Origin of the sequence: Sphingomonas edaphi, from assembly GCF_003583725.1 — a bacterium.
In the GTDB taxonomy this organism is placed as follows: domain Bacteria; phylum Pseudomonadota; class Alphaproteobacteria; order Sphingomonadales; family Sphingomonadaceae; genus Sphingomicrobium; species Sphingomicrobium edaphi.
This window is the reverse complement of sequence record NZ_QXTF01000001.1, coordinates 168,917-280,466: the sequence shown is the minus strand read 5'-3', so window position 1 is coordinate 280,466 and position 111,550 is coordinate 168,917. Positions and strand designations below refer to the sequence as shown.

113 protein-coding genes, 1 tRNA gene, 2 other RNA genes and 1 riboswitch (2 of these 117 cut by a window edge) are annotated in these 111,550 nt (G+C 61.8%); of the genes, 67 read left to right on the top strand and 49 right to left on the bottom strand.

Translation table 11 applies throughout. From position 1 onward, the window contains the following. Together aspS and D3M59_RS01420 are read left to right on the top strand one after the other, a co-directional pair. Positions 1-1,487, top strand: the 3' portion of a protein-coding gene (gene aspS / locus D3M59_RS01425; protein ID WP_119530912.1) for an aspartate--tRNA ligase. The gene continues 301 nt to the left of window position 1, outside the view; 1,487 of the gene's 1,788 nt are visible here — the last part of the coding sequence; the start codon falls outside the window, past its left edge; its stop codon occupies positions 1,485-1,487. An 82-nt stretch (positions 1,488-1,569) separates the two neighbouring features. Continuing rightward, on the top strand, positions 1,570-2,361 hold the full coding sequence (locus D3M59_RS01420) for a polyphosphate kinase 2 family protein (protein WP_158581915.1): 792 nt from the start codon (positions 1,570-1,572) through the stop codon (positions 2,359-2,361). Here D3M59_RS01420 and greB read toward each other — a convergent pair. Continuing rightward, positions 2,358-2,858: a transcription elongation factor GreB gene (gene greB / locus D3M59_RS01415; protein ID WP_119530908.1), complete on the bottom strand. Its 501-nt coding sequence runs from the start codon at positions 2,856-2,858 to the stop codon at positions 2,358-2,360. The genes D3M59_RS01420 and greB overlap by 4 nt on opposite strands. Before the next feature lie 11 nt (positions 2,859-2,869). Next, positions 2,870-4,837 carry a lytic transglycosylase domain-containing protein gene (locus tag D3M59_RS01410; RefSeq protein WP_158581914.1) on the bottom strand — a complete coding sequence of 656 codons (1,968 nt, stop codon included), beginning with the start codon at positions 4,835-4,837 and terminating at the stop codon, positions 2,870-2,872. A 101-nt stretch (positions 4,838-4,938) separates the two neighbouring features. On the opposite strand from D3M59_RS01410, the gene dapA reads away from it, so the two are divergent. The 7 genes from dapA to recA all read left to right on the top strand — a co-directional run bounded on the left by dapA (position 4,939) and on the right by recA (position 12,931). Beyond that, entirely contained in the window at positions 4,939-5,811 is an 873-nt protein-coding gene (gene dapA, locus D3M59_RS01405; protein ID WP_119530904.1) for a 4-hydroxy-tetrahydrodipicolinate synthase, read from the top strand. Positions 5,812-5,818: 7 nt separating this feature from the next. Further along, positions 5,819-6,304, top strand: a complete 486-nt coding sequence (gene smpB, locus D3M59_RS01400) for an SsrA-binding protein SmpB (RefSeq protein ID WP_119530902.1) — start codon at positions 5,819-5,821, stop codon at positions 6,302-6,304. Beyond that, entirely contained in the window at positions 6,297-6,854 is a 558-nt protein-coding gene (locus D3M59_RS01395) for a DUF2062 domain-containing protein (protein WP_119530900.1), read from the top strand. The genes smpB and D3M59_RS01395 overlap by 8 nt, the downstream gene beginning before the upstream one ends. Positions 6,855-6,889: 35 nt before the next feature. Next, a complete protein-coding gene (locus D3M59_RS01390; RefSeq protein WP_119530898.1) occupies positions 6,890-8,953 on the top strand; it encodes a M13 family metallopeptidase in 2,064 nt (687 codons plus the stop codon). Next, positions 8,954-11,350, top strand: a complete 2,397-nt coding sequence (locus D3M59_RS01385) for a hybrid sensor histidine kinase/response regulator (RefSeq protein ID WP_407695420.1) — start codon at positions 8,954-8,956, stop codon at positions 11,348-11,350. A 38-nt stretch (positions 11,351-11,388) separates the two neighbouring features. Beyond that, a complete protein-coding gene (locus D3M59_RS01380; RefSeq protein ID WP_119530896.1) occupies positions 11,389-11,754 on the top strand; it encodes a response regulator in 366 nt (121 codons plus the stop codon). A 103-nt stretch (positions 11,755-11,857) separates the two neighbouring features. Further along, positions 11,858-12,931 carry a recombinase RecA gene (gene recA, locus D3M59_RS01375; protein ID WP_119532807.1) on the top strand — a complete coding sequence of 358 codons (1,074 nt, stop codon included), beginning with the start codon at positions 11,858-11,860 and terminating at the stop codon, positions 12,929-12,931. Between the two features lie 61 nt (positions 12,932-12,992). Here the strand turns inward: recA and D3M59_RS01370 are convergent, their stop codons facing one another. Next, a complete protein-coding gene (locus D3M59_RS01370; protein WP_119530894.1) occupies positions 12,993-14,225 on the bottom strand; it encodes a multidrug effflux MFS transporter in 1,233 nt (410 codons plus the stop codon). Between the two features lie 71 nt (positions 14,226-14,296). Between D3M59_RS01370 and D3M59_RS01365 the strand changes: the two genes are divergently transcribed. Genes D3M59_RS01365 through D3M59_RS01355 form a run of 3 tightly spaced genes read left to right on the top strand, consistent with a single transcriptional unit; the run spans position 14,297 to position 17,731 of the window. Beyond that, entirely contained in the window at positions 14,297-15,562 is a 1,266-nt protein-coding gene (locus tag D3M59_RS01365; protein ID WP_119530892.1) for a M24 family metallopeptidase, read from the top strand. Positions 15,563-15,614: 52 nt separating this feature from the next. Continuing rightward, positions 15,615-16,934 carry a dicarboxylate/amino acid:cation symporter gene (locus D3M59_RS01360; protein WP_119530890.1) on the top strand — a complete coding sequence of 440 codons (1,320 nt, stop codon included), beginning with the start codon at positions 15,615-15,617 and terminating at the stop codon, positions 16,932-16,934. Further along, complete coding sequence (locus D3M59_RS01355; protein ID WP_158581913.1) at positions 16,931-17,731, top strand: TIGR01459 family HAD-type hydrolase; 801 nt, start codon at positions 16,931-16,933, stop codon at positions 17,729-17,731. The genes D3M59_RS01360 and D3M59_RS01355 overlap by 4 nt, the downstream gene beginning before the upstream one ends. Before the next feature lie 3 nt (positions 17,732-17,734). On the opposite strand, the gene D3M59_RS01350 is transcribed toward D3M59_RS01355, so the two are convergent. From D3M59_RS01350 to D3M59_RS01340, 3 genes are all read right to left on the bottom strand, one after another. Next, entirely contained in the window at positions 17,735-19,777 is a 2,043-nt protein-coding gene (locus tag D3M59_RS01350; RefSeq protein WP_119530886.1) for an elongation factor G, read from the bottom strand. 304 nt (positions 19,778-20,081) lie between these two features. After that, positions 20,082-20,990: an RNA polymerase sigma factor RpoH gene (gene rpoH / locus D3M59_RS01345; RefSeq protein WP_119530884.1), complete on the bottom strand. Its 909-nt coding sequence runs from the start codon at positions 20,988-20,990 to the stop codon at positions 20,082-20,084. Positions 20,991-21,049: 59 nt separating this feature from the next. Continuing rightward, on the bottom strand, positions 21,050-22,003 hold the full coding sequence (locus D3M59_RS01340; RefSeq protein ID WP_119530882.1) for an RluA family pseudouridine synthase: 954 nt from the start codon (positions 22,001-22,003) through the stop codon (positions 21,050-21,052). 86 nt (positions 22,004-22,089) lie between these two features. Here D3M59_RS01340 and D3M59_RS01335 point away from each other — a divergent pair, with 86 nt between their 5' ends. From D3M59_RS01335 to D3M59_RS01295, 9 genes are all read left to right on the top strand, one after another. Further along, positions 22,090-22,731 (top strand): histidine phosphotransferase family protein, encoded by a 642-nt coding sequence (locus tag D3M59_RS01335; protein ID WP_119530880.1) that lies wholly within the window; start codon positions 22,090-22,092, stop codon positions 22,729-22,731. 65 nt (positions 22,732-22,796) lie between these two features. Next, the gene (locus D3M59_RS01330; RefSeq protein WP_119530878.1) at positions 22,797-25,139 is read left to right on the top strand and encodes a chemotaxis protein CheA; all 2,343 of its coding nucleotides are present in this window, start codon (positions 22,797-22,799) and stop codon (positions 25,137-25,139) included. After that, positions 25,139-25,585, top strand: coding sequence for a chemotaxis protein CheW (locus D3M59_RS01325; RefSeq protein WP_119530876.1), 447 nt, complete (start codon positions 25,139-25,141; stop codon positions 25,583-25,585). Before D3M59_RS01330 ends, D3M59_RS01325 begins: the two co-directional genes overlap by 1 nt. Positions 25,586-25,640: 55 nt before the next feature. Beyond that, positions 25,641-26,006: a response regulator gene (locus D3M59_RS01320; RefSeq protein WP_119530874.1), complete on the top strand. Its 366-nt coding sequence runs from the start codon at positions 25,641-25,643 to the stop codon at positions 26,004-26,006. 10 nt (positions 26,007-26,016) lie between these two features. Continuing rightward, positions 26,017-27,123, top strand: a complete 1,107-nt coding sequence (gene cheB / locus D3M59_RS01315; RefSeq protein ID WP_233543094.1) for a chemotaxis-specific protein-glutamate methyltransferase CheB — start codon at positions 26,017-26,019, stop codon at positions 27,121-27,123. After that, positions 27,114-27,965, top strand: coding sequence for a CheR family methyltransferase (locus tag D3M59_RS01310; RefSeq protein ID WP_233543093.1), 852 nt, complete (start codon positions 27,114-27,116; stop codon positions 27,963-27,965). Before cheB ends, D3M59_RS01310 begins: the two co-directional genes overlap by 10 nt. 31 nt (positions 27,966-27,996) lie before the next feature. Then, positions 27,997-28,677: an N-acetylmuramoyl-L-alanine amidase gene (locus tag D3M59_RS01305; protein WP_119530867.1), complete on the top strand. Its 681-nt coding sequence runs from the start codon at positions 27,997-27,999 to the stop codon at positions 28,675-28,677. A 16-nt stretch (positions 28,678-28,693) separates the two neighbouring features. After that, an RNA gene (rnpB, locus tag D3M59_RS01300) (RNase P RNA component class A) lies at positions 28,694-29,078 on the top strand. A gap of 55 nt (positions 29,079-29,133) precedes the next feature. Further along, on the top strand, positions 29,134-29,673 hold the full coding sequence (locus D3M59_RS01295; protein ID WP_119530864.1) for a J domain-containing protein: 540 nt from the start codon (positions 29,134-29,136) through the stop codon (positions 29,671-29,673). On the opposite strand, the gene D3M59_RS01290 is transcribed toward D3M59_RS01295, so the two are convergent. The 8 genes from D3M59_RS01290 to pspA all read right to left on the bottom strand — a co-directional run bounded on the left by D3M59_RS01290 (position 29,670) and on the right by pspA (position 32,805). Beyond that, positions 29,670-30,125, bottom strand: coding sequence for a PaaI family thioesterase (locus D3M59_RS01290; protein ID WP_119530861.1), 456 nt, complete (start codon positions 30,123-30,125; stop codon positions 29,670-29,672). The genes D3M59_RS01295 and D3M59_RS01290 overlap by 4 nt on opposite strands. Next, a complete protein-coding gene (locus tag D3M59_RS01285) occupies positions 30,122-30,541 on the bottom strand; it encodes a SufE family protein (RefSeq protein ID WP_119530858.1) in 420 nt (139 codons plus the stop codon). Before D3M59_RS01285 ends, D3M59_RS01290 begins: the two co-directional genes overlap by 4 nt. A 39-nt stretch (positions 30,542-30,580) precedes the next feature. Then, positions 30,581-30,826 carry a hypothetical protein gene (locus D3M59_RS01280; protein ID WP_119530856.1) on the bottom strand — a complete coding sequence of 82 codons (246 nt, stop codon included), beginning with the start codon at positions 30,824-30,826 and terminating at the stop codon, positions 30,581-30,583. Further along, positions 30,823-31,041: a hypothetical protein gene (locus D3M59_RS01275; protein ID WP_407695430.1), complete on the bottom strand. Its 219-nt coding sequence runs from the start codon at positions 31,039-31,041 to the stop codon at positions 30,823-30,825. Before D3M59_RS01275 ends, D3M59_RS01280 begins: the two co-directional genes overlap by 4 nt. 62 nt (positions 31,042-31,103) lie before the next feature. Then, positions 31,104-31,448 carry a hypothetical protein gene (locus D3M59_RS01270; RefSeq protein WP_119530850.1) on the bottom strand — a complete coding sequence of 115 codons (345 nt, stop codon included), beginning with the start codon at positions 31,446-31,448 and terminating at the stop codon, positions 31,104-31,106. Positions 31,449-31,468: 20 nt separating this feature from the next. Then, complete coding sequence (pspC, locus tag D3M59_RS01265) at positions 31,469-31,858, bottom strand: envelope stress response membrane protein PspC (protein ID WP_119530847.1); 390 nt, start codon at positions 31,856-31,858, stop codon at positions 31,469-31,471. 5 nt (positions 31,859-31,863) lie between these two features. Further along, a complete protein-coding gene (pspB, locus tag D3M59_RS01260; RefSeq protein WP_119530844.1) occupies positions 31,864-32,136 on the bottom strand; it encodes an envelope stress response membrane protein PspB in 273 nt (90 codons plus the stop codon). Continuing rightward, entirely contained in the window at positions 32,137-32,805 is a 669-nt protein-coding gene (gene pspA / locus D3M59_RS01255) for a phage shock protein PspA (RefSeq protein WP_119530841.1), read from the bottom strand. A gap of 156 nt (positions 32,806-32,961) precedes the next feature. Here pspA and pspF point away from each other — a divergent pair, with 156 nt between their 5' ends. Continuing rightward, a complete protein-coding gene (gene pspF, locus D3M59_RS01250) occupies positions 32,962-34,014 on the top strand; it encodes a phage shock protein operon transcriptional activator (RefSeq protein ID WP_119532806.1) in 1,053 nt (350 codons plus the stop codon). 93 nt (positions 34,015-34,107) lie between these two features. Then, entirely contained in the window at positions 34,108-34,749 is a 642-nt protein-coding gene (locus D3M59_RS01245; protein ID WP_119530838.1) for a superoxide dismutase, read from the top strand. Here D3M59_RS01245 and D3M59_RS01240 read toward each other — a convergent pair. Genes D3M59_RS01240 through dapF form a run of 6 tightly spaced genes read right to left on the bottom strand, consistent with a single transcriptional unit; the run spans position 34,739 to position 39,974 of the window. Beyond that, the gene (locus tag D3M59_RS01240; protein ID WP_119530835.1) at positions 34,739-35,515 is read right to left on the bottom strand and encodes an ABC transporter permease; all 777 of its coding nucleotides are present in this window, start codon (positions 35,513-35,515) and stop codon (positions 34,739-34,741) included. The two genes, D3M59_RS01245 and D3M59_RS01240, sit on opposite strands and share 11 nt — an antisense overlap. After that, on the bottom strand, positions 35,512-36,447 hold the full coding sequence (locus tag D3M59_RS01235) for an ABC transporter ATP-binding protein (RefSeq protein WP_119530832.1): 936 nt from the start codon (positions 36,445-36,447) through the stop codon (positions 35,512-35,514). The genes D3M59_RS01240 and D3M59_RS01235 overlap by 4 nt, the downstream gene beginning before the upstream one ends. Continuing rightward, positions 36,444-37,070, bottom strand: coding sequence for a septation protein A (locus D3M59_RS01230; RefSeq protein WP_119530829.1), 627 nt, complete (start codon positions 37,068-37,070; stop codon positions 36,444-36,446). Before D3M59_RS01230 ends, D3M59_RS01235 begins: the two co-directional genes overlap by 4 nt. Then, positions 37,067-37,981, bottom strand: a complete 915-nt coding sequence (gene ftsY, locus D3M59_RS01225) for a signal recognition particle-docking protein FtsY (protein ID WP_119530826.1) — start codon at positions 37,979-37,981, stop codon at positions 37,067-37,069. The genes D3M59_RS01230 and ftsY overlap by 4 nt, the downstream gene beginning before the upstream one ends. Then, positions 37,978-39,177, bottom strand: coding sequence for a tRNA (N(6)-L-threonylcarbamoyladenosine(37)-C(2))-methylthiotransferase MtaB (mtaB, locus tag D3M59_RS01220; protein ID WP_119532805.1), 1,200 nt, complete (start codon positions 39,175-39,177; stop codon positions 37,978-37,980). The genes ftsY and mtaB overlap by 4 nt, the downstream gene beginning before the upstream one ends. Continuing rightward, positions 39,174-39,974 (bottom strand): diaminopimelate epimerase, encoded by an 801-nt coding sequence (dapF, locus tag D3M59_RS01215; protein ID WP_119530823.1) that lies wholly within the window; start codon positions 39,972-39,974, stop codon positions 39,174-39,176. Before dapF ends, mtaB begins: the two co-directional genes overlap by 4 nt. A gap of 66 nt (positions 39,975-40,040) precedes the next feature. Between dapF and D3M59_RS01210 the strand changes: the two genes are divergently transcribed. The 5 genes from D3M59_RS01210 (at position 40,041) to rimM (ending at position 43,766) form a co-directional block, all read left to right on the top strand. After that, positions 40,041-40,475, top strand: coding sequence for a hypothetical protein (locus D3M59_RS01210; RefSeq protein ID WP_119530820.1), 435 nt, complete (start codon positions 40,041-40,043; stop codon positions 40,473-40,475). After that, positions 40,472-41,026 carry a DUF924 family protein gene (locus tag D3M59_RS01205; protein WP_119530817.1) on the top strand — a complete coding sequence of 185 codons (555 nt, stop codon included), beginning with the start codon at positions 40,472-40,474 and terminating at the stop codon, positions 41,024-41,026. The genes D3M59_RS01210 and D3M59_RS01205 overlap by 4 nt, the downstream gene beginning before the upstream one ends. Before the next feature lie 171 nt (positions 41,027-41,197). Further along, a complete protein-coding gene (gene ffh / locus D3M59_RS01200) occupies positions 41,198-42,664 on the top strand; it encodes a signal recognition particle protein (protein ID WP_119532804.1) in 1,467 nt (488 codons plus the stop codon). A gap of 26 nt (positions 42,665-42,690) precedes the next feature. After that, positions 42,691-43,266 (top strand): 30S ribosomal protein S16, encoded by a 576-nt coding sequence (gene rpsP, locus D3M59_RS01195; RefSeq protein WP_119530814.1) that lies wholly within the window; start codon positions 42,691-42,693, stop codon positions 43,264-43,266. 2 nt (positions 43,267-43,268) lie between these two features. Next, on the top strand, positions 43,269-43,766 hold the full coding sequence (gene rimM / locus D3M59_RS01190) for a ribosome maturation factor RimM (protein ID WP_119530811.1): 498 nt from the start codon (positions 43,269-43,271) through the stop codon (positions 43,764-43,766). Here rimM and D3M59_RS01185 read toward each other — a convergent pair. After that, the gene (locus D3M59_RS01185; protein WP_119530808.1) at positions 43,763-44,686 is read right to left on the bottom strand and encodes an NAD(P)/FAD-dependent oxidoreductase; all 924 of its coding nucleotides are present in this window, start codon (positions 44,684-44,686) and stop codon (positions 43,763-43,765) included. The two genes, rimM and D3M59_RS01185, sit on opposite strands and share 4 nt — an antisense overlap. A 54-nt stretch (positions 44,687-44,740) precedes the next feature. Here D3M59_RS01185 and trmD point away from each other — a divergent pair, with 54 nt between their 5' ends. Then, the gene (trmD, locus tag D3M59_RS01180; RefSeq protein ID WP_119530805.1) at positions 44,741-45,463 is read left to right on the top strand and encodes a tRNA (guanosine(37)-N1)-methyltransferase TrmD; all 723 of its coding nucleotides are present in this window, start codon (positions 44,741-44,743) and stop codon (positions 45,461-45,463) included. Between the two features lie 13 nt (positions 45,464-45,476). After that, positions 45,477-45,872: a 50S ribosomal protein L19 gene (gene rplS, locus D3M59_RS01175; RefSeq protein ID WP_119530801.1), complete on the top strand. Its 396-nt coding sequence runs from the start codon at positions 45,477-45,479 to the stop codon at positions 45,870-45,872. Between the two features lie 65 nt (positions 45,873-45,937). On the opposite strand, the gene D3M59_RS01170 is transcribed toward rplS, so the two are convergent. After that, the gene (locus tag D3M59_RS01170; RefSeq protein WP_119530799.1) at positions 45,938-48,148 is read right to left on the bottom strand and encodes a M20/M25/M40 family metallo-hydrolase; all 2,211 of its coding nucleotides are present in this window, start codon (positions 48,146-48,148) and stop codon (positions 45,938-45,940) included. Positions 48,149-48,241: 93 nt separating this feature from the next. Here D3M59_RS01170 and D3M59_RS01165 point away from each other — a divergent pair, with 93 nt between their 5' ends. The 4 genes from D3M59_RS01165 to D3M59_RS01150 all read left to right on the top strand — a co-directional run bounded on the left by D3M59_RS01165 (position 48,242) and on the right by D3M59_RS01150 (position 52,492). Continuing rightward, a complete protein-coding gene (locus D3M59_RS01165) occupies positions 48,242-49,270 on the top strand; it encodes an aspartate-semialdehyde dehydrogenase (RefSeq protein ID WP_119532803.1) in 1,029 nt (342 codons plus the stop codon). Between the two features lie 77 nt (positions 49,271-49,347). After that, on the top strand, positions 49,348-49,797 hold the full coding sequence (locus tag D3M59_RS01160) for a GFA family protein (protein ID WP_119530796.1): 450 nt from the start codon (positions 49,348-49,350) through the stop codon (positions 49,795-49,797). Further along, on the top strand, positions 49,797-50,552 hold the full coding sequence (locus D3M59_RS01155; protein WP_119530793.1) for an alpha/beta fold hydrolase: 756 nt from the start codon (positions 49,797-49,799) through the stop codon (positions 50,550-50,552). The genes D3M59_RS01160 and D3M59_RS01155 overlap by 1 nt, the downstream gene beginning before the upstream one ends. Before the next feature lie 146 nt (positions 50,553-50,698). Beyond that, entirely contained in the window at positions 50,699-52,492 is a 1,794-nt protein-coding gene (locus D3M59_RS01150) for a M2 family metallopeptidase (RefSeq protein ID WP_119530790.1), read from the top strand. Between the two features lie 144 nt (positions 52,493-52,636). Here the strand turns inward: D3M59_RS01150 and D3M59_RS01145 are convergent, their stop codons facing one another. Next, positions 52,637-52,951, bottom strand: a complete 315-nt coding sequence (locus D3M59_RS01145) for a SpoIIAA family protein (RefSeq protein ID WP_119532802.1) — start codon at positions 52,949-52,951, stop codon at positions 52,637-52,639. A gap of 277 nt (positions 52,952-53,228) precedes the next feature. Here D3M59_RS01145 and alaS point away from each other — a divergent pair, with 277 nt between their 5' ends. Then, positions 53,229-55,886 (top strand): alanine--tRNA ligase, encoded by a 2,658-nt coding sequence (gene alaS, locus D3M59_RS01140; protein WP_119532800.1) that lies wholly within the window; start codon positions 53,229-53,231, stop codon positions 55,884-55,886. Here alaS and D3M59_RS01135 read toward each other — a convergent pair. Together D3M59_RS01135 and D3M59_RS12005 are read right to left on the bottom strand one after the other, a co-directional pair. Next, positions 55,883-57,643 (bottom strand): cation:proton antiporter domain-containing protein, encoded by a 1,761-nt coding sequence (locus tag D3M59_RS01135; protein ID WP_233543092.1) that lies wholly within the window; start codon positions 57,641-57,643, stop codon positions 55,883-55,885. The two genes, alaS and D3M59_RS01135, sit on opposite strands and share 4 nt — an antisense overlap. A 31-nt stretch (positions 57,644-57,674) precedes the next feature. Further along, positions 57,675-57,818, bottom strand: a complete 144-nt coding sequence (locus D3M59_RS12005) for a hypothetical protein (RefSeq protein ID WP_158581912.1) — start codon at positions 57,816-57,818, stop codon at positions 57,675-57,677. A gap of 107 nt (positions 57,819-57,925) precedes the next feature. Here D3M59_RS12005 and D3M59_RS01130 point away from each other — a divergent pair, with 107 nt between their 5' ends. After that, the gene (locus tag D3M59_RS01130) at positions 57,926-59,134 is read left to right on the top strand and encodes an FAD-dependent oxidoreductase (RefSeq protein ID WP_119530787.1); all 1,209 of its coding nucleotides are present in this window, start codon (positions 57,926-57,928) and stop codon (positions 59,132-59,134) included. Here the strand turns inward: D3M59_RS01130 and D3M59_RS01125 are convergent. Next, positions 59,125-60,357 (bottom strand): NADP-dependent isocitrate dehydrogenase, encoded by a 1,233-nt coding sequence (locus tag D3M59_RS01125; RefSeq protein WP_119530784.1) that lies wholly within the window; start codon positions 60,355-60,357, stop codon positions 59,125-59,127. The two genes, D3M59_RS01130 and D3M59_RS01125, sit on opposite strands and share 10 nt — an antisense overlap. A 112-nt stretch (positions 60,358-60,469) precedes the next feature. Here D3M59_RS01125 and D3M59_RS01120 point away from each other — a divergent pair, with 112 nt between their 5' ends. The 13 genes from D3M59_RS01120 (at position 60,470) to fabZ (ending at position 73,081) form a co-directional block, all read left to right on the top strand. Further along, positions 60,470-61,201 carry a phosphatidylserine decarboxylase gene (locus D3M59_RS01120; protein ID WP_119530782.1) on the top strand — a complete coding sequence of 244 codons (732 nt, stop codon included), beginning with the start codon at positions 60,470-60,472 and terminating at the stop codon, positions 61,199-61,201. Then, positions 61,198-61,992: a CDP-alcohol phosphatidyltransferase family protein gene (locus tag D3M59_RS01115; RefSeq protein WP_119530779.1), complete on the top strand. Its 795-nt coding sequence runs from the start codon at positions 61,198-61,200 to the stop codon at positions 61,990-61,992. The genes D3M59_RS01120 and D3M59_RS01115 overlap by 4 nt, the downstream gene beginning before the upstream one ends. 442 nt (positions 61,993-62,434) lie before the next feature. After that, positions 62,435-63,190: a 30S ribosomal protein S2 gene (gene rpsB / locus D3M59_RS01105; RefSeq protein WP_119530773.1), complete on the top strand. Its 756-nt coding sequence runs from the start codon at positions 62,435-62,437 to the stop codon at positions 63,188-63,190. 88 nt (positions 63,191-63,278) lie between these two features. Further along, positions 63,279-64,223 carry a translation elongation factor Ts gene (gene tsf / locus D3M59_RS01100; RefSeq protein ID WP_119530770.1) on the top strand — a complete coding sequence of 315 codons (945 nt, stop codon included), beginning with the start codon at positions 63,279-63,281 and terminating at the stop codon, positions 64,221-64,223. Positions 64,224-64,329: 106 nt separating this feature from the next. Next, complete coding sequence (pyrH, locus tag D3M59_RS01095) at positions 64,330-65,052, top strand: UMP kinase (RefSeq protein ID WP_119530768.1); 723 nt, start codon at positions 64,330-64,332, stop codon at positions 65,050-65,052. A 5-nt stretch (positions 65,053-65,057) separates the two neighbouring features. Next, positions 65,058-65,615, top strand: coding sequence for a ribosome recycling factor (gene frr, locus D3M59_RS01090; RefSeq protein WP_119530765.1), 558 nt, complete (start codon positions 65,058-65,060; stop codon positions 65,613-65,615). Further along, positions 65,612-66,364, top strand: coding sequence for an isoprenyl transferase (locus tag D3M59_RS01085; RefSeq protein ID WP_407695419.1), 753 nt, complete (start codon positions 65,612-65,614; stop codon positions 66,362-66,364). The genes frr and D3M59_RS01085 overlap by 4 nt, the downstream gene beginning before the upstream one ends. Continuing rightward, entirely contained in the window at positions 66,361-67,008 is a 648-nt protein-coding gene (locus D3M59_RS01080; protein ID WP_119530760.1) for a phosphatidate cytidylyltransferase, read from the top strand. Before D3M59_RS01085 ends, D3M59_RS01080 begins: the two co-directional genes overlap by 4 nt. Continuing rightward, positions 67,005-68,168 carry a 1-deoxy-D-xylulose-5-phosphate reductoisomerase gene (locus tag D3M59_RS01075; protein WP_119530757.1) on the top strand — a complete coding sequence of 388 codons (1,164 nt, stop codon included), beginning with the start codon at positions 67,005-67,007 and terminating at the stop codon, positions 68,166-68,168. The genes D3M59_RS01080 and D3M59_RS01075 overlap by 4 nt, the downstream gene beginning before the upstream one ends. Continuing rightward, complete coding sequence (rseP, locus tag D3M59_RS01070) at positions 68,168-69,277, top strand: RIP metalloprotease RseP (RefSeq protein ID WP_119530754.1); 1,110 nt, start codon at positions 68,168-68,170, stop codon at positions 69,275-69,277. Before D3M59_RS01075 ends, rseP begins: the two co-directional genes overlap by 1 nt. 134 nt (positions 69,278-69,411) lie before the next feature. Continuing rightward, positions 69,412-72,024, top strand: a complete 2,613-nt coding sequence (bamA, locus tag D3M59_RS01065) for an outer membrane protein assembly factor BamA (RefSeq protein WP_119530751.1) — start codon at positions 69,412-69,414, stop codon at positions 72,022-72,024. Then, on the top strand, positions 72,024-72,608 hold the full coding sequence (locus tag D3M59_RS01060; RefSeq protein WP_119530748.1) for an OmpH family outer membrane protein: 585 nt from the start codon (positions 72,024-72,026) through the stop codon (positions 72,606-72,608). The genes bamA and D3M59_RS01060 overlap by 1 nt, the downstream gene beginning before the upstream one ends. Continuing rightward, complete coding sequence (gene fabZ, locus D3M59_RS01055) at positions 72,605-73,081, top strand: 3-hydroxyacyl-ACP dehydratase FabZ (RefSeq protein ID WP_119530745.1); 477 nt, start codon at positions 72,605-72,607, stop codon at positions 73,079-73,081. The genes D3M59_RS01060 and fabZ overlap by 4 nt, the downstream gene beginning before the upstream one ends. Here fabZ and D3M59_RS01050 read toward each other — a convergent pair. From D3M59_RS01050 to D3M59_RS01035, 4 genes are read right to left on the bottom strand one after another with little or no spacing between them, the layout of a single operon-like run. Then, complete coding sequence (locus D3M59_RS01050; protein WP_119530742.1) at positions 73,047-73,775, bottom strand: ABC transporter ATP-binding protein; 729 nt, start codon at positions 73,773-73,775, stop codon at positions 73,047-73,049. The two genes, fabZ and D3M59_RS01050, sit on opposite strands and share 35 nt — an antisense overlap. Continuing rightward, positions 73,772-74,728 carry a FecCD family ABC transporter permease gene (locus D3M59_RS01045; protein ID WP_119530739.1) on the bottom strand — a complete coding sequence of 319 codons (957 nt, stop codon included), beginning with the start codon at positions 74,726-74,728 and terminating at the stop codon, positions 73,772-73,774. Before D3M59_RS01045 ends, D3M59_RS01050 begins: the two co-directional genes overlap by 4 nt. Next, positions 74,725-75,474 carry an ABC transporter substrate-binding protein gene (locus D3M59_RS01040; RefSeq protein WP_119530737.1) on the bottom strand — a complete coding sequence of 250 codons (750 nt, stop codon included), beginning with the start codon at positions 75,472-75,474 and terminating at the stop codon, positions 74,725-74,727. Before D3M59_RS01040 ends, D3M59_RS01045 begins: the two co-directional genes overlap by 4 nt. Further along, a complete protein-coding gene (locus tag D3M59_RS01035; RefSeq protein WP_158581911.1) occupies positions 75,443-77,266 on the bottom strand; it encodes a TonB-dependent receptor plug domain-containing protein in 1,824 nt (607 codons plus the stop codon). Before D3M59_RS01035 ends, D3M59_RS01040 begins: the two co-directional genes overlap by 32 nt. 79 nt (positions 77,267-77,345) lie before the next feature. Beyond that, positions 77,346-77,488: riboswitch (cobalamin riboswitch) on the bottom strand. A gap of 101 nt (positions 77,489-77,589) precedes the next feature. On the opposite strand from D3M59_RS01035, the gene rpmE reads away from it, so the two are divergent. Further along, on the top strand, positions 77,590-77,820 hold the full coding sequence (gene rpmE / locus D3M59_RS01030; RefSeq protein ID WP_119530731.1) for a 50S ribosomal protein L31: 231 nt from the start codon (positions 77,590-77,592) through the stop codon (positions 77,818-77,820). A gap of 5 nt (positions 77,821-77,825) precedes the next feature. Beyond that, complete coding sequence (locus D3M59_RS01025) at positions 77,826-78,395, top strand: GNAT family N-acetyltransferase (RefSeq protein WP_119530728.1); 570 nt, start codon at positions 77,826-77,828, stop codon at positions 78,393-78,395. A gap of 15 nt (positions 78,396-78,410) precedes the next feature. On the opposite strand, the gene D3M59_RS01020 is transcribed toward D3M59_RS01025, so the two are convergent. The 3 genes from D3M59_RS01020 to D3M59_RS01010 form a co-directional block, all read right to left on the bottom strand. Further along, positions 78,411-79,601, bottom strand: coding sequence for an acyl-CoA dehydrogenase (locus D3M59_RS01020; protein ID WP_119530725.1), 1,191 nt, complete (start codon positions 79,599-79,601; stop codon positions 78,411-78,413). Positions 79,602-79,646: 45 nt separating this feature from the next. Then, positions 79,647-81,779, bottom strand: a complete 2,133-nt coding sequence (locus D3M59_RS01015) for an outer membrane beta-barrel protein (protein ID WP_119530722.1) — start codon at positions 81,777-81,779, stop codon at positions 79,647-79,649. A 100-nt stretch (positions 81,780-81,879) separates the two neighbouring features. Further along, a tRNA-Ser gene (locus tag D3M59_RS01010) sits at positions 81,880-81,969 on the bottom strand. Between the two features lie 134 nt (positions 81,970-82,103). On the opposite strand from D3M59_RS01010, the gene D3M59_RS01005 reads away from it, so the two are divergent. The 9 genes from D3M59_RS01005 to mazG all read left to right on the top strand — a co-directional run bounded on the left by D3M59_RS01005 (position 82,104) and on the right by mazG (position 90,609). Continuing rightward, a complete protein-coding gene (locus tag D3M59_RS01005; protein ID WP_119532799.1) occupies positions 82,104-83,207 on the top strand; it encodes a lytic murein transglycosylase in 1,104 nt (367 codons plus the stop codon). A 60-nt stretch (positions 83,208-83,267) separates the two neighbouring features. Further along, entirely contained in the window at positions 83,268-84,443 is a 1,176-nt protein-coding gene (locus D3M59_RS01000) for a D-alanyl-D-alanine carboxypeptidase family protein (protein ID WP_119530719.1), read from the top strand. A gap of 10 nt (positions 84,444-84,453) precedes the next feature. After that, the gene (tmk, locus tag D3M59_RS00995) at positions 84,454-85,086 is read left to right on the top strand and encodes a dTMP kinase (RefSeq protein ID WP_119530717.1); all 633 of its coding nucleotides are present in this window, start codon (positions 84,454-84,456) and stop codon (positions 85,084-85,086) included. A gap of 5 nt (positions 85,087-85,091) precedes the next feature. Further along, positions 85,092-86,054: an AAA family ATPase gene (locus D3M59_RS00990; RefSeq protein WP_199662336.1), complete on the top strand. Its 963-nt coding sequence runs from the start codon at positions 85,092-85,094 to the stop codon at positions 86,052-86,054. 24 nt (positions 86,055-86,078) lie between these two features. Continuing rightward, positions 86,079-87,581: a methionine--tRNA ligase gene (gene metG / locus D3M59_RS00985; protein WP_119530710.1), complete on the top strand. Its 1,503-nt coding sequence runs from the start codon at positions 86,079-86,081 to the stop codon at positions 87,579-87,581. Then, positions 87,578-88,357, top strand: a complete 780-nt coding sequence (locus D3M59_RS00980) for a TatD family hydrolase (RefSeq protein WP_119530707.1) — start codon at positions 87,578-87,580, stop codon at positions 88,355-88,357. Before metG ends, D3M59_RS00980 begins: the two co-directional genes overlap by 4 nt. Further along, positions 88,354-89,118, top strand: a complete 765-nt coding sequence (locus D3M59_RS00975; protein WP_119530704.1) for an MBL fold metallo-hydrolase — start codon at positions 88,354-88,356, stop codon at positions 89,116-89,118. Before D3M59_RS00980 ends, D3M59_RS00975 begins: the two co-directional genes overlap by 4 nt. Then, the gene (locus tag D3M59_RS00970) at positions 89,115-89,702 is read left to right on the top strand and encodes a retropepsin-like aspartic protease family protein (protein WP_147416672.1); all 588 of its coding nucleotides are present in this window, start codon (positions 89,115-89,117) and stop codon (positions 89,700-89,702) included. The genes D3M59_RS00975 and D3M59_RS00970 overlap by 4 nt, the downstream gene beginning before the upstream one ends. A gap of 160 nt (positions 89,703-89,862) precedes the next feature. Then, the gene (mazG, locus tag D3M59_RS00965; protein WP_267896932.1) at positions 89,863-90,609 is read left to right on the top strand and encodes a nucleoside triphosphate pyrophosphohydrolase; all 747 of its coding nucleotides are present in this window, start codon (positions 89,863-89,865) and stop codon (positions 90,607-90,609) included. Here mazG and hflX read toward each other — a convergent pair. Genes hflX through dusB form a run of 5 tightly spaced genes read right to left on the bottom strand, consistent with a single transcriptional unit; the run spans position 90,572 to position 97,073 of the window. Beyond that, the gene (hflX, locus tag D3M59_RS00960) at positions 90,572-91,870 is read right to left on the bottom strand and encodes a GTPase HflX (protein ID WP_119530696.1); all 1,299 of its coding nucleotides are present in this window, start codon (positions 91,868-91,870) and stop codon (positions 90,572-90,574) included. The two genes, mazG and hflX, sit on opposite strands and share 38 nt — an antisense overlap. After that, entirely contained in the window at positions 91,867-92,361 is a 495-nt protein-coding gene (gene hfq / locus D3M59_RS00955) for an RNA chaperone Hfq (protein ID WP_119530693.1), read from the bottom strand. The genes hflX and hfq overlap by 4 nt, the downstream gene beginning before the upstream one ends. A gap of 8 nt (positions 92,362-92,369) precedes the next feature. Next, entirely contained in the window at positions 92,370-93,749 is a 1,380-nt protein-coding gene (gene ntrX / locus D3M59_RS00950) for a nitrogen assimilation response regulator NtrX (protein WP_119530690.1), read from the bottom strand. Beyond that, positions 93,749-96,022 (bottom strand): sensor histidine kinase NtrY-like, encoded by a 2,274-nt coding sequence (locus D3M59_RS00945; RefSeq protein ID WP_119530688.1) that lies wholly within the window; start codon positions 96,020-96,022, stop codon positions 93,749-93,751. The genes ntrX and D3M59_RS00945 overlap by 1 nt, the downstream gene beginning before the upstream one ends. Before the next feature lie 52 nt (positions 96,023-96,074). Beyond that, positions 96,075-97,073: a tRNA dihydrouridine synthase DusB gene (dusB, locus tag D3M59_RS00940; RefSeq protein WP_119530685.1), complete on the bottom strand. Its 999-nt coding sequence runs from the start codon at positions 97,071-97,073 to the stop codon at positions 96,075-96,077. A gap of 50 nt (positions 97,074-97,123) precedes the next feature. On the opposite strand from dusB, the gene D3M59_RS00935 reads away from it, so the two are divergent. Beyond that, positions 97,124-98,266, top strand: coding sequence for a bifunctional 2-C-methyl-D-erythritol 4-phosphate cytidylyltransferase/2-C-methyl-D-erythritol 2,4-cyclodiphosphate synthase (locus tag D3M59_RS00935; RefSeq protein WP_119530682.1), 1,143 nt, complete (start codon positions 97,124-97,126; stop codon positions 98,264-98,266). Then, on the top strand, positions 98,263-98,769 hold the full coding sequence (locus D3M59_RS00930; protein ID WP_119530679.1) for a CinA family protein: 507 nt from the start codon (positions 98,263-98,265) through the stop codon (positions 98,767-98,769). The genes D3M59_RS00935 and D3M59_RS00930 overlap by 4 nt, the downstream gene beginning before the upstream one ends. On the opposite strand, the gene D3M59_RS00925 is transcribed toward D3M59_RS00930, so the two are convergent. Further along, complete coding sequence (locus D3M59_RS00925; RefSeq protein WP_119530676.1) at positions 98,730-99,191, bottom strand: type II toxin-antitoxin system RatA family toxin; 462 nt, start codon at positions 99,189-99,191, stop codon at positions 98,730-98,732. The genes D3M59_RS00930 and D3M59_RS00925 overlap by 40 nt on opposite strands. Continuing rightward, complete coding sequence (gene lipA, locus D3M59_RS00920; protein WP_119530673.1) at positions 99,191-100,120, bottom strand: lipoyl synthase; 930 nt, start codon at positions 100,118-100,120, stop codon at positions 99,191-99,193. Before lipA ends, D3M59_RS00925 begins: the two co-directional genes overlap by 1 nt. Before the next feature lie 83 nt (positions 100,121-100,203). Here lipA and D3M59_RS00915 point away from each other — a divergent pair, with 83 nt between their 5' ends. Then, on the top strand, positions 100,204-100,836 hold the full coding sequence (locus D3M59_RS00915; protein WP_119530670.1) for a carbonic anhydrase: 633 nt from the start codon (positions 100,204-100,206) through the stop codon (positions 100,834-100,836). 10 nt (positions 100,837-100,846) lie between these two features. Here the strand turns inward: D3M59_RS00915 and D3M59_RS00910 are convergent, their stop codons facing one another. Continuing rightward, complete coding sequence (locus D3M59_RS00910) at positions 100,847-101,176, bottom strand: YMGG-like glycine zipper-containing protein (RefSeq protein WP_119530667.1); 330 nt, start codon at positions 101,174-101,176, stop codon at positions 100,847-100,849. 119 nt (positions 101,177-101,295) lie between these two features. On the opposite strand from D3M59_RS00910, the gene D3M59_RS00905 reads away from it, so the two are divergent. From D3M59_RS00905 to D3M59_RS00895, 3 genes are all read left to right on the top strand, one after another. Next, positions 101,296-102,030, top strand: a complete 735-nt coding sequence (locus tag D3M59_RS00905) for an NYN domain-containing protein (RefSeq protein WP_119530664.1) — start codon at positions 101,296-101,298, stop codon at positions 102,028-102,030. 58 nt (positions 102,031-102,088) lie between these two features. Continuing rightward, positions 102,089-102,619: a pyridoxamine 5'-phosphate oxidase family protein gene (locus tag D3M59_RS00900; protein ID WP_119530661.1), complete on the top strand. Its 531-nt coding sequence runs from the start codon at positions 102,089-102,091 to the stop codon at positions 102,617-102,619. Positions 102,620-102,696: 77 nt separating this feature from the next. Further along, positions 102,697-103,134 (top strand): DoxX family protein, encoded by a 438-nt coding sequence (locus tag D3M59_RS00895; protein ID WP_119530659.1) that lies wholly within the window; start codon positions 102,697-102,699, stop codon positions 103,132-103,134. A gap of 24 nt (positions 103,135-103,158) precedes the next feature. Here the strand turns inward: D3M59_RS00895 and ettA are convergent, their stop codons facing one another. From ettA to D3M59_RS00855, 8 genes are all read right to left on the bottom strand, one after another. Then, the gene (gene ettA, locus D3M59_RS00890; protein ID WP_119530656.1) at positions 103,159-104,838 is read right to left on the bottom strand and encodes an energy-dependent translational throttle protein EttA; all 1,680 of its coding nucleotides are present in this window, start codon (positions 104,836-104,838) and stop codon (positions 103,159-103,161) included. A gap of 83 nt (positions 104,839-104,921) precedes the next feature. Then, positions 104,922-106,535: a long-chain fatty acid--CoA ligase gene (locus D3M59_RS00885; RefSeq protein WP_199662334.1), complete on the bottom strand. Its 1,614-nt coding sequence runs from the start codon at positions 106,533-106,535 to the stop codon at positions 104,922-104,924. Between the two features lie 113 nt (positions 106,536-106,648). Beyond that, positions 106,649-106,972, bottom strand: a complete 324-nt coding sequence (locus D3M59_RS00880; RefSeq protein WP_119530651.1) for a YbaB/EbfC family nucleoid-associated protein — start codon at positions 106,970-106,972, stop codon at positions 106,649-106,651. A 1-nt stretch (position 106,973) separates the two neighbouring features. After that, the gene (locus tag D3M59_RS00875; RefSeq protein WP_119532798.1) at positions 106,974-108,617 is read right to left on the bottom strand and encodes a DNA polymerase III subunit gamma/tau; all 1,644 of its coding nucleotides are present in this window, start codon (positions 108,615-108,617) and stop codon (positions 106,974-106,976) included. Between the two features lie 45 nt (positions 108,618-108,662). Beyond that, an RNA gene (gene ffs, locus D3M59_RS00870) (signal recognition particle sRNA small type) lies at positions 108,663-108,757 on the bottom strand. A gap of 37 nt (positions 108,758-108,794) precedes the next feature. Further along, positions 108,795-109,127, bottom strand: a complete 333-nt coding sequence (locus D3M59_RS00865) for a 2Fe-2S iron-sulfur cluster-binding protein (protein ID WP_119530648.1) — start codon at positions 109,125-109,127, stop codon at positions 108,795-108,797. After that, the gene (locus D3M59_RS00860) at positions 109,124-110,236 is read right to left on the bottom strand and encodes a cysteine desulfurase family protein (RefSeq protein WP_119532797.1); all 1,113 of its coding nucleotides are present in this window, start codon (positions 110,234-110,236) and stop codon (positions 109,124-109,126) included. The genes D3M59_RS00865 and D3M59_RS00860 overlap by 4 nt, the downstream gene beginning before the upstream one ends. Continuing rightward, positions 110,233-111,294, bottom strand: coding sequence for a cysteine desulfurase family protein (locus tag D3M59_RS00855; RefSeq protein ID WP_119530645.1), 1,062 nt, complete (start codon positions 111,292-111,294; stop codon positions 110,233-110,235). The genes D3M59_RS00860 and D3M59_RS00855 overlap by 4 nt, the downstream gene beginning before the upstream one ends. Positions 111,295-111,405: 111 nt before the next feature. Here D3M59_RS00855 and D3M59_RS00850 point away from each other — a divergent pair, with 111 nt between their 5' ends. Next, on the top strand, positions 111,406-111,550 hold the 5' end (the start) of the coding sequence (locus tag D3M59_RS00850; protein WP_119530642.1) for an alpha/beta hydrolase. 512 nt of this gene lie beyond the right edge of the window; the window shows 145 of its 657 coding nt (coding positions 1-145); the start codon lies at positions 111,406-111,408; the stop codon falls past the right edge of the window.

Here is a 111,550-nt window from a genome sequence, read left to right as displayed (position 1 = left end):
TCGAGGTCCAATCTCGCGCGGACGAATTGCCGATGCCGGTGGCCGGGGAGCAGGATTATCCGGAGGAAATCCGGCTTCGCTATCGCTATCTGGACCTGCGCCGCGAGCGGCTGCACGCGAATATCCTGCTGCGATCCAAGGTTATCGCTTCGATCCGTCAGCGGATGATCGCGCAGGGCTTCACCGAGTTCCAGACGCCAATTCTGACCGCCTCGTCGCCCGAAGGCGCGCGCGATTACCTGGTGCCCAGCCGCGTCCATCCAGGCAAGTTCTACGCGCTTCCGCAGGCGCCGCAGATGTTCAAGCAGCTGCTGATGGTTGCCGGGTTTGACCGATATTTCCAGATCGCGCCCTGTTTTCGCGACGAGGACGCTCGCGCCGACCGTAGCCCGGGCGAATTCTACCAGCTCGACTTCGAAATGAGCTTTGTGACGCAAGACGATGTGTTCGCGGCGATCGAACCGGTACTGTCCGGCGTGTTCAGCGAGTTCGCCGGGGGCAAGTCTGTCACTCCGGCGGGTGAGTATCCGCGTATCCCATACAAGGAAGCGATGCTGAAATATGGCAGCGACAAGCCGGACCTGCGCAACCCGCTGATCATCCATGACGTCGGCGAGCACTTCAAGGGTTCGGGCTTCGGACTGTTTGCAGGGTTGGTCGAAAAGGGCATGGCCGTCCGCGCGGTGGCAGCCCCGAGAACCGCTGAAAAGAGCCGCAAGTTCTTCGATGACATGAACGAATGGGCGCGGAGCGAAGGCTTCGCGGGGTTAGGCTACGCGACCCGCAAGGGCGGCGAGTGGGGTGGTCCGATCGCCAAGAACCATGGCGCCGACGGCATGGACAACATCGCGGAGCAGATGGGCATCGGTCCTGACGACGGGATCTTCTTCGCCGCGGGCAAGGAAACGGAAGCTGCAAAGCTGGCGGGCTTTGCGCGCACCCGTGTGGCCGAGCAGCTCGGCCTGATCGAGGAGGGTGCCTTCCGCTTCTGCTGGATCGTCGACTTCCCGATGTTCGAGTATAACGACGAGCAGAAGAAGGTCGACTTCAGCCACAATCCCTTTTCGATGCCGCAGGGCGGAATGGAAGCGCTGGAAACGAAGGATCCGCTCGACATCCTCGCATGGCAGTATGACATCGTATGCAACGGCGTGGAGCTAAGCAGCGGTGCTATCCGGAACCACCGGCCCGATATCATGTACAAGGCGTTCGAGATCGCCGGGTACAGCCGCGAGGAAGTCGATACCAGCTTCCCGGGCATGATCGGTGCGTTCAAGTTCGGCGCGCCGCCACACGGTGGATCAGCGCCGGGAATCGACCGGATCGTCATGCTGCTAGCCGACGAGCCGAACATTCGCGAAGTCATCCTCTTCCCGATGAATCAGAAGGCGGAAGACCTGATGATGAACGCGCCGGCGCCGGTGACGGCCAAGCAGCTGAAAGAGCTGTCTATCCGGGTGATCGCGGACGGAACGCCCAAGGCCTGACAACGGCTCGTGGCATTCGTGCCACGTTGGGACGAATAAGGCGTCGGATCGAGGACTCTCCCCGATTGCCGGGCAGAATCCTTTGAGTTACGCCTCGCCTGTGCCGATTGATTTAACAGAATTTGAACGGGCGACGCCGTTCGACGGCGATCCTGATGCAGCATTAGCTGCGTTGCAGGACCGGTTGGCGCGCCTGCAAACTTCGCAGATCATTCATCGCAAGCGATCGATCATCCTGTTCGAAGGTTGGATCGGATCGGGCAAGAAGGGCGCGCTTCGCAGGCTGGTCGGAGCATGGGACCCAACGCATGTGCGGGTGCGGAACGTCGGCGGCGCGGACGCGGCGGACGACGATCGCCATTGGCTGGCGCCGTTCTGGAGCGGCCTGCCGGCGGCGGGAGATACAACAATCTTCTATCGCAGCTGGTACCGCCGCATTGTCGAGGAACGTGTTGCGGGCCGGCTGGACGACAAGCGCTGGGCTCGGGCGTGCGACGAGGTCAACGAATTCGAGGCGCAGCAGCGTGACCACGGGACGCTTGTTGCCAAGCTGTTCTTCCACGTCTCGGCCGAGCGGCAGATGGCCAATTTGCGCGAGCGGCAGGCCGATCCGTGGAAGCGGCACCTGCTGTCAGAAGAAGATGTCGCCGGGCTGGGGCAGCGGGAGCGGACCGTCGACGTGCTGCATGACCTGTTCAAGCAGACCGATACGCGCTGGGCACCGTGGCATGTGATCGATGGTGGCGACGCACAGGGCGGGTGTATCTCGGCGTTGACTGTCATTGCCGACTTGTTCGCAAAAGCGATGCCGGCCGAGCCGCCCGCTGACGGCGACACGGTGGTGCAATTTCCGCCGCAGCAGAAGGCAAGCTAAGCTGAAAGCCCTGCGTCCGGATATCGAATTTCCATGATTTCGTAGCTTTTTTCGCCCGCGGGCAAGCGAACGATCCGCTCGTCGCCTACCTTTGCGCCGACCAATGCACGGGCAATCGGCGCTGACCAACTGATCCGTCCGGCCGATGCGTCGGCTTCGTCCTCGCCTACCAATGTCAGAATCCGGCGCTCGTCCTGTTCGTCGGCCAGTTCGACCGTCGCGCCGAAGCGAACGGTATCGCGCTGCTCCTGATTTGCCGGATCCACGACCTTTGCTTGCTTCATCACTTTCGACAGGTAGGACAGGCGGCGATCAATTTCCCTCAGGCGCTTTCGACCGTAAATGTAGTCGCCATTCTCCGACCGGTCGCCATTTCCCGCGGCCCACGCGATAGTATCAACCAGCTTGGGCCGCTCGGTACCGAACAGTTGCTCATATTCGCCGCGGATGCGCGCGAAGCCTTCCGGCGTGATGAAGCGCGGCGGACGGTCCGCCATAATCTCGTTTCTCAGCCCGGTCGTGAAGACTTGCCGAGGTATGCGGAGATGTGAACCGGTTGCGGTCCCGGCAGGCTAGGATTCAGCCGATCGTAGACAACGCTGTTTTCCAGAACGCGCTGCACATAGCCGCGCGTCTCCATGAACGGGATTTTTTCGATCCAGGATATGATGTCGACGTTACGTCGCGGGTCGCCGTAGGCGCGGACCCATTTGCGAACGTTACCCGCACCGGCGTTATAGCTAGCGACGGCGAGCGGATAATTGCCGTCCCACGCATTGACCAAGCGCTGGAAGTAAGCGCTGCCGAGCATAACATTGTAATTGGGGTCAGACGTCAGGCGCGCATAATCGTAGCCATAGCCCATCTTGCCGGCTTGCTCCCTGGCGGTGCCGGGCATGAGCTGCATCATCCCGCGCGCACCCGCGTGACTGACGGCACGCTTGTCGAAGCTCGATTCCTGGCGGGTGATGCCGTGGACCAGTGACCAGGCTCGACCCGAAGGGACGCTGTAGGCGTGTGTCGGGAAGGCAGCCTTGTAGTAAAATGCGGACCCCGCGTTGCGAGCGGAACGGGCAGTCCAGACGGCCAGGTCCGGACGCCCCGACGCCGTCGCGAGTTCGACAGCGAGCAGCCGGTCGGCGTCAGTGGTCACATCTTCGGACAAGGCTCGGATGAAAAGGGTTTGGTCGTCCCAGCGCCCCTGGCTGCCCAAGGCGCGGAGTGCCTGGACCAGCCGCTTCTGATAAAAAGCCGAGCGCTGCGCCGGAGTAACCAGCAGCGAAGGTGTTCCGGCGGGAGTGGGGACGATGCGGCCCAGACGCTCCAGAGCCAACTGGCCATAGAACAGCTCAGGCGTTGCCGCCGCCCGCTCAAAATGAGCTCGGGCGTTCATAGGGTCGCCGGCTTGCGCCGCTGCCCGGCCTGCCCAGTACCATCCCTTGGTCGCAACCTGCAGCGAGCGCCCGCCCTTGGCGTATTTGTCGAACAAGCCGACGGCGTCGCGCGGGCGGTTGAGTCGCTCGATGGCGGCGGTGCCGGCAAGCCAAGTCAGGGTCGTATATTTGTCGCGAACGCCATAGCTTTTCATGCTGATGTCCGCACCGGGCGCAAAAACATCATCGACTTGGCGGGCGATGTCGTAGGCCACCTGGTACTGGCGGTCGGACATGGCGCCTTGGGCCAGCAACTGCATCATTTCATAGAAACGATCCGCGTCCGTAGGCCGGTAGGTGAAATTGTGCGGTCGTGCGAACAACTGGCGAGCCGCGGTCTCGTAACCCGACTCGCGCAGGTAGCGCGCACGATCCATCATCAGGCCCGCATCGGACGTCACGGTCCCCGCTACGGCCTGATAGCGCGTATCTGCGTCCGCCATCTTCGACAGCATGGCGATACGTGCGTTGAAGGCGCCGCGCCGGGTCGGCGTCGTCCACGGCATCATGCGGTAAGCGTCGGTGGTCTTCTTTTCGAACAGAAGCGCGTCAACCCGCTGGTCATGGTCGTTGGCCGTCATCTGCGAGCCGAAACGCGCGAACAGAGATTGCTCGTCGTAAGCGGATAGGTCGGCGGAAGTCCAGGCGCGGCGGGCGGCAGCGAGCGCCTCGGCCGGCTTGCCAGTTGCCAAGAAGGATTCTGCCAAACGTGCCCAGCCATTGCCGGTCGTCGGTTCATCCGTTCGGAAGAAGGAAATGACGGTCAGCGCATTCTCGCCGGGCCGCATCTGCTTTTCGGCATTGCGGCGAAGCGCGCTTTCCCCGGGCCAGCCGGGGTTAGAGGTCACGAAGCGTGCGTAGTCAGCGAAAGCATAGCCGCTGGCGGAGCGAAGGCGGCGCCAGTCGGCCAGCGCGTAGTTAATGTCCTGCGAAACGGCGGCGGAAACGGCCGGTCGCGGCGGACTGGTCTGAATCACAGGCTGGACTGCAGCACCAGCGACAGCGGAAAGCAAAAGCGGAACGATAATCGTCATACTCCTCATGCTGGACATCCTGCAGGACCCGTCCTTATCAGGCGGTGAACGACGCGTCGTAGCCGGGGCAACCTAACCCCGCAGACTAGTCTAGGTGAAGGAAAAAATTCATGTTTTTCGGATCGATCCCGGCGTTGGTGACGCCTTTTGCGGCGGGACGAGTCGATTATGCGATATTCCGAGAGTTGGTTGAATGGCAGATCGACGAGGGCAGTAATGCGCTGGTGCCGTGCGGCACGACCGGGGAATCCGCGACACTTTCAACCGACGAGCATCGCAAGCTGATCGAGTTAACCGTCGAAATCGCGCGTGGGCGGGTGCCGGTCATCGCCGGTTGCGGGTCGAACAATACTGCTCATGCGATCGAGCTGACGAAAAACGCCAAGGAAGTGGGCGCTGACGCGGCATTGCACGTGCCGCCCTATTATAACCGTCCCAACCAGGAGGGCATCTACGCCCACCTCTCTGCTGTGGCGGACCTCGACATTCCCATCGTGCTTTACAACGTGCCGGCCCGCACGATCACCGATATCGCTGTCGAGACGATGGCCACGCTGGCGCGCCTGCCAAACGTGGTCGGCGTGAAGGACGCGACCGGAAACCTGGCTCGCGTGTCAGCGCAGCGCCTGGCCTGCGGAGCGGAGTTCGTCCAGCTTTCGGGTAATGACGACATGGCGCTTGGTTTCAACGCCATGGGCGGGGTTGGCTGCATTTCGGTTACTGCCAATGTCGCGCCCGCGCTTTGCTCGCAATTCCAGGCAGCAATGCGGGAAGATCGCTGGGAAGATGCGCTGGCGTTGCAGGACCGGCTTTATCCGCTGCACGCGGCGCTATTTACCGATGCTTCGCCGGGCCCAGTCAAATATGCCCTGTCGAAAGTCATGGTCGACTTTCCGGCCGAGCTTCGGCTGCCATTGACCGAGGCGTCGGCTGCGTCCAAGGCGGCGGTCGATCAGGCCCTGGCGCATGCGGGGCTCGTCTGAGGGTAATTTGTCCAAGCCGCTCCCCGTCAAGGAATTCGACAAGGCCAAGGTGGTCGCCGAGAACCGGCGGGCGCGGTACGACTATTTCGTCGAAGACCGGTTCGAAGCGGGAATCGAGCTGAAAGGCACCGAGGTCAAAGCGCTTCGTACCGGCGAGGGATCGATCGCCGAAAGTTATGCGCTGGTCGAGGGCGAGGAGGTCTTCCTTATCAACTCCTCAATCCCGCAATATGGCAATGCCGGTTACAGCAGCCATGAACCACGCCGGCGCCGCAAGTTGCTGATGCGCGGGCGGGAAATTGCGAAGCTGTACGGCGCAATCAACCGGCAGGGGCTGACGCTTGTCCCCTTGTCGATCTATTTCAATTCGCGGGGGCGCGCGAAGGTCGAACTGGCGCTGGCGCGGGGCAAGAAGGTCCACGACAAGCGCGAGACGATCAAGGAACGTGACTGGAAGAGGGAACAGGGCCGTTTGTTGAGGCATAATGGCTAGTCGTCCCAATTTCTGGCAGCGCTTCCTGCACAAGAATGCACCATCGCGAGAGGAAGTTCTTGCCAGCCGCTGGCTGAAGCCTTTCGGTCATCGCGTCGCTCATTCCGAACTTTGGCGATTCACGCGTCGATCGGTCCCGCGCGCGGTGTTCGCAGGTCTGTTCATCGGTATTTTCCTAATGGTTCCGGGCTTGCAGATCGTCGGAGCGGCGCTGCTGTGCATACCAATGCGCGGGAATATTCCGATCGCGGCTGCAATGACCTTTCTATCCAATCCAGCAACGACGCCCTTTTTCTTGGTGGCGGCGATCGACGTCGGCAATCGGCTCGGATTCCATGCCGACCTCGCTGCCTTTGAGCGGTTGAGGACAAGCGGGGCGAGCGTGGGGCGCTGGTTCTCCTGGTTGCTGTCCGACGCGGCGCCGGCGCTCGTATCAGGTCTTTTCGTCATAGGACTGGGTCTTGCGTTGATCGGATATCTAGTGTCGCTCGTCGGATGGCGCTGGTGGGTCGGTCGCAAATGGCGGCAACGTTACGCGCGATCGGAATAACGCTCTAAGTTCAAGTATTTCGGGAGGGGAACATCATGCGGAAGTATATTGCGATCCTGGCTGCGGGAACCGCGCTGGCCGGTTGCACCACGGCGACGACTAGCGAACCGGTACCGGCGACGCCTGTCGAGGTTCCGGCTCCGGCGCCAGTACCGCCGGCTGCTCCTGAGATCGGAACCTTTGGCTTCGACGTGGCAGGCATGGATCGCACCGTCCTTCCGGGCGACAATTTCTACCAGTTTGCTAACGGCACTTGGGCGAAGAACACGCCAATCCCGGCCGATAAGTCCAACTATGGCATGTTCACGAAGCTGGACGACCTTTCAAAGGAGCGGACCCGTTCGATAATTGAAGATGCGGCGAAGGATCCAAACAGCAAGATCGGCATCGCTTATAACAGCTATCTCGATACCGCTGCGATCGATGCTCGCGGTCTGGACGGAATGAAGCCGTGGCTGGACGAAATCCGCTCCCTTTCGAGCAAGTCGGGCTATGCCGCGCTTGCTGCCAAGGCCGATCGCCTCGGTATCGGTGGCCCATTCGGCGAGTTCGTCAACCTCGATGACAAGCAGAACGACCAGTACATCCTGAACATGGTCCAGGCCGGGATCGGCATGCCCGATCGCGACTACTACCTGAAGACCGACGCCAAGATCGCCGAGACCCGCGGCAAATATCTCCAGTTCCTGACCAGCATACTGACGCTGGCCGGTGAATCCAATGCTCAGGCCCGCGCCAAGGCAATCCTTGATTACGAAACCACGGTCGCCAAGGCGCACTGGACGCAGGTCGAGAGCCGCGACGCGACCAAGACGTACAATAAGCTGACCATCGCCGAGTTGCAGCGCCGTGCCCCAGGCTTTGATTTCCGGACCTATCTCAATGGCGTCGGCGCGAAGGGCGACCAGGTCATCGTATACCAGCCGTCGGCCTTCACCGGCATTGCGGCGGCCGTTGCCAAGGCCCCGCTTGGCGTGCTGAAGGACCAGCTGCTCGTCCGGTCGATGTCGACCTATGCGGGGGTGCTACCCAAGAACGTCGACGACACCGTTTTCGCTTTCTACGGCACCGCGCTGTCGGGCACACCCCAGCAGGAAGAGCGCTGGAAGCGAGGCGTGAGCTTCACCAGCGCGGCGCTGGCCGACGAGGTCAGCCAAGTCTACGTCCAGCGCTATTTCCCACCGGAAACGAAAGCGGCCGCTGACGAGCTGGTCAAAAATGTTCTGGCAGCAATGGGCCGCCGGATCGACGGCTTGGCCTGGATGGCGCCGGAAACCAAGGCGCGCGCCCGGGCCAAACTTGCGAACTTCAACGCCAAGATCGGCTATCCGGATCAGTGGCGCGAATATGCGGGCCTCGACATTCGTGCGGGCGATGCTCTCGGCAACGCGATGCGCTCCGCCGAGTTTGAGCATGAATATCAGCTCGGCAAGCTTGGTGGCCCGGTCCGCAAATGGGAGTGGCTGATGACTCCCATGACCATCAACGCTTACGCCAATTTCAACATGAGCGAGATCGTCTTCCCGGCGGCAATCCTGCAGCCGCCTTTCTTCGATCCGCACGCGGACCCGGCAATCAATTATGGTGGTATCGGCGCGGTGATCGGGCATGAAATCAGTCATCACTTTGACGACCAAGGCGCGAAGTACGACGAGAACGGTCGTCTCAACGAGTGGTGGACTGATGCCGACCGCAAAGCTTTCGAAGCGGCCGGCAAGGCGCTGATCGCCCAATATGATGCCTATGAGATATTCCCGGGCGCACGTGTCCAGGGCGCCTTCACGCTAGGCGAAAATATCGGCGACCTCGCCGGCCTGACGGTCGCCTATGACGCCTACAAGCACTCGCTGAACGGGCAGGACGCTCCGGTGATCGACGGCACGACCGGCGACCAGCGTTTCTACCTCGGTTGGGCGCAAGTCTGGCGGCGCAATTATCGCGAGGCCAACCTTCGGCAGCGATTGATCACCGATCCGCATTCGCCCTCGGAGCAGCGCGCGGCCGTCGTTCGCAACCTGGATCCATGGTACCAGGCCTACAATGTACAGCCGGGCCAGAAACTGTATCTTGCCCCCGAACAGCGCGTTCGGATGTGGTAATTGATCTACGAGCAGATCGACTTCACTGACTCCAAGCCGTTTGACGGCGGCCTGCGCTGGCTCGTTCCAGCGTTGGTCGCCGCAGCGGCAGCCAGCGGGGCGCTGCTCTTCTACTCTATCGGCGAACCAATATTTGCCGGCCTCTTTCTCGCCGGTTTCGTCGCGATGTTAGTGGCGGCGTTCGTGATCGATCGGCGCGGTGCGCGTTCCATCGAAGTAGCGCCGCTCCTCGTTCCGGACCTTGAGCTTGTGGGATCGGCCTTGGCGCTGTCCACCGACCCGGTCGCGATGACCGGCGCAGACGGCGAGCTAAAATCCGTCAACGCCGCCTACCGTGCTCGCTTTCCGTCGCTTACGTCCCCGACGGACCTTGGAGACGATGAGAGCGTTCGCGGCCAGTTAGCATCGGCACGGGACGCAGCTCTTCGCGATGGCCAGCACCAGCTCGCTGATGTGCCGCTTATCGGCGGAACCGTCGCGGTCAGTGTAGCGCGGGCCGGAGCGCGGCAGGACTTGCTGCTGTGGCGGTTCTCGGGCGCGGCCGAACCCGACCTAATCGACGTCGCCGCTGAGCGCGTAGCGGGCGCGACAGGTGAGCGGTTGGCATCGGCGGGAGTACTTGCCGCGCTGGTCGATGACGACGGCCGCCTGGTGGCGGCCAATCGGCCGTTTGCAAACCGGGCGTTGGGCGGAACTCCGCAAGCTTTGCATCCGCCCACGTTCGACCAGCTTGTCGATCATTCCGAAGGCGGCTTGCTGCGCCTCATAGCAGAAGGGCCGGACGGTCCGACGTTCCGGGGTGTTCATGTCCCGCTGGACCTTGGCGGCGAGGGCGGTGCGGGAACCCTGCTGCTTTTCGAATCGAATGACGGGCCCAGCCTGGCTAATTCCACCAATGTTCAAGTGCTGCTGGAGATGCTTCCGATTGGCTTGGCGCTAGTTGATCGCGACGGTCGGTTCCTGACCATGAACAAGGCGTTTCGTATCGCAGGTGGACTGAAGCTCGACGACATGCCGGCCTACCCAGGGGACCTTGTCGTCAAGGAAGACAAGGCGGCCGTGGCCGACGCCGTCCGGCGCAATGCCCGCGGCCCGGCGATGTCTGGCGATTTGCCGGTCCGCCTGAAGCATCAGCCGACAGAGCCCGTCGCGCTGACGGTTGCGGGCCTGAGAGGCCTTGGCGACGCCGCGGTCCTGCTCCTGCTCAAGGACAATAGCGAGGAAGCAAAACTCAAGCGGCAGGTCGCCCAGGCGACCAAGATGCAGGCCGTCGGCCAACTGGCGGGCGGCGTGGCACACGATTTCAACAATATTCTGACAGCTATCATTGGCCATTGCGACCTGATGCTGATGCGGCACACGCCGGGTGATACCGACTATGACGACATCCAGCAGATCAAGTCGAACTCGAACCGCGCGGCAGGCCTGACGCGGCAGCTGCTTGCATTCTCCAGGCAGCAGACGTTGCGGCCGCAGATCCTTCAGCTTCCCGACGTGGTCAGTGAAGTGTCGCACCTGTTAAAGCGCCTGCTCGGCGAAACCGTGCAACTAGTCGTCAAGCACGGCCGCGACCTTGGAGCTGTGCGCGCCGATCCTGGGCAGCTTGAGCAGGTCATTGTCAACCTCGCGGTCAACGCCCGAGATGCAATGGCAGGCGGGGGCGGCGGAACGCTTACTATCCAAACCTACGCGGTGAAGGCGGACCAAGTCGCGGACCTTGGCAGCGACATCTTGCCCATCGCCGACTATTCCGCGCTGTCGATCGCCGACACGGGTACGGGCATATCGGCTTCCATCCTGGGTAAGGTGTTCGAGCCCTTCTTCACGACCAAGGAAGTCGGCAAGGGGACGGGACTTGGGCTGTCGACCGTTTACGGCATCGTCAAGCAGTCCGGTGGGTTCATTTTTGCCGATTCCAAGGTCGGATCGGGTACGCGCTTCACCATTTACCTCCCTGTCCATCATGTCGATGAGGACAAGCAGGCCGGAGCGAAGAAACCCAAGGCCGCCGACGCGGAAAACGAGCTTTGGGGTACGGGCACGATCCTGCTGGTGGAAGACGAGCCGATGGTGCGGACCGTCGCCGAGCGGGCCCTCACCCGTCATGGCTACAAGGTGTTGACCGCCAACAATGGCGAGGAAGCACTGGAGATCGTCGACCGGGGCGACGAGATCGCGCTGCTGATTTCGGACGTGGTCATGCCCCTGATGGATGGACCAACGATGGTGCGAGAGGCGCGTAAGTCGCGGCCCGACCTCCCGATCCTGTTCATGTCGGGCTATGCCGAAGAGCAGCTGAGGAAGTCGATCGACATCGCCAACGTTGCCTTTCTTCCTAAGCCCTTCTCGGTCCAGGAATTGGCTGAAGCGGTCCGCAAGGCACTGACTGATAAATAGTTCTTTCCTCCAGCGTAACGGCTGCTATTTCGGTCGCCATGTCTGTTTCGCGTTCCATCCTGATCGTCGAAGACGAGCCATTGATCGCCATGATGCTGGAGGATTTCATCCTCTCGCTCGGGCATGAAGTCAGTGGCAGCTGCGACAGTGTGCCCTCTGCGCTGAAGGAAGTGGAGAGCGGTACGTTCGATCTCGCGATCCTCGACGTGAACCTCAAAGGCGAAAGCGTCTGGCCGGTTGCAGCGGCGCTACGTGAGAAGGGAACACCATTTGTTCTTGCAAGCGGCGGCCATGTCGATCCGCCGCCCGCCGAATTCGTCGACGTGCCGATGATCGAAAAGCCCTATACGATCGACCGGGTCACGCCGGTCATCGATGCCGCGCTTGCACAGGCTGAAGGCTGAAAGCGGGCAGGAAGTTCTCCTCTTGTTCCGCGAGAACAAATAGGATACATCTTTGTCATTGCGGGGGGAATCTCGGCTCCCGATTGACGAGGGGAACATGTTCATGTCAGCGCAACTCAAGGTCGTCGGAGTGAGTGGAGACAGCGTGAATACTGATCGTCAGAAGGCACTAGAGGCAGCGCTCGCGCAGATTGATCGCGCGTTCGGCAAAGGCTCGGCCATGAAGCTGGGTAGCCGCGAGAAGATCGAAATCGAAACGGTATCGACAGGATCGCTCGGCCTCGACATCGCGCTGGGGGTCGGTGGACTCCCGCGCGGCCGCGTTATCGAGATTTATGGACCGGAAAGCTCGGGCAAGACGACCTTGGCGCTGCATTCGATTGCCGAAGCGCAGAAGACCGGTGGCACGGCGGCATTCGTCGACGCTGAACATGCGCTCGATCCGGTCTATGCCAAGAAGCTGGGTGTCGACATCGACGAGCTGATTGTGTCGCAGCCCGACACCGGCGAACAGGCGCTGGAAATCGTCGACACGCTGGTTCGGTCGAATGCCATCGATGTGCTGGTGGTCGACTCGGTCGCCGCTCTCGTTCCGCGGGCGGAAATCGAGGGCGAGATGGGTGACAGCCACGTCGGCCTCCAGGCACGCCTGATGAGCCAGGCGCTGCGTAAGCTGACCGGTTCGATCAGCCGTTCGCGCTGCACCGTCATCTTCATCAACCAGGTGCGCATGAAGATCGGCGTCATGTACGGCAATCCGGAAACGACGACAGGCGGAAATGCGCTGAAATTCTATGCATCGGTCCGTCTCGATATCCGCCGCACGGGTCAGATCAAGGACAAGGACGATATCGTCGGCAACGCCACCCGCGTGAAGGTCGTCAAGAATAAGGTGGCACCGCCCTTCAAACAGGTTGAATTCGACATCATGTATGGTGAGGGCGTTTCCAAGGTTGGCGAAATCCTGGACCTCGGCGTCAAGGCAGGTCTGGTCGAAAAGTCCGGCGCATGGTTCAGCTATGACTCGATCCGTATCGGCCAAGGTCGCGAGAACGCGAAGCAATACCTTAAGGATCATCCGGAGGTTGCACAGCGGCTGGAAAATGCCATCCGCGGCAAAACCGAAGAAGTGGGCGAAGCGCTGATGGTCGGTCCGGACGCCGGCGACGACGCCTAACTTATACCTGACGCAATGGACTAAGGGCGCCCCTCACAGGGCGCCCTTTTTCGTCGCTGCGCTATCGCTCCAACCGCGCAAACAGACGGCCGCGTTCCGTGAGCAACACCAGAACCAGTGCCGCTACTCCGCAAACGGCTAGCCCGGTCGTAAAGGGCACATGACTCCCGTCGAACAACTGGCCGATGGCGAGGCCGATCAGCGCGCCGCCGATCGTGCCTGTCACGCCTTGTACCGACGAAGCCGTGCCGGCGATCGACGCCATGTTACTCATGGCAAGCGTACCGAAATTTGATGTCGTAAATGCGAAGGCCACGAACGTCAGACTCATCATCAGTACGAACAGCCAGAGCGGCTCAACAATGGTGGCCGCGAAGAGTGCGTGGAGTGATGCCACCACGACAAAGCCAATCAATCCGCCGTGTCCAACCCGCCTCAAACCAAAACGTCCCACGACCCGGGAATTGGTCCAACTGGCCAGCGCCATGGGCGCAGCAACGGCCGCGAACACAACACCGATCATATCGGGCGCCTTAAACACGTCGAACACGATTTGCTGGATCGAGGCGATATACGCGGTCAGGCCACCGAAAATTGCGGTCAGCGCTAGGGTGTATCCAACCGACAGGCGGTCGCTTCCGGCTTCGCTAACGGCTCGCCCAATTGCGCCTGCATCAAGGGCGCGGCGATATTCGGGACGAAGTGTCTCGGGAAGGCGAAAGAAGCTCCACACCCACATCAACACACCATAGCCCGCCAGCACCATGAAGATCAGCCGCCACGGTCCGAACAGGAGGATCAGCTGGCCGACGGAAGGGGCCAGCACCGGCACGAGCATGAAGACCATGAAGACCAGGCTCATCACCCGAGCCATCTCTTCGCCTTCGAACAGGTCACGTACCATGGCGGTAACCAGCACACGCGTAACAGCGGCGGAAGCGCCCATGGCGAACCGGCCTGCAATCAGCAACGGGAAAGAAGCCGCGATCCCGCATAACAAAGCAAATGCTGCGTAGAGGGCGATGCCGATCGCCAGAATAGGCTTGCGGCCGAACCGGTCGGCCAGCGGTCCCCAGAAAATCTGGCCGATACCGAAACCGAAGAAATAGACGACAACGACAAGTTGGCGGCGATTTTCGGTTTCCACACCGAGAGCGTCGCCGATCGCCGGCAATGCGGGGATCATCGCGTCAATGGCAAATGCGTTGAGCGCCATCAGACCCGCGAGAAGGGCAACGGTCTCGCGAGGGCCGGACCGGCGCTCGCCGGGCGTTTCGGGCAGGGCGATGGGCATTGTTGCCTGCTGGCGCATTGCGCGCGGCCGTGCAACAGATACGCCTACGTCGACGACAATAAGAGGGGGATATGCGTCTTCACCGTCGCCAACTTCTGGCAGGCAGCGGCCTGCTCGCAGCCGCCTCGATGACCGGGCTGGCCAAGGCGGCCGCCCAAGACGCCGGCGATCTGCGGCCAATGAAGCTTCCCCCGCCGATCGGCCGCGACGAGCGCATGGCCCGCTTGGCCCGGGCGCGTACTCTGATGGCTAAGGAGAATATCGGTGCAATCGTCGTCGAGCCGGGCGCTAGCCTCGATTATTTCACGGGCGTCCAATGGTGGCGGTCAGAGCGCCTGACTGTAGCCGTCATCCCTGTCACGGGCGATCCAATTATCGTCACTCCCTTCTTCGAAAAGCCATCGGTCGAGGAAAGCCTCGGCATAGCCGCCGAGGTGCGGACCTGGGACGAGCATGAGGAGCCGCTGAAGCTTGTCGCTGAATTTCTGCGCTCGCGCGGTCTCGGTGCTTCGCGGATCGGGATGGAGGAAACAAACCGCTACTTCATCATAGACCGGCTGACACAGCAGCTACCGACCGCGAAACTCGTCAGTGCGAACCCTGTCGTGCGCGGTTGCCGGATGATCAAGACGGGGGCCGAAATCGCGCTGATGCAGGCAGCTTCCGACATCACGCTGGCAGCCTTCGCCCATAGCTGGGCGCGCCTGAAGGCTGGTATGACCCCGGCGGATATCGACGCAATAATCGGTTCCGCCACGCGCGCGCTCGGCGGAAGCTACGATGGCGGGCTTGTATTGCTGGGCGAGGGGACTGCCTATCCCCATGGAACGCACAAGCCGCAGGTGATCGAGCGCGGGACCAATGTGCTCTTTGACTGCGGTTGCGACGTTCATGGGTACAAATCGGATATTTCTCGCAGCTTCGTCTGGGGCGCGGATCCTACGTCGGAGCAGCGAGTGGTATGGCAGCAGATGCGTCGGGGCCAGGACATCGCCATGGCGGCCGCTAACGTGGGTGCATCAGCGGGCAGCGTCGATGAAGCCGTGCGGAAGGCTTACGAAAGCTGGGGCTATGGCCCCGGCTACAAGCTGCCCGGCCTGTCACACCGCACCGGTCACGGGATCGGAATGGAGGGGCATGAGCCAATCAATCTCGTCCGTGGCGAGCAAACGCCACTGGCGCCCGGCATGTGCTTCTCCAACGAACCAGGCCTCTATTTGCCCGGTAAGTTTGGCATCCGGCTGGAGGATTGCTTCCACATGACAGCGAGCGGCCCGAAGTGGTTTACCGAGCCGCCAAAGTCGTTGGAGGACCCGATCGGGCGCTCGGCCGCTTGACGCATCGGGCGCCACCCGCAATGCGTTGGGCGGCACAACAGAGGGAAGTTTAATGACGACGAGCGAGCAGAAGGGCATCGCCCTGCAGTGGCAGATGCTGATAGGGTTCCTCGTCGGACTTGTCTTCGGCCTTATTGCGAACGCCGCGGCGGGTGACGCGGCCTGGGTCGAGTGGCTGTCGACGTACATTACTGGACCCGTCGGCCAGATTTTCCTCCGCCTCATCTTTATGCTGGTGATCCCGCTTCTGTTTTCGGCCTTGGTGGTCGGCATTGCGGAAATGGGTGACATCGGCGCCTTGAAGCGCGTCGGGCTGAAGACACTGGCCTTCACCATCGTGGTCTCGGGCATCGCGGTCGTCCTGGCGCTGTTCGTCACCAATTTTTTCCAGCCGGGCGCGGGAGTGGATCAGGCGTTGGCGCAGCAACTGCTGGCCGATGCGCGGGAAGGGGCTGGCGCAATTCTTGCGGGGCAGGCCGACAAGCCGTCGGGCGTCGCCGCAGTGCTAGCGATCATCCCGAATAACGTCGTCGCAGCAATGTCGGCCAACGACATACTCGCGGTAATGGTCTTCGCGCTGATCTTCGGCATCGGCCTCCTGCTGACCGATACGCCCCAGGCGCGAATGTTGCAGAATGGCATCGAGGGCATCTTCCACGTGTCGATGCGCCTAATCGGCTTGATTATTCGCCTCGCGCCCATTGCCATCGCCTGCTTCATGTTCAACCTGGCGTCGGTATTCGGGTGGGACCTTCTGGTCAGGCTGGGCGCCTATGTCGGCGTCGTGCTGCTTGCGCTCGGCGTGCATATGTTTGTCGTCTATCCAATCGTCCTCAGGGTCGCGGGCGGCGTTTCGCCGGTCTGGTTTTTCCGCCAGAGCCAGGAAGCCATGGTCATGGCCTTTTCAACCGCGTCGTCCAATGCGACGCTGCCGACGGCCATTCGCGTAGCCGAAGACAAGCTAAACCTGCCGCGGCGGGTAGCTAGGTTCGTGTTGACCATCGGCGCGACCGCCAACCAAAACGGAACGGCCATCTTCGAAGGCGTCACCGTGCTGTTTCTTGCCCAATTCTTCGGCGTGGAGCTGACGCTGGCGCAGCAGGCGCTGGTGCTGTTCATCTGTATTCTGGGAGGCATCGGCACAGCCGGCGTTCCGGCAGGATCGCTGCCCGTCGTAGCGTTGATCCTCGGAATGATTGGAGTGCCGCCGGAAGGCATTGGCCTCGTGCTCGGCGTGGATCGCTTCCTCGACATGTGCCGAACGACGCTCAATGTTACTGGCGATTTGGCCTGTGCGACGGTCGTCAGCCGGGGCGAAGACCGCGAGGCGCCGGAGGACCTCACGCCTGCCGCGCCGCCAACGCCGGCGTGAGCCCGCTAGACCGGCTCGATCGCCGATACACTGCGATTTTTTGCGACATTTGGGGTGTCGTGCATGACGGCGCCGGATTGCTGCCAGGCGTACTTGAGCGATTCGAGCGTTTCAGGAGCGAAGGACGAACGGTCGTCCTTTTAACCAACGCGCCAAGGCCGGCGGATACCGTTCAAGCTCAGCTTGATCGGTTCGGCCTCCCACGCGACCTGTATGCCGCCATCACTAGTAGCGGAGAGGCGGGTATTGCCGCGCTGACCGATCCAACGCGTCCGGTGGGGTTCATTGGAACCGAGGCAGATCGCTCCGACCTCCTGCGGCATGGCGTTATGCTAGCGGATGAGCAGTTCACCGAGCTTGCCTGCACCGGGCTGGACGAGCCGTCGGGCGATCCGGCCGACTACACCGAGCGGCTAGAGACGCTTGCAGCTCACCATGTGCGGATGCACTGCCTCAATCCTGATCGGGTCGTTATCCATCAGGGCCGCCGCGAGGCGTGCGCGGGTGCGCTGGCAGATATTTACGAAGGGCTCGGCGGGGAGGTCGTCTGGTACGGGAAGCCGCACGGACCGATTTACGACCATGCCCGGAAGCTCGCCGGAAACACGTCGAAAGAGGCAATGCTTGCCATTGGCGATGGGCTGCCAACCGACATTCTTGGCGCGGCGCGGTACGGGATCGACGCGGTGTTCGTCAGTCACGGCATTCATGAAGGTGAACCCGTGCCGGACGATTTTGCACGCCGGCACGGGCTTGGCGATTGGCATCCCATCATAACGGTGCCGGGACTGGCCTGAGCATCAGGCCGGTTCGGCCACGTGCTGCTTCATCACCTTCTCGGCCAAATGACCGTTGAGCTCGGCCAGATGGTCGAACTCCGCCTCGTAGCTGGCGAGGCCCTGGCTTAGGGAGCGGAGTTCAGCCTCGAGTCCATCGAGCTCGCTCTCCGGAATCAGCGCTTCGATCCGGTCCCAGCCGGTCCAGCCATCGCGCGGGCCCATGCCCAGCATCTGGCCCCGGCGGCTGGCAACGGCCGAGGACACTCGGCTGCTTGACGCCGCCGGCGTCACGAGCACCAGTTTCTGAACCGGCTCAAGCAGATGCGCGGCTGCCTGCGCAAGCGCTTCCTGCATCGCGATCCGGCCGGCAAGGCGGAAGGCAAGTTCGCTGGAATCGACACTGTGGTAGCTGCCATCGATGAGGGTTACGGCGACGTCGACGACGGGGAAGCCAAGCGGCCCTTTGCCCATCGCGTCACGCACGCCCTGTTCGACTGCAGGAATCCACTGCTTCGGGATGGCGCCGCCGTGGATTTTCTCGTCGAAGTTGAATCCGTCGCCACGGCCCAGTGGGCGCACTTCGATGATGACGTCGCCGAACTGGCCGTGGCCGCCAGACTGCTTCTTGTGCCGTCCCTTCATCGTCACCGGTTTCCGGATGGATTCCCGGTAGCCGATTGACGGCGCGTGATGCTTCACTTCGACGCCGTAGCGCCGCTTGAGCTTGGCCAGCGTCGTCTTGAGATGCTCATCGTTGACGCCGCGTAACCTCATTTCGTGGCTGGATTCGTCCTGTTCGAGCGACAGGCTGGGGTCTTCCTCGAGAATGCGGGCAAGCGCTCCTGACAAACGCACATCGTCCTTCCGGTCGGCAGGTTCGATTGCCAGCGCGCAGTTGCGTGAGGGCAAGGAGAGTTCGATCGGTTGGGGCAAGGCGGCGCTGCCCAGCCAGTCGCCGGCGCGGACACCATCGGCCTTGGCCACCGCGACGATGTCACCGTCCTGCGCTTCGCTGACCTTGGCAGTTTTGTCGCCCTGGACGCTAAACAGCGCGCCGAGACGACCAGAATGATCGCTGGACGAATTGAAGTCGGAGCTTTCATGGATCGCGCCGCCAAGCGCCCGGGTCATCGCCAGCCGGCCGACGGAGCCGCCGTGGGAGATTTTGAAGGCATAGAGGGCCGGGGACTCGACACCGAGGCGGTTGGCCGTCGATTCCGGTCCCGGCGCTTCATGGCGGAGCGCCTTTAACAGACGGCGAACGCCACAACCGTTCTCAGCCGAACCGAACAAGACCGACACTCCCAGATTGTCGCCCGTCTCGCGCTTAAGGTCGGCGAAGATCGTCCCCGGTTCGGGTACCTCGTCCATCAGCAATTGTTCGAGGAGGGCGTCGTCATGGTCGGCGAGTTGTTCCAGCAGATGGGTGCGCGCCTCCGCCTCGCGCTCGGCGAGGTCATCGGGCAGCGCAATCTGCTCAGACGGCTTGCCGGGGACGTAATGAAACGCCCGTTCAAGCGCGACATCAACGAAGCCGGTGACCTTGTCGCCTTCGCGGATCGGAATTTGCCGGGCGATGAGCGGCGACACGCTCATCGGTTGCAGGGCGGTAAGTAGGTCGCGGATGCGGCCATGAGCCTGGTCTATGCGGTTGACGAAGAGGATGTGAGGTATGCCTTGTTCGTCGAGCATCCTAAGGGCCGGCGCGGCAAGCGCGGCGCGCGAGGGATCGGGATCGACGACGACGATGGCGACGTCCGCAGCGGCAATGCCGCGCGCGGCGTCGGCTGAAAAGCCGATCGAGCCAGGCGCGTCGATGATCGCGAATTTACCGCCGAGATAGGTGAAGTTGTAGAGGTTGGTTTCGGTCGATCCTCCCCGGGAGCGCGCTTCCGCGCTGCTGTCACCGATGGATGTGCCGGCTCCGACCGAACCCTGCCGGTCGGTCGTTCCGCTGGCGAACAGCATTGCTTCCGCCAGACTAGTCTTTCCTGCGCCGGCCGGTCCAACCAGCGCAATGACCCTCGTGCCCGTGGATTCTCCCCCTTTTGCCGAATTAGGCATGCGACTCTCCTTCCTCCGTCTGCTTGTGGCGGGGGCGCGAGTCGCGCGTCGAGCGGCCAGCGCTCTCCAAGCAAGGAGCGTCGGACTCTTTGCATGCGAAGGCAAGAGGGCACGGCGGCCGCGCGCCGCAACATTGTCACCGTCTGGCGGGCGCAGGGGTTGGGCGCTTCGCCAACTTCACCACTCTACCGAGTGCAGTCCCGTCGCTATGATTTCCTTCGACCCACTGCCGTCATCGCGAACGCGACGAAGCAACCCAGTTTTGCGGCTGGATTGCTTCGCGATACTTGCAATGACGATGGCGTTAAGCGGCGGGGAGCAACCTTTGCTCGCCGGCTAGGCGGATGAGCGCGGCCTGCAGCTTTTCGAATGCACGAACCTCAATCTGGCGGATGCGTTCGCGGCTCACGCCGTAGACTTGGCTCAGATCTTCGAGCGTCTTCGGCTCGTCGATCAGCCGGCGTTCGGTCAGGATGTGCTTCTCGCGGTCGTTGAGGCTGTCCATTGCCTCAACGAGCAAGTCGTGGCGAACGCGGCGTTCCTCGTCGTCGGCGATGATTTCGTCCTGGAGCGGCGCTTCGGAGACGAGGAAATCCTGCCACTGGCCTTCGCCATCCTCGCTGCTGCGCAGGGGCGCATTGAGTGACGTATCGCCGCCCATGCCCATCCGGCGGTTCATTGAGATGACCTCTTCCTCGGTCACGCCGAGGTCGGTGGCTATCTTGGCGACGGCTTCGGGCTTCAGGTCGCCTTCCTCAAACGCATCGATCTGGTTCTTCATCCGGCGAAGGTTGAAGAATAGCTTCTTCTGCGCCGCGGTGGTGCCCATTTTCACGAGGCTCCACGAGCGGAGGATGAATTCCTGGATTGAGGCGCGGATCCACCACATGGCGTAAGTGGCGAGGCGGAAGCCCCGGTCCGGCTCAAATTTCTTCACACCCTGCATCAGGCCGATATTGCCTTCGGAAATCAGCTCGCTGACCGGCAGGCCATATCCGCGGTAGCCCATTGCGATTTTCGCGACGAGACGAAGGTGTGAGTTGACGAGCCGCGCCGCAGCATCGGTGTCGTTATGCTCGCGCCAGCGCTTGGCCAGCATATATTCCTCTTCGGGAGCGAGAATCGGGAATTTCTTGATCTCGCTGAGGTAGCGGTTGAGCCCGGCTTCCCCGCCCGAAGCGGGAATCGACACAACCCCTTTTCCATTCGCCATCGTATCGTTCACTCCCAAGGGCCGGAGCGGCTGAGCCGCGCTCCTTACCCGTTTAAAACCTATACACCAAGCGCGCTGAACAGTTCCTGCATGTCCGACGGAAGGGCACTGTCAAACGACAAACGGTCTTTCGTGACCGGATGAATAAAGCCGAGGTGCGCTGCGTGCAGCGCCTGCCGGTGAAAGCCGAGGCTTTTCAGCAATTCGCGGTGCGCCTTCTTAGTGCGGCCGTAGACCGGGTCGCCCACCAGCGGATGGCCGATCGACGCCATATGGACGCGCACTTGGTGGGTACGGCCAGTTTCCAGCCGGCATTCGACCAGTGCCGCGTCCTTCAAATCCTTGAGCTTGCGCCAGTGCGTCACCGCGCGCTTGCCCTTGCCTTCACTGACGATCGCAATCTTCTTCCGATCGTGGCTGGACCGGGCCAGCGGAGCGTCGACCGCGCCTTCCGCAAAACGCGGCACGTCCGACACGATCGCAAGATAGCGGCGGTCGATCGAATGGTCGGCGAACTGCTTTGCCAGACCCTCGTGCGCCCGATCATGTTTGGCAACCACGAGCAGCCCCGATGTGTCCTTGTCGATGCGGTGGACGATGCCGGGCCGGGCTACTCCGCCGATGCCGCTGAGGCTTCCGCCGCAATGATGGAGCAGCGCGTTGACCAAAGTCCCCTCGCGGTTTCCGGCTGCCGGATGGACGACGAGGCCCGCGGGCTTGTCGACGACCAGCAGATGCTCGTCCTCATAAGCGATCACGAGCGGGATTTCCTGTGGCTCGTTATGCGCCGGTGTAGGATCGGGGATGGCCAGCTTGAACCGCTCGTTGCCCTTCACCTTAACCGCTGGATCGCGCACTGCGCCGCCGTCGTTAGTGAGCGCGCCAGCCTTGGTTAGAACCTTGAGCCGCTCGCGCGAAAGAGTGGGAACCTGCACGGCTAGCGCACGGTCGAGTCGCCAACCGGCCTGGCTGTCGTCCAACGCGACTTCGATGATGGTCTGCCCCCCGGCCATGCCAGTCCTATTTGGGGACTGAGTGGCGGCTGTTCAATGGCGCTAGAGCCTTGCTTCAGGTTAAAGTCTCGCGCATTGGCAATCCCATGAACGCTATCGATCTGGCGAGCCTGTTGTGCTCGCGTCTCTGCCACGATCTCCTCTCGCCGGTCGGGGCGCTCAATAACGGGATCGAGTTGCTCGCCGACGAGCAGGATCCCGAGATGCGGGAGCGCTGCCTGGAACTGCTGTCCGAAAGCGCCAAGGCGAGCGCGAACAAGCTAAAGTTCTTCCGGCTGGCATTCGGCGCGGCCGGTGGGTTTGGCGACGAGATCGACACGCGCGAGGCTAAGGCGGCACTGGAAGGTCTCTACGGCGCGGACAAGCGGACCGAGCTTGGTTGGATGGTCGCCGACGACAAGATGGAGAAGGGGGCGGTCAAGCTGCTCCTCAACCTGGCAATGATCGCGGGTGATGCCTTGGTAAGGGGTGGGCGGCTGGACGTCGGTGCGGAGCGGCGGGACGGAGCGCTTGAAATGGTCATTCGCGCCGAGGGGCCGCGCATCTTGCTCGATCCCAAGCTCCGCGAGACTATCTCTAACGGCCATTCCGGCGGCGAGGTCGAGCCGCGCGCCGCGGGAGCCTGGCTGGCGCACAGCTTGGCCGCCCAAGGGGGCGGGACGATTCGGCTCAGCGACCCTGGCGCCGACGTGCTGCTGATCGGCGTGACGCTGCCCGCACAGGGCTAACGAGCCGTTAACTCCTTGACGGCATAGAGGACCCATCAGCTTTTGAGCGTGGGGCCCTGCCGCAGATGGACGACCTGATTGCCGATTTCGTGGCGGAATGCCGGGAGATGCTCGAAGCTTTGGGCGGGGAAATCGTCGCGTGGGAGGCCAATCCCGACGATCGCGCCCGCCTCGACAGCATCTTCCGCTTTGTCCACACGGTGAAGGGCAATTGCGGCTTTTTCGATTTTCCGCGCCTCGAGACGCTTAGCCATGCGGCTGAGGATGCGCTGGCGGATTGCCGCGCTGGCCGCCGTCATCCCGATGGAGCGCTGGTCAGCGCGGTGCTGGCCGTTATCGACCGCATTGGCGAGATGATTGCCTCGATCGACGCCGGTGATGGTGTTCCTGAGGGCGATGATTCGGCACTGATCGACGCGCTGGCGCCCGGAGCGGAAGGGCCCGCGCAGCAAGTTGCAATGCCGGCAGCCGTCGATGCCGCGAGCAAGGCGAGCTCGACGCCGCGGACGATCCGCCTGTCGGTCGAATTGCTGGACCGGGTGATGTCCGGTGTGTCGGATATGGTGCTGGCCCGCAACGAGCTTGCGCGCCGGCTGCGAGAGGCGCCGGATGACGTCGCGGTCGACGGCGCGTTCGAGCGACTGTCCGGCATTATCGCCGAAATGCGCGATGCGATTACGCGCACCCGCATGCAGCGGATCGAGAATTTGTTCGTCGCGCTGCCGCGCATGGTTCGCGACCTGTGCACGGAACTTGGCAAGCAGGTGCTGGTCGATATCGACGGCGGGGATGTCGAGCTGGACCGCGAGATGATTGAGATGATCCGCGATCCGCTGACCCACATCATTCGCAACGCGGTCGATCATGGCATCGAAACGCCGGCGGAACGGCTGAAGGCGGGCAAGCGCGAGATCGGCCTGTTGTCGGTCTCGGCGCGCCAATCGGGCAACCAGATCCTAATCGAGATCGCCGACGACGGCAAAGGAATCGAAGCGTCGAAGCTGGTCGAAAAGGCAGTTGCCAACGGAGTGATCGAACGCGAGGTGGCTTCACGACTCAGCCGGTCAGAGCAGCTGGCGCTGATCTTCGAAGCCGGCGTGTCCACCGCCAAGGAAGTGACCGCGATCTCCGGACGTGGCGTAGGAATGGATGTCGTGCGCTCCAACGTCGAACGCATCGGCGGCTTGGTCGAGCTGGATTCGACGCCGGGCAAGGGCACGCGAATGGTGCTACGCGTTCCGTTGACGCTGACGATTATCCCGGCATTGACCGTTTCAATAGGCAGCCAGCACTTCGCCATTCCTCGTTCCGCGATCGAAGAGATCGTCCGCGCTAACGGCGGCAGTGTCACGCTGGAACGCATCGGCGGCGCAGGGGTCGCGACCATTCGTGGTCGGCGCGTACCCGAAGTCGCGCTGGCCGACGTCCTCGGCTTGCCGAGCGCCATGAACGACCAGGAGCGAACGCTGATCGTCCTTCGTCCGGCGGGCGGCGATGTATATGCGCTGGCCGTCGACCGCATTCACGACCACGAGGAGCTGGTGGTGAAGCCGGCGGCGCCGGCCGTTATGGCGACTGGCCTTTATGCCGGCACGACGCTGGCCGACGATGGCAGCCCCATCCTGCTGTTCGATCCGGCGGGCCTGGCCCAGGTCGGTGGCGTGCGGCTGGAAACCTTGGAACGGGGAGGGCACACCGCCGATGTTCCCGTGGCAGTCAATTCGAACGAGATTCCCGTTCTGCTGTTCCGCGGCTTGGATGGAGCGCGCCGAGCGCTTCGCCTGGGCGTCGTGGACCGCATCGAGGAAGTCGCCGCGGACGCCATCCGCCCGAGCGCCGGTCGGCTTCGGGTCCAGCTTGGCGAAGCGATCCTGCCGCTGGCGGGCGTCGAGCGTCCGGACGAACTCGACGGCAAGGTGCGCGTGTTCCGCCTGAACGACGGCACTCATGAGATCGGCTACGCCTTCCGCGAAGTCATTGACCTGATGTCCATCGAGCGCGACGTCATCCCGGCGGATGTTCCCGGCGCGATAAACGGGGTCACGCTGATCGGCGGCGAGCCGGCTGAACTGGTCGACGCGCACTGGTTGTTCGCGGAGCATCTTGGCACCGCGGCCCGTCCGCAGACGCAACTGGTTTGCCGCCTGCCCGAGGGCGACGCCTGGATGCAAAACATGCTGCGGCCCATTGTGGAGGCGGCAGGCTATCTGGTGATAGGTGACGGTGACGAACTGTCCGCCGACCTGACCATCGTCTCGCACGGCGAACCGGTCCAGTCCGCGCAGTCAGGCAGGGTCCTTCGCCTCGCAACGGACCCGGACCAGGTAAACGGCCAAGACAGCATTTATCGGTACGACCGGACGGGGCTGCTTCTTGCGATCAAGTCGGCCAGCGGAGGGAACCGCTAATGAACGAATTGCTGCTCATCGTGTCGATCGCCGGTAGTCGGGTTGCGCTTCCAGCCGCCGCGGTCGAAAGCGTTGTCGAACTGGAGGCGCTGATCCCGGTGCCGCGCGCGCCGATCCATGTCGCCGGACTCTCTGCTCTCCGCAGCCGGGTGCTGACAGTGATCGACTGCCGACGTTCACTCGAGCTTGGCGCCACCGTGCTTGACGACGGCAGTTTGCAGGAGGCGGCGGTCGTCGAGCTGGACGGACATCATTATGCGCTGACTGTCGACGTCGTCGAAGACGTCGTAGAGGCCTTGTCCGAACCCGCTCCGATCCGTGCGGCGATGGGCGACGGGTGGGAGCGTGTTTCCAAGGGCATGGTGGAGACGGAAGAGGGCCCGCTGCTGCTGGTGGATATTCCGGCGATTATCGCAGGCCCGGCCACGGAAGCTCGGGCAGCTTAAGAGCTTCGTTACCCTTGTCGCGTACTGAACCGGTTGAAACTTACGGAAAGTCCACATGAAAACCTGCCTCATCGTCGACGACAGCAAGGTCATTCGCAAGGTCGCCCGGCATATTCTCGAGACGCTCGATTTCCAGGTCGACGAAGCAGGGGACGGGCGCGAGGCGCTCGACCGCTGCGAGGCGAAGATGCCCGACGTCGTTCTGCTCGACTGGAACATGCCCGTTATGAGTGGCATGGAGTTCCTGAAACTCCTTCGCCAGCGCGGCCATTCGGACCAGCCGAAGGTGGTCTTCTGCACGACGGAAAACGACATGGCGCACATCCGTGCCGCCCTGGAGGCGGGTGCGGACGAGTATGTAATGAAGCCGTTCGACCGCGAAACGCTCCACATCAAGCTGCAGCTCGTCGGCGTCGCCTGAGGTCCGCCTGATGACGGGGGCGCTCGCCACCTCGCGGACGGGGCAGAACCTCGGATCCGGGCCAGCCTTGCCAAGGCCGATCCGCCTGATGATCGTCGACGATTCGATGGTCGCCCGGGCGGTGCTGAGCAGGATGATCGACGCGGACCGCAATTTCGAGATCGTCGGTGTCGCGGGTACGGCCGAGGATGCGATCGATGCGCTTGGCCAGGTCATGGTGGACATCGTCTTGCTCGACCTGGAAATGCCTGGCGTCGGCGGCCTGAAGTCGATTCCCCGTATCCTTGAAGCTGCCAAGGGCGCCAAGGTTCTGATTGTGTCCTCGCTGGCCGAGGAAGGAGCGGAAGAAACCGTCGCCGCCCTTGCTTTAGGCGCAGCGGATACCTTGCCCAAGCCAGGAACCGGCCGCTTCAACGGGCGCTTTTCTGAGGTGCTGCTCGGCAAGCTTAGGGCGCTGGGATACGCGGATCGAGGAATGGCCCGCCCAGCACCTCCGCCCGTGGCGCGGCAGTTGCCTTCCAACACCGACGTTCCGCTGCAGCTGCTGGCAATCGGCGCGTCGACAGGCGGCATCCATGCGCTGGGCGCGTTCTTCGCAGAGTTGCCCAACCGGATCGGCGTTCCAATCCTTATCACCCAGCATTTGCCGCCCGCCTTCATGAGCGTGTTTGCCCGACAACTTTCCGCGACCGCCAATCGCGAGGCGTTGGTCGCGGAGGACGGAATGAAATTGCTCCCCGATCGGATCGTCATCGCGCCGGGCGATGCTCACTTGGTCGTCGACGATATCGGCGGAACGCTGGTCGCGCGGTTGTTGAAGCACAAGGTGAGTAGCGGCTGCATGCCTTCGGTTGACCCGATGCTGGCTTCGGCTGGCGGAGTCCTAGGGGCAGGAGCGCTAGGCATCGTCCTGACGGGCATGGGCCGTGATGGCGCCGAAGGCGCCAAGCGCCTCGTCGAAGCTGGTGGCGCCGTCATGGCCCAGGACGAGGCCAGCTGCGCTGTATGGGGCATGCCTCGGGCTGTCACTGAGGCCGGATTGACATGCGCCGTACTGCCGCCCGCCAAGCTTGCCCGACGCGTAAGCGGTCGTGTTCAGGAGGCCGTGTGCAAGTAAGCGACAGCAGCAGCCGGATCCTCGCCGGTCTGTTAGAAGCCCGTACCGGTCAGCAGCTGACGATGAGCCGCCGCTGGCGCATCGAAACTGCGCTGTCCACCCTGCTCCGCGAACGCGGCATCCCGAGCCTCGACGAGCTGATCACGATTTTGGTCATGGGCCGCGAACCGAGCCTTGCCACGCAGGTGGTGGAGGCGTTGCTGAACAACGAAACCTATTTCTTCCGTGACCGCACGCCGTTCGATTTACTCGCCAAATCCGCTCTCCCGAAGCTGATTCAGCATCGGCAGTCGACGAAGCGGCTGAGAATCTGGTCAGCCGGCTGTTCAACTGGGCAGGAAGCCTATTCGCTTGCGATGATGTTCGCGGAAGACCCGCTGCGCTGGTCGGGGTGGACGATCGACATTCTGGGCAGCGATGTCAGCGAGTCGGCCGTTCGGCGGGCACGCGATGGAAGTTATAGCCAGTTCGAGGTGCAGCGAGGCCTCGGGATTGCGCAGATGATCAAATGGTTCGAGGAACATGAGGGCGGCTGGCGCGCGGTCGAGGCGCTGCGTCGCAACGTCCGTTTCCAGGTCCACAACCTTCTGGAGCCGGCGCCGCACCCGGGCGAGTTCGACATCGTCTTGTGCCGTAACGTGCTGCTATACCTGAACGGTGATCGCCGTACCCAGGTATTCGATCGAATTGCGGGTGCGCTGCCGGCAGACGGATATCTGATGCTTGGCGCTGGCGAGACGGTCATCGGCCAGACGCGGCGCTTCGAAGCCGATAGCGAAACCAGGGGCTTGTACCGTCTGGCTGCCAGGGCAGATGTCGGCCAGGTCGCGCTGGGGGCTTGACCCGACTCCATCTGGCATGCGCCATGTGGCAATGCGAGTGACGCGCCGGCCATCGCCAAACTTCGACGAACGCGCGCTGCCCGTGTCGATGATCGTCCTTCACTATACCGGGATGCCGGACGCCGAGGGCGCGCTCGACCGGATGACCTCGCCAGACGCGAAGGTCTCGGCCCATTACTGCATCAAGGAAGATGGCGAGATCATCCAGCTTGTCGAAGAGGACAAGCGGGCATGGCACGCCGGAAAAAGCTATTGGCGCGGCATCACCGACGTGAATTCGGCCAGCGTTGGCATCGAGATAGTCAATCCCGGTCATGAGTTCGGCTATCGGCCCTTTCCGGACGAGCAAATGGCCTCGGTCATCCCGCTTGTTGCCGACATTAAGGCGCGTCACGGCATCGGCAGGGGCAATATTGTCGGTCATTCCGACATCGCGCCATCGCGCAAGGAAGATCCGGGCGAACTATTTCCCTGGTGGGAATTGGCCAAGCGGCGACTGGCGCTGCCCAGCCCATCGCGGGACCTGATGGATCCCTACTGGACCGACGCTGGGTTCCTGCTGGCGCTGGAGCGGTTCGGTTATGAGGTCACCGACACGCAGAAGGCCGTCATCGCGTTTCAGCGGCGCTTTCGGCCAGACTTGATCGACGGGATTATCGATGGCGAGTGCCGGGCCAAACTGCTCGCGCTCTTGCTGCCCCGTCCGCAATAGCCCATATCCCGCACTGTCAGGGGACCGGGCGGCCGCGGCCCCGCACTTGTTGCGGGGGCGAGGAAAGTCCGGGCTCCACGGAACAACGGTGCCGGGTAACACCCGGCGGCCTCGGCGAGAGCCGGGGTCAGGGAAAGTGCCACAGAAAGAATTCCGCCTGTCTTCGGGCAGGTAAGGGCGAAAGGGTGCGGTAAGAGCGCACCGCGCGGCCGGCAACGGTATGCGGCATGGCAAACCCCACCGGGAGCAAGACCGAATAGGGGTGGCACATGGGCCTGTTCCGGCTCGTCGCCCGGGTTGGTTGCTTGAGGCGGTCGGTAACGTCCGTCCTAGACGAATGGTCGCCCATCCCCCGCGTTCGCGGGGGTGGACAGAACCCGGCTTACAGGTCCCCTGGCACTTTAAGTTTTCGAAGCGCTGGCGAAGCGGTAGCGCGACCATTAGGTGTAAGAGTGAATGGCCCGCCAAACCCGATCCGACGACTGGGGATTCCCTCGCTGGCGCCCCTATGGTGCCAAAGGCCGCGAAGCCGTGCGCGTTCGCCTGTGCGACCGCGAAGGCTGCGGTGAGCCGGGCGACCGGCCGGCGCCCAAGGCGCCAAACAGCCCGGAACGCTGGATGTTCTGCGAGGCGCACGCCGCGGAGTACAACAAGAATTGGAACTACTTCGCAGGTCTCAGTGCCGAAGAAGCTGCGAAGCGGGCAGCGGAGGAGGAGGCCGGCGCTTCCGCCTTTCGAAAGAGCGCGCATTACGAGTGGGCGGGTCCCGGCGACGGTACCCGCAGCCGTGACGAGATGCGCGCGCTGAGCGCGCTCGACCTCGACCCGGATGTAGATTTCGCGGCGATCAAGGCGGCCTACCGGCGGCTGGCCAAGGAATATCATCCAGACCGGCGCCAAGGTGACCAGGAAGCCGCGGTGAAATTCCAGACAGTCCAGGCGGCCTACGACTTGCTTCGCCGCGCCGAGGAGCGGAAGACGGGCGCCAAGCTCTAGGGATTAAGCATGAACGTGCCGGTGGCATGTGCCACCGGACGTTCGGGATCGCCACAATGCGCAAGGCCCCGTACGAAGGCGACTTGCCGGGTTAACTTATAGCATTCGCAGCGGGCGATTACGGTCTCTCCCTTCAGCGCCGGCCGCAGATAATCCAGACGCAGATCGATGGTGACGAGCGGCTGGAACTGGCCGAGCGCCATCCAGACGGACGTGCCTCCGCACGTGTCGACCAGGCTGACAATCGCGCCCGAGGCTAGGATTCCGCTGTCAGGAACCCCGACCAGCTCTTCGCGCCAGGGCAGGGCCAGTTCGACCCAATTGTCGGCAGAGGATCGATATTCGATGCCGAGCGCGCGACCGTGACCGACCTTTCGCGCCAACTCGAAGAAGCGTTCGGGATCGAACCCGCCGCCACGCTGCTGCGCGTCAAGTTCAGGAATGTCGCTCATGCGGCGGCGAGCCGAGCGGCCGTGTCGTGGACGAGGGCGATCATGTTGGGGACGCCCTGCGTGCGGTTCGACGACAGCTCGCGGGTCAGGTCGAACGGGCCCAGTAGCGCCTTGATATCAATCGCCGCTACGTCCTGTGGCGATCGGTCCTGAACCGCAGCAAGGATCAATGCGACGACGCCTTTGGTGATGGCCGCGTTGCTGTCGGCGAGGAAATGGAGCCGCCCGTCAGGAAGCCGGGTCGGATAGACCCAGGTTGAGGAAGAGCAGCCGCGCACCTTGGTCGCGTCCGTCTTCAGCGCTTCCGGCATGGGATCCAGCCGGCGCCCCAGCTCAATCAGCATGCGGTAACGGTCCTCGCTGTCGAGAAACTCATATTCTTCAGCGAGGTCGGAAAGGGAAGGAAGGTCAGACATGGGGGGCTAGCGCCTAGCGCGACCCGGGCAAGCTGTCATCTAACGGTCGCGCAGCTGCTCGATTTGGCGGGAAAGCGTGTCTTCCTTCTCCACCGCGATCCGCTCCAGCACGTGGATGCGCTCCTTTAGTTGCTTGACCTCGTCTCGAAGGCGAAGCGTTTCCGCCTGTTCCTGGGGAGGAACACGGGCCGAGTCATCGCGGTTGCGGTGGCTGTACTTCGCTTTCAGTACCGTCGCGATCATTACCGACACGACGATGATCGCAACCATTTCAAAGGGGTTCACTGGACCTTGTCTCCTTGCGCGAGGCGGGGAGTGCGCAGCGCCTCGATCTGGGCAGCGGTTTCGATTCCGCCGTCCGTCACGATCTTTTCCAGCACTCTGACCCGCGCTTCAAGCTCTGCGTTCGACGCGGCATATTGAGCGGCCTTTTCCGCAGCCAGCGACGTCTCAGCCTCCAGCTGTTTTTCCTTGTAGCGAAAGTGACTGCGCGTCCACATGATCATCATCAACATCGGCATGCCGACGACGATTAGCAGTGCAATGGTTTCTCCCGGACCCATCAGGCGTGGCCTCCTTTGTCCATCGCCAGCCGGTCGATCTCCTGGGCGAGGCGCGAGGGTTGATCGGTTACGATCCGCTCAATCGTTTCAAGCCGGTCCTTGACTGAGCCAAGCTCCGCGCGAAGCTGCGCGTTCTCGGTGGTCAGCAGCTTGATCCGCTCCTGGGATTCCCGGTCGGTATGGGGGTGGAGCGCCTTTCCCCAGCTATTTTCCAGCGGGTAGCCATTCTTGATCCTGAGCCAGGTTGTCATGACCCAGCCCCCGACGCTGACAGCCACGATGACCGCGACGTAGGGCAGTATTTCTCCAACGAACCTAAAGGTTTCCAGCTTTTCCGGATCCATGATGACTTCCCCCGTCTTATCTAGCGCAGCTGCTCAATTTCCCTGGCTAGGCTGCGGTTTTCGGTCGTGACATAGCTTTCGATGTCGGCAAGACGGCGATCGATGTCGCGCATGCGGCTGCGAATATCGCGAGCGGTCCGGGCAGGCGACTGGCGCACGCCCTGCCAGAAACGTTGATGCTCCTGGTCCTCGATCGCCAGTTCGCGCGGCTTGTCGTCGGCGATGAAGCCGGCGACGAAGTATAGCGGAAGCACGCTGCCGCCGCTCATCAAGACGGCGCCAACGACCATGATGCGGACGAGGGTGACGTCGAGGCCCGTATAGTCGGCAATCCCCGAGCAGACGCCCATGACCTTGCCGTGACGCTTGTCGAGATAGAATTTCGTGCGGCTTGGCGGTTGCGTGGGCATAGCTCTTACTTCTCTTCTTCCAGGAGGAGACGCTGGCGGCTGGTTTCCGGCAGGCATTGCTGGCGCCAGTTGGGGTTCTCGGCCGTCATGATCCGCTCGATCGTGCACAGCCGATCGTCGAGCCGGCGGGCCGCGTCGTGCAGTTCATCGAGCAGTTTCTCGTCCGATCCGGTCAGCGTGGCCGCGGTCTTCCAGCGCGTGATGTAGTGGAACACCAGCCACGGGAGGCCGATGAACAGCGTAACAATTGCGATCAACGGAATAAAAACTTCGTCCACTTATGCCCCCTTGGCCTTCAGTGCGGCCTTCATTGCTTCCAACTCTGCGTCGACCTTGTCGGTCGCCTTGAGCTCGGCGATTTCCTCTTCCAGGCTTTTCGGCCCGGTCATTCCCAGCGCATCCGCGCGCCCTTCGGCGAAGTCGGCCCGGCGCTCCAGCTGTTCGAAACGGGAAAATGCATCCTCCGTCCGTGCCCCGTTCAGCATCTCGCGGGTGCGGGCGCGGGTCACAGCGCTCTCGATCCGGGTCGCGATGGCATTCTGGCGTGCCCGGGCCTCGCGCAGCTTCCCCTGAAGCTTGGCGATATCGGCCTCATAGCCCTTCAGCGTGTCCTCGATCGCCGCGAGCTCCGTCCGGAGGCCATCGGCCATGTCGGCTGCCTTCTGCCGTTCGAGCAGCGCCGCCTTGGCCAAATCCTCGCGGTCCTTGGAGAGGGCGAGTTCCGCCTTCTCGGTCCAGTTGGCCTGGAGGTCTTCAAGCCGCACCAACGCACGCTTCATTTCCTTACTATCGGCAATCGAACGTGCGGCGGATGCGCGGACCTCGACCAGCGTTTCTTCCATTTCGAGGATGATCATGCGGATCATCCGCGCCGGATCTTCGGCGCGGTCGAGCAGCTCCGTCATATTGGCTGCGAAAATATCCCGAGTCCGGGAAAAAATACCCATCGAGCACTCCAGCTTGATAGCCCTGTTGCCAAATCTAATGCAGGGCTTGTGCCAAAATTCCTGTTACACCGAAATTCCGGCATTTCTGCCAAATTTCGACCAACGACTGCGTGAAATATCTTGCCAGATGGTGGGATTTACCACCAGATGTTGGGTGTGGAGCGGACCAACCAATTTGTCGGGCAAAGTCTTGCCTTCCTCGACGCGGTCGAGCGGGCGAGCCGTGCTGCGCCGCTCAATCGTCCGGTGCTCGTAATCGGAGAGCGCGGGACGGGCAAGGAATTGATCGCTGAGCGTCTGCACCACTTATCGCAGCGGTGGGCCGGACCGCTGGTCACGATGAATTGCGCCGCGCTCCCGGAAAATCTGATTGAGGCCGAATTGTTCGGTCATGAGGCAGGTAGCTTTACCGGCGCAGCGAAGACCCGTCACGGGCGTTTTGAAGAGGCCGACGGCGGAACCCTTTTCCTCGACGAACTGGCAACCTTGTCGTCGCCCGCGCAGGATCGCCTACTTCGTGCAGTCGAATATGGCGAAGTGACGCGGATCGGCGCGTCCAAGCCCATCCAGGTCGATGTGCGCATTGTCGCGGCAACCAACGAGCATTTGCCCAAGTTGGTGGAGCAGGGACGGTTCCGTGCCGACCTGCTCGACCGGCTGTCGTTCGAAGTCGTGACCCTGCCACCGCTTCATGCACGCAAGGGCGATGTGCCGCTGCTCGTTGAGCATTTCGGGCGACGGATGGCGGTCGAACTGGACTGGCCGAACTGGCCCGGTTTTTCGGAGCGAGCCCTGGCAGAACTTGAACGTTACCAATGGCCTGGCAACGTGCGCGAATTGCGCAACGTAATTGAGCGCGCTGTCTATCGGGCCGAAGATCCTGAGCGCCCAATCGATGCCATTCAGTTCGATCCGTTCCAGTCGCCGTGGGTGCTTGGCGATGACGCGAAGTTGCCTTCGCCGGCTAATGTTTCGGTGGCGGACGGAGAGCCTTCAATTGCAACAGCCGCGCCCGATGGCCAAGTGTTTCCCAGTTCGACCGACGACCTGCGCTCCGCCGTGTCCAACTATGAACGCGCGTTGCTGGAGGACGCGCTGGCCCGCAATCGCTTCAACCAGCGGGCGACCGCGACCGCTCTGGGGCTAAGCTACGACCAGCTTCGCCATGCACTTAAGCGGCACAAGTTAATGGACGCGGCTGCCGGCTGACGCGCTTTTGCCACGAAAATTTGGAGCATCGCGCGCGTTGGGTTGTTAAGGGAGGCGAACGACTCATCCACCCGAGAACAATGGAGCATCGCCATGGCTTTTACGCTGCCTGACCTTCCCTATGCCAAGGATGCGCTGGCGCCGCACATGTCGGCGGAAACGCTGGAATTCCACCATGGCAAGCATCACAAGGCCTATGTGGACAAGGCGAACGGCATGATCGAGGGCACCAACCTCGCCGACGCATCGCTGATTGAAGCCATTCGCGCGGCGAAGGACCAAGGCAACAAGGGCCTATTCAACAACACCGCCCAGATCTGGAACCACAGCTTCTTCTGGCAGTGCCTGGCGCCGGCGGGCTCGACCCGCGCTTCCGGCAAGCTGAAGGAAATGATCGACAGCGACTTCGGCGGCGAACAGGCGCTGTTGGAAAAGTTGGCAACCGAGAGCGTCAATCATTTCGCCAGCGGCTGGGGATGGCTAATCCTTAACAATGACAAGCTGGAAATTACGTCGCTCCACGACGCGGACACGCCGGCCGTACACGGCATGACGCCGCTGCTGACAATCGACGTGTGGGAGCATGCCTATTACATCGATTACCGTAACGAGCGGCCGCGGTTCGTGAAGACCGTGCTCGAAAACATCATCAACTGGGACTTCGTCGCCCAAAATCTGGACGGCAAGGGCCTCGACCGCGCCGATCAGCAGCAGACCGCGAGCGCTACTGCTTGAGGCGATAGCCGGTCCTGAAGACCCATATGATGGCGGTGAGGCAGGCGGCTATAATCGCCAGCATCACCGCCACGCTGGCCCAGACGGGCACGTCCGCGACGCCAAAGAATGTCCACCTGAATCCGCTGATCAGGTAAACTACCGGATTGAACAGCGTCACAGTCCGCCAAGGCTCCGCTAGCGCGCTGATCGAATAGAAGGCTCCGCCGAGGAAGGTGAGGGGCGTCACGATCAGCATGGGAATGATCTGGAGCTGCTCGAAATTCTGCGCCCAGATGCCGATCACGAAGCCGAGCAGGCAGAATGCGGTCGTGATCAAGAACAAGAACATCAGCATCAGCAACGGGTGTTCGACCCGCACATCGACGAACAAGGTTGCGGTGGCGAGGGTGACCAGTGCCAAAACCATGCTTTTCGTTACCGCCGCGCCTACATAGGCGAGCACGGTTTCGAGGCTAGAGATTGGTGCTGAGAGGAGTTCGTAGATTGTGCCGGTAAACTTCGGAAAATAAATGCCGAAACTGGCGTTGAAAATTGACTGCATGAAGACGGACAGCAGCGTCAGGCCTGGCACGATAAATGCGCCGAAGCTGATGCCGTCCATGTCGGTCATCCGGCTGCCGATGGCTGCGCCAAACACCACGAAGTAGAGCGCGGTCGTGATGACCGGCGTAACGAGGCTCTGCCACAACGTTCGAAGCGCGCGGGCCATTTCGAAACGATAGATGGCGTAGACGCCTTCGCCGTTGAAACCGCCATTCGTCATTTGGCTCGCTCCTCATGCACCAGCCCGACGAAGATATCTTCCAGGCTCGATTGGCGGGTGGACAAGTCCTTGAAGCCGATGCCGAGGTCGCTGACCCTGCGAAGCAGGGAAGGAACGCCCGTCTTCTCGGCATTCGTATCGAATCTGTAGCAGAGGATGTGACCTTCATCCTCGAGCTCAAGGTTCCATTCGGCGAGCTCGCCCGGGATTTCCGCCATTGGCTCGGCAAGAGTCAGCTTGAGCGTCTTGCGACCGAGCTTCTGCATCAGGACGTGCTTGTCTTCAGCCGCGATTAGCTCGCCGCGGCTGATGACGCCGACGCGGTCGGCCATTTCCTCGGCTTCCTCGATATAATGGGTTGTCAGGATGATGGTCGTACCGTCGGACTTCAGCTTACGAACGATGTCCCACATGTCCCGGCGAAGCTCGACGTCGACCCCCGCAGTGGGTTCGTCGAGAAACAGGATGTCGGGCTCGTGGCTCAGTGCCTTGGCGATCATCACCCGGCGCTTCATGCCGCCTGACAGCTCCATCATCTTCGCCTTGCGCTTGTCCCACAGCGAAAGGCGCTTCAACAGCGTCTCGATCTTCGCCGGATCGCGCCGCTTGCCGAATAGCCCGCGGCTGAAGGTGACGGTCGACAGCACGCTTTCGAAGGCGTCGGTGGTGAGTTCCTGGGGGACCAGCCCAATGCGGCTGCGCGCGTGGCGATAGTCTTCCAGATGGTCCTTGCCATCGACCAGCACCGTTCCCCCAGACGGCGTGACGATGCCGCAGACGATGTTGATCAACGTAGTCTTGCCCGCGCCGTTCGGGCCGAGCAGCGCGAATATCTCGCCGCGCCGGATGTCGAGATCGACCGCCTTCAGCGCCTCCGTGCCGCTGGCGTATGCCTTGCGGAGTCCACGGATGCTGAGGATGGCGTCGGTCATTCGATCGGTCCCGGCTCGGCGGCCTTGGGTTCATCGTCGGTCGACAGGCCGTGGCGGACAAGCATCGGCACGTTAGCCAGCGCGAACAGCAAAGTCGCGGGGATTGCTCCCCACAGCTTGAACCCGATCCAGAAATCGGTTGTGCTGTTGCGCCAGACCGCCTCGTTGACGACAGCCATGACGGCGAAAAACAGAGCCCAGTTGCGGGTCAGCTTGCTCCAGCCTTCCTCGCTCAAACCCGGATACGCACTGCCGAGCACGGCCTTCAGCAGCGGCCGTCCAGTCGCCAGGCCGAAGCCCAGCAGCGCTGCGACCAGAGCATAATAGATCGTCGGCTTCACCTTGATGAAGGTTTCGTTGTGGAGCCAGATCGTAAGGCCGCCGAGCACCAGAACCATCACGCCTGAGAAAAGGAGGAGGGGCGAGACATGCTTGTATCTGATTGCCGAGAAGATCAGCGCCGCCATCATTGCGACCATAAAAGCGCCGGTCGCGACAAATACCTTCAGCGCTCCCGGGACGGGCGCGAAGAAGTTGACAAGGAAAAAGACGAGCAGCGGGCCGATATCGATGAGGAGACGCGCGCCGCTGCCGGGTTCCTGCTTCTGTGCGGCGGCGTTCATGCCGGGAGCCCCGCAATAGCCCGCGCGACAGCGCGCGGATCGAAGGGCCGAAGGTCTTCTATGCCTTCGCCGACACCGATGGCGTGGATTGGGAGGCCGAACCGCTCGGCGGCTGCAACAAGCACACCGCCGCGCGCGGTCCCGTCAAGCTTGGTCATGATCAGGCCGGTGACACCAGCGTCGCGGCCGAAGACTTCGATCTGGTTCAAGGCATTTTGTCCGGTTGTAGCGTCAAGGACGAGGAGAACATCGTGCGGTGCTTCAGGGTTCAGCCGCCCGAGCACGCGCCGCACTTTCGACAATTCTTCCATCAGGTGCGATTTGTTCTGGAGCCGGCCGGCAGTATCCACGATCAGCGCGTCGATGCCGGTAGCGGTCGCCTGCTTGACTCCGTCATAGACGATGCCTGCCGCATCGCCACCTTCCTTGCCCGAGATGACCGGCGCGCCGATCCGGTTGCCCCAGATCCTGAGTTGCTCGATCGCGGCTGCGCGAAACGTGTCGCCGGCCGCCAGCATGACGCCATAATCCTGTTCCTTCAGCAGGTGCCCCAGCTTACCGATTGTCGTCGTCTTGCCTGATCCGTTGACCCCGATCACGAGTATCACGTGCGGCCGTGGAAAGCCCCAGACGTCGAGCGGCTTTGCGACGGGGGCCAGGATCTTCTCGATTTCCTCCGCTAGGATGGTGCGCAGGCCGCGTTCGTCCAGTTGCTCGTAGCGGCGGGCGGAAATGGCATCCCTGATCCGACGCGAAGCTTCGGGTCCCAGGTCTGAGGCGATCAGGGCTTCCTCAATGTCGTCGAGAGTCGCGGTGTCGAGGGCGGCCTTGCTCGTCAGCCCCGAGATATTTTCCCCCAGGCGGTCCGCCGTCTTCTTGAAACCGCCTGTGAGGCGTTCGAGCCAACTCATTCAAAAATCCCGGTTAGTGTTTCTTTCTGGCGCGCAGTGATGAACGCGGTGCCGATGTTCCCCCGCGCGGATCCGGCGATTTGAACCGGCGCGAAACCGTCGCTGTGCCCTTTTTCCCTGTTCTCGACCAGCACGCACTGTCGACTACCCACGAGGCCGTCGAGCCAGCGGTTGCGGCGGATGGCGGCGGCATCGCGCATCCGAGCAGCGCGGGCCTTGACCGTTTCCCGCTCCAGTTGCGGCATCCGGGCCGCCGGCGTGCCGGGGCGGGGCGAGAAGGGGAAAATATGCGCGGCGATAATGTCGCAATCGTCGAGCAGGGCGAGGCTGTTCATTGCCGCCTCCTCCGTTTCCGTCGGGAAACCCGCAATGAGGTCGGCACCGATAGTGACCTCACTCCTCGCGGCCTTGAGCCGTTCCACCGTCCGCACGGCTTCCGCGCGGCTATGGCGGCGTTTCATCCGCTTGAGGATCAAATCGTCGCCGGCCTGCAGCGAAAGGTGGAAGTGGGGGAGGAGGCGATGCTCACCGGCAACCAATTCCATCAGCGCCTCGTCGATCTCGATGCTGTCGAGCGAGGAGAGACGGAGACGCTTCAGCGCTGGCAGATCAGCGAGGAGGCGCTGGCATAGCAGGCCTAGGCCCGTTTCGTAGCTGGTGATGTCGACGCCGGTTAGGACGATCTCCTTCGCGCCTGAATGCAATTCGCAATCAACGGCATCGCGGACGGCTTCGTAGGGAAGCGAGCGGCTCGCCCCACGTGCCTGCCAGATGGAACAGAATGTGCAGCGATGATCGCATCCGGTCTGGACGGCAACGAAACTGCGCACGCGTGACAGGAAGCCAGCCGCGACGGGAGGCACAGGCGCCGTCATGACGTCACTGACAACTACCTTGTTTTCATTGAAGAAAGCGTCGACGTGATATTTGTCGGCATTGCCGATGACCTTGGCGACCTCGGGCATGGCCGCAAAGCTGCTAGGGTCGAGCTGGGCAGCGCAGCCGGTGACGATGATGCGCTTGTCCGGTGCCTCGCGGTGGGCACGGCGGATGGCCTGCCTAGTCTGGCGAACCGCCTCGTTCGTCACCGCGCAGCTATTGACGATGATGGCGTCATCACCTGCGTGGGCCCGCATCGCCTCGCTTTCCGCGAAGTTCAGTCGGCAGCCGAGCGTGATGGTCTCGGCCGGCATCAGGCAAACTGCTCCAGTTCGATCTCGCCTTTGAAAACGTGAGTGGCCGGACCCTGCATCCGGATCGTCTCCCCCGGCGCCCACGTAATGGTCAGCTCACCGCCCCGCATGTGGACGCGTACCGGTGACGTGACCATTTTCTGGACGATGGCGGCGACCGCGGTGGCACAGGCGCCCGTTCCGCACGCGAGGGTGAGGCCGGAGCCGCGCTCCCAGGTGCGCAGGTAGATGTCGCCTTCGCGCAAGGCAGCGACGTTGACGTTAATCCGATCGGGAAAGGCGGGGTCGTGCTCGATCGACGGACCAAGTTCGTCGAGCTCTATGATCCGTTCGTCGGGCACGAAGAACACGACATGAGGGTTGCCAACGCTAAGCGCCAGGGGGTGTGTCAGCGGCCCCCACGCCATCGGCAAACGCGCGGTGTCCATAGGATAGCTGAGCGGAATGTCGTCCCAGCCGAACCTTGGCGCCGGCAGGTCGACCTCGACCCCGCTTCCCTTGCTCGATCCCGCGACGATCCCACCGCTAGTTTCCAGCGTCTCCGCGCCCGTCAGCGCGACGACGCAGCGCGAGGCGTTGCCGCAACTTTCGACTTCGCCCCCATCGTGGTTCCAGATTCGCATCTTCACATCGGCGATGGTCGACGGTTCGAGCAGGATCAGCTGGTCGCAGCCAATGCCCAGCTGGCGGTCGGCGAGCGCCCGGGCCAACTCAGCGGTCATGGCGACCGCCTGTGTCCGACCGTCAAGAATGACGAAGTCGTTGCCGAGGCCGTGCATCTTGTGGAATTGCCGCGTCACGCCGCGGGACTTAGGGAGCGCGTCGCGGCGAGTCCACTGGGGCTTGCCCGCAAAAGGAGAGGAAAAGTGCCCAAAGCTGCGTCAGACGTCATGCAATCGATCATCTTCGCGGCGGTCGTCGACGCGGTAGAGGCGCTCAAGGCGTCATCCGGCGGTGTCCCGAACGCGATGCTGCGTGACCTGCAGAGCCTGCATCGAAATGCCGCCTATGCCGACTTGCCAAAGGCGGTTCAGGATTCCATCGGAATAAGCGTCCGTGCCGCGTTCAATGAGCTGCTGAAGGAAGGCTATGCGGTCGGCCCCAAGGGCCAGGTCCAGCAATCTAGGCCGATGGACCGCGTGCCGGAACGCCAGCGTAGTGGTCCAGGCGACCGTCGCGGACCGGCCGACCGGCGCATTGTCCGCAAGGGCCCGGGCCGCCGCGATGGCGAGCGCCCGGGCGGTCCCGCCGGCAAGGGACCGAGGCCGGGTGGTCCGCCGCGAGGCAAGCCAACGAAATGATTCCTGGTCCGTCGGAGCTTGCGCCGGCGCTCATCCAGTTCTGGTTCGGCGAGGTTGGCAAGGATCGCTGGTTCGCCAAGGACGCGGCGCTAGATGCCGAGATAAAGCGGCGGTTTGCTGATGCGCGCGAGGCGGTGCTGGCGGCCGAGGCCGAGGGATGGCGGGACTCGCCGGAACATCTGCTGGGCGCGATCCTGCTACTCGACCAGTGCAGCAGAAATATTCATCGTGGGTCGGCGCGGGCGTTCGAGGCCGATAAGCTGGCTCTTGACCTTGCCAAGTTGTCGCTGGCGCGGGGATGGACACAGGCCGCTCCCGAGGACTGGCAGCAATTCCTGCTTATGCCTCTGATGCATAGCGAAGACGCCAAGGACCAGGAACGCTCGGTCGCGGAGTTCCGGCGGCTCGGTCAGCAGGAAGCGCTGGATTTCGCTGTTATGCATCGCGACCAAATCGACCGCTTCGGCCGGTTTCCGGGCCGAAACAAGGCATTGGGAAGGGTGAGCACAAAACACGAGCGGGACATCATTGATCGCGGCGAAATTTTCTGACGACCTTCGGCCGCTCCCCTGTGCCACCTTGACCTCCGTGCCTCTCTCCCGTAGGGCGCGCCTCGTCTTTACGGACATACATCGATGGGCGTCCCTCGGGACACGCTGGCCGGCGAGTTTTCGCCCGCCGGCGTTTCTTGCGTTTTCGTCGGTCGGCATGAGGAGTTTTTGATGTTCGACAGCCTTAGCGATCGCCTTGCCGGCGTCTTCGACAAGCTTCGCGGCCGCGGGGCGCTGTCGGAGGACGACGTGCGCGGTGCGATGCGCGAGGTTCGCGTCGCGCTGCTGGAGGCCGACGTGGCACTACCTGTAGCGCGTGACTTCGTCGAGCAGGTGACAGAACGCGCGGTCGGCGCCGAGGTGATCCGATCGGTCACGCCGGGCCAGATGGTCGTCAAGATCGTCAACGACGCGCTGGTCGAGATGCTGGGCAGCGAGACGGCCGAGCTGAACCTCGACGTCAATCCGCCCGCCGTCATCATGATGGTTGGCCTTCAGGGTTCCGGTAAGACCACGACGACCGCCAAGCTGGCGAAGCGCCTGAGCGAGCGGGAGCGCAAGCGGGTGCTGATGGCGTCACTCGACGTCGCCCGTCCGGCCGCGCAGGAGCAGCTGGCCGTGCTTGGACGCCAGGCGAATGTCGATACGCTGCCGATCGTCGCGGGCCAGACGCCGGTGCAGATCGCCGAGCGCGCGCTGCAGTCGGCGAAGCTGCAGGGCTATGACGTGTTGATGCTCGACACGGCGGGTCGCCTACACGTCGACGATGCGCTGATGAGCGAGATGAAGTCGGTCGCCGCGGCTTCGCGCCCGGTCGAAACGCTGTTGGTAGTCGACAGTCTGACCGGTCAGGACGCCGTCAACGTTGCCAAGGGCTTTGCCGGCGAAGTTGACCTGTCGGGCGTGATCCTCACCCGGATGGACGGCGATGCACGCGGCGGTGCGGCGCTGTCGATGCGCGCGGTCACCGGCAAGCCGATCAAGTTCGCTGGCGTTGGCGAGGGGCTGGAGGCACTGGAAGCTTTCCACCCGAACCGTGTCGCGGGACGCATCCTGGGCATGGGCGACGTCGTATCGCTGGTTGAGCGGGCGGCTGAGACAGTCAAGATTGAGGATGCCGAAAAACTCGCCCGCAAGATGGAGAAGGGCAAGTTCGACCTCGACGATTTGCGCCTCCAGATCAGTCAGATGCAACGGATGGGCGGCCTCGGTGCGCTGGCCAATATGCTTCCTGGTATGAAGGGCATGAAGGGTGCGGCAAATATCGATGAGAAGGCGCTGGTTCGGCTTGAGGCGATGATGAGTTCGATGACCGCCAAGGAGCGCGCCAAGCCGGAAATCATCAATGCCAAGCGCAAGATTCGCGTTGCGAAGGGCAGCGGAACCACCGTTCAGGAGGTCAACAAGCTGCTGAAGATGCACCAGGAGATGGCGAACGCAATGAAGCGGCTGAAAAAGCTTGGCGGCTTCGGCAAGCTCGCCGCGATGTTCTCCGGCGGGGGCATGGAAAAGGCACTGGGCGACCTGCAGGCGGGAGGCGGCCTCCCTGGCGGCCAGATGCCTCAGCTGCCCGGCATGCCGGGCGGGGCGGCCCCGTTCAACCTTCCGCCGGGATTCAACAAGTTTTCAAAGAAATAGCGTAATATTCTGAAAGGACTATAAAAATGGCAGTTGCAATCCGTCTGGCCCGTGGTGGCTCCAAGAAGCGTCCCTATTACCGCATCGTCGTTGCGGACAGCCGCAACTCGCGCGATGGCCGTTTCATCGAGAAGGTCGGCACCTACAACCCGCTGCTGGCGAAGGACTCACCCGAGCGCGTGAAGCTGGACGCCGACCGCGTGTCCCATTGGTTGAGCGTCGGCGCACAGCCGTCGGATCGCGTCGCCCGCTTCCTTGATGCCGCCGGCATCAAGGAGCGCGCCGCCCGCAACAACCCGAAGAAGGCCGAACCGGGCGAGAAGGCCAAAGAGCGCGCCGAAGAGCGTGCCGCCAAGCTGGCCGAGGCCGAAGAAGCGAAGGCTGCCGCCGCTGCAGCCCCGGCTGAAGAAGCTCCGGCGACTGAGGAAGTGACCGCGGAAGCTCCGGCAGCCGAAGAAGCCGCTGGCGAAGCCCCGGCCGAAGAAGCCAACGAAGCGACCCCGAACAGCGACGCTGGCGACGAAGCCGGTGAAGCGACGGGCGAAAGCGCTCAGGAACCGGCCGAAGGCGCTGCTTCTGACGAAGCCGCCAAGGCCGAGTAATCATGACGTCACCGGCAACCGGGAAGCGCGTGGCGCTGGCCGCCGTTGCCGGGGCGCATGGAGTGAGGGGCGAGTTGAGGCTCAAGCTGTTTAGCGACAGTGTCGAGAGCCTCGCTCGCCATTCGCGATTCATCGTGGGCGATCGCGACGTAAAGCTTTGTGACATCCGCGAAGGCGGTAAGACCGCCATCGCCCGGTTCGAGGGCATTTCCGACCGGAGCGCCGCCGAGGCGCTGCGCGGGCAGTTGGTCGAGATCGATCGTTCTGAACTGCCTCCCTTGGAAGAGGGCGAATATTATCACGCCGACCTAGTGGGACTGCCGTGCTTTGACGAAGCCGGCCACCCGGTCGGCACAGTCGCTGCGGTCGAGAATTTCGGGGCCGGTGATTTGCTGGAAATCGAAAAGGCGGACGGTCGTAAGGCGCTGATTCCGTTCCGCGACCCGATCGCCACTTTTGATGAAGACCGTATCATGCTCGACCCGGAGTTTCTGGCTTAACGCCGCAGCGGCTCCCGCTGCGCAAGGTCATTGCGGATCGTCGTCGAAGCGACACCGCCTTCACCCATCGCATGACTGATCTGGTCCAGGCCGTGGACGACATCACCGGCGGCATAGAGCCCAGGGACGCTGGTCCGCTGGTGGCTATCAACGCGGATGCAGTCATCGCCAGCCTGCGCCGCACCCAGCATTTCCGCTAATTGCGTGTGGGTGTCGCTACCAAGCGCGGGGTAGATGCTGTCGACGGTGATGTGCTGGCCGCTTGCGCTTAGGGTGATGTCATCGTCGCCCGGCTCGATTGCCTCGACCGGGCCGTCGACAAGTTTGACGCCTGCTTCAGCGAGCCGTTCGAGCTCGGCGTCGTCTAGTGCATGGGCGCCATCAGGAGCGACCAATGTAAGGTCGCTTGTGTAACTTCTGAGGAAGATCGCCTCGCCAGCGCCGCGTTCGCCCGTACCGATAATTCCGACGCGCTTGTCGGTGATTTCATAACCATCGCAGATCGGGCAATAGCGGATGAGGCCCCGGGCCAGTGCGTCGTCGTGGGCTTCAACATCCATCGGCGGGCGGCGGTTGGTGACACCAGTGGCGAGCAGGACCGTTCGCGCTGTGACGGGGCCAGAACCCCACTCGGCGTTGAACAGGCCGCTTTCCGCGTCGCGCTCGATCCGCGTGACTTGCCCGTCCTCGATGCGGGTGCCGTAGCGCCGGGCCTGCTCCTTCATCCGGTCGAGCAAGTCGGTTCCCTTGATGCCTTCGGGATATCCGGCGTGGTTGTGGGTGCGCGGAATCCAGGCGGCGCGGCTTTTGCCTCCATCCACAACCATGATGTCGAGATGATAGCGTGAAAGGTAGATCGCGGCGGTCAGCCCAGCCGGGCCACCTCCAATCACCAGACAGTCGAGAGGCTCCTCTTCCATCTGCTCTCAATGCCAGGCATGGCGCGCAAGTTCCGCTTAAGCTAACGGCGCGGCATGACATTCCGCGCGACCGTGTTGACCCTTTATCCTGACATGTTTCCCGGGCCGCTGGGCCAAAGCCTTGCGGGGCGCGGACTGAGCGAGGGCGCATGGTCGCTCGAAGCGCGCAATATTCGCGACCATGCGATCGACAAGCATCGGACGGTCGACGACACGCCCGCTGGTGGCGGTGCGGGGATGGTGCTTCGCTGCGACGTTATTGCCGCCGCGCTTGATGCCGTCGCGGACGGGCGGCCGATGCTGGCAATGACGCCGCGCGGGGCGCCGCTGACCCAAGGTCGGGTCCGGGAGCTTGCGGCGGGCGAGGGTGCGATCATCCTATGCGGCCGCTTTGAAGGCTTCGACGAGCGCATATTCGAGGCGAGGACGGTCGAACCAGTCAGCATCGGCGATTATGTGCTGTCGGGGGGCGAACTAGGCGCTATGGTGCTGCTAGACGCTTGCGTTCGACTGCTTCCCGGGATAATGGGCGCGGCCTCCAGCGGAGAGGAGGAGAGCTTCGAAGAAGGGCTCCTGGAATATCCGCACTATACCCGACCCGTTGAATGGGAAGGACGCACGATCCCCGAAGTGTTGCGATCGGGGGATCATGCGAAGATCGCGGCGTGGCGAAAGCAGCGCTCGATCGACGATACACGGCTACGGCGGCCGGACCTGATCGAGTGCCATGGGGGTGCTCGGGAGGCGTCGCCCTCTGGTGCGCAACGGAAAAAATAGGGTCTTTAAGACAATGAACCTGATCCAGATGCTCGAAGCCGAGCAAGTCGCCGAGCTCGAGAAACTCCGCCCCATTCCCGAATTTCGTCCCGGTGACACATTGCGCGTCGGCGTGAAAGTCACGGAAGGCGAGCGCAGCCGCGTGCAGATGTACGAAGGCGTTTGCATCGCCCGCGCCAACAAGGGCGTGAATTCGAACTTCACTGTCCGCAAGATTTCGTTCGGCGAAGGCGTCGAGCGCGTCTTCCCGCTCTATTCGCCGGCGCTGGATTCGATCGAGGTCGTTCGCCGTGGCGCCGTGCGCCGCGCAAAGCTCTACTACCTGCGCGGCCGCCGCGGTAAGTCGGCGCGTATCGCCGAGCGCCGCGACACGCGTCCCGCGAAGGGCAGCGAAGGCAAGGAAGCCTAAGCTTCACGCCTGTCGACGAGAAACGGGGCGGTCCGCTAGGAGCGGGCCGCCCTTTTTCGTGCCTGTCACAGTCGGGCAGGAACGATCCGGACGCTGCTGTCGGGCAGATATTGCGGAATATGGCTCGATGGCCGGGCATCAATGAGCGGTTTGCCCTGCGGCACCATGGCGTAGCGGGTACGGATCAGGTCGGCCACGACCGGCTTCGCCGTGCCCAACCGAACTTCAAAGACCATGCGGCCGCACGACCGGCCGGAACAGCGCAGCATGATCGTACCTTTGCCCGCGGAAGCTGGAATAGCGCGCGCTTGCCCGGCGATGCCCATGGCAAGCACTGGAACATCCTTGGCAAAGCGCAGGCCGACGGTGTCCGCCCCTGCCGGATCGATCGAAAGCCGCACCGTCCGCTTTCTGCCCTGCGCAACCGAAGAGAGCACGGCGATGCGGGGCGCGGGCAGGTCGATCGTTGGGGCGGGAGCCAACCAGCGCTTCGCGGTTGAATTGCGGAGCGTCGATTGTTTCCATCGGCCGAACCGCGACCAGCCGTCGGGAAGGGGTGCCAGTCCGTTCGACACGGACCACTGCCTTCTGGCGGCCACATCGTCGCGCAGATAGTCGAGAGTGAGCCGGCCTGGTCTTTCCGCGGTCGTCCGCGGGACGAGCATCGCGCCCAACACGACCGCGCCGGCGATCACTCCAACAGCGCTGAGTATCCAGCGGTCGACGGCGTCGGTCACCTCTATAAGGAACGGCAGCGCGGCGAGACCGGCCAGTGGCGCGACTGCCCATAGTGGACCATCGACCAGCAGCAATTCGAGCATGGCGAGCAGCTGGGAGAACATCAGCAATTGGATCGCGGCGGCAAGCCAGAAGAGCATCGTTGCAACTTGTGGCGTCTTGCGGTTGGCGAGCAGTCCGCCGATAGCGACGGCCGGTGCCGCGATGAAAAAGATAGAGGCGCCCGGGAGGACAATGGTTGCGACGCAGCCGAGAACCAGTGTCAGAAGCCATGTTGCAGCGCGAAGGCGGTGACGTTTGATCCCGCCGGTCATTCGCGCCAGGACCGCCATTTGAGCGGTCAGAACCACGGCGTAAATGGTAAGATAAGGCAGCAACGGACTTGCGCGCCAGAAGGCGCCCGGACGGATCAGGCCAAAGAGCCAGCCGACCAGCACAGCCAAGGCGACGCCGGCGACCCAAGCGAGGACGACGGTCGCGAGCGGACGCTTCAACGCGCCGATCTTCCAGCTGACTGCTAGTGCGGCAATCGCAAGTACACCAAGCGCCGAAAGAGAGACCTGAAGGGGCAGGGCCACGAACAGCCGGCCGGCAATGTCGGTGAAAACCATCCTGCCACCGTCGGCATCAGGGTCAGCCCGGGCCATGACGCGCGTCGCAGCAAGCACTTCGCTACCCATCTGGAACAGGCTCGCTCGGTTGAGCGCTTCGACCGTGTCGCCGGACGTGTGGTAGCGGGTTTCGTTGCCGATGATCGCATAGCTTAGCGTCTTCCACCCGCGCGCCTTGAACACTTCGACATCGGTCGTGTTGGGAATTAGCGTCGCCATATCGGTCGCGATGGAGTTGGCGTTGGGCCGCTGGCTTGATTGGGCATAGGCGATGATCGCGGGGCCGTTGGGCACGTTCGTTTCGAACATCGTCGCCGGGCCGGAAACGCCGCGCGCCTCGATATTGATCAGCGCATCGACGGAAGATGCCAGCGGGTCCTGCGCCGCGAATGCTCCCGCCCCGTTCAGCCCAAACTCTTCTCCTTCGTTGAACAGGAAGGTGACGGGACGCGCCGGGGGCTGAACCTTCAGGACGGCGGCGACCTCGAGCAAGGTCGCGATGCCAATGCCGTCGTCGGAGGCGCCCGGTCCGGCGGGCGAGCTATCGTAATGTGCATTCAATAGCAGGCGTCTGCCCGTCGCTGGACCGATCGACGCGACCACATTGCGGACATGGCTGCAGCTGACGGTGCGGTGCCGCGGGCTGGCTTGGCAATCGTCGGCCTCGCGGACCTGTGGCGTCAGGCCAATGGCCCGAAGTTCCGCGACCAGTCGCTCACGGACTGCGTCGTTTGCCCCCGTGTCGACGGAGTGCGGCCGCTGGTCACCCAGGATGCGCTGGAGGCGTGCAAGTGCGCGGAAAGTATCGAATTGCCCTGCCGCTATCTGCGCCGACGCGCTAGGCGGCGCGACCAGCGAGCCCTTGATCGCGAACGCGCACATCAGCAGCAGGAAAACGCCCAGCACTCGCGCCGCCTGAAGCTTCATCGCGCATTCCCCCCGGTCCGGCCAAAGTCGTTGACTTTGCAGGCTCGTTACCTAGGTGCAATGGGGATCACACAATCGAAAGTTGGACAAGCCATGGGCTATCGGGTCGCGGTCGTCGGCGCTACCGGCAACGTCGGGCGGGAAATCTTGAACATCCTGAGCGAGCGGCAGTTTCCGCTAGCGGAAGTGGCAGCGGTGGCCAGCCCGCGTTCGACCGGCGATATCATCGATTTCGGCGAGAATGGCGAAGAGCTCAAGGTCAAGAACCTCGAGCATTTTGACTTCGAAGGCTGGGACATGGCGCTATTTGCGGCGGGGTCGGAGATCAGTAAACTCCACGTGCCTCGCGCCGCCGGCGCGGGCTGCACGGTCATTGACAATAGCTCGCTGTACCGGATGGACCCGGACGTCCCGCTGATCGTGCCGGAAGTAAATGCCCACGCGATCGACGGCTATCGCGCCAAAAACATCATCGCCAACCCCAACTGCTCCACCGCCCAAATGGTTGTTGCGCTGAAGCCGCTGCACGACGTCGCGCGCATCAAGCGCGTGGTCGTAGCGACGTACCAGTCGGTTTCAGGCGCCGGTAAGGCCGGCATGAACGAGCTGTTCGAGCAGAGCCGCAATATCTTCGTCGGTGATCCCAACGAGCCGAAAAAGTTTACAAAGCAGATCGCGTTCAACGTGATCCCGCACATCGACAGCTTCCTCGAAGACGGATCGACCAAGGAAGAATGGAAGATGGTCGCCGAAACTAAGAAGATCCTCGATCCCAGAATCAAGGTAACCGCGACCTGCGTCCGCGTGCCCGTCTTTGTCGGCCACAGCGAAGCGATCAACGTCGAATTCGAGGAAGAAATCAGCGCGGAGGAGGCACAGGCCATCCTTCGCGAGGCGCCGGGCATCATGCTCATCGATAAGCGCGAGGACGGTGGATATGTAACGCCTGTCGAGTGCGTCGGTGACTATGCGACCTTCGTCAGCCGCGTCCGCGACGATTCTACCGTCGACAGCGGGCTCAGCATGTGGGTCGTCAGTGACAATCTGCGCAAGGGTGCCGCGCTGAACGCGGTGCAGATCGCGGAACTGCTGGGGCGCCGCCACCTGAAGAAGGCGGCATGAGCCGTGGTAAACTGACCATGGCTTGCAATCTGGGTTAATCTCGGCAAGGCGCTGCGCGTAGCTTTCAGGGGTAACCGATGAAGCAAGCGGATAAGATGACCGGCGGCTGCGCATGCGGAAAGGTGCGCTACGAGGCGGAGGTCGAGAATGACGACGCCTATCTGTGTCACTGCCGGATGTGCCAGCGTGCAACCGGCAGCATATCCATCGCTTTCAAGAACGTGCCTCAGTCGAAGGTTAACTGGTTGTCAGGCCCCGATTGGTACGACAGCTCGCCAATTGCCAGGCGCAGCTTCTGCGCGTCCTGCGGAACGTCGCTGGGCTTCCAGTTCAAGGAAGGTCCGAACATGGACCTGACCGTGGCCTCCTTCGATAAGCCGGGCCGGTTCAGACCGACGTCGCATTTCGGCGCGGAGTCGATGCACCGGCAGTGGATCAACACGACCGGCTTGAAGGAAATGAAGACCGAGGAACATCAGCCCCTCGTCAACAAGTGGATCGCCGCCACGGGCAAGATGCCTGACTGATGGAGTTCGCCACGCACTATTTCGAGGCGTCAGACGGCGTGCGGCTCGCGTGGCGCGAGTTGGGCGAGGGGAGGCCGGTCGTCCTGCTCCACGGGTTATTTAGCGACGGGCAGACCAACTGGTTGAAGTTCGGTGCCGCTCAGACCGTGGCAGGGAAGGGCTTCCGGGTCATCATGCCGGACCTTCGCGCCCACGGGCTCAGCGACAAGCCACAGGATGCGTCGGCCTATCCGCGCGGGATTCTCGCGCGTGACCTCCACGAACTCGTCGCGCATCTCGCCCTGACCGACTTCGACCTCGGCGGTTTTTCTCTCGGCGCGCGAACCACCGTGCAGGCGGTCGGCGAGGGGGGCGCGCCGCGCCGCGCTGTGCTGGCAGGAATGGGCATCGAGGGCTTGAGCGACTGGAACCGCCGGCAGGCGTTCTTTCATGAAGCGATCGCCCAGTTCGACCTCGCCCGACGTGGTGACCCTTGGTGGATGGCCATCCAGTTCATGAAGACGATGAAGATAGACCGGGTCGCCGCCGGTCACCTGCTACGCACATTCGAAGACGCGCACCCCGAATGGCTGCAGGCCTTCACCATGCCAACGATGGTGCTGTGCGGGACCGAGGATGAGGACAATGGGTCGGCGCCGCAGCTGGCCAATGCCCTGCCGGACGGACGATACGTCGCTATTCCGGGCACGCACATGTCGAGCGTAACCAAGCCCGAATTCGGCATGGCCCTAGCGGAATTTCTCGCCGCGCCTTGACCTTCGCGGCGCATCGTCCCACCAAACGCCCACGCGAAAAACAGAAACGATCCAGGACGAGGACCCTGCCTGTGAAGAATCTTGCTGCTTCCGTATCCCTTGCCGCGTTGGCGCTCGCCGGTTGTGCCACTACGCCGCCTGCCCAGATGGCCGCGACGGCGCCGACCGCCGATTCTGCTGCCGCAGCTAACGCCGATTATCCGCTGACGCCGGAAGGCGCTCGTGCCTTCGTCGCGGCTGTCGAGAAAGACCTGTTCGACCTCAGTATCATTTCGGGCCGCGCGCAGTGGGTCAATTCGACCTACATCAACGACGATACGGACGCGCTTGCCGCCTATTTCGGCACAATCGGCACGGAAAAGGGCGTCAAATACGCTTCCGAGGCCGCCCGCTACGCCCGGGTGCAGGGTCTGGATTTCGACACGGCGCGCAAGCTCAACATCCTGCGCGGCGCGCTGGTTCTGTCGGCCCCGAACACGCCGGGTGCGGCGGCTGAACTCAACACGATCGCAACCCGCCTTCAGTCGACTTACGGCAAGGGTCGCGCCAGCCTCAACGGCAAGGTGCTGACGGGCGATGACGTAGAAGCACTGATGGGTACCAACCGCAACCCGGCCGAACTGGCCGAAATGTGGAAAACCTGGCACGAGAATGTCGGCCGCCCGATGCGGAACGACTATACGCGCATGGTAGAAATCGCGAATTCGGGTGCCCAGGAACTTGGCTATGCCGACACGGGCGCGATGTGGCGTTCCAACTATGACATGACGCCCGACGAGTTTGCGGCGACCTATGACCGGCTCTGGTCCGAAGTAAAGCCGCTCTACGACGATCTCCACTGTTACACGCGGACCAAGCTTAACCAGAAGTACGGCAATGGCGTCCAGCCGGCGACCGGCCCGATCCGTGCCGACCTGCTTGGCAACATGTGGGCGCAGGAGTGGGGTAACATCTACGACGTCGTGGCCCCGAAGGGGGCGGGCGACCTCGGGTATGACGTGACGGACCTGCTCGTCGCGAAAAAGAAGAGCCCCACCGACATGGTGAAGATCGGCGAAGGCTTCTACACCTCGCTCGGCCTCGCCCCGCTGCCGGCTAGCTTTTGGGAGCGTAGCCAAATTACTCGCCCGCGTGACCGCGAGGTCGTCTGCCATGCATCGGCGTGGGATTTAGACAACAAGGACGACCTGCGCATCAAGATGTGCACCAAGGTAAATGGCGACGACTTCGTCACCATCCATCACGAACTGGGCCACAACTATTACCAGCGGGCCTATAATCAGCAGCCTTACCTGTATCTCAACGGTGCGAACGACGGCTTCCACGAAGCGATCGGCGATTTCGTAGCCTTGTCGATTACGCCCGAATATCTGGTGCAGATCGGCCTTCTAGACCGTTCGAAGGTGCCGTCGGCCGACAAGGACATCGGCCTGCTGCTCCGCCAGGGCATGGACAAGGTCGCCTTCCTTCCGTTTGGCCTGATGGTCGACAAGTGGCGTTGGGGCGTATTCAACGGATCGATCACGCCGGCCAATTACAATCAGGCCTGGGTTGACCTGAAGAAGCAGTACCAGGGCATCACGCCACCGGTCGCGCGGTCGGAACAGGACTTCGACCCGGGCGCCAAGTTCCACATCCCGGGCAACACGCCCTACGCCCGCTACTTCCTCGCGCGGCTGCTGCAGTTCCAGTTCTACAAGGCGGCCTGCGACATGGCAGGCTGGAAGGGTCCGCTCCACCGCTGCAGCTTCTACGGCAACAAGGAAGTCGGCGCCCGGTTGAACGCCATGATGCAAATGGGCGCGTCGAAGCCGTGGCCGGATGCACTGGAAGCCTTCACCGGCAACCGCGAAATCTCGGGCAAGCCGATGCTTGAATATTTCGCGCCGCTGCAGGCGTGGCTGAAGCAGCAGAACCAGGGCAAGCAGTGCGGCTGGTAACACTGTTGAATTAGTAGAAAGAGGATCGGCCCGGTCGAAGGATCGGGCCGTTTCCTTTCGCGGCCTCCTGCGGCGTCAGGCGCTCGCGGCTTCGCTCGCCACAACCCAAGCTAAGGCCTCATCCCATTCTTCAGGGCCGACCACTCAATAGCTGATGTTTGGCAGCATCGCGCTCTCCAGGCGGCTTCCGGCGCGCATCCACGCCTGGTCCGCGACCACGGCTACGCGGCCGAAGCGGTCGAGCTTGCCAAACAGGGGCAAGGCGCGGGACAGGTGATGGGGAAGGGCCGACAGTTGCATTCCCCCGATACCCTGAGTCTCAACGAAGACATGGACCTTGCCAGGCCGCGCCATGATCGCGTCAGTCCGGTTCATGATGGCGTAGAGGTCGTCTCCTGTGATGGTGCCGCTGATTTCCAGCGCGAGCACATCGTCGGGGCTGTCGATGAATCTGTGCATGTCGCTGGCGTCCTCTGGCTGCGAGGCTAGCATCGCCGAAACCACGCATCTGTGCCAATCGTGAGAACTACCTTGAGGCGTTGGGCAGCGCGCCCGCTGCACAAGGCGCTTAGATTGGTAAAAGATGTCGCGGAGCCGAGCATCCTGGTCGATCCCAGCCGGCAGCCAGACCCTTCCGCCGTTCAGGGAGGTGGCGGAGCGGTCGAGTAGGGCGCGGTGATTTCGCTACCCAACGCTGCTTCTTGCCGCAATGCAGCAACTCCCATATCTGGGCGGCATGACATCGACCAACGACATTCGCCGTAGCTTCCTCGACTATTTCGAGAAGAACGGTCACGCGCGCGTCCAATCCGCGCCACTGGTGCCGCACAACGACCCGACGCTGATGTTCGTCAACGCGGGAATGGTGCCGTTCAAGAATGTCTTCACGGGCCTAGAAAGCCGGCCCTATTCCACCGCGACCTCGTCTCAGAAGTGTGTTCGCGCGGGTGGGAAGCATAACGACCTCGACAACGTCGGGTACACGGCGCGGCATCACACCTTTTTCGAGATGCTCGGGAATTTCTCCTTCGGAGATTATTTCAAGGATCAGGCAATTCATCACGCGTGGACCCTACTGACGAAGGAGTGGGGCCTTTCGCCTGAGCGGCTGACGATCACCGTTTATCATACGGACGACGAAGCCTTCGACATTTGGAAAAAGGTTACGGGGTTCGCGGACGAAAAGATCATCCGCATCCCCACCAAGGACAATTTCTGGGCAATGGGCTCAGACGGGCCCTGCGGTCCCTGTTCTGAGATTTTCTACGACCATGGTGACCACCTTTACGGCGGACCTCCGGGCAGTCCGGATGAAGATGGCGACCGCTTCGTGGAGATCTGGAATCTGGTTTTCATGCAGTTCGAGCAGGCGAACGACGAGATCGTCGCCGAACTGCCAAAGAAGAGTATCGACACCGGCATGGGGCTGGAGCGGCTGGCGGCGGTGCTGCAGGGTGTCCACGACAATTACGACACGGACACTTTCAAAGCGCTGATCGAGGCATCGGAGGAATTGACCCATACCAATGCGGTCGGCGATCAGATGGCCTCGCATCGCGTCATTGCCGATCACCTCCGTTCATCCGGCTTCCTGGTTGCTGATGGCGTCCTTCCTGCGAACGAGGGCAGAGGCTATGTGCTGCGACGTATTATGCGCCGCGCCATGCGCCATGCCCACTTGTTGGGTGCCAAAGATCCGCTCATGCACCGGCTGGTGCCGCAGCTGGTTGCGGAAATGGGGCAGGCATTCCCCGAACTGGTCCGCGCGCAGCCGCTGATCGAAGCGACGCTGCTGCAGGAAGAGACCCGCTTTCGCCAGACTCTGGCCAATGGCCTGAAGCTGCTGGACGAAGCGACCGGTGGGATGGCTGACGGCGGGACGCTGCCAGGCGCGACGGCCTTCAAGCTCTACGACACGTTTGGCTTCCCCTACGACCTGACCGAGGATGCGCTTCGGGCGCGCGGCTTAAAGGTCGACCGGCAAGGCTTTGATGCGGCGATGGCCGAGCAAAAGGCCGCGGCTCGCGCGGCCTGGAAAGGCTCGGGCGAGAAGGCCAGTGATGAATTATGGTTCGACCTCGCCGAGGAAGTCGGCTCGACCGAATTCACCGGCTATGCGGGCCATGACGGGGAAGGCGTGGTCCGGGCGATTGTCAAGGACGGAGCGCGGGTAAATGAAGCGAACGAAGGCGAAACCGTTACCATCGTCCTGAACCAGACCCCATTTTACGGTGAGAGCGGCGGACAGGTCGGTGACTCCGGAAAGCTTACGTCGCTCAAAGGTTTCGAGGGTGATGTTCAGGATACGTCTAAGCCGCTTGGAAGGCTCCATGCGCTCCGGACGACCGTGACAAAGGGGAACGTGTCGGTCGGCGAGACGCTTCAACAGTCGGTTGACGTGGATCGGCGCTCGGCGACCCGCGCTAATCATAGCGCGACACATCTGCTGCACTCCGCGCTTCGCAACGTCCTTGGCGGCCATGTGACGCAGAAGGGCAGCTTGGTCGCGCCCGATCGGTTGCGGTTCGACTTTTCGCATCCCAAGGCGCTGACCACCGAAGAAATTGCAACAATCGAGGCGGAGGTGAATGCCGAGATTCGAGCAAACGAGCCGGTTTCGACGCGGCTGATGACGCCGGATGATGCCGTGGCCGCAGGCGCACTGGCGCTTTTCGGTGAGAAATATGGCGATGAAGTCCGGGTGCTCAGCATGGGACGTGACGCGGATACACGCCGCTATTCGGTGGAGCTGTGCGGCGGAACGCACGTCAACGCCACTGGAGACATCGCTCTGTTCAAGATAATCGGTGAAAGCGCGGTCAGCTCCGGCGTTCGCCGCATCGAAGCGCTGACGGGCGAAGGCGCATTGGCGTGGCTTAACGCCCGTGACCAGCGCCTAAAGGATGCTGCGGCGACCCTCAAGGCGTCGCCCGACGAGGTTCCCGCGCGGATTGCTGCCTTGGTGGACAACGCGCGGCGCCTAGAGCGCGAGCTAGCGGATGCGAAGAAGGCGCTAGCGATGGGCGGCGGCTCGCAAGGTCAGGCGGCTGGACCGGAGCAGGTCGGGGGCTTCGGCTTCCTTGGACAAGTCGTGGAAGGCCTCGATCCCAAGGGCTTGCGGGGTGAAGTTGACTCAATGAAGCAGCGCATCGGTAGCGGCATTGCTGCCTTGATCGCGGTCAATGACGGTCGGGCTAGTGTTGCCGTGGGCGTAACCGAAGACCTTGTCGGCACGGTCTCCGCCGTCGATCTGGTCAAGGCGGCAGTCGGGGCTCTCGGCGGCCAGGGCGGCGGCGGAAGGCCCGACATGGCGCAAGGCGGCGGGCCGGATGGCGACAAGGCGCAGGAAGCCTTGAGTGTGATCAAGGATGCGCTGGCAGCCGTCGCGGCTTAGGCCAAGGAATCGCGCACACGTCGGCGACCGAGGCTTGGCTCAACGTCAAGCTGTCCCGATTCCATGATCTCGGCGCGCAACTCGCTCCGTTTCTCATGGATCGAGGCAATGACCGGACCCATGGCGACGCCAATATCGACCAGCACAGCCTCGGATAGCTGTAAGGACGCTTCCAGCGCTTCGGGCACGGCATCCGTAACACCTGCTCGGTAAAGCGCACCAGCGTGCTCGGCATCACGGGCGCGGGCTATGATCGGGAGGGCGGGGTGCTCTTCGCGAAGGCGCTTTGCAATCCGGGCTGTCAGCACGGGATCATCCATCGTCAGAACCACGGCCCTGGCTTTGTCGAGGTCGAGCTTCCCGATCAGTTCCCGTCGAGACACATCGCCGTATAGCACTGAATAGCCTGATCTTCTCGCTTCCATGAACCCGTCGACATCGCTGTCGATCGCCAGATAAGGCCGATCATGTTCATCCAGCATATCGGCGACCATCCGGCCAACGCGGCCAAAGCCAAAGATGACGGTTCGGCCTTCGATCGGCGGGTCCTCCTCGCTGGCGGCGGCGGCATGGTCCACACGGCGCGCCGCCAATCGGCCGAGGCTGGCCAGCAAGGGCGTCACGGTAAGTCCGATGGCAGTCACCGCGGACCAGAACGCAACGGTATCAGGCCGAAGGATCCCAGCAACGCCTGCCGCTCCCAAAACGATGAGCGTCGTTTCCGATGGGCTAGCCATCAGGACTCCAGTCTCGGCTGCAACGCCTCGCCTCGCACCTGCCATCCGTAGCAGCATGCCGGTCACTAGGGATTTGACGAGGATAACCGCGGCCAACGCACCAAGCAGAGACGGCCAGTCTTCAACAAGCGCCCGAACGTCGATCCGCATCCCGACGGCGATCAGGAAGACGCCCAGCGCCAGCCCCTTAAACGGCTCGGTCACGACTTCGACTTCGCTTCGATATTCCGTTTCGGCGATGACGAGGCCTGCAACGAGCGCGCCCAGGATCGGGGAAAGGCCGACAGAAGCCGTGGCGGTTGCCGCCAGGATCACGACAAGCAGCGAAATCGCAAGGAACAACTCCGGCTTCTTGGACCGGGCGGCCTGCGCGAACAGTGCGGGCAAAGCGAACCGGCCAACCAGCCATATGACGGCCAAGACGATTGCGCCCTTGATGGCAACTGAGCCGAGTCCTGCCGCGGCCGATCCGCTAGCGGCTCCAATGAGAAAGAGCATGGGCACGAGTGCAAGATCTTCGAAGAGGAGCATTGCGAGCGCTGCACGGCCAACTGCGCTTTGAGTTCCGGAAATCGGAAGAACCAGTGCTGTAGACGACATGGCGAGCGCCAGGCCAAGCCAAAGGGCACTTTGTGGCTGCCAGCCAACGAGCCAGAGAGAGCCGCCAATCAAAACGGCCGTCAGCACCATCTCGGCCGCGCCGATTCCGAAAACCTGGCGGCGCATCGCGATCAGGCGCCGGAAACTAAGTTCCAGTCCAATCGAGAAGAGAAGGAGGACAATCCCGAGTTCCGCGAAGGGCTCGACGACAGCCTCGTCCGTAATCGAAATCCATTGCAGCCATTCGTAGCGGCTCGTCAGCGACCCAAGACCGAACGGACCTGCGATAATGCCCACGATGATGAAACCGATCACCGGGTTAATCCGAAACCGGGCGAATGTCGGAATGACGATACCGGCCGCAGCGAGGATCGTCAGGGCATCGCTGAGCGCGGGAGTGATCGTCATTTCGCTGGCCATGCGCGCCTTGAAGCATGGGGACACAACATTGTCACCGCATCGTCGCGAGCATTTGCGCGTTCGAGCTTAGGAAGGACAGGACGACGCCGAATATCTTGCGCGGAGGCGAAAAGGTCGAGCGGGATTCCAGCGGCGGCCGTTCCAAGGGTTCGGACGTGAAAATGGTAATATCCACGATCCACATCAATCGCCACGACGAAGGAAGAGGCACAGTATATCGTTGGGAACGCACAAGCCGGAATCCTTGACCAAGTCGCGAGCGCGGCGTCATGACGTCAACTGATGGAACAGCCCCATGACGTACTGATCGTTGGCGGCGGCCCGGCCGGAATGATGGCTGGCCTGCTTTTTGCCCGGGCCGGCATCCGCGTGAAGGTCATCGAGAAGCATGGGGACTTTTTTCGCGATTTCCGGGGTGACACGGTCCATCCCTCCACCATGGAAGTGCTCGCGCAACTGGGTTTGCTCGATCGTTTTCTAGACCGTCCGCACAATCGCGTGCACAGCGCGCGCATCCGCATTGGCGGGCGCGAATGGACGATCGGCGATCTGTCGCACCTCGACACGCCGGCCCCCTTTATCGCGATGATGCCGCAATGGGAGTTCCTCGACTTCCTGCGCGATGAGGCGTGCGGCTATCCCGGCTTCGTGCTGGCCATGGAGGAACCGGTCGAAGCCTTCACGCAGAGCAATGGCCGCGTCGACGGCGTTCGATACAGAAGTGGGCGGGAAGAGCGAGCCGGGAGGTTGGTGATCGCGGCGGACGGCCGGGGTTCGCTGGTCCGCACGCTCGACATGTTGCCGGTCGAATCGCTTGGCGCGCCGATGGACGTATTGTGGTTCAAGGTTCCCAAGATCGATGACGGTGGCGATGCGCTGCGGGGCTCGGTGGAACCCAACCGAATGGTCGTGCTGATTGATCGGGACGACTATTGGCAGGCGGCCTTCCTTATACCCAAGGGCCAGGAAGTTGCGGTTCGGTCTAAAGGCTTGGGTTGGCTCAGGTTGGAAGTCCAAAAAGCATTTCCAGACATGCAACTGTCCGGTGAGTTTCTGACGAGCGATGACGACTTAAAGCTGCTCAGCGTTGCCTTGGACCGGCTGACCGAGTGGAGCCGGCCGGGACTATTGGCGATCGGCGATGCGGCCCATGCAATGTCACCGATAGGCGGGATCGGCATCAACCTTGCAATTCAGGACGCTGTTGCGGCCGCTAACATCCTAGCGAAACCGCTTGCGAGCGGTCAGTCCGTCGACACATTGCTGCCGCGTGTTCAGGAGCGCCGGCTGTTTCCGACCCGGATCATCCAGTCAGGCCAGAAGGCTGCCCAGGACAATATCATCGGCCGCGTGCTGCGCGGCGGGCCAATCCAAGTGCCGGCACTGATCAGATTATTGGACCGTTACCCGTTGCTGCGGCGGATACCGGGCCGCATCATCGGCCTTGGCATCCGCCGTGAGCGGGTAAAGTCGCCTAAAGCTTACGCCTGAACCAAGCCCTGCTCGGCCATCGCCGATTCCAGGTTCTCTCGGATCGCTTCAAAGAACTGCTCCGTCGTCATCCACGGCTGTTCCGGCCCGACGAGAATCGCGAGATCCTTGGTCATCTTGCCGCTTTCGACGGTCTCGACGCAGACGCGCTCCAGCGTTTCAGCGAACGCTACCACTTCCGGGGTCTCGTCCAGTTTTCCGCGGAACTTGAGACCACCGGTCCAGGCGAAGATCGACGCGATCGGGTTGGTCGACGTCGCCTTACCCTGCTGGTGCTGACGATAGTGACGGGTGACGGTGCCGTGCGCCGCTTCGGCCTCGACCGTCTTGCCGTCCGGGGTCATCAGCACTGACGTCATAAGGCCCAGCGAGCCGAAGCCCTGCGCGACCTGGTCCGACTGGACGTCGCCGTCATAATTCTTGCAGGCCCAGATGAATTTGCCGCTCCACTTGAGCGCGGATGCGACCATGTCGTCGATCAGACGGTGCTGATATTCGATGCCGGCCTTTTCGAACGCTGCCTTGAACTCGGCCTCGTAGATTTCCTGGAAGATATCCTTGAAGCGACCGTCGTAAGCCTTGAGGATCGTGTTCTTGGTCGACAGATAAACAGGCCAGTTCCGCTGCAGCCCGTAGTTCAGGCAAGCGCGGGCGAAGTCGCGGATCGACGCGTCGAGATTGTACATGCCCATCGCTACACCGGCTGACGGGAAATCGAACACTTCATGCTCGATCGTCTCGCCATCTTCGCCGACAAACTTGATGGTCAGCTTACCCGGGCCAGGAACCTTGAAGTCGGTCGCCTTGTACTGATCACCGAATGCGTGACGGCCCACAACGATCGGATCGGTCCAGCCGGGGATCAACCGCGGGACGTTCTGGATGACGATTGGCTCACGGAAGACGACGCCGCCCAGGATGTTGCGGATCGTGCCGTTCGGCGACTTCCACATCTTCTTCAGGCCGAATTCCTCGACGCGCTGTTCGTCAGGGGTGATCGTCGCGCACTTCACGCCTACACCGTATTGTTTGATCGCGTTTGCAGCGTCGATCGTGATCTGATCGTCGGTCTCGTCGCGCTTCTCGATGCCCAAGTCATAATATTTGAGGTCGATATCGAGGTAAGGGAGGATCAGCCGTTCGCGAATCCACTGCCAGATGATGCGGGTCATCTCGTCGCCGTCGAGCTCGACGACCGGGTTCTTCACCTTGATCTTGGCCATTTCTAATGTCCTGTGCGCGCAAAATTTGGATGGGCCGCGCCTTAGGCAAGCGGGCAGGGATAGGCAACCGGGCGGATTGCCCGGCGCTTCGCTTGTCCCTAAGGACGCTGCCATGGCCGTTATAGAAAAGCCCGATAGCCACGTAACCGCCGTCAAGTGGCGCTTCCCATCGGTTCATCCCGAAGGACGCAAGTTCACCCTGATCGCTGCCTTCCTGACGCTGGTCGGATTCACTACGCTGCCGAACATCTTCGGCTGGCTGCTGGTCGGCCTGACGATCTGGGTCGCGGCCTTCTTTCGTGACCCCATCCGGACCACGCCGCAGGACCCCGATCTGATTGTCGCGCCGGCCGATGGCTTGGTAACGATGATAACTCGCGTCAGCGCGCCGGTTGAATTGGCGGGCGACGGCGGTCTAGCCGGGGAATTCACTCGCGTTTCGATTTTCATGAGCGTGTTCGACGTTCACATCAACCGGACGCCCATCGCGGGAACCGTGCGGCGAATCGCCTATGTTCCGGGCAAATTCCTGAACGCGGACCTCGACAAGGCGAGCGAGGACAATGAGCGCCAGCACTTCTTGGTAGAACGCGAAGACGGGCTGAAGATCGGGTTTACGCAGATCGCGGGTCTCGTGGCGCGGCGCATCATGTCGTTCGTCAAGGAAGGCGACCGCGTTGTGGCCGGCGAACGCGTTGGCCTGATCCGCTTTGGGAGCCGGGTTGACGTCTACCTGCCGGCCGGGACGGGGACGCAAGTGCTGCTTGGCCAGCGGACGATCGCCGGCGAAACCATCCTCGGGCAGATCGGCATCGACCCGCAGCGGGCCGGAACCAGCCAGTGAGCGACTTTCCCGAGCGCCGCGGCCTGCCGTTTCGAGCGTTTGTGCCCAATGCGGTTACGGCTTTGGCCCTTTGCTTCGGTCTTACCGGCGTGCGTTTCGCGATCGGCGAAGAGTGGGAAAAGGCGCTCGCGGCGATCGTTGTGGCCGGCGTACTCGATGGCATGGACGGGCGCATCGCCCGGGCATTGAGGGCGCAGAGCAAGTTCGGTGCTGAACTCGATAGCTTGTCCGACAATATCGCCTTTGGAACGGCGCCCGCTTTGATTGTATTCCTTTGGTCGCTTCAGTTCGCGCCAAAGTTCGGCTGGACCGCTGCGCTCGCGCTGGCGGTGTGCTGCGCGCTGCGGCTTGCACGTTTCAATGCACGAATCGACGCCGACGACCAGCCGCACAAGTCGGCGGGCTTCAACACCGGCGTGCCGGCGCCGGCGGGGGCTGGCTTGGCATTCGTGCCGATTTTCCTGTGGCTTATTACCGGCAGCGAGTTGTTCCGGAGTTGGACCTTGGTCCTTCCCTGGACGCTGTTCATCGCCCTTTTGATGATCAGCAGCCTGCCGACCTATAGTTGGTCATCGATCCGCATCAGGCAGGGCTGGCGGCTGTTTGCGCTTGCGGGCGTGGCTCTGCTTGGCGCCGCACTAATCAACGAGCCTTGGATCACGTTGCTGGTGGTATCGCTGCTTTACTTGGCGATGCTCCCCTTCAGCATCGCCAGCTACAGCCGGGTCAAGCGGCGGCGCGCATCGCCGGCCGTACACGCATCGGCCGCGACGCCGGATAGCGTTGGCTAAATCGTACCGTCACTGGCCGTACCGAAGCAGGAGGTTGAGCAAGCCAGCTGTTGCCGGACAGCGCGGCTAGGATCTTGCCGCCATCGTTCCGGGCGAACCGTGCGAGCATGGCAACAGCAAATCCAAACAGGGCGATGGTTGCGACAGTGGCGAGCATCGGCGGTTTTCCTTCCGTTCGCGCTGAACAGTTCAAGAACGAATTCGTTCCAAACTGGTCGGCATTGGCTTCAATTCGACCGATGTTCTGCAAACGTTCTATGAGTGTCAAGCAATTTCGTTCTTGCTATGTTCCAACTGGAATAGTGGCTGCGCGAAGTGCTTGAATAATCTGGCATCATCCAGTAGGTGCCCCGCCATCCCACAGGCGGACTCACCATAGCGGTGCCGGTCAACGACCGGTTACTCGGGTCCGTCGAGGCATAACCGCAAGGAGACTATCCCTATGGCGACCACCGTCGTCACGATGCAGCAATTGCTCGAAGCCGGAGCGCACTTCGGCCACCAGACCCACCGTTGGAACCCGCGGATGAAGCCGTACATCTTCGGCGACCGCAACGGCGTTCACATCATCGACCTTTCGCAAAGCGTTCCGCTATTTGCCCGCGCGCTCGACTTCGTCCAGCAGACCGTTGCCCGCGGCGGCAAGGTCCTGTTCGTCGGCACGAAGCGCCAGGCGCAGGACGCCGTGGCTGAGGCTGCCCGCGCCTCGGGCCAGCATTTCGTCAACCACCGCTGGCTGGGCGGCATGCTGACCAACTGGAAGACGATTTCTAACTCGATCAAGCGCTTCAAGAGCCTCGAAGAGCAGCTGTCAGGCGACACCGCCGGCCTTACCAAGAAGGAAGTTCTTCAGCTGACCCGCGAGCGCGACAAGCTGGAAAACAGTTTGGGCGGCATCCGCGATATGGGCGGCCTTCCGGACGTTATGTTCGTTGTCGACACCAACAAGGAAGAGCTGGCGATCAAGGAAGCCAACGTCCTTGGCATTCCGGTCATCGCGATCCTCGACAGCAACTCGAATCCGCAGGGCATCGCCTTCCCGGTTCCGGGCAACGACGATGCGAGCCGCGCCATCCGCCTTTACTGCGAAGCCGTCGCCAGTGCAGCGTCGGCCGGCAAGTCGGGCAACGCTGCATCGCGTGGCGAAGACATCGGCGCGATGGCAGAGCCGCCGGTGGAAGCCGCGCTCGAGGCATAAGCCCCAACACGAACGACTTTTCGGGGGCGTGTCGCGGGGGCTTGGGCTTCCCGCGACGCGCCCCATATTCCCATTTGGAGGATTTGACATGGCTGAGATCACCGCCGCTTCGGTGAAGGAACTGCGCGAGCGCACTGGCGCCGGCATGATGGACTGCAAGAAGGCGCTGGCCGAAAATAATGGCGACCTGGAAGCGTCGGTCGACTGGCTGCGCGCCAAGGGTCTTGCCGCGGCCGCCAAGAAGGCAGGCCGTACGGCCGCAGAAGGCCTGGTCGGGGTTGCCGTTGACGGCACGAAGGGTTCCGTCGTCGAGGTCAACTCGGAAACCGACTTCGTCGCCAAGAACGAGCAGTTCCAGTCGTTCGTCGCGGAAGTTGCGAAGCTCGCGTTGAATGCCGGTGGTGACATCGAGGCCCTGAAGGCTGCGTCCTTCCCGGGCGGCGGCACCGTCGAAGAAGCGCTGACCAACAACATTGCCACAATCGGTGAAAACCAGTCTCTCCGCCGCACGACCGTCCTGGAAGTGCCGGAAGGTGTCGTTGTGAGTTATGTTCATAACTCGGTTGCGGCAGGCATGGGCAAGATCGGCGTGTTGGTTGCGCTGGAAAGCGCGGCATCGGCCGATACGCTCAACGCGCTTGGCAAGCAGATCGCGATGCATATCGCGGCCGCCAACCCGCTGGCTCTGGACGCCGACGGCCTGGACGCCGGTTTGATCGAGCGCGAGCGCGCGATCGCCATCGAAAAGGCGAATGAGAGCGGCAAGCCCGCGAACATCGTCGAAAAGATGGTCGAAGGATCGATGGCAAAGTTCCGCAAGGAAAACGCCCTGCTGAGCCAGCTGTTCGTGATGGACAACAAGACCCCCGTCGCCGACGTCGTGGCGCAGGCTGGCAAGGAAGCCGGTTCGCCGGTCAAGTTGGTCGCTTTCGAGCGTTTCCAGCTCGGCGAAGGCATTGAAAAGGCCGAAAGCGATTTCGCGGCGGAAGTCGCGGCTGCCGCCGGTGTCAAGAAGGACGAGCCGGTCGCCTAAAAGCGCCGCTCGCCGCCATTAAAGGCGGTTGGCAGAGGGGCGGGTGCGCCGTAAGAGCGCATCCGCCCCTTCGCATATCCGCTATTCGCCAAAGGAATGACCGCAGATGACCCGACCCCGCTTCGACCGCATCCTGCTGAAGCTGTCGGGGGAGGCGTTGATGGGGCCCGGCCAGTTCGGCATCGATCCCGACACGGTCGCCAACATGGCCGCAGAAGTGAAGGCGGCGAAAGAGCAGGGCCTGGAAATCTGCCTCGTTATCGGCGGCGGGAACATTTTCCGCGGTATGGCCGGCGCCGCGAAGGGCATGGATCGTGCCCAAGCCGACTATATGGGCATGCTCGCAACCGTGATGAACGCGCTCGCGGTTCAGAACGCGCTGGAGCAAATGGGCGTCGAAACGCGCGTCCAGTCGGCAATCAAGATGGACCAGGTCTGCGAGCCGGTCATCCGCCGTCGCGCCGAGCGGCACCTTGCGAAGGGCCGCGTCGTTATTTTCGCAGCGGGCGTCGGCAGCCCCTATTTCACTACCGACACCGGCGCGGCGCTGCGGGCGGCCGAGATGAAGTGCGATGCACTCTTTAAGGGCACCAGTGTCGATGGCGTCTACGACAGCGATCCCAAGATCAATCCCAAAGCGTCGCGTTATGACGTCATCGGTTTTGACCGGGTGCTGGCCGACGACCTGAAGGTCATGGATGCAAGCGCGGTTGCGCTTTGCCGCGACAATAATATCCCGATCGTTGTGTTTAACATTCGCGAACCTGGCAACCTTGCAAAGGTCCTCGCCGGCAGCGGAACGGCAACGGTCGTAATGAACGAGGAGTGAGAGGTATGCCTTCGTACGACAAGAATGACATTCAGCGCCGCATGACCGGCGCGGTCGAGAACCTCAAGCACGACCTGGCCGGACTGCGCACCGGGCGCGCCTCGACCGCACTGCTCGATCCCATCCAGGTCGAGGTATATGGCGCCAACATGCCGATCAATCAGGTGGCGACGGTTTCTGTGCCCGAGCCGCGCACAATCTCGGTTCAGGTCTGGGATCGCAGCAACATTACGTCTGTTGAAAAGGCGATCCGCAATGCCGGCCTCGGCATCAACCCGATTGTGGATGGTCAGCTGATCCGCCTGCCTATTCCTGACTTGACCGAGGAGCGCCGCAAGGAATTGGCGAAGCTCGCCGGCCAATATGCGGAGAAGGCGCGCATCGCGGTCCGCAACGTGCGCCGCGATGGCATGGATGCGCTTAAGACCGACGAGAAGAAAAAGGAAATCAGCGAGGACGAGCACAAGCGTCTCGACGCCGAAGTCCAGAAAATGACCGACGACACCATTAAGGAAATCGATGCCGCCGCTCATTCGAAGGAACAGGAAATCCTCGGCAAGTGAGTGCAATTCCCGCCGCGACCGATGGGGCGCCCCCCCGCGCCGGCGGGAGCGGAGCCGTACCCCGGCACGTCGCCATTATCATGGACGGAAATGGGCGCTGGGCGGCAAAGCGGGGACTGCCGCGTGTTGCGGGCCATCGTGCCGGTGCGGAGGCGGTGCGTCGTACCTTGCGCTCGGCCGTCGAGATGGGCGTCGAAGTCCTTACGCTTTATGCCTTTTCGTCCGAAAACTGGCGCCGATCGGAAGAGGAAGTCAGCGACCTTAAAGGACTTCTTGGTTTCTACCTCGAGCGTGAGCTTGCGGAGTTGGAACGGGAAGGCGTGCAACTCCGGCTGATCGGCGACCATAGTGCGTTCGGCAGTGATCTTGCGCAGCGGCTGGAAAAGGCCGTCAAGCGAACTGCTCACAATCGGCGGCTCACGCTGGTTATCGCGCTCAATTATGGTTCGAGGTTGGAAATTGCTGCCGCTGCCAAGCGGTTGGCGGCCAAAGCCACTTCCGGTGAAATCGACGTAGGCGCGATCGACGAGCAAATGTTTGGCGCGGAGCTGATGACCAGCGAGTGGCCCGACCTGGATCTGCTCATTCGAACGTCGGGCGAAAAGCGGTTGTCGAACTTCCTGCTGTGGCAGGTGGCTTATTCGGAGCTGGTGTTTGTCGATACGCTCTGGCCTGACTTCGACGAGCGGGCGTTTAAAGCCGCGCTTGAAGAATTTTCTGCGCGCCAACGGCGCTTCGGAGGCCGATGAAGGAATTACTGACTCGAACAGTGGTTGGCGTCGTCCTGATCGTCGTCGCCCTGGTCGAAGCGATTCTGGGCGGCTGGCCGTTCGCCGTCATGGTCGCCCTCATTGCCACCATCATGTACCTTGAATGGTCCAGGATCGTGGCGGGATGGGGTGTTCTGTGGAAGATTTTCGGCTTTGCTTACTGTCTTTTGCCAGCCGTCTCCCTGCTGTGGATCCGCGAGCGCGCAGAATTTGAAGGCATCGGTACCGGGTTCGACCTTCTGATGTGGGTCTTCCTGGTTGTCTGGTCGACCGACATCGGAGCCTACTTCGCCGGACGGGCGATCGGCGGCCCGAAACTGGCTCCGTCGGTGAGCCCAAACAAGACCATTGCGGGACTGGCGGGCGGAGTCATCAGTGCCGCAGTTGTTGCGGGCGCATGGGCGGTTTCCACCGATCTTCCGCCAATTCTGCTTTGGCTCGCGGCGCCATTTGCGGTTGCGGCGCAAATGGGCGACCTTTTCGAAAGCGGCCTGAAGCGAAAGGCGGGCGTGAAGGATAGCGGGACCTGGCTGCCCGGCCATGGTGGGCTGCTCGATCGGCTGGACGGTCTTGTGCCGGTCGCGCTGCTGACAGCGAGCTTCATGGTAACGGATTGGCTATGACTCCCCGGAAGGTCTCGATCCTTGGCGCTACCGGATCGGTTGGCACGTCGACCCTCGATCTGGTCGAGCGCTATCCAGACCGCTTCGAGGTGATCGCTCTGACGGCGGCCCGCAATGTAGAGGCGCTTGCCGACGCCGCCAGGCGAACCTCGGCGAAGCTGGCCGTTATCGACGATCCCTCGTTGCTCGAGGAATTGCGATCCCGACTGGTGGACACCGGCTGCCGTGCCGAAACCGGGCGAGATGCTTTAGCGGAGGCAGCTTCCGGCGATGCGGAGCTAGTTGTCGCAGCCATTGTTGGCTGCGCCGGGCTGGAGCCCGCCATGGCGGCTGTCGAAGCCGGCAAAACGCTCGCACTTGCAAACAAGGAAGCGCTTGTCACGGCGGGCGACCTGATGACGGGGGCTGCTGCTCGTAGCGGATCGGTAATCTTGCCGGTAGACAGCGAGCATAATGCTATTTTCCAGTGCCTTGCAGGTAATGATTGCAAGCAGGTATCAAAACTCATCCTGACCGCAAGCGGGGGTCCGTTCCGCACGAAGTCGGTCCAGGAAATGGCATCGATGGATGCCCGTGCCGCGGTCGCCCACCCGAATTGGTCGATGGGCGCCAAGATCAGCGTCGATTCCGCGACGATGATGAACAAGGGCCTTGAACTAATCGAGGCGCATCATCTGTTCGGCTGTCCGTCCGGCCAGATCGACATCCTCGTTCATCCGCAATCCGTCGTTCATTCGATGGTGGAATTTATCGATGGGTCGGTCATTGCGCAGCTTGGCAGTCCCGACATGCGAATCCCCATCGCCTTCGCGCTGTCCTATCCGGACCGTGTCGACACGGGCGTCGAGCGCCTCGATCTTTCGAAGGTTGCAACGCTGACTTTTGAAAGTCCGGATCCGGAGCGCTTTCCTGCCCTGAGGCTTGCGCGCGCGGCGTTGGAGGAGGGGGGCAGCGCGCCCGTTGTACTCAACGCCGCCAACGAGGAGGCGGTGACTGCATTTCTCGGGGGGCGGATCGGTTTCCTCGATATTGCGCGCACAGTGGAGGAGGCAATGGCTCGAACCAGCGCATCCGCGCCCCGTTCCATCGCCGATGTCATCGACATCGACCGTTCGGCAAGGGCATTGGCGCAGCATCTGATGACTGAATTGGCCGCCTGATGTTCGACCAGCCTCCGCTGTGGTTCATCGCCGTCGCCTTCCTGTGCGCGATTGGCCCGCTCGTCTTCATCCATGAGCTTGGCCATTATCTGGTCGCTCGCTGGTTCGGCGTGGGCGCCGAGCAGTTCTCAATTGGCTTTGGCCGCGAGGTCGCTGGATGGTCGGACAAGCGCGGCACTCGCTGGAAGGTCGGTTGGCTGCCGCTGGGCGGCTACGTCAAATTCGTCGGCGACATGAATGCTGCGAGCCAGGCCGACGCTGATGCTGAGCTGTCCGCGGGGCAGCGCTCCGTGGCGTTCCACAACAAGCCGTGGTGGCAGCGATTCCTCATTGTGTTGGCAGGTCCGGCCGCGAACTTTCTGCTGGCGATCGCAATATTCGCCGCATTTTTCGTGGCGCTTGGGCGGCCAGCGACCAATCCCGTCGCGCAGGTTGTAACGCCCGGCAGCGCTGCCGAAATGGCTGGCATCCGCGTTGGCGATCGCATCCTCGACGTTGCGGGGCAGGGGACGGACTCCCTGGAGGATATCGCGCGTATCGTGTCGATCCGTCCGGGCGAGCAGGTTACGATCCGCTACCAGAGAGGCGAAGCAATCGCCTCAACCGACGCATTGCTCCAGGTCGAAGAGGTCAAGGACCAGTTTGGGCAGAGCTTCCGAATTGGCCGACTGGGAATCGGCCAGGAGCGCAGGGAATTCGAGAAAGTTGGCGTCGTTGAGGCCATTCCCGCGGCAACGGGCTATACCTTTGCGCTCACTCGCTCGATGATCGACGGACTTTGGCAAATCATTAGCGGGCGACGGTCGACCAAGGATCTCGGCGGGCCGCTTAAAATGGCCCAGATCGCCGGCCAGCAGGCAAGCCTCGGTCTTTTCGAATTCATTCAGCTTGTTGCGCTGTTTTCAATTAATCTGGGATTCATCAACCTCTTGCCAGTTCCTATGCTCGATGGCGGCCATCTTGTTTTTTACGCGGCCGAGGCGGTCAGGCGGAAACCTGTCAGCATCCGGGCGCAAGAATGGGCATTTCGTGGCGGACTGGCGATGCTCTTGGCATTGCTGGTCTTTACCACGTTCAACGATCTGGCTTCTTTCGGACTGTTCCGGTGACGTGGCGCTTGATTGGTTGAAAGCGTTGGGGCAGGGCTAGAACATCATCTGCGGCGCCATTGTTTTGTGGTGTCGCCCATCAGCATAGGGCGGGGACGCGCGTGATTTTCAGCAATTCGGTAGTCAGCAAGCGGATGGGCAGTCTGCTCCTCGCGGGAACCATCCTCGGCGGCTGGGCGGCCCCGGTCTGGGCTCAGGAAACATCCGCGGCGCCAGCTCCTACGACGCCTGCTCCCGCGGCGCCTGCTCCGGCAGCACCCCAGGCGACACCGGTTACGGTGGCTGCTCAGTCAGCCGGCACTATCCGGTCCATTCGCGTCGACGGCGCTGAGCGTCTCGAGCCAGAAACGATCCGTAGCTACGCAAATCTCGTTCCGGGCCAGGAATATACGACCGAGACCCTCGATCAGGCCCTGAAAGACCTGTACGCGACTGAACTGTTCGCCGATGTCGTCATCAGTGGTGCCGACACCGGTAACCTCGTCATTACCATTCGCGAAAATCCGGTGATCAACCGCATCGTGCTTGAGGGCAACAAGCGCATCAAGGCGGACAAGATCACGCCGGAAATAAAGCTCGCGCCTCGCCAGATCTTTACGCGCTCGAAGGTCCGGGCGGACGTTGACCGGATCATCGAACTTTATCGGCGGCAGGGGCGATTTGCTGCCCGGGTCGAGCCGAAGATCGTCCAATTGGACCAGAACCGCGTCGATCTGGTGTTTGAAATCACCGAAGGCGACAAGTCCAAGGTTCGTGCGATCAACATCATTGGTAACGAGCAGTATGACGACGGCCGGCTTCGCAAGGAGATGTTTACAAAGCAGGCAGGCGGCTTGCTCGGGTTCATCAAGTCGAATGACAGCTATGACCCGGACCGGCTGGCTGCTGACCAGCAGAAGCTGCGCGCTTTCTATCTGACCGAGGGATATGCTGACTTCCGCGTCGTGTCGGCGCTGGCAGAGCTTACTCCTGACCGTCAGGATTTCATCATCACTTACGTGGTTGAAGAAGGGCCTCGGTATAAGTTCGGCACGGTTGAAGCCGAGAGCCAACTTCGCGACTTCAACGACGCGCGGGTCCTGTCGCTGGTAAAAATCCGGCCGGGCGATTGGTTCAACGCCAAGCTCGTCGAAGACACTGTCACCGGACTGAACGAAGTAGCGGGCGCGCAGGGCTATGCGTTCGCGGACGTTTCGCCGTCCTATGATCGTGACGCCGAAAAGAAGCTGATGAATCTGACGCTGCGCGTAGCGGAGTCGCCGCGCGTCTACGTCGAGCGGATCAACATCCAGGGCAACACCGTCACGCGGGACAAGGTGATCCGGCGGGAGTTTCGTCTCAACGAGGGGGATGCCTTCAACTCTTTCAAGGTGAAGCGTAGCCAGGATCGTATCCAGAGCCTCGGTTTCTTCCAGGAAAACCTCGAGATCAAGCAGGCGCAGGGCTCATCTGCCGACCGCGTCGTTCTCAACTTGGACGTCGAGGAGAAATCGACCGGTGAACTCCAGCTTTCAGCTGGTTATTCAAGCCTGGAACGTTTCATCGTTTCCGCGTCCATCGCCCAGCGCAATTTCATGGGTAAGGGGCAGCAGCTTTCGGCCGGGGTCAACTACTCCCGCTATTCGAAGTCCATCCAGCTCGGTTTCACCGAGCCCTACCTCTTCGACAAGGCGATCCTGCTGGGTGGCGAGATTTACCGGCGCGATTACAACAGCTTCAATTTTATCGGTAACGAGCGCAACCGCACCTACGGCCAAACGTCGACGGGCGGCGGAATACGGCTCGGCTTCCCGGTCACGGAATATGTGACGTTCGGGACGCGCTACTCGCTTGTTCTCGACAATATTACACTGAACAAGGATACGTTCTTTTCTGATACCGACGGCGATGGCGACCGTGAGTGCAATCCCAACCTGTCCAGCCAGTATCTCTGCGACGAACTCGGAAGCCGTGTGACTTCGTCGATTGGCTATACGCTAGCCTTCGACAACACGAACAGCATTCGGGCGACGCGGGGTCAGCGGCTTGTGCTGTCCCAACAGTTTGCGGGTCTTGGCGGCGACGTGAAGTATCTGCGTACCCAGGCAGATGCGACCAAGTACATTGCCCTGCCAAAAGGTTTCGTGCTGTCCGCTCACCTAGAGGGTGGCTATATCCATCCGCTGCAGGATTCTCCGGGGCCGTTCCGCGACGCTATCAGGTTGAACGATCGGTTTTTCGGGGCCCAAATGCGTGGTTTCGATATTCGCGGCATCGGGCCCAGGATCCAGCGCTATCGCTACGCTGACACCGACGGAAACCTCGACACGTCGGACGATAATGTGGTCAGCGATTCGCTAGGTGGTCGCGCTTATTATATGGGGCGCCTAGAAGTTGAGTTCCCGACCAGTTCCGGACTCAAGAGCCTCGGCCTCAGGCCGTCAGCATTTCTCGACATCGGCTCCGTATGGGGTCTCAAGACGCCCGAGCTGGCTGGGGAAAGGCTGGGCCTCTGCGTCACGCCTGCGACGGACGACACTGACCCGGACGCTGTGCTTGGCGTGCCGTGCCCCGATGGGACGACGTTTGTCGGCGGTTTCAAGGAGTTTTTCCGCGGCAACTCACCCAAGCCACGCGTTTCGGTCGGTATCGGTGTCAACTGGGTTTCGCCTTTCGGCCCGCTACGCCTCGATCTGGCCAAGGCGCTCGTCACCCAGAAGGGCGATGAAACCAAGCTCTTCTCATTCAACGTAGGGACCCAATTCTGATGATGACCCGTCTTGCAGCTGCGCTTGTCGCAGCAACCGTCCTTGCCACTCCGGCATTGGCGCAACGTGTTCCGGCGGCCGCAATCGCGGTTGTCGACCTCGATCGCGTCGGTCGGGAGTGTAACGCCTGCCGTACTGCCGCGACTGCTCTTCAATCGCAGGTGACGGCCTTCACCAACCGTCGCAACACGCTGACTCAGCAGCTGCAGCCGGAACGGCAGTCGCTGACAACGGCAGTGCAGGCGCTCAAGGGAAAGCAGCCTGACGCCGCGCTCACCGCCCGGATCCAGGCGTTCCAGCAGAAAGAGGCCAGTGCAGCGCAGGAGTTGGAGCGTCAGCAGGCGCAGATACAGCGTAACCAGGCCTACATCAGCCAGCAGGTTAACGCGAAGCTCGTCCCGCTGCTTCAGCCAGCGATGGAACGCCGCGGCGCCAACGTGCTGATGGATAGCGGAGCGGCACTTCGCTACGCCACGACGCTCGATATCACGAACGATGTACTCGCCGCACTCAACTCGGCTCTGACTAGTGTTGTAACGACGGCTCCGGCGCAGCCCGCGCAGCAGACGCCGCAGGGCCGATGATCGAAGCTGCTTCTGACGCCGCCATTGGACCGCTGGACGTTCGGCGGGTGATGGCGGCGTTGCCGCATCGGTACCCGATGCTGCTGGTGGACCGGGTCGAGAGCTTGGTCGTCGACAAGTCGATCTCAGCTATCAAGGCGGTCAGCATGAATGAAGGCTTCTTCCAGGGGCATTTCCCCGGAAGGCCGATCATGCCGGGCGTGTTGATCGTCGAAGCGCTTGCGCAGGCCGCAGGTGTGCTTGCGGTCGAAAGTCTTGGCCTCGCGAACAGCGGGAAGCTGGTATATTTCATGGCGATCGACGGCGCTAAGTTCCGCACACCTGTGGAGCCCGGATGCCTTCTTCAGCTCGACGTCGAATTCGTCCAGAAACGATCAAGTGTCTGCAAGTTCGCTGGACGGGCGTCGGTGAACGGAAAGCTCGCGGCAGAAGCTAACTTCACCGCAATGATCGCTGATCCGCCGGCTGCTTGACGGTCCATTCATCGGCGCCTGCCAAGGTAATCCGAAAAATATTCTCAAAGCGCTCGTCGGACAGCAGTTCGGCGGGCGCTTTGTCTAGTTGAACGGCGCCGTCCGCAACCAAGATCGCACGGTCGAAGTGCCGCAATTGCGAAAGGTCGTGCACGGAAACGATCAGGATTTTCCCGGCATGCACCGCCTGCCTGAAAATCTCCAGAAAGCGAATGACCCAGTAAGGATCGAGGTTCGACAGGGGTTCATCAAGGAGAATGAGCTTGGGGTGGGAAGCCATTGCCCGCGCCATTAGCACTCGTGCCCTCTCGCCGGTTGACAGCTGATTGACGGGACGATCAGCGAGAAGGTCCAGTTCCAAGGTATGCAGCAACGCCTCAATTCGACTTGGATCTTCTGCGTCTGCACCCAAGCCGAGCAGATCGCGGACGGGTATGGGCCATGTAATATCACGCGAAGCCGGCATGAAGGACAGCAGACGGCGCCGACGCGCCGGTGGTGTCCCATCGACGCATTCTCCATCGACAAATACATTGCCGGCGGCATTTTCGACACGAGCAATGGATCGCAGCAAGCTCGTTTTGCCGCCGCCGTTGGGACCGACAAGGGCAACCAGGCTTGGGTCACTAATGACAAGATCTGTCGGGTGAAGCCGGGTTGCAAGCGCCAGCCCTCGGGCGACCAATGACGTCATGCCGTCATACTCCGACGCATTCCGACGACTAGCCAGATGAACAAGGGCGTTCCAAGCAGCGCTGTCAGAACGCCGACCGGTATGGGGCGATCAAGCGGCACGGCGCGGACAATCAGATCCGCGCAAACCAACAGGAGCGCCCCGATGATGGCGGCTGGCGCCATCGCTCGTCCCGGGTGTCCGCGACTGAGTTTGCGGGCAAGGACGGGTGCGATAAGGCCCACGAAGCCGATCGCGCCTGCAACCGCAACGCACGCACCGACGGCGACGGCGGACAATGCAATGACTTCCAAGGAAAGCTTCCGAGGTCGAAGACCGCTCGACGCCGCCACGTCTTCGCCCAAGGCGAACAGGTCGAGTGCTGATGCCCGGCGAAGCAAAAGAAGGACAGCGACGGTCGCGGGGAGAAGGGCAGCGGCCACTTGGCCAAAACTGCGATCGACGAAGCTGCCCATCAACCAGTCGAACGAGTCGTAAAAAGCGAACGGGGATGGGGCAAGCGCAAGCGCGAGACTGGTAACTGCCCCGGCCGCCAAAGAGATTGCCAGACCCGCCAGCAAAAGCGTCGCAGGCTCCGCCCGTCTGCCAGCGAGCACAATCAGGAGTGCCAGCGCCGCAAGAGCGCCAGCGGCGCCACAGGCGGCCAACGCGAGCGGCTGGGTGAGGCCCAGCCAATAACCACCCAGGACTGCCCCCAGAGCGGCACCGGTCGATGCTCCGCTGATATCGGGTGAGGCGAGCGGATTTGCGAAGACGGCTTGCAGGGCGGCACCGGCAACGCCGAGGGCCGCCCCATATCCGAGGGCGAGCAGGACTCGGGGCAGTCGCAATTCGAGCAGAAGCAATCGGCCGAGATCAGGATCGATGTCCCATGCAGCTCGAAGGGAATGCCATGGTAGCGCGAGATGCAGTGCGACTGCAAGAATGGCTGCCAAGGCTATGATTTTCTTCACAGTCTGGCCCTGAGGCGATCGATTTCGTCAAGCATTATTGGGCCAGCGCAGGTCCAAGGCCTGCCATCGGTTTCGACGATTTTTGAACCAGCCGGGCTTGCAAGTGGATGTGCCAGCCATCTCTGCCCCAGTGATGCCTGCCGCCGACGATAATTGGAAAGCAGCACAACGGATGGCGGGTGGATCGCCATCATTTCTAACGTTGCCCTGCCGCCGGGAAGCGGACGCTGTCGCAGGCCCGCAAGCTTCATCCATTTGCCTGCGAGGGTATCAGGTCCGGTACTGTAACCACCCTGATTGAGGAGGATGGCGTCAAGCTGCGCCTGCCGGGCGGCTGACAGCTTGTGAAACCGCTGCAACCACGGTCGGGCGCGCTCTGGGTGACCGAGCAGCCCCGCAACACGTTCCATGTTGCGCGCAACGTCTGCCGGAGATTGCGGGGTGGGGAGATCGATAGATCGAAGCCCCATGCGGCTGGCAATCTCAGCGCTTGCCTTCCCACCGCCGCTCATTGTTAGGACGATAGTCGGCCGTGTCGAAATTGCGCTTTCGAGGTCGCCGCTATTTGAGGCGATGCCATTTGCGCGGCGCCACAGAACGGAATCCAACCGGTCGCCGGCCAATCTGCTGAGGCTAGCGATTTCGTAAGGCCGGGCAAGCAGCAGTAGATATTCGTCCGTGCACAGGTTCAGTGACGTCACCCGGATGATCTGGCTAGCGATCGAGAGCGAAACGGAGACCGGCATGAATGGTCCTTCCTTCAGTTCGATAGCCAACCAGATCCTGGTTCTGGTTGCCGATCATGTTGGCCAGGCGAACGCTCAGCTGAACCGTCTCGTTGATCGCATAAGCCGCTCGCGCATTTGCGAGCCAGTAGCTTTGGAGATTGACGAGGTCATATGGCGCGCTGTCGCGTCGATCGCGATGACGGCCGACGAAGGTGAGAGATGCCCCATAGGTCCACCGGCCCGCCTCTCCGTCCGCCGAGATAGAACCGCTATGTTTTGGCCGACGCTGCTCGATCGTCGCGGGCATTGAATGGAATTTGCGCTCGGTCGCATCGAGGTAAGAGTAGTTGGCTGACAGTCGTGCCAACGGGGAGGGAGCCCAGTTCGCTTCGAACTCCACGCCGTGCCGACGGCTGACACCATTCGCGTTGAGGGTGCTGGAGAAATCGGAACTGTCGACGATCTCATCCTTGAGGCGCTGATGGAAATAGGTGGCAGCAGCAGAAAAATGACCGCGTGCCACTCGCCCGGCAATCTCCCAGCCGCGCGACTTCTCCGGCCTCAACGACGGATTGCCCACGAAAAATCCCGGGAAATACCCATATAGGTCGAAGAAGGTCGGCTGAGCGATCCCTTCTCCATAAGTCGCGATTACTGTCATGCCCTCTGTAAAGTTGACCTTCATCGCGGCGCGAAGACTTGTTGCGTCCTTGAACCGGGAAAATTGGTCATGTCGCACGGCAACGTCGGCCGAAATCGGACCAAAACTGCCGCCCCGCCACTCGGCCGTAAGCGAATGATGGCGGCGTGAACGGTCCTGGTTTGTCAGGCCAAAACTATTCTCGTCGCGCGCATGGAATTTCTCCGTTTCCGTTTCCAGCGCTGCAATGAATCGATGCTTTCCAAACCGATAGCCGCTCTCCAGAGTAATGGATCGCCGATCAGCCCAGCTTTTGTTGATGAGCGAGCCGTCCAACATGTTGCGGTTCGACGATCCAAGCAGGCTCGCGGATAGCGCAGCATAACCGGCGTCGCGTCGGCCATATTCGGCATAGAGCCGACCGGCGGCAATGCGGTTGCGGCTTTCGTCCAGCGTGTCAGCCCGCTGAAAGGTGTCCGGATCATAACCATCGAACTGGCTGTAACCAGCGGTCGCAAAGGCAGACCCGCCCAATACGAACGCCGGTGATATGCCGAACCGACCGGACGCGCGCATGGAGAGGTTGCGATACCCGTCGCGCTCGCCATCACCCTGATAAGCGTCGACGCCGTCGCTGCCCTGGCCCGCCAGGCCAAATGCCAGACCCCGATCTGCGGTGCCGACCGCCGAACTAAGGGAAGCTCGCCAACTGGAATGGCTGCCAGCTTCCACCTGCCCCTGAGTCGTCCCAGTCCCGGCGGGCTTTCCGTCCACTGACACCACGCCGCCGATGGCTTCTGACCCCCACAAGGCGGACTGCGGTCCCCTAACCAGGGTGATGCGATCAGCGAGATCGGCGTTGAGCAACTCGAAGCGGGGTTCATTACCCGCTGCGGGATCGTTCGCCCTGATGCCGTCGACGAAAAGAAGACTGTGATTGGCCTCCGCGCCCCGGATACGCAGCTGAGCCTGCGAACCGGTCGGACCACTTTCCGATACGGCAGCGGATGGCGCCAATCGAATGACGTCGATCGCTAAAGGGCTACCGAGCCGTTCGATGCGCTCCGCGTGAATGACGGTCACGCCGGCGAAGCTGGATTGGACGGTTTCGGGCGACCTCGACGCAGTGACGACGATCGCGGGCTGGTCTGGCAGAGGTAAGTCGGGCATTTCAATCCTTCCGTTCCATGACATGTCGTCACGGAGGGAAGGCGCGCCTGCCCACGTCCCGCGGCTGGTCCCGGCCGGGAAACGGACGACGGCCAAGGCGGGTATCTGACTTCCTTCGACTGGCGCCGAAGTCACAGTTGCGGGCACAGTGCCGGATGTTCGCCGGCTTCCCCCTTCGCCGGCGGCATTACACCGCCGGAACCCTAGTCCGTTGTTGCGACTGCAGCCGGGGAGGATGCCTTGTCAAGGCGGGCCACGTCCGCTAGGGGCGCCTCGTACTTTTCCGGCTGGTCGGAAACCAGCCATTCCAAAGGAAACTGATCATGAAGAGCGGGACGCACCCCGATTATCACTTCATCACTGTCCAGATGACGGACGGCACGACCTACCAGACCCGATCGACGTGGGGTCAGGAAGGCGATACGCTGCAGCTCGAAATCGATCCGAAGGCCCATCCGGCCTGGACCGGTGGCCGCGGCCAGATGCTTGACGCTGGCGGCCAGGTCGCGCGCTTCAACAAGCGTTTCGGCGGCCTTACGCTCGGCAAGAAGTAAGCGGTATGAGCGGGCATCCCGGGCACGCCCCGGGATCCCCCATAGTGATGCAGGCGCCGGTCATCGAGACCGAGCGCCTGCGTTTGCGTTCGTGGCAGAAGGCTGACTTCAGGCCTTACCATGAAATCATGAAGCATCCCGACGTCCATCGTCATTTCGGTCCCGAGCCAATCGGCGCCGAGGAGTGTTGGCGCCGGATGTTGGCAGCCGTTGGCGGCTGGCAATTCAACGGGTTCGGCACGTGGGCGGTCGAACGCATTAGCGACGGCAAGCTCATCGGAAATGCCGGATTATTCACCGCCTGGCGGGCGCTGGAACCGGAATTCGGCGAGCAGCCCGAGATGGGATGGATTTTTTCGAGCGAAGTCCATGGGCAAGGCTTCGCTGGAGAAGCCTGCCGCGCGGTCCTCCAGTGGGCCGAGGCGAACCTCGCCCCGACGCCGATTTGGGCTATCATTGCCCCTGAAAACATCCCGTCACTGAAACTAGCCGAGCGCCTTGGCTTCACGAAGACGGCCGATACCGAGTATCACGGCGATCCAACGGTGGTGCTGCAACGCCCGGCCTGGGCCTGAAGGCTGGGGTAGCGGCTAGAAGGCCGCAATCCCCGTGATCGCCCGGCCCAGAATCAGCGCATGCACGTCGTGCGTACCTTCATATGTATTGACGGTTTCCAGATTGGCGGCGTGCCGCATGACCTGGAATTCTGCACTGATGCCATTGCCGCCGTGCATGTCGCGGGCGACGCGGGCAATATCCAACGCCTTGCCGCAGTTATTGCGCTTCACCATGCTGATCGTTTCCGGGATCAGCTTGCCTTCTTCCAGGCGTCGGCCGATGCGCAGCACGGCCTGCAGACCCAACGTGATTTCCGTCACCATATTGGCGAGCTTGAGTTGCACTAGCTGAGTGGCGGCGAGGGGACGGCCGAACTGCTTGCGATCAAGCGTATACTGGCGTGCCGCGGCGTAGCAGGCCTCTGCCGCGCCCATCGCGCCCCAGCCAATACCGTAGCGGGCTCGGTTCAAGCAACCGAAGGGACCCTTGAGGCCGCTGACGTTTGGCAGCAAAGCGTCCTCCCCGACTTCGACGCCATCCATCACAATCTCACCGGTGATCGACGCGCGAAGCGAGAGCTTATCTTTGATCTTGGGGGCGCTGAGGCCCTTCATACCTTTTTCCAGGATAAAGCCGCGGATCGCGCCGCCATGCTCTTCCGACTTAGCCCAAACGACGAACACGTCGGCGATGGGTGAGTTGGTGATCCACATTTTGGTGCCGGTCAGCTTGTAGCCGCTCGCGGTCTTCTCGGCCCGTGTCCGCATGCCGCCGGGGTCCGAGCCCGCGTCTGGTTCGGTCAGGCCGAAACAGCCGACCAATTCACCCTTGGCCAAGCCAGGCAAATATTTGCGGCGCTGTTCGTCAGATCCGTAGGCGTTGATTGGATGCATCACCAAGGAGCTTTGCACCGACATCGCCGACCGATATCCCGAATCCACGCGCTCAACCGCCCGGGCAATGAGGCCGTAGCTTACGTAACCGAGCCCCGCGCCACCGAATTCTTCAGGGATGGTCGCGCCGATGAGGCCCAACGAACCCATTTCGCGCATGATCTCACGATCGAAGTTTTCGTTGAGATAGGCCTCGGTGACCCGCGGCTGCAGTTTCTCCTGCGCGTATGATTCCGCCGTATCGCGGACCATACGCTCTTCGTCGGTCAGCTGATGGTCAAGATCGAACGGATCGGCCCAGTTGAACGGCAGGATGGCAGGCTCGCCCACGTTATTCTCCGCGTGAAGAGGTTGTTGGGGCGCCCTTTAGCCTCGCTAACTGGGCTGCGCCACCCCACCGCCGTTGCCGCCGCCGCCGAAGCTCTGTTTCAGGGTCAGTCCCAAATTCAGGTGACGGTTCCGCTCCCGAAATTCGTTGATGCTCCCAACCGGTGTTGCACGGTTTGGGAAGAATATCAGGCGGTTTCGGTTGCCCGACGTGTCAAAGGCATTGTCGACGTCAAAGGTGATAGTCGTGCCCGGACGCGGGCGATACTCGACGAAGGCCGACCCAAAGGGACCACCATTGTAGTTGGTGTCGAACTCGTCCGTCCGGAAAAAGGTAAATCGATCGCGATCATTTATCACGATGCCGTAGGAGAAATCCTTGAGGTCGTGACGGACATCGACGCTCCATTCCCAGTCAGGGAAGAAGCCGGAGAAGTTACGGTTCCGGCCGCTGATTGGGTCTTCCACGCGGGTGCGCTGCAATTGCCCATTGAATTTCACCCTAACGCCTTTGAGGCCTAGCTTGGTCAGCGGCGCATCAAGGGTCAATCGCGCAAAATAGCGCTTGCCAGTGCCGAGGTTGCCCGGTGCATCAAAGCCGTTGCCCTCATCGTCAAAGAGCAAGACACGGTCCTGCAGGTCGTTGACCAGGTCGTAGCCGAGATCGAGTTTGGCCAGGCCGTCGCCGAGAATGGGATGTTCGAGCGTACCACGGAATTCCCAGGTCTGTTGCGGAACGAGGTTGGGATTGCCGCCATTGACTCGGTCGACCGACAGTTCGGCCGTGCTGATGAAGTCGTAAAAGTCGAGTTGGGCGACGTTCCGGCGGACCGAAAGCTGTCCATGCCATCCATTGCCGCCCTTCCAGTCGAGGGTCAGACTGGGCTTCCAGAACCGGAGCGTGCGATCATCGGTCGTGTCGCCGCGAACGCTGATATGCGAATATTCGTAATTAAGGCCGGCATCGAGGCGGATTGCGCTCGATAATTGGCGACCAACTCGGACATAGGCTTCGGCGCGCTTTTCCTTCACGGTTGCGTCGTCGATCGGCAGGTCGATCTGGACGGGATCGCCGCCTGCGAGGAATTCGAAGAACTGGACCTGGTGGTCGAGCGTGTTCAGTGCTCCCTCGACGCCCGTCTCAACCGAAAACCCGGAGAGATTCGACCGTGTCCAATTGAGGCGCAAAATGGATTCATTGCGCTGGGCGTCCTGTAATTGCTCGAAACCGCCCAACAGCTCGCCGCCACCGTCAGTTCGGAAGCGATAACGCTCCAGGTAGTCGCGCTCGCGACGCGTTGCCAGACCGACGAGCTTGATTGCGCCACCCGCTAGCGGGCGCGTGACGTCTCCACCAATCTCGAACACCGGGTTCTTGAAGTCTTGCAGCAGATCGTCGTCGCGCTCGTCGTCGCCGGACGGCGTCACATGGTTGCGCTGCGTCAGGTAGAATTTGCCCGGTGACCACCGGCCGTTGAGGCGGATCGCCTTGTCCTGCGCTTGTTCTAGTGCCCAACTAGCCGAAACGTAGGGATTGAAGTCGCGGTAGCTGTTATACTTCCGGCGGAACTCGATCAGGTCGCCGGTCTCGGGATCAGTCAGCGTGTCAGTGCCTTCTTCCAGGTTCAGCACATTGCCGGTCCCGGCCGAAAGGTTGATTGTCGATGCGCCCCGGCGAATGAGAGCGGACGCGGAAACGTCAGGAACAACGCGGCCCGTGTAAAGGCGACGAACCGATCCCGTCACATTGCCATCGATGCCGCCATCGGATGACAGGATGACGTTTAGGACCTGGCTGCGCGTGGCATACTCAGCGCCAAATAAATCGCCCGGCCCAACCTCGACCCGCGCGACGCGGCTGGCTGGAATGCGTGCAAGGGTCGTTTCCAGCGTTTCAGATTTAGAACTTGGGCGAGCCCCGTTGATGACGACGTTGCCCGCTGCGCCGGAGAATCCGCGGGTGTCGAGATTGCCGAGGTCCAAGGCAAAACCTGGCACCTGCCGCGCGATATCGAGCGCGTTCCGCGGAGCATATTGATTGAAAAAGGCAGAGTCATAGCCGGTCGTCCGGGCGGACGCCGCGGTTACAGCGGACAGGTTGCCGCCATCTTGCGCCGTCGCAGGCGCCGCGATTCCTATGGATAGTGCGAACAGGCTCAGCCCATGTCGGACGCGACGCATAAAAACTCCCCCTTGAAAACTTTCGGTCGGGCTATTCGGGTTTGATTGGCGAGAGGAGCCGCGTTCGATCAATCGACAAACGGTTCGACCGGGCGATGAATGGCGGAGAGGGTGGGATTCGAACCCACGGTGAGCTTGCACCCACGGCGGTTTTCAAGACCGCTGCCTTAAACCACTCGGCCACCTCTCCGCGAAGCACGGTCATGCTGGCTTCAGACAAGCCCGCCTAAGGCAGGGCGATGGGCTGTGCAAGTCGCGGGATGAATGCAATGGGCGTCGGCGATGTCCACCGCTAGCCTTTGGCCAACGGTAAAGGGGATGGTGATGATTTCGCGTGTGGCGTTGCTTACGATAGGCTTGGCAGGCAGCAGTCTTGCGGCCCAGGCTGACCCCTTGGCGCCTTTGCCCGATCGCCGGGTAACTCAAGCTGCCGTGCAGGCACCATTCGCACAACCGGCATTACCGACGCCGATTGTCACGGGATTCGCCGGTTACAAGCAGTATCTGAGCAGCAAAGCACGCGCAGCCCGAGTGCGCGAAGCAACTATCCAGGCAACAATCCCGTATCTGGCACTCAATGACCGCGTTATTCGTCTGGATCGCGCGCAACCGGGCGGCGTCAACAATCCCAACGCTATTCCGCCTTTCGAGCCCTATCGCCGCCGCCACGTGACATCGTCGCTGATCAGCCGGGGCAAGGCGCGCTATCGGGCCAACTACAGCCGGCTGGTCGACATCGACCGGCGATATGGAGTTGAGCCGCAAGTTTTAATGGCAATCTACGGCCATGAGACCAGCTATGGTGCGGTCACTGGCGGTTTCGATCTGCTCAATGCTCTCGCGACGCTCGCATATGAAGGTCGCCGTCGATCATTCTTCGAAGATGAGTTTGTTGCTGCGCTCCAGTTGCTTGACCGCGGAACACCTAGGTCTCGCTTGAAGGGTAGCTGGGCCGGCGCCACGGGTTTTCCTCAGTTCATGCCGTCGAACGTTCTTCGGCTTGCAGTCGACGGGGACGGGGACGGTTACGCAAATATCTGGTCGAGCGAGCCAGACGGGCTGGCGTCAATCGCCAATTACCTGCGCGACGCGGGTTGGAAGCCGAACGTGCACTGGGGAATTCCAGTCCGGGTACCGTCCACGCTCAACCGCGCGGCAATCGTCACTCGCTTGACTGCGCCGCGCTGCGAGGCCGTTTACAAGCGCCATAGCCAATGGAAAACAATGCGGGAGTGGCGGGCGCTAGGGGTCCGGCCGGTTCGGCGCACGCTACCAGACAACGAAATGGCAACGCTCATTGAGCCCGACGGGCCAAATGCGACCGCCTATCTTCTCTCGACCAATTACCGCGCGATCCTCGATTATAACTGTTCAAATTTTTATGCGCTTTCGGTTGGGTTGCTGGCCGATGCAATCGCTGGCGATTGAGCGCGGGGCGCGCTAGACCCTCACGCTGTTCCTCCATCCAGTCCGGAGCCGTCGACCCCAATGATCCGTGCTACCTTGTTCATCGCTGCAGCCTCCCTCGTTGTCACCTCGGCCGCACCCGCCAAAGCGCCGCCGTTCGATACGGCAGCCCCCATTGCCTATTTGCTCGACCTGTCATCGGGGGCGGTCCTTCTTTCCAAGGATGCAGACCGGCGCATCCCGCCAGCGTCCATGGCCAAAATGATGACGACCAACGTCGCGTTCGAGTTGATCGACCGGGGCGAATTGCCTCTGAACAAAATGTGCACCGTCCGGCCGGAGACATGGCAGAAGTGGCACGGGCCGCAGGCCGGATCGACCATGTTCCTTTCGCCAAACGAACAGGTCAGCGTCGAAAACCTGCTGCATGGCATCGTCACGCTTTCGGGCAATGACGCTTCCGTGGTTCTCGCGGAATGCATCGCGGGAACCGAGGAGGCATTCGTCAATGTGATGAATGAAAATGCCCGCCGCCTCGGCCTCACCAATAGCCGCTTTGGAAACTCAAACGGCTGGCCCGATGAAGGACGGACGTATGTCACGGCGCGCGATCTCGCGACCCTTGCTCGGGCTGAAATCGAAAATCACCCGAAATTGTACAAGCAGTTCTACGGGCAAACGAGCTTCACTTGGGGCAAGACGCTCGGCTCTGGCGCCGCGATCACTCAGGCAAACCGCAACCCGCTGCTCGGCAAGGTTGCCGGTGCGGACGGCCTGAAGACGGGGCACACCGAGGAGGCCGGCTATGGCTTCACCGGGTCGGCCGAACAAAATGGCCGACGCCTGATCATGGTTCTCGCCGGTGTCGATAGCTTCACGGGACGCATTAACGAATCCGTCCGGCTCATGGAGTGGGGCTTCAACGCCTGGCAACTCAAGCCACTGTTCAAGGCTGGCACCTCTGTGGGTAACGCTAAGGTCCAGCTGGGGAGCGACAGCGAAGTCTCGCTCATCGCGCCCCGCGATCTCGCGGTGACGATCCCTGCTGGCGTCCTGTCCAAGGTGGGCGGAATGAAGATTCGTTACCAAGGACCCGTCAAGGCACCCATCGCAAAGGGACAGCATATTGCGGATCTCGTCGTCGCCATGCCCGACGGTGAGCAGGTAATGCCGTTGGTCGCAGCAAATGCCGTCGATCAGGCAGGATTTTTCGGCCGGATGTGGATCGGCCTGAAACAGCTATTCGGCATGGCCTGAGGCAAATCGGGTGGCGCGTGGTCGCTTTATCAGCCTGGAAGGTGGGGAAGGGGTGGGAAAGTCCACCCAACTGACAGCGCTTGCGCAGGCGCTCGAGGGTCGCGGTCTGAAAGTCGTCGTCACACGAGAACCCGGGGGAAGTCCCGGCGCCGAGGCGATCCGCAAACTACTCCTGGAAGGCGATGAAAAGCGCTGGAATCCGCGTTCGGAAGCCCTGCTGTTCGCGGCAGCGCGATCGGACCATATCGAGAAGACCATCGTTCCGGCCCTGGAGCGCGGCGAGTGGGTGTTGTCGGACCGGTTTCTCGATAGTTCGCTGGCCTACCAAGGGGAGGCTGGGGGGCTCGGCATCGATGCCGTGCGTGACCTTCACCGGTTCGGGAGCCAGGATTTCCTTCCCGATCGTACACTTGTCCTGAGACTCGAAGACGATGCGGAAGGAGCGGCGCGTGCGCGGGTCCGCGATGGAAATCCGGGCGACCGCATCGGATCGCGGCCCCCGACCTACCATGCCGCAGTAGATGCAGGCTTTCGTGCGATAGCAAGCAAGGAACCCGATCGGGTGAAGCTAATCGATGCTGGCGGAACGGCGGCGACCGTGACTGCGCGGCTGCTTTACGCACTGGGTGATCTGTTGCCGTGACACTCATGGGCCAAGACACGGCGGTCGACCAATTCGCATCGGCATGGCGCTCCGGGCGCGTTCATCATGCGTGGCTGCTGGCCGGTCCTAAAGGAGTCGGCAAGGCAAGCTTCGCGCGAGCTGCCGCGCTCCGTTGCCTCGCAGAGGCCGCGGGGCCTGCTGTTTCATCGCCGTGGCCCGAAACACCGACGGATCACCCCGTCTCGCGGTTGTTAGCGGCGGGATCGCACCCCGATTTTCGCTGGATCGAGCGCCTTGAGAATGCCCGGGGTGACGGATTAGCCCGCAACATCTCGATCAAGCAGATCAGAGAGTTATGGAAGCTATTCTCGGTGGTGCCATCGCAGTCGCCGTGGCGAGCCGTGGTAATCGACAGCGTAGATGATCTGGAGGGCCCCGCGGCGAATGCCCTGCTCAAGATGCTGGAAGAGCCGCCGCCTAACAGCCTGTTTTTTCTGGTTAGCCATTCACCGGGACGATTGCTTCCGACCATCCGGTCGAGATGCCGGCGGCTTGAATTTCATCGCCTTAGCGATGACGTCATGACGTCACTTATAAATCATTGGGACGAAAGCAAAAATTGTAAAGATGTCCAGGCGCTGGTCGACGTTGCGCAAGGATCGATTGGGGCTGCCATGGAAATGGCCGCGCTCGACCTTGCGCCGTTGGCAGCCGAGGCGCTGACCATTCTTCGCGACGGTGATCCCGATAATGGCCGCCGCTCGAAACTCGCGAGTACCCTGTCCGGGAAGGCAGCGGCCGAACGTTATGCTGCATTTCTCTCCCTTGTTCCGCCGCTTATCGCCAAGGAAGCGGTGGATCGGGAAGGCGACAGCCTGGCGCGAATCCTCGAGGCTTATTCCCAAGCGCGTGAAACCAGCGCAATTGCGCCCAGATTGTCCCTCGATCCGGCGGCGACGGTGTTTCATATCGGCGGCATTCTCGCGTCCGCCTCCTTGAAGCGCTAGGGGCGGGCGGCTAGGGCCTTGCCCATGGCCGAGCCCTTCTACATCACTACCGCTATCAGCTATCCCAATGGTCGACCCCATATCGGCCACGCCTACGAGGCGATCGCTGCCGACGCCATGGCGCGATTTCGCCGCGCACAGGGCCGCGACGTGCGTTTCGTGACCGGAACGGACGAGCATGGACTAAAAATGGTTCAGACGGCTCGCGCCGCAGGGCGGGATACGCTCGATTTTGCGACCGAAATGTCTGCTTATTTCAAGGAAATGTGCGCCCGACTTAACATTTCCTATGATTGTTTCATGCGGACTAGTGACGCCCCTCATCACAAGGCCAGCCAAGCGATCTGGCAAGCGATGGAAGCGGCCGGGGACTTGTACCTTGATCGCTATGAGGGCTGGTACTCGGTTCGCGACGAAGCGTTCTACGACGAAAGCGAGCTCGTCGCCGGGGAGGGGGGCGAAAAGCTTTCTCCGCAAGGAACCCCCGTTGAGTGGACGGCCGAAGAGACCTGGTTCTTCCGCCTTTCGAAATATCAGGAGCCGCTCCTCAAGCTGTACAACGAACAGCCGGGCTTCATCATGCCGGAGGGGCGCCGAAACGAAGTTGTTCGATTTGTCGAAGGCGGCCTCAAGAATCTGAGCGTCTCACGGACCAGCTTTGATTGGGGTGTCCCCGTGCCGGGCTCGCCAGGCCACGTGATGTACGTCTGGGTCGACGCACTCACGACTTACATGAGTGGTTTGGGCTACCCGGACATGGGCGGAGATTTTGCGCGGTACTGGCCAGCCGACGTCCATCTCATCGGGAAAGACATTGTTCGCTTCCACGCGGTGTATTGGCCGGCGTTCCTGATGTCGGCGGGATTGCCCCTGCCGCGGCAGGTGTTCGGCCACGGCTTCATTCTTGCCAAGGGCGGTGAGAAGATGTCGAAATCGCTCGGCAATGTGGTGGATCCGATGGAAATGGCAGATCGCTACGGCGTCGACGCGCTCCGATATTTCCTCCTTCGAGAAGTTAGCTTCGGGCAGGATGGAGCGTACAGCCACGAGGCGATCGTCAATCGAGTGAACAGTGAGCTAGCAAACAGCTTCGGGAACCTAGCGCAGCGCAGTTTATCGATGGTTTTCAAGAATCTGGGCGGGGTACTTCCTCCGGCTGGTGAACTCTATCAAGACCGGGAGTTGCTCGATCGCGTCGATCACGCATGTGAAAATCTAGCCAAGGAATTCGACCGCTTTGCGTTCTCGGTCGGCCTCGATGCCTGGATGGGGGCGGTATTCGCCTGCAATGCTTATATTGACGAGGCCGCCCCTTGGACACTTCGCAAGACTGACCCCGAGCGAATGGCGGCGGTACTTGGCACGTTGATTTCCGCCATTCGGAGGCTCGCCGAGGCGGTCGCGCCTGTGATCCCAGAGTCTGCCGGCAAGATCATCCACCTGATTGACAGCGGAAAAGACGGCGCGCCCATTGACCAGCCCGTCCCGTTGTTCCCGCGGTTGGAGCTCGAAGAGGAGGCGGCATGAGCCTGATCGACAGTCATTGTCACCTCAATTACGAGGGTCTCGCGGAGCGTCAGGACGAAGTCCTCCAAGCGGCAAGATCGCGCGGCGTTCGGGGCTTTCTCAACATTTCGACCAAGCAGAAAGAATGGTCAAATGTGGTCGGCGTTGCCGAGCGCAATGATGACGTCTGGGCGAGCATTGGTGTGCATCCCCACGAGGCCGACACGCACCCAGACCTAGGCGCCGCCATGCTGATAGAAGCGGCCGGTCACCCGCGTGTGGTTGCGATCGGGGAGTGCGGACTGGACTATTATTACGACAAGTCGGATCGAGCGGCGCAGCGTGAGCGGTTTCAGGCGCACATCGAGGCCGCCCGGGCAACGGGTCTGCCTTTGGTCGTCCACACCCGCGACGCTGAGGAGGATACGGCAGACATTCTGACCCGCGAAGTCGGGAAGGGGGGCGTCGCCGGTGTGCTGCACTGCTTTACCGGAAGCGCGAGCCTTGCCCGGACTGCCTTGGACTTGGGCTTTTATGTTTCCTTGTCAGGGATAGTGACGTTCAAGAACGCCAAGGAACTTCAAGAAACGGCGAAAATCATCCCGCGGGACCGGCTGCTGGTCGAGACGGATGCGCCATTCCTTGCGCCGGTGCCTCATCGTGGCCAGACGTGCGAGCCCGCTTTCGTTGCCGATACGGCTGCTTTCCTGTCGGACCTGCGCGACGAGCCGCTTGATGAGCTTTCCGCCGCAACTACCGCCAACTTCTTCAGACTGTTTGATAAAGCCGCCGCGTGAAGATCAGGATCCTCGGCTGCGGTACCTCTTCCGGCGTGCCGCGGATCGGGAATGATTGGGGCGATTGCGATCCATCAGAGCCCAAGAATCGTCGCACGCGATCTTCAATCTTAGTGGAAAGCGCAGGCGAGCGGCTGCTGGTCGACTGCGGACCGGACATGCGCGAGCAGCTCATAGCGGCGGACGTCGATGCGATTGATGCCGTCCTGGTGACGCACGACCATGCGGACCATTGTCACGGCATCGACGATGTGCGGCAACTTTCCCATCTCATCGGGCGGCCGGTGCCGTTGCTGGCCCGGTCGGAAACACTGCGGCGACTTGGTAAGCGATTTGCCTATGCCTTTGATGGATCGCCACTTTATCCGGCAGTCGTGATGCCAGTCGAAATTGGCAAAGAATATCTGTTGGGAACTGCGCAGCTGAGTTTCACCGATCAACCTCACGGCGGAATTACCTCGCTCGGTATTCGCATTGACGAGGGTCAGGCTACTGCAGCTTACGCCATCGATTTCCACGACTTAACCGATGATATGGCGCGTTTGTATCAAGGCGTTGATCTGTGGATTTGTGATTGCCAGCGGCTTGAGCCACATCCAACGCATGCCCATCTTGATGCCGTACTCGGCTGGGCCAGGTCTCTAAATGTCGGGCAATTGTTGCTGACGCATCTCGACAAGAGCATGGATTATGCCACGCTTATTTCGGTCTTGCCCGACTGGGCAGCGCCTGCGTTCGACGGACAGGAGTTCCTTTTGTGACGAACGACTGGATGCTCGGCAGCCTTTACCTGCTGATCGCCATGATGCTGGTCGGTGGATCATTGATTTCTCGTCGAGAACCCTTCGCCAAACTGCTCACTATGGCGCTCGCATGGATTGGCATTTTCGGCGCCGGCTTCGTGCTTTTTACGTTCAGAGATGACCTTGGCTATGTGGCGCAACGCATCAAGGCCGAAGCGACTGGTGATCCGGTCGTTGAGGACCAGGAAGTGCGGATCCCGATGTCCATCGACGGCCATTTCTGGGTTGAGGGCTCGTTGAACGGCAGCCCGGTCAAATTCCTCGTCGACAGCGGAGCCACAATGACCACGATTGGTCGAGAAACGGCGAAGGCTGCAGGCGTTCCGATCAGTTTAACCCGCAACCAGGTTGTCCGCACTGGCAACGGGATGCTTCGTGTCTCAACAGGAAAAGCGGATAGCCTTGCAGTTGGGCCGATCGAGCGGACGGATGTTGGCATTCATGTCGCAGACCATGAAGACTTGAATGTTCTGGGCATGAATTACCTGTCGTCGCTGCGGCGCTGGGGAGTCGAGGGACGATGGCTTGTGCTAGTAAGCTAATCCCATGAAATCGCTCTGCTATTAGCTGTTCGCATTTAACATAATACATATTATCATACTTCAAGGTGTGCTGAGATCTGCAATGGAATATGAGCACTTCCCTCAGGAATCGGATGTCACTGATCGCCAAGGCCGTGACGGTGCGGCCCTACATCGCCTTGTGCAGATCATGGCTCGCCTACGGGACCCTGCAACTGGGTGCGAATGGGACCGTGTACAGACGTTCGATACGATCGCTCCGTTCACGATCGAGGAAGCCTATGAAGTGGCGGACGCCATCCATCGTCGGGACATGGCTCAGTTGGCCGACGAGTTGGGAGACCTGCAACTACAGGTCGTTTTCCATTCACGCATGGCTGAAGAACTCGGCCATTTCTCGATCGCAGACGTGCTGACTGCCGTCTGCGACAAACTTGAGCGGCGCCATCCTCACATCTTTGGCGATGCGGCCGATGGTGGTCATCACCTGTGGGAGGTCATCAAAGCCGAAGAACGAGCCAGCCACCCGGACAAGAGCGCTCTGAGCGGCGTTGCCCTCGCCCTCCCAGCCCTTGAGCGTGCCGCAAAGCTTCAAAAACGTGCAGCCAGGGCCGGATTTGACTGGCCGGACATTGAAGGGCCGAAAGCAAAAATTCGCGAGGAGCTCGACGAAATTGCTGCGGCACCTCCGGAGGAGCTCGAGGAGGAGGTCGGCGACCTCCTATTTGCCGCCGTAAACTTCGCACGGCATCTGAAGATCGACCCGGAAGAGGCCTTGCGAAAGGCTAACCGGAAATTCGAGGAGCGCTTCCGGGCGATCGAGGCAACCCCAGGCTTTAGTGACCTTTCACTTGAGCAGATGGAGCAGCTATGGATCGCCGCCAAATCAGCTAAAGGCGCTGGAAGCGAGCCCAGTTCTCGGGACTAAGCTTCACGGCCAGATGTAACCGGTCTCCCTCGCTTCGCTGCTCGACAACCTCTCCACGCGCATGAAGCCACGCCGCCCTGGTCCCGTCGCCCGCCTCCAGCGTTAGTTGATGTGTTTGCGCGCCTGAGTGGAGTTCGCCCGCAATCACTTCGCGCAGGTCGTCGATTCCATCACCGGTAATTGCCGATACGGGCACGACGCGCTCTTTCCGCGCAGCTTCTGTCAAAATTCGCGCCCGGTTTTCGTCGTCGAGTGCATCGATCTTGTTCCAGACTTCGATCCGCGGCGGCGACTCATCCTTGTCCAAGCCCAGAGACGCCAAAACTGCCTCGACATCGGCTGCCTGAGCTTCTGAGTCAGGATGGGAGATATCGCGGACGTGCAGGATCAAGTCAGCGGACTCCACCTCTTCCAGCGTTGCACGAAACGCGGCGACCAATTCAGTTGGAAGATTTGAGACAAAACCGACGGTGTCTGAAAGGATCGCTTTGTCAAAGCCCGGTATTTTCACGTGCCGCATGGTCGGATCAAGCGTTGCGAACAGCAAATCCTCGGCCATCACTGAAGCCTGCGTCATACGGTTGAAGAGCGTGGACTTCCCGGCGTTCGTATAGCCGACCAGCGCGATGACGGGCCAAGGCGCTTTTTGACGTCGGTCACGGTGAAGTCCCCGCGTTCGCGTGACTTGGGCGAGTTCCTTCCGAATCCGTGCCATCCGGTCACGGATCATTCGCCTGTCGGCCTCGATCTGCGTTTCACCAGGCCCGCCGAGGAAGCCGAAGCCGCCGCGCTGACGCTCAAGGTGGGTCCAGCTGCGAACCAGCCGGCCTGCCTGATAATCTAGGTGGGCCAGCTCGACTTGAAGCCGCCCTTCGGCCGTCGCGGCACGCTCGCCGAAGATCTCCAGAATCAGGCCAGTGCGATCAATGACCTTGCACTTGGTCAATTCTTCGAGGGTCTTCTGCTGGACAGGTGACAATGCCGCGTCGACGAGCAGCAGCGTTGCCTCATTTTCTTCGGCGATCGTTGCGATTTCCTCGGCTTGCCCTTTGCCGAACAAGCTTGCTGGGCGAACCTGGCGAAGCCGGTAGGACCTCTTCGCCACGACGTCGATGCCGATCGCCGCCGCGAGACCGGCTGCCTCCTCGACCCGGGCTTCGATCGACCGCAGTCCTCCCTCCCCGACGCGTTCGGGTACGACGAGCAAAGCTCGCTCCCCACGCGTTACGCCGCTGTCGTCATTGCGATTAAAAACGCTCAGCTATCATCTCCCGCGCCTGACTCGTCTTCGCCCAATCGGAGCGCCTCATGAGGCTGCATGGTCGATATTGCGTGCTTGTACACCAACTGGACTTGCCCTCCTCGCTCAAGGAGCAAGGAAAATTGGTCGAAAGCACCGACAACCCCTTGAAGCATTACGCCATTCACCAAGAAGATCGTCATCAGTTCCTGCTGGCGTCCGGCGGCCTGCAGAAAAATGTCCTGCAGGGCAGGCCTTCGACCATTGCCCCCCTCCCCGACGCTTGAAATAACGAGGTCCGCTGGCGGTTCGGCGGGCATGATTGTGGAGATCGCATGCTTATATACGAGCTGGCTGCTTCCGTCGCGCCGGAGCAGCAGCGAAAAGGCGTCGAACCAGGTCACGATCCCCTGGAGCTTAACACCCTTGACCAGGAAAATGGTCACAGGTGTCTTGGATCGGCGGATCGAGTTTAGGAATTGATCCTGCAAACTCAGCGTCTTTTCAGCCATTGCTTAGACTATTCCTCATCACGCTTATCGCCGAGTCCAAGCGCCTTCAGCTTTCGGTGGAGCGCCGAGCGTTCCATACCGATGAACGATGCTGTTCGAGAGATGTTGCCGGAAAAGCGGCGGATCTGGATTTTCAGATACTCCCGCTCGAAACTCTCCCGTGCTTCCCGTAAAGGCGAGCCCATAATCGCCATCGATGCACCCCCGAGGCCCGCAGAGCCTTGTGAATCGATGATCTCTTGCGGCAGTAGATCGACCTCGATGCATCCAACGCGATCCCCGGGCGTGAGGATTAGGGTGCGCTCGATAATATTCCGGAGCTGGCGGACATTCCCCGGCCAATCATGCGCCTGCAACGCGGCCATCGCATCCTTTGAGAGCTCCGGTGTCTGGATGCGCCGTTCGGCAGCGAAGCGAGCCAGGAAGTGGTTGACCAGCTCTGGAATGTCCTCACGGCGCTCGCGCAGCGGGGGAATTCGCACGGGGACGACGTTCAGCCGGTAGTATAGGTCTTCGCGGAACCGCCCCTCGCTGATTTCGTCCGCTAAGTTCCGGGATGTTGCGGACAGCACGCGGACATCAACCTTCACAGGTCTTTGGCCGCCGACGCGAGTGTAACTTTGATCGGTCAGTACCCGCAGGATCTTGGCTTGCGTCGTCGCCGGCATGTCCGCGATTTCATCGAGGAACAGCGTTCCGCCGTGGGCTTGTTCCAGCAGCCCCGGTCGTGAAACGCCGTTCTGTTCGATCCCGAACAGCTCCTCTTCCACCCGCTCCGGAGTCATCATTGCGGCAGAGAGCACGATGAACGGCGCTGCCGACCGCGGACTCCAGTTATGGATCATCCGGGCAGCGATTTCCTTGCCGACGCCCGCGGGTCCGGTGATCATTACGCGGCTGCCCGTCGGGGCGACGCGTTTGAGGGTCGCCCGGACCGTATTGATCGCAACCGACGTGCCATCGAGCTGATCGTCCGGGCCGACCTGCATTCGAAGGTTGGCATTTTCCCGGCGCAGCCGGTCGGTTTCGGTTGCCCGCCCGACCAGGTGCAGCAGCCTGTCTGCCTTGAACGGCTTCTCAATGAAATCGACGGCTCCCTCTCGGATAGCGGCAACGGCGGTGTCTAGATTTCCGTGGCCGCTGATCATCAGCACCGGCAGTGTCGGGTCGCGACCCTTGATCTGTTCAAGCAGTTGCAGCCCGTCGAGCTTTGAGCCCTGAAGCCAGACATCGAGCAGGACTAGGCTGGGCCGCCGGTCATCGATCGCATCAAGCGCGCTGGTGCTATCTGCAGCTGAGCGGACCGCGTAGCCCTCATCTTCTAGGACGCCTGCAACGAGCTCCCGAATGTCGGCTTCATCGTCCACTACCAGCACTTCGAGCGCCATTAGCTTGGCTCCTCCTCATCATATTCGTCGTCGTCACCCTTGGTGCGGAGCGCCGCAGGGCCTTCAGTTTCCAATGCCGCCAATCGGTCGGCATCGAAGGCAATCCGCACTCTCGTTCCTCCCCCGGGCCGGTCGAGAAACGCTATTTCGCCGAGATGTTCTTCGACGATCTTCTTAACGATTGCGAGGCCCAGCCCGGTTCCGCGAACGCGCGTCGTCATATACGGCTCGGTCAGCCGCTCTCGGTCCTGCGGCAGGCCAATGCCGGTGTCAGTGATGTCGAGCACCAGCTGCTCGTCGTCGCGGCTGATCGCGAGATCAATCCGATCCCCGTCAGGATTACCATCTCCGGACTTGCGTCGGGCTTCGATAGCTTCGACCGCATTCTTGACGACATTGGTCAAGGCCTGGCCCAACTGTCTGCGATCGCAAACCAGTGGAATTGGGCCGGTTGCCGGGTCTAGTGAGAAAGAAATGCCTGGATGAGCAACTTCATGCAGGAAGAGCGCCGCGCGGGCGATGTCGTGCACATTCTCCTGACGGAAAACAGGCTTGGGCATCCTCGCGAAGTTTGAGAACTCATCGACCATGCGCCGTAGGTCGCCCACCTGCCGAACGATCGTGTCGGTCAGCCGTGAGAAGGTCTCGGGATCCGAGCCGATCTCGCTACCGTAGCGGCGCTGGAGCCGTTCGGCGGCTAATTGGATTGGCGTCAGCGGGTTCTTGATTTCGTGAGCAATGCGGCGGGCAATATCCGACCAGGCCGCGCGACGCTGGTCGCTCAACTGTTCGGTGATGTCGTCAAACGTCAGCACCGAGCCGTCGGCGTACCGCATCCGCTTCACAGCGAGCGTCCGTTGGCCTTCAACCGAATGGATGAGAACCGTCGCTTCCCGCGCTTCGCCGGAAAGAAATTCGTCCAACTCCGGTGAAACGGTACGCACGTCCTTGCCTTCGATACCTTCCTCGCCATGCTGAAGGAGCGTCTCGGCTGACCGATTGGTCAACTGGACGATCCCCTCCCCGTCGACGGCGATCACGCCCGCCGTCACGCTGGAAAGCACCGCTTCGATGAAGGCGCGGCGGGTGTCGAGTTGCTGGTTGGCGGCCATCAAGGCGCCAGTCTGCTCTTCAAGCCTGCCGGTCATCCGGTTGAAGGCCGTGCCCAACATGGCGATTTCGTCGGTCGGCCGTCCGACGGCTACGCGCGCGGTAAGATCGCCTTCCTCGACGCGGCCAGTGGCATCAACGAGCTCCTCGACGGGCCGCAGCAATCGATCTGCAAGCTTCAGAGCTGCAAAGATGGACAGGGCGACGATGACGAGTGCACCAGCCAGCAAAGCGGCATTGAACTGGAGTTGGTTGGTGCGGCTCCGTTCCAGCAGGGTGCGATAGTCAGTCAGCACGCCATTCGCCCGCTCGATCTGCTGGCGGAAGTCGTCACTGACCTGGCGCGCTACGAACAGGTAGGTTCCTGGCTCATTGCCGACAGGCGCAAGTACCGCAATCCGACCGCGTGTGAGCACCTCGGCCGCCTGTGTCTTGCCTTTGAGTTGAGTGAGCGCCTGAGCCACCCGCGATGGGTCGATCAGGCCCTCGTAATAGTTGATCTCGTGAACGACGTTGAGTTGTCCACTGGCATCGATAGAAATTACAGCAGCTTCGTTGAGGCTGCGCTGGTAGGTCTGGTAAGCCAGAAATTCTCTGAAGCGCGGGTTCTCCAAAGGCTTCGGGCCAAGGACTTTGTAGAAATCCTCTACCATTGTGACGCCCTCGGCGCCGACCCGGTTCACTTCACTATCGTAAGCAGACTGGGCAAGCGCGACCGTGTTTTCCAGCATTCCGCGCGCCCGGTCGGAGAACCAGAACTCAAGGCCTGATTGCAGCAACAGCGCGGCGAAAATCGAGACGATTACGGTCGGGACGGCGGCGATGACCGAGAAAAGAGCGACCAGCCGAGTGTGCAGTTGGCCCGTTCCAATGGCGCGGTTGGCGGCCCGTGCGTTCGCGATTTTGCGCGACAGGAGGACCATGAGAGCGATCGACGGAATGAGGTTTGCAACGAGCAGCAATGCAATTTGCGGCGGCGACAGCATGACGCCGGGCGCTGCTTCGCGAGTCAGGACTACATAGCTGAGCGCAAGCGTTCCCGCGAGCAGGATGCCAACGGCAATGGTCGCCCAGTTGTAAATGCGCCCGCTGGCCTTCTCCCGCGCGAACCAATTGGCTGCGCGCCCGTCAATCAACCCGGAATCGGCCACTTGTGCGTCCATCTAACGCCGGGCGTAGCATGGACGCGTTGCATAAAAAACACAGTTTGTGGGATTAGGCCGCCGCCTTCTCGAGCCACGGCAAATAGAATTCGCGCAGCATGCCGATGACCACGGCGGGATCGTCCTGGGTGTTCACCCGATTGCGAAATTCCGCAGAGCCGGTGAGGCCCTTTGTGTACCAGCCGATATGCTTGCGCGCCAAGTTGACGCCGGTCTGGCGACCGTAGAGCGACTGCATCGCGTCATACTGCTCGAGGATGATTGCCAGCTGTTCGTCGAGCGTCGGGTCCGGCTTGTCGCCGTCGCCCGATAGGTCGGCCATCACCTGTCCGAGCAGCCAAGGCTTACCGTAGGTACCGCGGCCGATCATTACCCCGTCCGCGCCCGACTGTTCGAGGGCGGTGCGCGCGTCTTCTCGGCTGCAGATGTCGCCGTTGACGATGACGGGCAGCCGCGTCGCGTCCTTTACGCGGCGCACAAAGATCCAGTCAGCCGATCCCTTGTACATCTGGTTGCGCGTGCGTCCGTGGATCGTGATCATCTGGATACCAAGGTCTTGGGCAATCCGGGCCAACTCGGGTGCGTTTAGGCTGTCGTGGCACCAGCCCATGCGCATTTTCAACGTTACCGGGACTTTGACGGCCTTGACCGTTGCTTCGATAATTGACGCCGCAAGTGGCAGGTCGCGCATCAAGGCAGAACCGGCATCGCCGTTGACCACCTTCTTGACCGGGCAACCCATGTTGATGTCGATAATCGCCGCGCCGCGCTGCTCGTTGAGCTTCGCCGCTTCCGCCATTTCGATGGGCGCGCAGCCTGCGAGTTGAAGGGAAACCGGCTCCTCGCTCGGGTCCCAAGCCGCCTTTTGGAGCGACTGGCGCGTTTCGCGGATCATCGCCTGGCTGGCGATCATTTCGCTAACCGTCAGGCCGGCGCCGAAGCGCTTGACGATCTTTCGGAACGGCAGGTCGGTGACGCCCGTCATCGGCGCCAGAATGACAGGCGCGTCGATGGTCACGGGTCCGACCGAGATGGGCTTCGTCAGGCTCATGGGAAGGCGCGCCTTTACATGAAGGCCATTGAGCGGGCAAGGCGCGCGCCATGATCGTCACGGCACTGATTGTCGCTGCCGGCTCGGGAAGCCGGCTGGGAGGCGACGTCCCCAAACAATTTCAACGGATTGGCGCCAAGTCGGTACTGGCCCATGCGGTCGACGCGCTGGCGTCCCACCCAAGAGTGAACCAGGTTCGCGTCGTCATTGGCAAAGGCCAGGAAGCCTTGGCTCGCGAAGCCTTGGGTCAGCGAGAAGTTGGCGAATTGATCGTCGGCGGAGTCGAACGTAGCGACAGCGTTTGCGCCGGCCTGACCGCTGTCGAGGGTGACGTCATCCTCGTTCATGACGCTGCCCGCCCTTTCTGCCCGCCCGACGTGATCGATCGGTTGCTCGATGCGTTTGCCGGGCATGATGCGGCTGTCCCGGTGCTTGCTGTCGCGGATACGCTGGCCCGATCGGACGGCAAGCTGGGCGAAGCCATCGACCGCAGGAACGCCGTACGGGTCCAGACGCCGCAGGCCTTTCGCCTTGATGCGCTTCGCCGAGCGTATGCGAGCTGGGCCGGCGAAGCACCGACGGATGAGGCCACGGTCGCCCGTGCGTCGGGCATAGACGTTGTTGCGGTTGAAGGTGACGTCATGCTCGACAAGCTCACGACTGCTGCCGACTGGGCGCGAGCCGAATTCTTTCAGGAGGCAAGGATGATCAGCCGGACGGGAATGGGCTTCGACGTGCATGCTTTTGCCGGGCCAGGACCGATCATGCTGGGCGGGATTGAGGTTCCGCATGACAAGGGCCTGGCGGGCCACAGTGATGCTGACGTCGCGCTTCATTCCATCACTGACGCCCTGTTGGGCGCAGCGGCGCTTGGCGATATCGGGGCACATTTTCCTCCATCCGATCCGCAATGGAAAGGCGCTGCGAGCGAGGTATTCCTGGCACACGCGGCTGATTTGGTCAGACGCGAGGGCGGGATCATCGACTGTGTCGACTGCACCATTATTTGCGAGGCACCGAAGGTGAACCCTTACCGCGAGGTGATGCGTTCCAGAATCGCGGAGATTCTCGACATCTCCCTGTCATGCGTCAGCGTAAAGGCGACAACGACGGAAAAGCTCGGTTTTGCCGGCCGCGGCGAAGGTATGGCCGCACAAGCGGTCGCCACAATCAGAATGGAACGTCAGCAATGAACGACTTCATCCTGCCCGAGGATATGGTCAACAAGGCTCGGGAAGTCGTGGAAGCAAACCGCAAGGCCGGCCGGCGGATCGCCGTCGCGGAAAGCTGCACCGGAGGGTTGGTCAGCGCAGCCATCACCGAGATCCCGGGTTCCTCCGACGTATTCGAAGCGGGTTACGTCACCTATTCCAATGACGCCAAGATGGCAGAACTCAACGTCTGTCTGGACGTGGTCGAGACATTCGGCCCGGTCAGCGTCGCGACGGCATGGGCTATGGCGCAGGGCGCCCTTGAAGCCTCTGGTGCGGATGTTGCCGTCGCTGTGACCGGCATTGCGGGTCCGGACGGAGGGACTGAACAAAAGCCCGTCGGTACCGTCGTGTTTGCGCGGGCGGAGAAGGGTGCCGGGGCGGACCAGGTCGTTGCCGACCAAAAGCTATTCGATGCCACCGGCGGCCGATCGGGCGTGCGGCGTCAGGCGGCGCTTTGCGCGCTGGAACTGCTGTTGCCGTAAAGCGCGGCCGCGCGCTGTTCGAACGCGCCGGTCATGCGCCGCAGGGCGCGATCGAACATCTGGCCGGCAAGTGTCTCGAATATCCGGGACTTGAACGCGAAATCGACCGAGAAATAGACGTCGGTCCCGCCGTCTGCCGAGGGATCAAAGCGCCACTCGTTCTTTAAATATTTGAGCGGGCCTTCGACATAGTCGACAACAATATGGTTGGGCCGTTCCTTGGTAACGCGGCTGGTGAACCGTTCCTTGAAGGCATTGAAGCCGACGATCAGGTCCGCAACGATTTCTGTGTCGCTGGACGACCGAATGCGGACGGCGGACACCCAAGGCAGGAACTCGTCATAGCGCGCTACATCGGCGACGAGGTCGAAGAGCTGCTCGGGTGTATAGGGAAGATGCTTGGTTTCGCTATGCCTTGGCATCAGGCAGTCACGCCCCCTGCCCGGGCCAATTGCGCGGACCGCGCTTCCTGCATCTTCCGGAAATCGTCGCCGGCATGATAGCTCGAGCGGGTCAGCGGCGACGCGGCGACCAGCAGAAAGCCTTTGGCGCGAGCGATCGAGGCATACGCCTTGAATGCATCCGGGGTGACGAACTCTTCGACATTCGCATGGCGCGGCGTCGGCTGGAGATATTGGCCCATCGTCAGGAAATCGATTCCGGCGGAGCGCATGTCGTCCATGACCTGGTGCACTTCGAGCCGCTGCTCGCCCAGGCCGACCATAATGCCCGACTTAGTGAAGATCGATGGATCGAGCTTTTTCACCTGCTCGAGCAGGCGAAGTGAAGCATAGTAGCGAGCGCCAGGCCGGATGGTGGGGTAGAGCCTCGGAACGGTTTCGAGGTTGTGGTTGTAGACGTCCGGGCGCGCGGCAACGATCGCCTCTACCGCTGCCTCATGCTTGTTGCGGAAATCCGGGGTCAGAATCTCGATCGTGGTATCCGGTGTCTCGCGACGCAGCGCCTCGATCACCTTCACGAACTGCGATGCACCGCCGTCCGGCAGGTCGTCGCGATCGACCGAGGTGATGACGATATGCTCCAGCCCCAGCTTAGCCGCCGCGATGGCGACATGCTCAGGCTCCAGCGGATCAACCGCGCGAGGCATGCCTGTCTTCACGTTGCAGAAGGCGCAGGCGCGGGTGCAGGTGTCGCCCAGAATCATTACGGTCGCGTGCTTTTTCGTCCAGCACTCACCAATGTTTGGGCAGGCCGCTTCCTCGCAGACCGTTGCAAGATTCAGCGAGCGCATCAAGCGCCGAGTTTCGGCGTAGCCTTCGCTGACGGGCGCCTTGACCCTGATCCAGTCGGGCTTGCGCTGTTTGGGAGGAATGGGAAGCGGAGCGTTCATGGCGGGCCAGATAGCGATTTGGAGCCGACCTTGCCACCCCCGCCCTCGCCCATTAACCGGCGTGTCCAAAAGGGAGTTCATGGATGGAAGGCTTCGGAAACCTGCTGGCGGGCTATCGGCGCTTTCGCGCGAACCGCGTAGAAGCGGAGCGCGAGCGCTGGAAGGAACTGGCGGAAGGCCAGTCACCCAGAGCCATCATCATTGCGTGTAGCGATAGCCGGGCCGATCCGGCGACGATCTTCGACACCGATCCAGGAGAGATTTTCGTCGTACGAAACGTCGCCAACCTCGTTCCTCCCTACGAGCGCGGTGGCGGACGCCATGGCGTATCCGCCGCCCTCGAATTTGCCGTAACCCAACTCAACGTCCCCGAAGTCATGGTGATGGGCCATGAGCGGTGCGGTGGGATCTACGCCGCGCTAACCGGCTGTTTCCACGAGGCGCCGGTCGGCGAAGGCGGGTTTGTCGCCGCATGGATGTCGCAAATCGAGGATCGCGCCGAGGAGATTTCCAAGGCTCATGGCACCGGCGAGGAGGCCCAGCGCCTATTGGAGGAAGTCGCAATCCGACAGAGCCTCGAAAACTTGCGCACCTTTCCATTCGTCGCCGAGCGCGAAAAAAATGGCACCCTGAAGCTCGTCGGGTGCCATTTCTCCATTCGCGATGGCGAATTATGGATGCTCGACGAAGCGGAAGATCGCTTCCGCCCCGTCTGAACATTTGCGACTAACAGCGCGTGTTATAGTCGTAAATCGGGTTACCGTACTGATCGACGTAGTAACAATAGCCGCGCGTATCGCGGTAATATTGGCGACCTTTGATAACCGCACCGGCAACACCGCCGAGGATAGCGCCAGCGACTGCGCCTTCGATCGGGTTCACGCCGGGAACGACTGCGCCGATGGCCGCACCAGCCGCGCCACCGATGGCCGCGCCGGTAACGGCACGATTTGTCTGATTGTTGTTGCCGTAATACGGATCGTTATAGCCGTAAGGATTGGTCGCGCAGGCCGACAGCGAGACCGCCAAAGTCGATGCGAGAAGAATTCGTTTCATGGTTCTGTTCCTCCGATACACAGGCACTAGTCCCCGCCCCTGCAGGGACTATGACGTGCAGAGGCCGGTTTCGTTCCGTTGCCGTTGCGGTGAGAACAGGTGTTGGGAGCAGGAACTGAATGACTGACCGTAGCGATTACGCCGAAGTCGAACTAAACATCGCGCTGCTAATCGATGCCGACAATGCGTCCCCGGAACACTTGGACGAGGTGCTGCTCGTGCTGGGCGAACTGGGAACCATCAATATTCGCCGGGCCTATGGCAATTGGGCGAAGACCAGCCTCAAAGGCTGGGGCAATCTCACCGGTCTTCACTCGATCATCCCGATGCAGCAGTTCGACGTCGTCAAAGGCAAGAGCTCGACTGATATGCGCATGACCATTGACGCGATGGACCTGCTCTATCGCGGCCATGTCGATGGGTTCGGGATCATGTCCTCAGATTCGGACTTTCTTCCCCTCGCCCAGCGGATCAGGGAAGACGGACTTCCGGTTTATGGTTTCGGTACGACCAAGACGCCGATGAGTTTCCAACAGGCCTGCACCCGCTTCTTCGACGTCTCGGCCCTCGTGAATGCCAATGACGAACAACTCGAGGCTCCCCCGGCCGCGGAAGGCCAGCGCCGGGTAGACGATGAGTTGCTCCAAGTGCTGGGAGCCGCTTTCAAGACGTCGAAGCGCGACGAGGAAGGTTATGCCAGCCTGAGTGAGATGGGCCAGCGGGCCAAAGCCGTGTCGAGCTTTGCGGTGCGCAACTACGGTTTCACGCGGCTGTCCGACCTCATCAAGGCCGTTCCGAATTTCGGGACCAAAGTTGGGGCCGATGGGCGCATGATGGTGAAACGGCTTCGCTGACAGGAACGCGCCCTCACCTCACCCGTTTAGGGTGCGACGATTCTAGAGGAGAGCCCGGATGTTTGGACGCGAAGATGCGCCGGAAAACGAACTGCGCAAGAAGTTCTGGAAAGAGCTAGACGATTCCGCCTTCGTCATGCTTGGACTTCAAGGTGTCGAAGATAGCCGGACCCGCCCGATGACCGCCCAGGTCGATCGCCCGGAGGATGGCGACAAGGAAGATGGTGGGACCATCTATTTCTTTGCGTCGCGAAGCGAGCATCTGGCCAAGGACATGGGGCAGTCGCACCGCGCCATCGCGACCTTCGCTTCCAAGGGTCACGGCCTGTTCGCCCATATCCACGGGACGTTGGCGCTAGACAATGACCGCCAGGTGATCGAGCGCTTGTGGAATCCGATCATCGCCAGCTGGTACAAGGATGGCAAAGACGATCCTGACCTCGCGCTGATCCGCTTCGACACCGACCGGGCGGACATCTGGGAGGCCACGCCAGGCGCGACGATGAAGGCCGCCGCGCTGAAGATGTTGTTCGACATCGATCCGGGCAAAGAGCATCAGGACGAGCACCAGGCGAAGGTCACGCTCTAAGCTTGATGCCGATTGACAGTTACGGACGCGAAACGCAGCATCGTTTCCGTCCGTTTCTCGTTTAGCAAAGGATTGCCATGACCCGGATCGACGGCCGTTTCGCCCCGGAAGCCTTGAGCCTGCTCCGCATTGTCGCCGCGCTGATCTTTTTGCTCCACGGCAGTTCAAAGCTGGTTGGCTTTCCGCCCTCCCCTATGCCGCTACCCCCGGCTGGATCGTTCATGTGGATCGGGGGCTTACTTGAACTCGTCGGCGGACTAATGCTGCTCATTGGTCTGTTCTCGCGGCCGGTTGCGTTCCTGCTCTCGGGTGAGATGGCGGTCGCCTACTGGATGTTCCACGCGCCCAAATCGACGTTCCCGTCGGTCAACGGCGGCGATGCTGCCATCCTCTTCTGCTTCGTCTTCCTGCTGATCGCGGCGGCAGGCCCCGGTCCGTGGAGCCTCGATGCGGCATCCCGCCGCAAGCGCGCCGTGATCGCCACGGAGGATGCGACTGGCGAACCGCTCCCGTAAGAGCAGTTCGCCAGCAGCAAAGGTTTAGCGGGTGAGCTTCTTGTAGGTCATCCGGTGCGGTCGATCCGCTTCCGGACCCAGGCGACGCCGCTTGTCTTCTTCATAGGCTTCGAAGTTTCCTTCGAACCATTCGACATGACTGTCGCCTTCGAACGCGAGGATGTGCGTCGCGAGACGATCGAGGAAGAAGCGGTCGTGGCTGATGACCACGGCGCAGCCGGCAAAGTTCTCGAGCGCGTCTTCAAGCGCACGCAGCGTTTCGACGTCGAGGTCGTTGGTCGGTTCGTCCAGCAGGAGGACGTTGCCGCCTTCCTTCAACATCTTGGCGAGGTGAACACGGTTGCGTTCGCCGCCGGACAGCTGGCCGACCTTCTTCTGCTGATCGACGCCCTTGAAATTGAAGGCGCCGACATAGGCGCGGGTCTGCATTTCCTGCTTGCCGATCGTCATCAGCTCATGACCGCCACTCACTTCTTCCCAGACATTCTTCTTGGGATCGAGCGCATCGCGGCTCTGGTCGACATAGCCAAGGCGAACCGTCTCGCCGATCTTGATCGATCCGCCGTCGGGCTGTTCCTGGCCGGTAATCAGCTTGAATAGCGTCGATTTGCCGGCGCCGTTGGGACCGATGACGCCGACGATGCCGCCCGGCGGCAAATTGAACGACAAATCCTCGAACAACAGCTTGTCGCCATAAGCCTTTGTCAGGCCCTGCGCCTCAATGACGTTGCCGCCGAGGCGTTCGGGCACTTGGATGACGATCTGGGCCTTGCCGACCGACCGCTTCTCCGATGCTTCGACGAGTGCATCGAATGCTTTGATACGGGCCTTAGACTTAGTCTGGCGCGCCTTCGGCGACTGCCGGATCCACTCCAGTTCTTCCTTGATCGCCTTCTGGCGACCCTCATCCTCGCGCGCTTCCTGCTCGATGCGCTTCGCTTTCTTGTCGAGGTAGGTCGAGTAATTGCCCTCGTAGACGAAGTATTTTCCGCGATCGAGCTCCAGGATCCAATTCACGACATTGTCGAGGAAGTAGCGGTCGTGGGTGACGAGGATGACGTTGCCCGGATAATCGACGAGGTGCTTTTCGAGCCACTGGACGCTTTCGGCGTCGAGGTGGTTGGTCGGCTCGTCCAGTAGGAGGATGCTGGGCTTCTCCAGCAGCAGGCGGGTCAGCGCCACCCGACGCTTTTCGCCGCCCGACAGGCTCGTGACTGGGCTGTCGCCAGGAGGACAGCGAAGCGCATCCATCGCGATCTCGAGTTGGTTGTCGAGCGTCCACCCGTCGACGGCGTCGATCTTCTCCTGGAGCTCGCCCATTTCGGCCATGAGCGCGTCGAAATCCGCGTCGGCGGGCGGATCGCCCATCAACGTGGAAATCTCGTTGAAGCGGTCCATCATCTGGGCCACTTCCTTCACTCCTTCGCGAACGTTTTCCATGACGGTCTTGTTGGGATCCAGCTCCGGTTCCTGCTCAAGGTAGCCGACCGTAATGCCTTCACCTGCCCAGGCCTCCCCTGAGAATTCCGTGTCGCGACCGGCCATGATCTTCATCAGGGTCGACTTGCCGGTACCGTTCGGACCGACGATGCCGATCTTGGCGTCCGGATAGAACTGCAGGTGGATGCCGTTGAGGACGGGCTTGGGGGCGCCGGGGAAGGTCTTAGTCAGGCCCTTCATGACGTAGGAATATTGGGCGGCCATGGGGTCGCGATGCTCCGAAACAAGTGGGGATTTGCCCGCGCATGTAGTCGCAGGAGCGCGTGAAATCCAGTGCTAGAACGCCGTCAGTCGCGCCCGACCATGTCCTCTGCATCAGCGAAGCGATAGTCGCTAAACGTCTCCCGCAACGTCTTCTTGCTGAGCTTACCCGTGGCCGTGTGAGGAAGCTCGTCCACAAACTCGATCGCGTCGGGAAGCCACCATCGAGCGACGTGGGCCGATAGATGGTCGCGGATCCGGTCGGCGCAGACGTCGCTGCCGGGCGCCTTTACGCAGATTAGTAGCGGCCGCTCGTCCCATTTGGGATGCGGAATGCCGATCGCGGCGGCCTCGGCAACGCCGGGGCAGCCCACGGCCGCATTCTCGAGTTCGATCGAACTGATCCATTCGCCGCCGGACTTGATTACGTCCTTGCTGCGATCCGTGATCTGCATCGTCCCGTCGGCATGAAGGATGGCCACATCCCCGGTGTCGAACCAACCGTCGGGAGTGAGCGAATCATGTTCTTCCTTGAAGTAGCGCTTCACGACCCAGGGACCGCGCACCTGCAGACGCCCGCTCTCCTTACCGTCCCGAGCCAGCACATTGCCCGCGTCGTCGACGATGCGGTGTTCGATCCCAAACGGAACGCGTCCTTGCCGGCAGATATAGCCCATCTGTTGTTCGTCGCTGAGGCTTTCCCACCCGTGCGGTGGTGCGCCCATCGAGCCGATTGGCGAAGTCTCTGTCATGCCCCACGCGTGGCCTACCTGAACCCCGCGATCGCGGAACCATTTGATCATCGCCCGCGGGGCGGCCGAACCGCCGATCGTCACATATTGCAGGCTGCCCAGGCCCTCGCCTGTCCGCTCGATATGTTCGATCATGCCCAGCCAGATGGTCGGAACGCCGGCCGAGTGACTGACCTTTTCATCATGGAACAGCTTGCACATTTGCGCGGGTCGGTAATCGGCGGACAAGACCAGCTTGCAGCCCGTTAGCGGCGCCGCCCAAGGGATGCCCCAGGCATTCGCATGGAACATCGGAACGATCGGTACGACGACAGCACGCGCGGAAAGGTTGAACACGTCCGGGGCGGCTTCGGCGAGCGTGTGCAGCATCGTCGAGCGATGCTCGTACAGTACGCCTTTGGGATTTCCGGTTGTCCCGCTTGTGTAGCAAAGCGCGCAAGGATCGCGCTCGTCGCCATCGACCCATTCATAAATGCCGTCCTGACCGGCAATCCAGTCGGTAAAGCTGATGTCGCCCTGCCAGTCAGCCGGCGGGTCGAAACAGACATAATATTCGATGCTGGTCCAGCGCGGCTTCATCTTCTCGACCAGCGGCGCGAAGGCATGGTCGTAGAGCAGCACGCGGTCTTCCGCGTGGTTGGCGATATATTCCAGCTGGTCGTCGAACAGGCGCGGATTGATGGTGTGGAGGATGCCTCCCATTCCGATCGCGCCGTACCAGGCAGTCAGGTGGTGGGCATGGTTCATGGCCAGCGTGGCGACCCGGTCGCCCGGCTTTATTCCCCACGCTTCCAGCGCCTGCGCCATCCGGCGCGCGTCGCGGCCAACTTCCTTCCAGTTTGTCCGGGTGATCGTGCCGTTGGCCCAGGCGGACACAATTTCGCCTTCGGCATGTTCGCGTTCCGCATGATCCACCAGCCGCATCACACGGAGCGACCAGTCCTGCATTGCTCCCAGTTCTCCCACGCCGTCACCCCCGAGCGTTAACCATAACCGAGCAAACGCAATCTTGACGGACTGCGCGGGGGATACAAGCAGGATTTTCTACAGGGATGCGGGGATTAGAACGGCATCTTGAAGCCGGGCGGCAGCTGCAGCCCATCGGTCATCGATTTCATTTGCTCTCCCGCCGCCACGTCGGCCTTGGCGCGGGCATCGTTCAAAGCGGCGGCAATTAGGTCCTCGAGCATCGATTTTTCCGACGGCACCATCAGGCTGTCGTCAATCGAGACTCCCAGTATGCGACCCTTCGCCGTCGCCTTGATCCTAACCAGGCCGCCGCCCGAAGCACCTTCCACTTCGACCTTGTCGAGATTGTCTTGTGCCTGCGCCAGCTGCGCCTGGGCAGCTTCGGCCATTTTCATGATTTCTTCGAGACTGGGCATGTCAGGCCTCTTTCTGGTCGATCGATTCAAGGGTCGCTTCGGGAAACTGGTCGAGTAGCGCCCGCACATTCGGTTCTTCAAGCACTTCGGCGCGCATTCGTTCCTCTGCCATCGCTTCCTGCTGATGGAGCGAAGGCGCCCCGCCCTCATCGGTCAGGCGGACCTGCCACGCCGTCCCGGTCGCCTCCTTGGCCGCGGCGGCAAGTTCCCGTGGAAAATCGGGGCCAAGCGGTTTCAGCGGCTTCAGCGCGAGTTCGCCGGGCGCAAAACTGACCAACCCGATGTGGTCGCGTAGCTGAAGGCCGAGCAGCTGACGGCCCTGCCGCTCAATCGCATCGACAAGTGCCGGAAAATCGGTGACCGCGTTGACCGGCGCTTCAGAAGGTGGCGGGACAGTGGCAGGCACCGCTGCGCTTGCGGGTGCGACGCCGCCGGCCAGGATCGCTGCCAAGGCCGACGGGTCGGGCATGTCGGCCGCATGAATGATGCGAAGCAGCGCCATCGTCGCTGCCTCATGCGGGTCCGGAGCGATGTTGACGTCCTGCAGCCCCTTTAACAACAACTGCCAGAGACGGTGCAGGCTAGCCCAGCTCATCCGCTGCGCAAGTTCGGCGGCCGCATCCCGTTCCTCGGCAGATTGAAGCAAGTCTGCCTTGGCACCCGCCTTGGACCGGGTCACGGCATGCATCGATTCCATTAGGCCACGGATGAGCGAGGCCGGATCGATGCCCAGCTCATGCGCCTGGTCCAGTTGGGCGAGGGTTGCAGACAGGTCGCCGGCCAACAGCGTGTCGAGCAGCCGGCGGACCCGGCCTCGGTCGGCCTGGCCGAGCATGTCGCGCACCTGTGCCGCGGTGACGCTACCCTCCCCATGAGCAATCGCCTGGTCGAGGATGGAAAGGCCGTCGCGGGCGGAACCTTCGGCAGCACGTGCAATAGCCTGCAGCGCCTCGTCCTCCACCTCAACGCCTTCGGCTTTAGCGACGTGCGCAAAATGCTCCGCCAGCTTCTCGGCAGGGATGCGGCGCAGGTCGAACCGCTGGCAACGCGAGAGGACCGTGACCGGAACCTTGTTAACCTCGGTGGTTGCGAACAGGAATTTCACATGCGCGGGCGGTTCCTCCAGTGTCTTCAGCAGCGCGTTGAACGCGCTTTTCGACAACATGTGAACTTCGTCGATGATGTAGATCTTGTAGCGGGCTGAAACCGCCGCGTAGCGAACCGCCTCGATAATCTCGCGTACGTCGTCGACGCCGGTGTGGCTGGCGGCATCCATTTCGATAACGTCGATGTGACGCCCATCGGCAATCGCCCGGCAGGGTTCGCAGACGCCGCAGGGATTGATCGTTGGACCTCCCTGCCCGTCCGGACCGATGCAGTTCAATGCCTTGGCAACGAGCCGCGCTGTCGAGGTCTTGCCGACGCCGCGGACGCCCGTCAGCAAAAACGCGTGGGCGATCCGGCCGCGCTCGATCGCATTGCCGAGCGTCGTCACCATTGCGTCCTGTCCGATCAGCTCGGAAAAGGTCTGCGGACGATATTTGCGAGCCAGTACGCGATAATGGCTATCCGCTGCCGGCTTGGTCTGTTCGGGAAGATCGAGGCCCAGGCCGGGCTCATCATTTTGGTCGGGTGAATCGGACATCGGGACCTTTGTAGGGTCGACCTGAACAACCGTCACGGCATTTTGGGAGGTGGAAGCCGGTGACCCGGGACGAAATCGTTGTGGCTGCTTCCTTCCGGATCTGACCAGGTTGGCGACAGCCCCGCCCACCGACTTCCGCGGCGGCATATGGCGACGGAAGTCAGCAAGCGCAAGCGCCTAGCGATCCAGATTATAAGCCCCGCCCGGCATCTGGACCGTCAACGACCCGAGATCTTTTGTCAGCATGATCTGGCAGGCGAGCCGGGACGTGGGACGGACCTGCCATGCCAGGTCGAGCAAGTCATCCTCCTCCTCGCTCGCCGGAGGAAGGCGGCCGAAGTCTTCCTTCGCAATGATGACGTGGCAGGTGGAGCAGGCCATCTGGCCCTCGCAAGCACCTTCCAGCGGCTGTCCCTCGGCCTGGGCCAGATCGAGCAGATTCGTCCCTTCGGTCGCGTCAACCTCATGGTCGAGCGTGCCGTCAGCTTTGAGAAAGCGCACTCGAATCATGCGGATAGACCCAATTGTTCGCGTGCTGCCTCGTCGATGCGGCGGCACGCGGATGCCAATTCCTCTTCGCCGGTGTAGCGGCCAAAGCCAAGGCGGATGGACGAACGCGCATCCCGGTCGCCAAGCCCGATGGCGCGCAACACGTGGCTGGGGCGGCCCGACCCGCTGGCACAGGCGGAACCGAGTGAGAATGCCACGTTGCGTAGGTCTGCCATCAGCCGCGCCGCGTCGAGGCCGGGTCGTCGAATGTTCAGATTGCCAGCATAACGCTGTTCTTGGCTTCCGTTGATTAGCCAGCCTTCATCGAGGGTTGCTCGCGCTATTTGCGATAGCTTTCGAACATGCACAGTGTCCGCGTCGCGGCGCTCTGCAGCCAGCCGGGCCGCTTCACCCAGGCCTACGCATAGTGCGGGGGACAAGGTGCCCGAGCGCAATCCCAGTTCCTGCCCGCCGCCGTGCATCACCACGGCGGGCTCGGCGCCCCGCCGCATCCACAGGCCGCCGATAGCCTTTGGACCGTGGATCTTGTGACCGGATATGGCAACGAGATCGGGACCCGGCGGAATGGCCATTCGTCCGAAGCCCTGGACCGCGTCGCAGAGCATCAGGGCGCCGCGGTCGTGCGCAATGGCGGCGAGATCTGCGATGGGCTGGATAACGCCGATCTCGTTGTTGACCAGCATCGCCGAGACCAGCGCCGTGTCGTCGTCGATAGCCAATTCCGCGGACTTCAGGTCGACCAGTCCGTCCGGCCCTACGCCCAGTCGAACCACCTCGGCACCTTGCTCCTCGAGCCAGTCGACACTGTCGAGAATCGCAGCATGCTCAGTCGCGATCGTCACCAGCTTTCGCCGGCTCGACCGTTCCATCGTTCCTTTGAGCGCCCAATTGAGCGCTTCGGTCGCGCCGCTGGTGAAGGCAAAGCGGCCGCCATCGAGGCCGACAGCCGCCTCGATACGATCGCGAGCGATTTCTATATTGGCGGCCGCTTCCCGTCCCCAAGTCGACGGGCTGTGCGGATTAGCGAATTTTTCCTCGATCCAGGGCCGCATGGCCGCCAGCACTTCCGGCGCAACTGGTGTGGTCGCCTGGTAGTCGAGGTAGATCATGCCGCTTTGGAACGGGACGCGATGCGCTGCCACTCGGCGAGGAATGCGTCGACGTCGGATTCGGACGTTTCCGGTCCAAAACTAATGCGGAGGAAGCCGGCGGCCACCTCGGGCTCAATGCCCATTGCTGCGAGTACCGAGCTTCCTTTCATTGCCCCCGACGAACAGGCACTACCGGCGGAAACGGCGATACCCGCGAGATCGAACTGGACGAGGAGCGAGGCGCTGGACGCGCCGGGTAGCGAGATTGCTCCGATCGTCGCGACACGTGGCGATTCTTCGCCGATCACGATGCCCCCATTGGCCTTTACGCCCTCCTCGAGGCGCGAACGGAGTGCGGATAGACGCTCCATGTCATAAGGCCGGGCAGCCAGCGCAGCCGCGAACGACATGGCGTTGGGCGTATCCTGCGTGCCGCGGCGATAGCCTTTTTCCTGCCCGCCGATCGCTTCGAGCGTGGCTAGGTCCTTGACGAGCAGCACGCCAATGCCCGGCGGTCCGCCGAGCTTGTGGGCGCAGGCGGCGATGAAGTCGGCATCGGGCAGCGGCATCTTGCTTGCGCCCTGCGCGCAATCGGCAAGCAGCAGCGAGCCGGTGTTACGCACTTTTGAAGCGATCCGATCCAGCGGCTGGATGATGCCCGTCTCATTATTAACTTGCTGGATTGCTACGAGCGATGGCCCTTCCGCCAGCACGCTATCAAGCACCGCTTCGTCGATCAGGCCGTTAGACATGACCGGAATGACCTTCGATTCAGGACCCATGGCGAAGGGTACGATCGCATGCTCGGTCGCGCCGTGAGCCCGGCCAGCAATCTTGGCGCGCTTTGCAGCGATTTCCACGGATTCGCTCGCCCCGCTCGTGAAGATGACGTCATGACGCCAACCCAGCACTTCGCGGATCGTATCGCGAGCTTTCTCAAGCAAGGCGCGCGAGGCGCGGCCTTCAGCATGCGGCGAACTGGGATTGGCCCAAGCATCGAAGCCGTTAAGCAGCGCGGCGCGGGCTTCGGGGAGGACATCGGTCGTTGCGGCGTGATCGAGGAAAATGCGGGTCATGAAAGCTGAGGAATCCTGCCGTTGCCAGAGCTCGGGCCAGCCCTATATAGGAGCCGCCGCCGCGGTGCACCCTATCGCGGTCAAAAGTTTCACACCGTAAAGCGAGCGCCCATGCCAGAAGTGATTTTTCCCGGACCCGAAGGCCGTCTGGAAGGCCGCTTCACCCCCGGCCCGCGCCCGCGTGCGCCAGTTGCGTTGATCCTGCACAGCCATCCGCAGGCCGGCGGGACGATGAACAACAAGATCGTGCAGCTCC

Bases quoted from the DNA above. Each gene is read 5' to 3' on its own strand.
- ffh (WP_119532804.1), top strand. From the start codon at position 41,198: ATGTTCGACAGCCTTAGCGATCGCCTTGCCGGCGTCTTCGACAAGCTT.
- D3M59_RS01015 (WP_119530722.1), bottom strand. From the start codon at position 81,779: ATGCGTCGCGTCCGACATGGGCTGAGCCTGTTCGCACTATCCATAGGA.
- D3M59_RS01285 (WP_119530858.1), bottom strand. From the start codon at position 30,541: ATGTCTGACCTTCCTTCCCTTTCCGACCTCGCTGAAGAATATGAGTTT.
- D3M59_RS00915 (WP_119530670.1), top strand. From the start codon at position 100,204: ATGGAAGGCTTCGGAAACCTGCTGGCGGGCTATCGGCGCTTTCGCGCG.
- D3M59_RS01365 (WP_119530892.1), top strand. From the start codon at position 14,297: ATGCGTCTTCACCGTCGCCAACTTCTGGCAGGCAGCGGCCTGCTCGCA.
- rplS (WP_119530801.1), top strand. From the start codon at position 45,477: ATGAACCTGATCCAGATGCTCGAAGCCGAGCAAGTCGCCGAGCTCGAG.
- D3M59_RS01165 (WP_119532803.1), top strand. From the start codon at position 48,242: ATGGGCTATCGGGTCGCGGTCGTCGGCGCTACCGGCAACGTCGGGCGG.
- D3M59_RS01230 (WP_119530829.1), bottom strand. From the start codon at position 37,070: ATGAACGCCGCCGCACAGAAGCAGGAACCCGGCAGCGGCGCGCGTCTC.
- D3M59_RS01150 (WP_119530790.1), top strand. From the start codon at position 50,699: ATGGCCGCGACGGCGCCGACCGCCGATTCTGCTGCCGCAGCTAACGCC.
- D3M59_RS00910 (WP_119530667.1), bottom strand. From the start codon at position 101,176: ATGAAACGAATTCTTCTCGCATCGACTTTGGCGGTCTCGCTGTCGGCC.
- dapA (WP_119530904.1), top strand. From the start codon at position 4,939: ATGTTTTTCGGATCGATCCCGGCGTTGGTGACGCCTTTTGCGGCGGGA.
- D3M59_RS01205 (WP_119530817.1), top strand. From the start codon at position 40,472: ATGATTCCTGGTCCGTCGGAGCTTGCGCCGGCGCTCATCCAGTTCTGG.
- D3M59_RS01005 (WP_119532799.1), top strand. From the start codon at position 82,104: ATGATTTCGCGTGTGGCGTTGCTTACGATAGGCTTGGCAGGCAGCAGT.
- recA (WP_119532807.1), top strand. From the start codon at position 11,858: ATGTCAGCGCAACTCAAGGTCGTCGGAGTGAGTGGAGACAGCGTGAAT.
- D3M59_RS00925 (WP_119530676.1), bottom strand. From the start codon at position 99,191: ATGCCAAGGCATAGCGAAACCAAGCATCTTCCCTATACACCCGAGCAG.
- D3M59_RS01240 (WP_119530835.1), bottom strand. From the start codon at position 35,515: ATGACGAATGGCGGTTTCAACGGCGAAGGCGTCTACGCCATCTATCGT.
- rseP (WP_119530754.1), top strand. From the start codon at position 68,168: ATGTTCGACCAGCCTCCGCTGTGGTTCATCGCCGTCGCCTTCCTGTGC.
- D3M59_RS00935 (WP_119530682.1), top strand. From the start codon at position 97,124: ATGATCGTCACGGCACTGATTGTCGCTGCCGGCTCGGGAAGCCGGCTG.
- D3M59_RS01080 (WP_119530760.1), top strand. From the start codon at position 66,361: ATGAAGGAATTACTGACTCGAACAGTGGTTGGCGTCGTCCTGATCGTC.
- D3M59_RS01155 (WP_119530793.1), top strand. From the start codon at position 49,797: ATGGAGTTCGCCACGCACTATTTCGAGGCGTCAGACGGCGTGCGGCTC.
- ntrX (WP_119530690.1), bottom strand. From the start codon at position 93,749: ATGGCGCTCGAAGTGCTGGTAGTGGACGATGAAGCCGACATTCGGGAG.
- pspC (WP_119530847.1), bottom strand. From the start codon at position 31,858: ATGCCCACGCAACCGCCAAGCCGCACGAAATTCTATCTCGACAAGCGT.
- alaS (WP_119532800.1), top strand. From the start codon at position 53,229: ATGACATCGACCAACGACATTCGCCGTAGCTTCCTCGACTATTTCGAG.
- bamA (WP_119530751.1), top strand. From the start codon at position 69,412: ATGGGCAGTCTGCTCCTCGCGGGAACCATCCTCGGCGGCTGGGCGGCC.
- D3M59_RS01135 (WP_233543092.1), bottom strand. From the start codon at position 57,643: ATGGCCAGCGAAATGACGATCACTCCCGCGCTCAGCGATGCCCTGACG.
- D3M59_RS01120 (WP_119530782.1), top strand. From the start codon at position 60,470: ATGGCCGTTATAGAAAAGCCCGATAGCCACGTAACCGCCGTCAAGTGG.
- D3M59_RS01025 (WP_119530728.1), top strand. From the start codon at position 77,826: ATGAGCGGGCATCCCGGGCACGCCCCGGGATCCCCCATAGTGATGCAG.
- D3M59_RS01170 (WP_119530799.1), bottom strand. From the start codon at position 48,148: ATGAAGCTTCAGGCGGCGCGAGTGCTGGGCGTTTTCCTGCTGCTGATG.
- ettA (WP_119530656.1), bottom strand. From the start codon at position 104,838: ATGGCCGCCCAATATTCCTACGTCATGAAGGGCCTGACTAAGACCTTC.
- D3M59_RS01235 (WP_119530832.1), bottom strand. From the start codon at position 36,447: ATGACCGACGCCATCCTCAGCATCCGTGGACTCCGCAAGGCATACGCC.
- rpmE (WP_119530731.1), top strand. From the start codon at position 77,590: ATGAAGAGCGGGACGCACCCCGATTATCACTTCATCACTGTCCAGATG.
- D3M59_RS01040 (WP_119530737.1), bottom strand. From the start codon at position 75,474: ATGCCGGTCTCCGTTTCGCTCTCGATCGCTAGCCAGATCATCCGGGTG.
- D3M59_RS00880 (WP_119530651.1), bottom strand. From the start codon at position 106,972: ATGCCCAGTCTCGAAGAAATCATGAAAATGGCCGAAGCTGCCCAGGCG.
- D3M59_RS01185 (WP_119530808.1), bottom strand. From the start codon at position 44,686: ATGGAAGAGGAGCCTCTCGACTGTCTGGTGATTGGAGGTGGCCCGGCT.
- D3M59_RS01295 (WP_119530864.1), top strand. From the start codon at position 29,134: ATGGCCCGCCAAACCCGATCCGACGACTGGGGATTCCCTCGCTGGCGC.
- D3M59_RS01380 (WP_119530896.1), top strand. From the start codon at position 11,389: ATGTCTGTTTCGCGTTCCATCCTGATCGTCGAAGACGAGCCATTGATC.
- metG (WP_119530710.1), top strand. From the start codon at position 86,079: ATGGCCGAGCCCTTCTACATCACTACCGCTATCAGCTATCCCAATGGT.
- D3M59_RS00905 (WP_119530664.1), top strand. From the start codon at position 101,296: ATGACTGACCGTAGCGATTACGCCGAAGTCGAACTAAACATCGCGCTG.
- fabZ (WP_119530745.1), top strand. From the start codon at position 72,605: ATGATCGAAGCTGCTTCTGACGCCGCCATTGGACCGCTGGACGTTCGG.
- D3M59_RS00855 (WP_119530645.1), bottom strand. From the start codon at position 111,294: ATGACCCGCATTTTCCTCGATCACGCCGCAACGACCGATGTCCTCCCC.
- D3M59_RS01050 (WP_119530742.1), bottom strand. From the start codon at position 73,775: ATGACGTCATTGGTCGCCCGAGGGCTGGCGCTTGCAACCCGGCTTCAC.
- D3M59_RS01390 (WP_119530898.1), top strand. From the start codon at position 6,890: ATGCGGAAGTATATTGCGATCCTGGCTGCGGGAACCGCGCTGGCCGGT.
- D3M59_RS00895 (WP_119530659.1), top strand. From the start codon at position 102,697: ATGACCCGGATCGACGGCCGTTTCGCCCCGGAAGCCTTGAGCCTGCTC.
- D3M59_RS00980 (WP_119530707.1), top strand. From the start codon at position 87,578: ATGAGCCTGATCGACAGTCATTGTCACCTCAATTACGAGGGTCTCGCG.
- D3M59_RS01145 (WP_119532802.1), bottom strand. From the start codon at position 52,951: ATGCACAGATTCATCGACAGCCCCGACGATGTGCTCGCGCTGGAAATC.
- tsf (WP_119530770.1), top strand. From the start codon at position 63,279: ATGGCTGAGATCACCGCCGCTTCGGTGAAGGAACTGCGCGAGCGCACT.
- greB (WP_119530908.1), bottom strand. From the start codon at position 2,858: ATGGCGGACCGTCCGCCGCGCTTCATCACGCCGGAAGGCTTCGCGCGC.
- D3M59_RS01360 (WP_119530890.1), top strand. From the start codon at position 15,615: ATGACGACGAGCGAGCAGAAGGGCATCGCCCTGCAGTGGCAGATGCTG.
- pspA (WP_119530841.1), bottom strand. From the start codon at position 32,805: ATGGGTATTTTTTCCCGGACTCGGGATATTTTCGCAGCCAATATGACG.
- rimM (WP_119530811.1), top strand. From the start codon at position 43,269: ATGACGTCACCGGCAACCGGGAAGCGCGTGGCGCTGGCCGCCGTTGCC.
- cheB (WP_233543094.1), top strand. From the start codon at position 26,017: ATGACGGGGGCGCTCGCCACCTCGCGGACGGGGCAGAACCTCGGATCC.
- D3M59_RS01035 (WP_158581911.1), bottom strand. From the start codon at position 77,266: ATGCCCGACTTACCTCTGCCAGACCAGCCCGCGATCGTCGTCACTGCG.
- pyrH (WP_119530768.1), top strand. From the start codon at position 64,330: ATGACCCGACCCCGCTTCGACCGCATCCTGCTGAAGCTGTCGGGGGAG.
- frr (WP_119530765.1), top strand. From the start codon at position 65,058: ATGCCTTCGTACGACAAGAATGACATTCAGCGCCGCATGACCGGCGCG.
- D3M59_RS01245 (WP_119530838.1), top strand. From the start codon at position 34,108: ATGGCTTTTACGCTGCCTGACCTTCCCTATGCCAAGGATGCGCTGGCG.
- D3M59_RS01275 (WP_407695430.1), bottom strand. From the start codon at position 31,041: ATGTGGACGCGCAGTCACTTTCGCTACAAGGAAAAACAGCTGGAGGCT.
- D3M59_RS01270 (WP_119530850.1), bottom strand. From the start codon at position 31,448: ATGGATCCGGAAAAGCTGGAAACCTTTAGGTTCGTTGGAGAAATACTG.
- D3M59_RS01160 (WP_119530796.1), top strand. From the start codon at position 49,348: ATGAAGCAAGCGGATAAGATGACCGGCGGCTGCGCATGCGGAAAGGTG.
- D3M59_RS01320 (WP_119530874.1), top strand. From the start codon at position 25,641: ATGAAAACCTGCCTCATCGTCGACGACAGCAAGGTCATTCGCAAGGTC.
- ftsY (WP_119530826.1), bottom strand. From the start codon at position 37,981: ATGAGTTGGCTCGAACGCCTCACAGGCGGTTTCAAGAAGACGGCGGAC.
- dusB (WP_119530685.1), bottom strand. From the start codon at position 97,073: ATGAGCCTGACGAAGCCCATCTCGGTCGGACCCGTGACCATCGACGCG.
- rpoH (WP_119530884.1), bottom strand. From the start codon at position 20,990: ATGGCGAATGGAAAAGGGGTTGTGTCGATTCCCGCTTCGGGCGGGGAA.
- D3M59_RS01325 (WP_119530876.1), top strand. From the start codon at position 25,139: ATGAACGAATTGCTGCTCATCGTGTCGATCGCCGGTAGTCGGGTTGCG.
- D3M59_RS00990 (WP_199662336.1), top strand. From the start codon at position 85,092: ATGGGCCAAGACACGGCGGTCGACCAATTCGCATCGGCATGGCGCTCC.
- D3M59_RS00945 (WP_119530688.1), bottom strand. From the start codon at position 96,022: ATGGACGCACAAGTGGCCGATTCCGGGTTGATTGACGGGCGCGCAGCC.
- trmD (WP_119530805.1), top strand. From the start codon at position 44,741: ATGACATTCCGCGCGACCGTGTTGACCCTTTATCCTGACATGTTTCCC.
- lipA (WP_119530673.1), bottom strand. From the start codon at position 100,120: ATGAACGCTCCGCTTCCCATTCCTCCCAAACAGCGCAAGCCCGACTGG.
- D3M59_RS01335 (WP_119530880.1), top strand. From the start codon at position 22,090: ATGAACGCTATCGATCTGGCGAGCCTGTTGTGCTCGCGTCTCTGCCAC.
- rpsB (WP_119530773.1), top strand. From the start codon at position 62,435: ATGGCGACCACCGTCGTCACGATGCAGCAATTGCTCGAAGCCGGAGCG.
- D3M59_RS01340 (WP_119530882.1), bottom strand. From the start codon at position 22,003: ATGGCCGGGGGGCAGACCATCATCGAAGTCGCGTTGGACGACAGCCAG.
- D3M59_RS01350 (WP_119530886.1), bottom strand. From the start codon at position 19,777: ATGCCTAATTCGGCAAAAGGGGGAGAATCCACGGGCACGAGGGTCATT.
- D3M59_RS01305 (WP_119530867.1), top strand. From the start codon at position 27,997: ATGCGAGTGACGCGCCGGCCATCGCCAAACTTCGACGAACGCGCGCTG.
- rpsP (WP_119530814.1), top strand. From the start codon at position 42,691: ATGGCAGTTGCAATCCGTCTGGCCCGTGGTGGCTCCAAGAAGCGTCCC.
- hfq (WP_119530693.1), bottom strand. From the start codon at position 92,361: ATGGCTGAAAAGACGCTGAGTTTGCAGGATCAATTCCTAAACTCGATC.
- D3M59_RS01000 (WP_119530719.1), top strand. From the start codon at position 83,268: ATGATCCGTGCTACCTTGTTCATCGCTGCAGCCTCCCTCGTTGTCACC.
- D3M59_RS01075 (WP_119530757.1), top strand. From the start codon at position 67,005: ATGACTCCCCGGAAGGTCTCGATCCTTGGCGCTACCGGATCGGTTGGC.
- D3M59_RS01330 (WP_119530878.1), top strand. From the start codon at position 22,797: ATGGACGACCTGATTGCCGATTTCGTGGCGGAATGCCGGGAGATGCTC.
- D3M59_RS01125 (WP_119530784.1), bottom strand. From the start codon at position 60,357: ATGGCCAAGATCAAGGTGAAGAACCCGGTCGTCGAGCTCGACGGCGAC.
- D3M59_RS01060 (WP_119530748.1), top strand. From the start codon at position 72,024: ATGATGACCCGTCTTGCAGCTGCGCTTGTCGCAGCAACCGTCCTTGCC.
- D3M59_RS00885 (WP_199662334.1), bottom strand. From the start codon at position 106,535: ATGCAGGACTGGTCGCTCCGTGTGATGCGGCTGGTGGATCATGCGGAA.
- D3M59_RS00860 (WP_119532797.1), bottom strand. From the start codon at position 110,236: ATGATCTACCTCGACTACCAGGCGACCACACCAGTTGCGCCGGAAGTG.
- D3M59_RS00865 (WP_119530648.1), bottom strand. From the start codon at position 109,127: ATGATTCGAGTGCGCTTTCTCAAAGCTGACGGCACGCTCGACCATGAG.
- D3M59_RS00875 (WP_119532798.1), bottom strand. From the start codon at position 108,617: ATGTCCGATTCACCCGACCAAAATGATGAGCCCGGCCTGGGCCTCGAT.
- D3M59_RS01130 (WP_119530787.1), top strand. From the start codon at position 57,926: ATGGAACAGCCCCATGACGTACTGATCGTTGGCGGCGGCCCGGCCGGA.
- D3M59_RS00930 (WP_119530679.1), top strand. From the start codon at position 98,263: ATGAACGACTTCATCCTGCCCGAGGATATGGTCAACAAGGCTCGGGAA.
- D3M59_RS00900 (WP_119530661.1), top strand. From the start codon at position 102,089: ATGTTTGGACGCGAAGATGCGCCGGAAAACGAACTGCGCAAGAAGTTC.
- D3M59_RS01395 (WP_119530900.1), top strand. From the start codon at position 6,297: ATGGCTAGTCGTCCCAATTTCTGGCAGCGCTTCCTGCACAAGAATGCA.
- D3M59_RS01370 (WP_119530894.1), bottom strand. From the start codon at position 14,225: ATGCCCATCGCCCTGCCCGAAACGCCCGGCGAGCGCCGGTCCGGCCCT.
- D3M59_RS01410 (WP_158581914.1), bottom strand. From the start codon at position 4,837: ATGAGGAGTATGACGATTATCGTTCCGCTTTTGCTTTCCGCTGTCGCT.
- D3M59_RS01290 (WP_119530861.1), bottom strand. From the start codon at position 30,125: ATGAGCGACATTCCTGAACTTGACGCGCAGCAGCGTGGCGGCGGGTTC.